This window comes from Rufibacter sp. LB8, from assembly GCF_014876185.1.
Lineage (GTDB): Bacteria > Bacteroidota > Bacteroidia > Cytophagales > Hymenobacteraceae > Nibribacter.
In genome coordinates this window covers 3,157,396-3,272,738 of record NZ_JADALJ010000001.1, presented here as the reverse complement: position 1 = coordinate 3,272,738, position 115,343 = coordinate 3,157,396, and the positions used below count along the sequence as shown (strand labels likewise).

Here is a 115,343-nt window from a genome sequence, read left to right as displayed (position 1 = left end):
AAGAGCGCGGCGTTTTTCTGGCTGAGCAGGTAATAGCTGATGTAACCGCTGCTTTTCACCTGCGGCAACGCGGGCAACAGCCCCAGCCCGAACGCCACCAACGGATTACTGCCCGTGAGCAACGCTGACGCGCCCTTAGCAACCAGTTTCCCAGATTCCTGCAGCGCTTCTACTGATTCCTGTCCTACGCCTACCCAATACACCCAGTGCCTGGTGCCTGCCGGCAGCTTGAAGCGCTCAAACGACCTGTTGTTGCTGCCAATGCTGGTGCGCGAGGCTAAACGGAAGGTTTTATCCAGCAGAATTTCGGGCACCAGTTCGGTTTTCACCAAGACTTTCTGGGTCCCCGTGGTCCAGGTGGTGTCTTGCACGGTTCGCCAGGCTACGTGCGTGCTGAAGTTCTGCGTTTGGGCCGTGGCCGGAATTCTGGTAAGCGTGAAATGGCTTCTGGTACTGGTCCCGGCTAAGCTCTGCAGCGTAATGGTGTACACAGACTTCTGCGGAATGGTGAGTTTGAGCTTGCTCAGTTTCTTGGTTTCCTCCACCGCGTAAAGCGCAGATTTAGAGAAATATTCGGTCACGGTGATTTTGTAATTTACCTTCGCTTTGTTCTCCAGGTCCAGCACCACCACATCTCCGGCCTGAAACGCGTACTGGTACTGCGTGGGTGCTTGCGCCGTACCGGCTACCTGCAGGTCCAGATCGGCAATTTTAATGGCTTTGCCGCCTTGCGCCCGCGTTTGCCAGACACACAATAAAACCAAAGTCAGCAGCAAGAAGCCACCGCGTATAGAAGAAAGAGCCATAGGGCGAAAGAAGGTAAAATCCAGTTTTGCTGCAATTTACAAAAACCAGTCCAGACTTTACAGACGCTCCTCCAGCCACATCTTTCGGGCCACGCCCACGCCAATCAGGTTGCCTTGGCCACCGCTGCGCAGCATGATGGCCACGTCTTGCCCCGGCCGAAGCTCGTTCATGCTCACAGATTTCCCGTCTGGGTTGAGGATTTGGAGCGTGGGCAGCACCAGTACAAAGGCCCGGCTGTAGCGGGTCTGGTTGGTGGGGCCGTAGCCTTCCACCTCCAGCATGACCTGGCCCTGGTCATACCGGCTGCTGGTGATGGTGCCCCTGATGTCAACCCGCGGCGGGGCCAGGGTCCGGAACCGGGGCGCGGCGCTTTCCTCGGGGGCGGTGCCGTCTTGGGGCGTGTTGGCCGTGGAGCAGGCGCTAAGCGTTAGCACCAATAAGCAGCAAGAAATCAGGTTTTTTATGGAATTGAACGTCATGGGCTTACGTAGTTGATTGTCTTTTACCATAACGGCGGAAGCAGGCTGCGGGATATACCCGTTTTTAGGCTCATTTCTGAAAATGAAGCCGAAAACGGGAGTTATTTCTGTCTGCTTTTTGTTGGCCTAGAACCCCGGTATCTGCCGCTAAATCCCTAACTTGAACCGTTTCCGCGGCGCGGGAATTTTTCTATCTATGGCTAAAATCAAAACAGCATATTTCTGCCAGAGCTGCGGCGCGCAGTCGGCTAAATGGGTGGGGCGTTGCCCGGCCTGCAGTGAATGGAACACCTACGTGGAGGAAGTGATCGCCCGTGAAGACGCCACGCCCACCAGCGCCTGGAAAGTGGGCTCCAGCAGCCAGACCGTGGCCAGCAAACCGAAGGCCATTTCAGACATCACCTATTCTGAGCAGCACCGCATTGTCACCGTTGACCAGGAACTCAACCGGGTGTTGGGCGGCGGCATTGTGCCCGGCTCCATGGTGCTCATTGGCGGCGAACCCGGCATTGGCAAGTCAACGCTCATGCTCCAGATTGCGCTCAGTCTGCATGCCCAGCGCGTGCTCTATATTTCCGGCGAGGAAAGCGAACAGCAAATCAAAATGCGCGCCGAACGCCTGGATGCCCGCCACCCCAACTGTTTCATCCTCACCGAAACCGCCACGCAGAACATCTTCAAGCAGATTGAACAACTTCAGCCCGATGTCTTAATCATAGATTCCATCCAAACCCTGCATTCGTCTTTTATTGAGAGCGGCGCGGGCAGCGTGGCGCAGGTGCGCGAGTGTACGGCGGAGTTGTTGAAATTCGCGAAGGAGAGCGGCACGCCGGTGTTTTTGATTGGGCACATCACCAAAGAAGGAAACCTGGCCGGGCCCAAGATCCTGGAACACATGGTAGACACCGTGCTGCAGTTTGAAGGCGACCGCCATATGACCTACCGTATCTTAAGAACCACCAAAAACCGCTTCGGGTCAACGGCAGAATTGGGGATTTACGAGATGCTGGGCACCGGTTTACGGGAAGTCAGCAACCCATCTGAGATTCTGATTTCGCAGCGTGAGGAAGCCTTTAGTGGCATTACCATTGGCGGCACCATGGAAGGCAACCGGCCTTTGCTCATTGAAGTGCAGAGTTTGGTTTCACCGGCCACGTACGGCACACCGCAGCGCACCGCCACCGGCTTTGACGTGAAACGCCTGAACATGCTGCTGGCCGTGTTGGAGAAACGCGGCGGTTTTAAACTGGGCACGCAAGACGTGTTTTTGAACATTGCCGGCGGCCTGAAAGTAGAAGACCCGGCTTTGGATTTGGCTGTCTGCGCTGCGTTGGTGTCTTCGTTTGAAGATGTGGCCATACCGCATACCACCTGTTTTGCCGCTGAAATTGGCTTGGGCGGCGAGGTGAGAGCGGTGCATAGAATTGAGCAGCGCATCTCTGAGGCCGAGAAATTAGGCTTCCAGGATATTTATATTTCCAAGTACAACAAAAAGGGCGTGGATTTAGGTAGGTTTAACATCAGAATTCACGCAGCCAGCCGGTTAGAAGAAGTCTTCTCGGGTTTGTTTGGCTAATGCGGGCCAGGCATTGAACTGTTTTCTTGATGCCGCGCGTTATGCTGCCACCAGGAAATGAACCCCCAACTAATCCTATTTATGGTTTCAGCTTCTAGACTACCGCTTAAAAACAGCCTCAGCCTGCTTCTGTTGTACTTTATGCTCCTGCTGCCCGCCCTGGCGCAGAACACCGTCACTATTACCGGCAAAATCTCAAAACCAGTAAGTGACAGTATCTTGCTGGAACTCTACCGCGTGCCGGCCTCCTACTCCGGGGAGTCTAATACTGTGGCACTTTCCAAAACCGGCGAATTCTCATTCACAGTTTCTGTGCCGGAGCCCATGCTGGGCGAACTGGTGCACGGCTCTGAGTCAGTGATGCTGTACCTGCAGCCCGGCGACCAGCTGGACGTGCGCGCCAACGCCGAGGATTTCATCTTCAGCGCCAAGTTCAAGGGCAAAGGGGCCAGTGAGAACAATTACCTCATTCAGTTTGAGCGCAAGTTTGAGGAAGAAGACGATTACCAAGTGCTGCCGGAAAATGTACACAAGCGCGAGAAAGAGTTTCTGAAATTTCTGGAGGAACGGCGCACAGATCAGCGCAATTTCCTGGAGCGGTTCATGGCCATTTCGCCGGTGTCTGAGTCTTTCAAACTCTACGCCCAGGCCCAGATTGAGTTCAGCTACGCCAATGACCGGCTCACCTACCCAGACATACGCAAGCGCGTGGGTGGTCTGCCGCCGCAGCTGTCCCCCACGTATTTTGACTTTCTCAAGCAGATCAACCTCAACCAGCCCGGGGCGGTGCGCAACCAGGTGTATCTTGACTTCCTGAACAATTATTTCCAGTACAAGGCCTTGAGTGACCGCCGCGGCAACCCAGAACGCGACTTTTACCCCAGCATGTACGCCATGGCCAAGCAGGAACTGCAAGGCGATGGCCGCGACATGATGCTGGCCCGCATCATCAACCAGAGCATAAGGTTCGGCTACGTGCCCGACACAGACGTTATGTACCTTGACTTCCAGAAGCAGTCCAAAAACCCGCAGTTTGTGAGTTATGTGAAAGACCAGTACCTGCAGTTCAGGAAAGTGGGGTTGGGCAGCCAGGCCCCTGAGTTTACGCTGCTCTCTTCTACCGGTGACAGTGTTTCGCTCAAGAGCTTGAAGGGCAAGATGATTTACCTGGGTTTCTGGCGCACGCCCTGCGGCATCTGCACCGTGGACCAGCAGGCCTACAAATACTTTGTGGAGCAGCTGGCCGCCAAAGACGTGGTGTTTATACAAGTCTCGGTGGGCGAAGAACTGAGTGCCTGGAAGCAGAAAGCCACCGAACGCCCGCTGCCTGCGCTGCAACTTCACGTACCCGACCAAAGCGCCAAGGTCATCAAAGACTATGACGTCAAGAATTTCCCCAGCTATTTCCTGATCTCGCCAGACGGTACTTTTGTGAGCGCCAATGCCCGCCGCCCCGGCCACGCCGAAGGTGCCCGCGAGATTGCCGCCCTCATTGACCAGTTTACCGCAGACCAAAAGAAATAGCGTGAACATGTCTTTTCATAAGAAATGAAAAAGTACCTGATGACACTCGTCACTTTCGCCATTATAGCTTGTCAACCATCTCCAAACACCCAAGAAAACAACTCCATGCAGGAACCTGTACAAACCAATATCAAAAACGAAACCCTTAGAAAGCATTCCTTTCTGCAAGACATGTACGCCGATGACTACTTCCCTGATTTTCTGGTAGACAAAGGGAAAGCCATTTTGATTCAGTTGTGTCTGGAGATTGAGAAAGCTGAGCCCAAGACCCTGGACGAACTCTACACACTGACCCATACCGCCACAGAGAAATTCAATGACTTGGAAGATGAATTTTCAGAGAACGGCAGTGAAATAGAGACAGCGGCCAGAGAAAACATTGCCATGGACTTTGAGGCTATTTCCAATGCCTATGGTTTCGAGGCCGATGTGGAAGAACTGATTGCGCCCAGAAATTGGTAATGCTTTCCTTATAGTAAGGTCGTCTCGCTTGTCCTGTTTTGGGGCTCATTTTTGGAAATGGGCCCGAAAACGCACCCTCCGCTAAAACATTGCGTCTCCTTCTGCCGCGCTATGCGTACCTTTGCTTTCTGATTTCAGGTGCTTGTATTTTAGTAGCACCTCAGCACATTTAACCATTAGCACCTTACACAAATCTTGACCCGCGGCGCTTTACAAGACGGAATCAATCTGGCCTCTAAACTGACGCCGCGGCGCGCCTGGAACGCGCTGCAGGTGGTGAGCAGCTACGCCCTGGCGCGCCTCACCAAAAAGCCCCGCCACTGGGGAAGCCCGGTCAGTATTTCGTTTGAGCCTACCACGTCTTGCAATTTGCGCTGCCCCGAGTGCCCCAGCGGGCTGCGGTCGTTTACGCGGCCTACGGGCATGTTGTCAAATGATTTGTTCAAGCAGACCATTGACCAGTTGCAGGACCGTTTGCTGTACTTGCTGTTTTATTTCCAGGGCGAACCCTATTTGCATCCGTCGTTCCTGGACTTGGTGAAGTACGCATCTAAAAAAGGCATCTATACCGCCACGTCTACCAATGCGCATTATCTGTCTGAGGAAAATGCCCGCAAAACCGTGGAATCTGGCTTGGACAGATTGATTATCTCTCTGGACGGCACCACCCAAGACGTGTACCAGCAGTACCGCGTGGGCGGCAAGCTGGACAAAGTGCTGGAGGGGACCAAGCGGTTGGTGCAGCAGAAACGCGCGCTCAAATCAAAGACACCGTACCTTATCTTTCAGTTCTTGGTAGTAAAACCCAATGAGCACCAGCTGGAAGACGCCAAAAAACTGGCCAAGGAACTGGGCGTAGACGATGTCTGGTTCAAGACCGCGCAGATTTATGACCATGAAAACGGGTCGCCGCTTATTCCTACCATTGATTATTACAGCCGCTACCAGCAGCAGCCCAACGGCAAATATTCGCTCAAAAACAAACTGATTGACGGCTGCTGGAAGATGTGGCATTCCTGCGTGATCACCTGGGACGGCCTGGTGGTACCCTGTTGTTTTGACAAAGACGCGCATTACCGCCTGGGCAACCTGCAGCAGCAAAGCTTCAAAGACCTCTGGAAAAGCGCCGCCTACCAGAAGTTCAGGGGTTCTCTGTTACAGGGCCGGGGCCAGATTGACATGTGTAGAAACTGCTCTGAGGGCACCAAAGTCTGGGGTTGAGCCGCCGGCGCTAGTTTATGTACCCCGCGGCCTGTATCTTTCGTATGCTTTTTGATGTTCTGCCCTGCGCAGCGCTTCTTTACCTTCTTGATTCCTTAAGAACACACCTGTGGTTGAAATAAACGAAGCCTTTCATCTTTTATGGGGCAAACTGGAGCGCTGGTTTAAACAGTTGGTGCTCATGCTGCCAGAGCTTTTTCTGGCCACATTGGTCATAGTGCTGTCTTTTGTGACGGCCCGCCTGCTGCGCAAAACCTCAGAGAAACTCTTGATTAGGTTCACGCACAGCAGCGCGCTCAACAACCTGGTAGGCACCACGGTCTATGTAGCCGCCCTCACACTGGGCATCTTCTTCGCCTTGAGCATCCTTAAACTAGATAAAACGGTTACCACGTTATTGGCGGGTGCGGGTATCATAGGTCTGGCCCTGGGTTTCGCGTTTCAGGACATTGCCGCCAACTTTATTTCCGGGGTGATTATTGCCGTCCGGAAACCGTTTGTGGTGGGAGACGTGATTGACACCAACGAGCACTTCGGGACGATTGAGCGCATCAACCTGCGCACCATTGACATTAGAAGGCAGACCGGCGAATTGGTGAAAATGCCCAACCGCAAGGTCTTTGAATCGGCGCTTATCAATTTCACGCACTACGGCATCAGGCGCATTGACCTCAAAGTGGGCGTGTCTTATGCCGAAGACCTGGAACGCGTGCGCGAGGTGGTGATTGCGGCCATGGTGGGCATTCCTAACCAGATTGAGGGCAAGGAAGTAGAGGTGGTCTACGAAGAGTTTGGGGCCAGCAGCATCAATTTTTTGGTGCGCTACTGGATTCAGTACAAACGCCAGACCGATTTTGTGTACGCCAAGAGCGAGGCCATCATCAGAATAAAGAAAGCCTTTGACGAACACAAGATTGAGATTCCGTTCCCTATCACCACGCTCAACTTCGGGATTAAAGGCGGCAAAGACCTGTCTATTGAGCTCAAAGAGGCCATGCCCGCGCTTTTGGGCAAGACCAAACCACCCACTGACCAGGAACCGCAGGAAGACAACCCAGACCAGGAAAGCTGAAAAAGCAGAAGCGGCAGGAGAGAGATTCTCCTGCCGCTTCTGCTTTCAATAGAAGTTGGAATTAGGGTTACTTGCTGGCTTTGTCCAGATTTTTGCCTAGGTCTTCCACTTGTTTCAGGAACGCGTCCACGCCTTGGTCGGCGTACGGGCCGTAGGAGTTGGAGATGGTGCCTTTGGTGCCGTCATTGCATTCAATGGCGTACAGAATAGACATGTCATCTGGGTTGGTTTCGCCTTCAAAACGGTAGAAATCCACAATTTTCACATCAGTCACGCCGTAGCTTTTGTTGTCTTTGAGGCTCAGCAATTGGTTGTCTTCGCTCACCCTAAAATCGGCGGTATACCCTTCTTTGTGCAGGCGGTGCTCTACGTTGATCAGGCTTCTTTCTTCTTCCTTGTCTTGCATGGTTCAGTATGTTAAGGTAGTTGGATCTTTGCTACACTCCCACTATACGTAAAACCCGCCGCGGGTTGCCAGCCATATTCAAGGAAAAATATATTTAGAAACGCCGTGCCTGGCTGACCCGCGTTTTTGGCTCCGTTTCTAGAAATGAGCCCGAAAACGGAAATGCCCCGCAAAAAGAAAAAGCCACTCCAGAGGAATGGCTAGCGGCACTTTCAATAGAATGGCTGAGTTATTTAGCCTGCGCCTGTTTGGCCCGCATCTGCTCCTCTATTTTCTTGAGGTCAATGGTAGAGCACGCGCTTCCGCAGCCTTTGGCGCAACCCGCGTCTTTGGAGAAAAACGATTGATAGCCTAGCCGCAGCATGTAGCCCGCCGCCAGCGCAAATACCATAAAGATGATGAGTTCCTGTACCATGTCACTTCCCTTAACGCCCACAAAGGTACAAATAGTTTAAGGGTTGGCCCCGAAATGGTGGAAATTTTGCGCAGGGCGCACGTCCGTTTTTGGCTTCGTTTCCAGAAATGAGCCCGAAAACGGAAATACCGGAAATGAATTCACCTCCCTGAAAGCGGCTTTGGGAACGATAACCGGGAATTTCACCTGCTTTACGCGTTTTACTGCGCGGGCCGCTCTTCCCCAGCCATACTAAGTGCCTTGCGCGGGGCGTTCTAGAAAGGAACCCAATGTGTCACCAGCATCTAACCCAACGCCTATGAAATGCCCCGCCTGCCAAGAAACGCTTTTAATGAGCGATAAAAACGGAATTGAGATTGACTACTGCCCCAAATGCCGCGGCATTTGGCTGGACCGCGGTGAACTGGAGAAAATCATTGAGCGCTCCGGCGAGCACTACTCCAAGAAAGAAAACTATGATTCTGACTACAAGAAATACGGCTACGGCGACCAACGCCATCATGACCAACACCACAACAAGCCTTACAAGAAAAAATCTTTCCTGAGCGAGTTGTTTGACTAACTCCAAAGTGCTTTAAACAGAACTCCCCGTTTTGGGGCTCATTTCCAGAAATGAGCCCCAAAACGGGGAGTTCTTTATTTTTTAATTTCCTCTAAAAGCCAATCCACTACTTGCATAAATTTCTGCAATTGCGATTCATCAGCCAAAAGGTTCAACTTGAAACTTGGCCGGAGCGCAATCTTGTCTCTGGAAATATTTACCCCTTCAATCTGGTTCAAGCGCTCCAAGAACTCTAACCGCTTGCTTTCTTCTTTAAAGGCAGGTTGGTCTTTGTAATACTGGAAGTACGTTTCTATGTAACCGCTTGTCCAGATTCCAAATAGGCGGTAATCATGGCCGTTTCTATGGTAAACGGGTTGGTAAGAACCTAGTTGGTGGCCTCGGCCATACCTAATTCTGGTGACTTTAGGTTCTACAAATTCCAGTAATCGTTTTGCTATAGAAGCTTCATGGGTGCCGCACAGTTTGGTAAGCTCCGCAAAAAAAGTCTCTTGCGTCCATTGCTCTGCCCGCCCTTTTGAGATACTTTTTAAATCTTCCGCCACCGTGGTTTGGCCAATCACTCTTGGCACCAGTGTTTTCAGGTTGTCTTGGCCAATGAACTGCTTTATCTCCAGACCCAGAATCTCAGCGGTTTGCATTTGTTCGTTCAGAAACTCAATGATGCGCTGCAATTCCTTCGGGATTTTATCTGCGATGATCAGCATTCTGACTTTGCCTGCCCTGAGGTTAGTTTTGGTCAGTTCCCAGAATTGCTCCGGTTCCATTTCGCCTTGCAGAAAATCCCCCAATATCAATTCTTGGTCACTTCCTTTCGCTTTGCATTGCAACTCAAACCTGTGTTGGATTTCTTCTATAGACCAATAGGTGACGGCGTTAGCGGCATAGTCTAAGATTTGGCCAATCACTTCGCGCCTGATTCTGGAGTCTGTGCTGCGTTTCACTTCCACCAACGTAGGAATACCGTCTTGGTCAATGAACAGATGGTCCAGGGACCAGCGGTTGCCTGCATTGGCATCGTCTGGAACGCCAAATTCCCTTGAGACTAAAAGCCAGCGCCTAGGATTCTCTTTGTTGATTTGGCTTCCAGAGATAAGGCTGGGGTAATTTGCCAGTAAAGACTGCAATAAGTCTTCTGAAATGTAGTTGGCCTCGTTCAACTCCACCAGTTTCCCATTTTCACTTAGCAGGAAGATCGTTTCGCCCATGTTGGATGTAATGAATTGAATGTGTTATTCTACCCGTTTTTGGTTCCGTTTCCGGAAATGAAGCCGAAAACGGAAACTTCTATTCCTTCCAGAAAGGCTCAATCAAGGCCAGCATTTCCTGCTGCACGGCGGGGCTGTTGCTTACGCAGATTTCGCGCCCGAACACGTAGTCTTGGCCACCTTTGAAATCGGTGACCTGACCGCCGGCTTCCTGCACAATGATAGCGCCGCCGGCCACGTCATAGGAGTTGATGTTGTACTCAAAATAGCCTTCAAATCGGCCGCAAGCCACGTAGGCCAAGTCCAGCGCGGCGGAGCCCAGGCGGCGCAGACCGTGGCAATTTTGCATGAACGCGCCCATCATTTGCAGGTATTTCTGCAGCAAATCAAAGCTGTAGAAAGGGAAACCGGTGGCAATGAGGCCGTCTTTGAGCGCGGGCGCTTTGGATACCGAGATACGGTTTTGGTTGCAGAACGCGCCGCCGCCTTTAATGGCATGGAAACATTCGTCACGGCAGATGTCATAGACCACGCCCAAGACCAGTTCCTGGTGGTGCATGAGCGCGATGCTCACCGCGTAGATGGGCAGGCCGTGAATGAAGTTGGTTGTGCCGTCCAGCGGGTCAATAATCCAGTTGTATTCGTCTTTGCGAACCGCGCCCTCGGTGCCTTCCTCGGTGATGAAACCGGCCTGGGGCAGCAATTCTCTCAGTTTAGCCACCAGTTGCTTTTCGGCTTCTTTGTCCACGTAGGAAACTAGGTCGTTGAGGCCTTTGTGCTCCAGTTTCTGAATGTCAAAAGAGGCGGCCTCGGTCTGAATGAACTGACCAACTTTCTTGGTGAGTTGCACTACCTGGTCGCGTAAATCTGATAAGTTTTCCATGGGAATAGGGGAAATGGCTTTCGCGCGAAGCGCTGCAAGTTAATACGTACTTTTCCGGCGGTTGCCAATACCCAGCACCACGGCGGCCACCAGAAACCCGAGGGCCAGCCACTGGCTTCCGTGGCCAATAAACTCGCCGTAACGTGTGTAAAACGTCTGGGACTGGTTGAACAGAATGGTATCTCTGAGCGCCGCCTGCACCCACCAATCTGACTTCTGCCCCAGCTCGCCTTTCTGATTGATGAAGCCCGAGATACCCGTATTGGCCGACCGGGCCACGGCGCGGCGCGTCTCAATAGCCCGAAGGCTGGCGTACTGCAAATGCTGTTTGTAGCCGGGGCTGTCGCTCCACCAGGCGTCATTGGTGATGATGAAAATGGCGCTGGCTCCGGCGCGCACGTAATCGCTCACGTATTCGCCGTAGATAGATTCATAGCAGATGACCGGCGCGCCCGCCAACTCTGGTTTCTGTGCGTGCCGGAAAACGGAGCGCTCTTCCTGTAAACCGTAACTGCCTACGCTTCCGCCCAGGTCAATGGCCAGGCCACCCAGAAAACTGAAGAACGCAGGGTAAGGCATTTTCTCCACGCCGGGCACCAGTTTAGATTTATGGTAGAAGGCCGCGTTGCCGCTCTGCGGAAGGTGGAGCGCCGCGTTGAACACGTCATAATAGCCCACCTGCGGATGATACCGGGCCGTCACGCTTTTCTTGGTAGAATCAACGTACATCTGGCCCGAGGTGATGCCTGACACCAATTCTACGCCCGGGTGACGGTTCAGGAAATCCTGCAACGTATAGCGCAACGGACTTCCGGCAAAACCTTCTTCCCAGTTCAGCCCATTGCTAATAGACGTCTCCGGCCACAACACGAATTTGGTGTTGGGCGTAATCTGCTGTTCAGACAATTTTATCAACCGGGCCAGCTGCTGCTCAAACGGAATGTGGCCTTCGGCGCCTTCAAATTTTTCTTTATAAGGGTCCACGTTGGGCTGCACCACCACCACTTCGGCAGCCTCGCCTTGCTCCTGGTAGTTATTGCCGATGTAGAAAGACCAGACCAAGGGGACCGTCACCATCCAAACGGCTAGTTGCGCTTTGTGCCACCTTTTGGTCTTGCTGGTCATCGCCCAGAAAACGAGCAGATTCACCGCCCACACCCAAACAGAACCGCCCAGGAAGCCGGTATATTCATACCACTGCACCCAACCGGGCACCGCGGCAAAACCATTGCCCAGCGTAAGCCAGGGCCAGCTTAAATCCCAGTTCAGGTGAAATTGTTCAAACGCAATCCAGAACACGGGCAAACTCAGATACCCCAGCACCTTGCCGGCGGCGCGCTTGGTCCAGAAAAAGGCCAGCATGGGCAAACACATTAATAGAGAGTTGGTCAAAACCGCCGCCACGCCGCCGAAGATGGTGGAATAACTCACCCAATAGGTAGTGAAAGCGTTCCAGAGCAGGAAAGTGAGATAAGAGTACTTAAAGAAGGTGCGGCCACGTTTGGGTTTGTCTTTGCGGGAGATGGCCTGCTCCAAATACAGAAACGGCACGAAACCCACAAACAGCACAAACGCCAGCGGCTTCACCGGCCAGCCCAACCACAGCAAAAACGCACTCAAAAATGCCAGCAGCGGCAAATAGTATTTATGATTTCTTCCCATTGACAACCAAGACAAATTCGCCCTTAATGGCTTTGGTGGTAAAAATAGTGACTAACTCTTCTAAGGTTCCGTTCAGGGTCTCCTCAAACATTTTGCTGATTTCGCGGCTCACCGAGGCTTGCCGGTCTGCCCCAAAGTACTCTTTGAACTGCTCTAGCGTCTTGAGTACCCGGTGCGGCGATTCGTAGAAAATCATGGTCCGTTCCTCGTCTTGCAAACTTTTCAGGCGCGTCTGCCGGCCTTTCTTCACGGGCAGAAACCCTTCAAACGTAAACCTATCTGTGCTGAACCCAGATTTGACCAGGGCGGGCACAAAAGCGGTGGGGCCGGGCAGACATTCAATCTTGATGCCTTCCTTCACGCATTCGCGCACCAGCAGAAAACCGGGGTCAGAGATACCGGGCGTGCCCGCGTCTGAGACCATGGCCATTTTCTCGCCTTTCTTCAGGCGTTCCACCAGGTGCGCCACGGCTCTGTGCTCGTTGTGCAGATGGTGGCTGTGCATGCGTTTGTCAATGCCCAGATGGTGCAGCAGCTTGCCGGAGGTACGCGTGTCCTCGGCCAGCACCACGTCCACTTCCTTCAAAATCCGGATGGCCCGCAGGGTAATATCCTCCAGGTTCCCGATGGGCGTGGGCACTAAATACAGAACGGTCTCTTCTATGGGTTCAGCCATAGTTCAAAGATAAGGAAAAATGGCCCCACCCCAACCCCTCCCCAACGGAGAGGGCTTTTTTGAAGGATGCGTTTTCGGGCTCGTTTTGGGAAATGAAGCAAAAAGTAGGAACGCTGGCGCTGCCTACGCTATGAAAACAACCAATTTCCAACCAGAAAAGCGCAGTTCCTTCTCCCTAAGGGAGAAGGGTAGGATGAGGGGAAAACGGTAGCTGGGTGAAAACGTGAGGTTTATTTATCAGAATAGTCTGGTATTAAAGGGCTCAATAGGCCCTGGCTTCAGCCAGGGTTTGCTTACGGGAGAAATTTCGGCTTTAGCCAAAATAGTCTTTGGCTAAAGCCGAAACCGTTTTTTCTGGTGTACCCTGGCTGAAGCTAGGGCCTATTCATTGGTTTTTCAAGACAACCTTTAGAAGGAAAGTGAGAGGAAAGTTAATTGCTCTGAGCCTGAAAACTTTGGTTTTGGAAATGCTCCCTCACCCTAACCCTCTCCCAGGGGGAGAGGGGACTTTTCTTAGGTTCCGTTTTTGGCTTCGTTTTCAGAAATGAGCACTAAAACGGAATTAGACACTGAATTTCCCCGCCACCTCATCAATGCGCTGCGCCAAGTCATGGTCTTTCTGAGTTACGGTTCGACCGGCGTCATAAGTTGTGAGCCTGATTTCCACTTTCTGGTAGACGTTGCTCCACCACGGGTGATGGTCCAATTCTTCAGCAATAGCGGCCACCTCGGTCATAAACGCGAAAGCCTCTTTAAAATTCTGGAACGTGAACTGCCGCACCAACAGGTTGTCTTTCTCCTGCCACATAGTTTTCTGGAATAAAATTTTGAACCGAAGGCAAGATAGGAAAGCCTGTTGATCGGCCTCCGTATTTATCCTCGTTTCTGAAAATGAAGCCAAAAACGCAACACCTCTTTCTGCTAGGTTCGTATTCTTTAGTCCGGTGTACGCATGGCATCGACTTAAAAAACAATCAACCACCAGCAATTAACAATTCATAAAATGGCGAAAGAAAAGAACCCCAAGAAAGTGCCAGACCAGCACCAGGCCAAACAACCCGGCGACGAGCACAAAATGACCCCGGAGCCCATTGTGATCAGAGACAACTACAAAGGCAGCGGAAAGCTGGAAGGCAAAAAAGCTTTGATTACGGGCGGCGACAGCGGCATTGGCAGAGCGGTGGCGGTGCATTTTGCCCGCGAAGGCGCCGATGTGGCCATTGTCTACCTCAACGAAGAAAAAGACGCCAAAGACACCCAGAAAATGGTGGAACAGGAAGGCCAAAAATGCGTGCTGATTGCGGGTGACCTACGCGAAGAGAAATTCTGCCGAGACGCCGTGAAGAAGGCCGTGAAAGAATTGGGCGGACTTAACATTCTGGTGAACAACGCCGCCGAACAGCATGAGAAGCAAGACCTAAGAGAAATTACCGCGGAGCAACTGGAGAAGACGTTCAAAACCAACATCTTCGCATACTTCTACGTGGCCCAAGAGGCGCTCAACCATTTGCAGAACGGCGATACCATCATAAACACCACGTCCATCACGTCTTACCGCGGGTCTGAGCATTTAATGGATTATTCGGCCACCAAGGGCGCTATCACCACGTTTACGCGGTCTTTGTCGCAGAATTTGGCCAAGGACGGCATACGCGTGAACGCCGTGGCGCCCGGCCCTATCTGGACGCCCCTGATTCCGGCCACGCTGGAGGAAGTAGGCGAATTTGGGAAAGACCAACCCATGGGCCGTTTGGGCCAGCCGTCTGAAGTAGCGCCCGCCTACGTGTTTCTGGCGTGCGAAGATGCCTCTTACATTACCGGCCAGGTTATTCATATCAATGGCGGCGAAATGATCAACGGCTAGGTCAACCTTTCAGAATAGAAAGGAGTAAAAAGAGAGGGCAGGTTGCCAAGGTTCATCCTTGTAAAGCTGCCCTTTCATCCCCTTACCCAACCTAACAACAAGCGTATGGCAACTGACAATAAAGAGCACCCCAACGGCCATGACCGTCCGGTGCGCGTGATAGATGACACGTCTACCAACATGGAAGACATGATGGCGGGGCACATTATCCCGGGCGCAGATCCGCCGAAGAACGAGGCCCAGCGCGGCGGTTTCGGGAACCGTGACGGCAAGGAAGGCTACGGTTCAGACAGCTCAGACGGCCCAAGTGCGGTGAGCGTGAACGAAGACGCTGACAGCCCCGAGCATCCCGCTGACAACATGCGCACCGAAGACGAAGGCCGCGGCACCTGATGCCCATCGCCAGAAATCAATCAATGTTTCACTAAACTAGAAAAGGAGGAAATCATGCCCTATAAAAGCAATAACACCAACCAACAAAGCAGTGAAAACCACGGAAGCCCAGCCAACCGCGGCACTGACAAAGCCGGCATTAAAACCACTGGTAGCCCAGAAGACATTCAGCGCGCCGAGGATATTGTGGCCAAGCACGTGGATGAAGGCGAGCGTCCGCACCCAGACGCGGTCACGCACCCCAACCGCAACACAGACAAGCCTGAGGTAGACAAGCCCAGCTACGGCGGCGGCCATTAATATCTGTCTCAGACATAAAAAAACACCTTCTTAAAGGAAGGTGTTTTTTTATGTCCCGTTTTCGGCCACGTTTCCAGAAATGAGCCCGAAAACGGAAATTGACCCAACCATTCACAGGCTTGTAGCGTGGTGGTACCAACACTGCGTGGTTCAACGCAGCAATAGAAGCGCCAATAGAAGAATGTTTATTGGCAACTTTTGCTCTGGCTTGAGAAGGTTGGTTGCGGGAAGAAACGTTCACGTTTCATGGCCACACGTCGTGTTGGTACTATTACGCTACATTTTTCAGAAATGCGTTTTCGGCCTCGTTTCTGAAAACGAGGGCAAAAACAGAAATTAGCACTTCAAAAAATTAGCACATCAGCACATTAAAAAATCGGTAGTGGTTTAGAAAGTATGATGGGATAAAAGCTGACAGTGAGTTGTTTAAGATGATGGAATGTTCGAAGTCCTCATCAAAATAAACTGTCCCCACTGCCAGAGCAGTAAGGTAGTAAAAAACGGAAAGAAAAAGAACGGTGCCCAGAACCTGCTATGCCACAGCTGCAGAAAGCAGTTCCAGGCCACGTACCAGTACAAAGGCGCCGATCCGGCCACAAAGCAGCTAATGGTGCGGCTTTTGGAGCGCAACAACGGCATCCGCGACATAGAGGCGCTGCTGGGGGTGAGCCGCAAGTGCATACTGGACAACCTGTGCCGGCAAGGCAGCCGACTCAGCATCGCACCGGCGCGGCGCTGCTACGAGTCGGTGCAGATAGACGAGGTCTGGAGCTACGTGGGCAGGCGCAGGAAAGGGAAGTACTGGCTTTTGTATGCCTACTGCCCCGAGACGGATGAGGTTTTGGCTTACAGTTGCGGCCCCAGGAGCGCAGCAACTGTGAGGAAGCTGCTCAAGAAGCTGGAGAAAGCACACATTGGAGAATACTGCACCGACCATTGGAGAGCCTTCGCCCAGGTGATACCTACAGAGAAACACAAGGTGGGCAAGGCTTACACAAAAAATATAGAAGGGGTAAATACCTGCCTCAGGGCCAGGAACAGGAGGCTGGTCAGGAAAACGACCTGCTTCTCCAAGAAAAAGGAGAACCATGATGCGAGCTTAAACCTAATGTTCAACTACCGAAACAACCAAAAATCAAAGCATCATACATTGTAAACCACTACCAAACCAACATTGTGTTTTGCGGCTAATTCTATCGTTTTTTGAAAAGCTGTTTCTGCTTGGGACCAGTTAAATGCCGCATAAATCACATTTCTTCCGATACTATAGTCCGTTTCATTCGAATTCACAGCATCATCACCTGTGTCAGGACCATTTAAATCAGGGAAGAATGCTTGCATTTCTACATACCAATTCCGTAAATCATCAGAAGCGTTTGCAGGGTCATCATAACTGTGGTCTTCTGACCATTCGGTTTGATTTTCATACCACTCCAAAAATTCTTTCTTTTTTAGTGGAGCGGCATTTTTCTGAAAAACCATTAAATCGTAACTCATTCAGAATCGGTTTTTAAATGTGCCCACTTGCTAAATAACTGCTTAAATCAGCACATTAAATGGCCCGTTACGCCCTCACCGACATCCATGGCTGCCTGAAAACCTTTAAAACCATGTTGCAAGATGTGCTGCGCCTGCAACCCACAGACCATCTCTATTTATTAGGCGACTACATCAACAAAGGCCCAGACAGCAAAGGCGTGCTGGAGTATATCTTTGAACTGCAACGTAACGGTTTCCAACTCACCTGCCTGCGCGGCAACCATGACCAACTGCTGCTAGACGCTGTTTCTAAAGGAGAGCAGGCCGTCTGGCTTTCCGGCGAGGACAAAGCCAAAACCCTGGAGAACTTCGGGGTTACCTCTTTTGCTGAAATTCCGGAGTTGTACCGCACGTTTGTGCAGAACCTACCTTTGCTGGTGGTGTTGGAGGATTATGTACTGGTACACGCCGGGCTTAATTTCTCCCGCCCCAACCTGCTCGCCACCGACAACCACACTTTAATGAACACCAAGCGCCAGCAGCCTACCGCCGCCAAAATGGGCCATAGATTATTGGTGCACGGCCATTTGCCGGTTCCGCAGAAAACCATTGAACGCCTATGCCACAAACCCAAAGGCGCCATCAACCTAGATGCCGGCTGCGTGTACTACAAGAATGAAGAATTCGGCAAACTGTGCGCTTTGAACCTAGATACCAGAGAACTGCACTGGCTGCCCAACCAAGATGCGCCGTATGCCATTAAAGTGAAAGATTGACGCTGCCTTAAGTGAAGCTGACCTCTCTAGTTGCAGGCAATTCTAGCCTGCACTTTTTTTCCCTTCTCAAGTAGTTGAAGAGCAAAGCACTCACTAGCTTCTGCTTGCGCCTTGGCAATTCCCTGTACAGACGCTTATACCCTAAATTTTGGCACTTGAAAAACTATATATATAAAGTTTCAAGGATATTGAAAATTTAACAGAATTATGTTTTGAAGTGTAATTTTCTTGGATATACTTTGAGCTATAAATCTAGGCAACTAGCAGTATTTAAACAATTCTAGACTGATTCTAATATTTCCATATGATTATTTTAATGTTATATTTTTAATAATTATAATCCTATTAAAGGAACAGCAAACAGGGTCAACGCGAAATAGCAGACAACCAACTATAATTTAAACAACAACTCTTACTACCAGTACTTATGACAAAAACTTTTACTCAACTATCAAGGCTGTTGCTCTTTGGGGCAATTCTACTTGTCGCTTGCATGGGGATGCAGGGCAAGGCCTTCGCCGCTAGCGGCAAACGGGTTTCTGTCACATCAGCTACGGCAAAATCCGCCACGGCTAGTCTGGCCACCCTTTCGGCCTCTAAGAAAATGGCAGCGGCTTCTAACTTCCGGTTTACCGGTAAGACCTATTACTGGGTAGGAAGCGGCGGAGACTGGTCTATTGCCAGCAACTGGGCCACTACCAGCGGCGGTGACGTTAAGCACACCACTGCCCCCACGGCAGAAGATGATGTGGTGTTTGATGAAAACTCCTTCACGGCAGATGGCCAGACGGTATGGCTTTCTGCGGCGGTTTCACCTGTCAAGAACATTTCCTGGGTGAATGTGAGGCCCACCAACTTCAACGGAAATGCCAAGACACTGGACGTGTACGGGTCTTTGAGTGCTCATGCCAACGTTTCATTCTCAGGCACCAGAGGGTCAAAAATACTCCTCAATTTCAAAGCCACCACGCCAAACCAAACCATCAACTTTGAGAACAAGTCATTTATGGCGGGTTCATCTATTACCTTTAACGGGGTGGGCGGAAGCTGGACCTTGCAAAACGGCTTGAACGCCAAAGGACTCACCATCACGTTAATAGCCGGCTCTTGGAACACCAACGGGTATGCAGTAGTGGCTGATAAATTTTTGGCGGTTGATACTTTCGAGAAAACCCTGCGCCTGGGCACTACCACATTCAGCGGACTGTCTAGATGGGATGCCAACGCTTCCTTAACCCTGGAGGCTGGCAATTCGCTGCTAGTGTTCAATGGTCCTACTGCTTCCCATGTTTTCAACGGCGCGGGCTTGTCTTACAACCAGGTACGGTTTGTAACGGGCACCACCACTGACATCACAGGCGCCAACACGTTCCAGAAAGTTGCCTTAGAAGGAATAAGCACCCTGCAACTGCCAGCTTCTGAAACCCAGACCATCACAGAACTGGTAACCCCTGGCCAAGAGCCGTACACTACCATCCGGTCTTCAGTACCCAATGAAGTAGCCATTCTAAACATCCCGAGCGGTACTTTCTGCTCAGACTACCTGGAGATTGTAGACATTAAAGCTGCCCGCCAGCAAGCTTACTTTGCCGGTTCCAATTCCATCAGAGCTGGGGCTACATCGGGCTGGAACTTTATCAGCTGCGCGGTAGATGTCTTGTCTAGCAAAGACGCTCAGACCGGCGCCTGCCTGGCCTCTACCACCATCATCTCTTCCGGCGAAAACAAATGGCAGGAAATCTACTACAACAACAAACTTATTGGCGCCATTCAAGACGGAGGCAATGCCCTGGGCGAGGTGACCATTCAGTTTTCCATTGACCCACAGACCCGTTCCATCTTTGGCACAGACAGCAGCCAGGCGTTCTTAATGCCCCGCCACTGGAATGTTACCTCCGCGGTGGCGCCCAGCCCAGACATGCCTGTCAACGTAAAGTTCTTTGGCGCTACCTCTGAGTTAGATGCGTTTTTGGCAGCTGTTTCTACGCCAACCAGCTTGACAGACCTGGTCTTTACCAACTATTTGGGTGCTACTACCGGCAACTGCCAGTTTGAAGACAACACAGATTCACTAGGCAGCCAATTACTGGCCAATGGCCTTACCTTTTACCAAGCGGGCACTTACTTCTCGGCTGAATTGACTGGCCTAACCCGCCTGGGTGAGTTTTACCTGCACACAGGTACCGTTGCCATGGACTTTGTAGCATCTGTTCCTGTGATAGCGCCTGAACCTCCTAAAGAAGAAGCACCTATTGTACTGGAGCAGATAGATTTCACCGGTCACAGAAATGCCAAAACCGTGAAGTTGAAATGGAAAACTGCCGCAGATGCCACCACGGCGCACTTTGATGTGGAAGCCGCCGCCAGCGCAGATGCCAAAGAGTTTACCTTAGTGGAAAGCGTGCAGCAGAAAAACAGCAGCAAGGCCGCCGTGGCCGTGTATGACGCTGAAGACTTCAGCCCCGCTGCTGGTGCCGCCACCTACTACCGTCTGAAGCGCGTGAAAACAGATGGCTCTTTCACCTATAGCCAAACCATTGCGGTAGAAAACAAATCCACTTCGCCACAGGTTTCTCCTAACCCATTCACAGACAGGCTTAAAGTGTCCGTCTCTGCTGAGAAGGCGGGTGACATGGTGGTAAAACTGGTGAACGAATACGGTGAAACCGTTCTGGAGAAAAAGATAAAGGTGAACAAAGGCAGCGGCGAATATGAGGTACAGGTAGGGCCTAAAGTGAAGGCCGGCATGTATATCTTGCTCACTGACCTAAACGGCCAAATTGAGCGCACGCGCATTGTACGCCAATAGGTAATTCCTTCTCAATTAAAAAGAAGCCCAGAGCCCATGCTTTGGGCTTCTTTGCTTTTAGCCAGGGCGGCGCTCAGGGGTTCGCAGCTACTTTCAAAGTCTGGGCGCATTGCCGTATTTCCGTTTTTGGCCCCATTTCTGAAAATGAGCTCGAAAACGGAAATTCAGACAATGGTAAATGCACCTGACCAACCTGTAATCATAAAAAAGTACGCTTTCTACAGGTTTGCCTTTTTGCCAGGGCACAGCTAGTAGAAAGCATTGGTTATTTGCCACATTGGCTGTACTTTTGGGCACCCACTAACAACACAAGAATGCAACGCGATTCCCACATCTTCGACCTTATCCAGAAAGAGCACCAGCGCCAGCTGCACGGTTTAGAACTCATAGCCTCTGAGAACTTCGTTTCTGAGCAGGTGATGCAGGCCATGGGCAGCGTGATGACCAACAAATACGCCGAGGGCCTACCTGGCAAGCGCTATTACGGCGGCTGTGAGATTGTAGACCAGTCTGAGCAATTGGCCATTGACCGCGCCAAAGAACTGTTTAAGGTAGAATGGGTGAACGTACAGCCGCACTCTGGTGCGCAAGCCAATGCCGCCGTGATGCTGGCCATTTTGAACGCCGGTGATAAAATCCTGGGTTTCGACTTGTCGCATGGCGGACACTTAACGCACGGGTCACCGGTGAACTTCTCGGGTAAATTGTACCAGCCGGTGTTTTACGGCGTGGAGCCCGAGACCGGCGAGATTGATTTTTCTAAAATTAGAGAGGTAGCTGAGCGCGAAAAACCGAAACTGATCATCTGCGGTGCCTCTGCCTACTCCCGTGACTGGGACTATCAAGCCCTGCGCGAAGCCGCTGATGCCGTAGGCGCTCTGCTGTTAGCTGATATTTCACACCCGGCCGGTTTAATTGCCACCGGTTTGCTGAACGATCCGTTTGACCATTGCCACATTGTGACCACTACCACCCACAAAACCCTGCGCGGGCCAAGAGGCGGGATGATCATGATGCGCAAGGACTTTGAAAACCCCTGGGGCCTGAAAACTCCGAAGGGCGAAACCCGCATGATGTCGGCGTTGCTGGACAGCGGTGTGTTCCCGGGTACGCAGGGCGGGCCGCTGGAGCACGTGATTGCGGCCAAAGCGGTGGCGTTCTTTGAAGCCCTGACGCCATCTTACAAAGAATACACGCTGCAGGTGCAGAAAAACGCGCAGGCCTTGGCCAAATCTTTGGTAGACCGCGGCTATAAGCTTATTTCTTCGGGCACCGACAACCATTTGATGCTGATTGACCTTCGGTCTAAAAACCTGACCGGTAAACTGGCCGAAAACACCTTGATCAAGGCAGACATCACCATCAACAAGAACATGGTGCCGTTTGATGACAAGTCGCCGTTTGTGACTTCCGGAATCCGGATTGGCTCCGCCGCCGTAACTACCCGCGGGCTGAAGGAGCAGGACATGGACCGCATTGTGGACTACATTGACCGCGTGCTCATGAACCATGACAATGACACCATCATTGGCCAGACCAGAAGTGAGATCAACGCCTGGATGGAGCAATTCCCGCTGTTCAGCTATTAATTTGAATGACCAGAAGCAAGGCATTCTGCCACCGCTGCCGTATTCTCTTACCAGAGCGGGGCGTGGGCAAATGCCCTGCTTTTTTGCTAGACACAACCACATTTAGTACATGGCACAACGTTCCGAAGAGGTGACCGCACGGGGAGAAGAGCATGAGATGACCTTTTTGGATCACCTGGAGATACTCCGGTGGCACATTCTAAGGTCGGCTATTGCCATTGTGGTGTTCACCATTCTGGCCATGGCCAACAAGGAGATTGTCTTCCATGACATTATTCTGGGGCCGTCACGCACAGATTTTTTCACGTACCGTAAGTTGTGTGAGATTGGCGCGGCCATCAATTCCAGCGGCCTGTGCATAGACAAGCTGGATTTCACGCTCCAAAGCCGGGAACTGGCCTCGCAGTTTACCATGCACTTGACCAGTTCTGCCGTGATTGGCTTGATTCTGGGCTTCCCGTACCTGTTCTGGGAAATCTGGCGCTTCATTAAGCCCGGTCTGTACCCCAATGAGCAGAAGAATTCGCGCGGGGCGGTGTTTTTTGTGTCTTTCCTGTTCTTGCTGGGCGCGCTGTTCGGGTACTTTATTGTGTCGCCGCTGTCCATCAACTTTCTGGCTTCTTACCAGGTGGATCCCAGCATTGCCAATGAGTTTGACCTGGCCTCTTACGTGGGCACGCTGGTGACCTTGGTGCTTTCCTGCGGCATTATGTTTGAGCTGCCCATGATTGTGTTCTTCTTGTCACGCGCCGGTATTGTCACGCCTGAATTGATGAAACTGTACCGAAGACATGCCATTGTGGTTATTGCCTTTGTGGCGGCCATCTTGTCACCGCCAGATGTGTTGAGCATGACCTTAATGGGCATTCCGCTGCTGTTGCTGTATGAAGTGAGTATCCATATCTCGTGGATGGTGCGGCGCCAAGACATTGCCCGCCTGAACCGCGAAGCCTCTGTCTCCTAAACCCCACCTTCTATGAAAATTGCCTTAGGCGGCGACCACGCCGGATACCAGTACAAAGAATTCCTGAAAACGCACCTCACCGAGTTGGGCCATGAGTTCCATGATTTTGGGCCGCACTCAGAGGATTCTGTGGATTACCCAGATTTTGTGCACCCGCTGGCCACCGCCGTAGAAAAGGGCGAAGCTGACTTGGGAATTCTTATCTGCGGAAGTGGCAACGGGGTAGCCATGACAGCAAACAAGCACGCGGGCATACGCGCGGCGCTTTGCTGGAACGAGGAACTGGCCCAACTGGCACGGTCCCACAACAACGCCAACGTGCTCTGCATTCCGGCCAGGTTTGTCTCCACGGCCATGGCCAAGGAAATGATGTCTGCGTTTCTGACCACCGCGTTTGAAGGCGGACGGCACCAGAACCGGGTGAGCAAGATTGCCTGCTCATAAGTTTTTTAGTATTTGAAAACTTCCTGTTTTCGGGCTCATTTTCAGAAATGAGCCCGAAAACAGGAAGTTACTTACTCTTTCTTTCTGCCGATGGTGATCAACTGAGGCAGCACTGTGCTGAAGTTGGGAATACCCACCACCTGCCAATAATCGCCGCGGTCTTCCATGAGGAGTTCAATGACCATGGATTCGGTCTGGTTCACGGGCCGCACTTTCAAGCCCACCACAGCAATAGAATCCTCGCGGTTCACGTAGTCAATGTCCTGAAATTCCAGCTTGGGCAACATGTTCTTGTTGAGGAGCTTCCCGAAGGGCAGGACTTTGATCACATCCGTCATGTCGGGTACTTTCTGGCCAGAGGCGCTTTCCAGGGTTTGTTTTAGTTGGTTGCGCACGGCACCATTCAGGTCACGTTTCAGCGCCAGGCCTTTGCCCAGCAAGGTGGCCGCGCCGCGCAGGCCTTCGGGCAGTTGGTCCATGACCATGTTCTTGCTACCGTCCACCAAACTCTGCGAAGTGCGTTTCAAGTCCACGTATTTTTCCAGGGCCTGCATGTCATTGGCTTCCAGAGCAGTTTTAATGTGCAGGATGGAGGCCTCTGGGCCAGTCTTGGCACGGTTGTAAAACCAATACCCACCGGCGGCAATGGCCACTACCACTATCAGAAGAAAAATCTTTTTCATGCTGTTTTCTCACGTAAAGGTTAGACTGGAGCGTGTGCCCCATGGTTCTTGAAAGATAGAGAAAACTTCTGAATTTGAATTAAACCGGAAAGAGGCTGTTGAAAATCAACCTCGCAGGCGGGCGTACGGTATCTTTTTGCTGGCTTTGCGGGAAATGGCCTTTACAATGGTGTGGGTGTCACTGCCCAGGCTACGGGCCAGCATTTTGTCATAGTTCCAGAGTAGGTTGCCGGTGGCCCCGTCATGTATCTGAATGGTGGCCGTGCCCATATTGGTGGGACCGCCGTTGGAAACTTCTGTGGTGTACAGGAACGTGTAGGCGGCCAGGGCCATGGCAAACGCGTTGGAATAGGGTTTTTCAGTGGTCAGGCGTCCCGTCATCACGGCATCTACGCCCAACATGGCGGCCAGCTCAGTAGGCGGAATAGCATGGAGTTGCTCCGGCTGAATGTCCTTCTCCTGCAGAATGCGGTTGGTTTCGCGCACATCCTGCACCGCAATAACCTCCCGCTGGTGGTTGATGTACTTCATGAAATACATCTGCAGCGTGCTCTGCACCGCCCGCCCGTGCTTGAGCTCCAAATCATAGAGTTTTTCGGGGGTCATGCGTTTCATCTGGCTTGGCCTGAGGCCCACTTTCACGTCAAAGGGCAGAATAGCAATGGTTTTGTGCTGGCGGGCAGCGGTAGAAAAAGACTGGCTGGTATAAATGTTTCGGGTGGCGGGGTTGCAGCTTGCCATGAACAGGAAGAGCACCAAACCAAACAAAAGCGCACGCGTGAAATTCATCTCTGGTAAAAAATTTAAGGTATCTAGTATAGGTTATTGCCTCCAAGTAAAACCTTGTGGCCCGCCGGGGGTTAAAGCCTTTGAGGTATTCCTTATTTCAGCTCCATGATTCTCCATTTAAAGACGGCGGTGGCCCAGAACTACATAGCCATTCTGGAAGGTTTTGATAGAGACCTGTTTAAGGCCCTGTCACCCCTATTCCCCCGGCTAAAAATTATCAGGTTTGACGGCAGCATGCCGGGTGACCGAGTGGAAATAGAACTGCAGGCAGGCCCCCTGCGGCAACGCTGGACCAGCCTCATCACGGAAAGGCAGGTCACTGACCAAGCCGCCTGGTTTACAGACCAAGGCCAGGAACTGCCCCCGCCGCTACGCTTCTGGCGACACCAACACCTGGTCACCAAAGAGCAGGGCCACAGCTGCATTCATGACATCATTGAGTTCAAAACCGGCGCCAGGCTGCTGGATTTGCTGGTGTACCCTGTGCTGTATTTTCAGTTTAAACAACGGGCCCCCATTTACCGGCGCGTGTTTGGCCACGTTGTAAAATCTTAATCTCCGTTTTCGGGCTCATTTCTGAAAACGGGGCCTAAAACGGAAACACAGGAAGAAACATTTTCTAAAAAGCGGGGTTATTTCCACAGAAACCAGGAAAAGCGTAGATTGGAGCATGGCAACAGCAGCAGTCATAGGGTCAGGCATTGGGGGCATTGCGGCGGCAATCAGGCTGGCTGTGAAAGGCTACCGCGTAACAGTGTTTGAAGCCAATACTTCGTTTGGCGGAAAGATGACCCAGTTTACCCTACCCGGCGGTTACCGCTTTGATGCCGGCCCCTCCCTGTTCACACTGCCGCACCTGGTAGATGAGCTGTTCACGCTGGCCGGCAGAAACCCCAAAGACTATTTCAATTACCAGCGTCTGCCCGTGGTCACCGAATATTTCTGGCCAGACGGCACGCACCTCACCGCCCACGCAGACCCCCAGAAATTTGCCCAGGAGGCCGAAAAAAAGCTGGGCGTGCCCCAGAAAGACCTGTTAAAGCACCTGCAGAAAGTAGCCCGGCTGTACCACGCCACCGCCGACACGTTCCTGCACAAATCACTGCACCGCCTGGACACCTACCTGAGCCCCGATGTGCTGAAGACCCTGCCTGCCTTGCCGGAACTGGGCCTGGCCACCACCATGCACGCCGCCAACGCCCGAGCCTTCAAAGACCCGCGCCTGGTGCAGCTGCTGGACCGCTACGCCACCTACAACGGCTCAGACCCATACCAGGCGCCCGGCACACTCAACCTTATTCCGCACCTGGAGTTCAACATTGGTGCTTTCTACCCAGAGGGCGGCATTTTTGCAATTGCCCACAGTTTGGTGCAGCTGGCAGAGGAACTAGGCGTGCAGTTCTATTACCGGGAACCCGTACTGGAAATCTTGACCAATGGCAACAAAGCCACAGGCGTGCGCACGGCCCTGGATAAATATTTGGTGGACGTGGTGGTGAGCAACATGGATGTGGTGCCTACTTACAGAAAATTACTGCCCAACCAACCAGCCCCCGAGAAGACCCTGGCCCAGCCGCGCAGCAGTTCGGCGCTGATTTACTACTGGGGCATCTCACAGGAATTCCCGAAGCTGGATTTGCACAACATCTTCTTCAGCCAAGACTACCAGAAGGAATTTGAGCACATCTTCCAGAAGAAAACCGTTTCTGAAGACCCCACGGTGTATGTGAACATTACGTCTAAGTATTCGCCGAAAGATGCGCCCGCCGGGCATGAGAATTGGTTTGTGATGGTGAACGTGCCGCACAATGAGGGCCAGGACTGGGACCAGCTTATTCAGCAGACCAGAAAAAGCGTGTTGAAAAAACTGAGTGCCGCCTTGGGCGTGGACCTGGAGCCATTGATTGCCGCTGAGCGCATCTGGGACCCCAGGGGCATAGAGCAGGACACGTCCTCTTTTGGCGGCGCCTTGTACGGCAGCAGCTCCAACAACAGAATGGCGGCGTTTCTGCGGCACCCAAATTTCACTTCCAAGCTGAAAGGCCTTTACTTTGTGGGCGGCAGCGTACACCCGGGCGGCGGCATTCCGCTGTGCTTGCTGTCCGCTAAAATAGCCGGCGACCTGGTGCCGGCCTCCATCGCTTCTGTTTCCGCATGAATCTAAACTTTGTCAATTCCCCGTTAAGTAGAAACCGTTTGTTGCCGGTGGCCGTGGCCGTGCTGTTTATTTTCTACGCGGTGGGTTTCTGGGGCCTGGGTTTCAGCCAACACCTGGATTGGTTCAAGGCGTTGGTGCCGTTCAATCTGCTGCTCACCAATTTCCTGCTGTTTGCGTTTCACAGGGGCTGGCAACGGTCTTTTTTTCTGTTTGCGGCGGTGGTCTGGCTGGTGGGTTTCTGGGCCGAATGGTTGGGCGTGCACACGGGTGTTCTTTTCGGGAATTATGCGTACGGGCCTACGCTGGGCACTAAGTTCTGGGAGATCCCTTTGCTTATTGGCGTGAACTGGCTTATGCTGGTGTATAGCGTGGGGCACGTGGCACAGAAATTAGGAAGTCACTGGTTGGTACGGTCGGTGCTGGGGGCGGGGCTCATGGTGTTGCTGGATTTCTTTATTGAACCGGTGGCCGTGGCGTTTGACTTCTGGAGTTGGGCGGGCAACGTGATTCCGGTATCTAATTTTGTGGGCTGGTTTGCGGTGGCGCTGGCCTTGAACATCTATTTCCAGCGGGCGACTTTCCCCAAAGATAACCCCATGGCTCCGTGGGTTTTTCTGGTGCAAATGCTGTTCTTTGTAGGGCTGTACGCGGTGTTGTAAGCACCCATCTCTTGGCAGCGCCTGAATTGTATGTCCTTTTTCACCTCGTTCCGGAAAGCGTGGCCCTTGTTCACGCCATTTATGCTGGGTCTGCTGCTGCTCACCTGGTACGTGCGGCATAACGGGTTTTTCTGGGACAGTATTCTGCTGGCGTCTAAATACGGGCAATGGTATTACCAGACTAACTTCAGCACGCTGTTTGTGCCGCAGGAAATGGCTGGTTACCCACCGTTGTTTGGCTTGTACCTGGCCGCGGGCTGGCATATGTTCGGGAAGACGGTGCCGGTAAGCCATTTTCTCATGCTGCCCTTTCTGCTGGGCATTGTCTGGCAGGTGTATTTGCTTTCCAGGCGCTATCTACCACTGGGCTGGGTGTGGCTGGGCTTGCTCCTGGCACTGCTGGACCCCACCTGGCTGGCGCAGAGTACCCTGGTAGCCCCCGATATTCTCTTGCTTTTCTTGTACCTGCTGGCGGTGAACAGTTTCCTGCAGGAAAAAAGAGGGCTACAGGTTTTGGCGCTGCTGTTTATGGCGGTGCTGAGCCCCAGGAGTCAACTTTTGATTCCGGCTGTTTTCCTCACAGAGGTTCTATTTTGGTGGCTACATTCCAAACAGTTCAGGGGCCTGGAAGTCTGTAAAATCATGTTGCCCTATGTGCCGGCAGGCCTGTTGCTCTTAGGCTGGCTGTGGCTGCATTACCGGCATTTTGGGTGGATTGGCTACAACCGTTCCTCAGACTGGGGTGCTTATTCCCACTTTATATCTGGTAAGGAATTCCTCCGGAACCTGGGGCTGATGGCGTGGCGGCTATTGGACTTCGGGCGGGTGGGCTTGTGGTTGCTGGTGGCGGTCTTGTTGTGGCAAAGCAGACAATTTCTTTCCACCAAAACCAAGGAACTGCTGGTGCTTATGCTGGTGCCGCTGGTGACGCTGAGCCTGGTTTTGGTGTGGTTTACCAACCCCATCGGGCACCGGTATTACCTGGTGGTGTACGTATTTCTGGGAATTCTTTCGGCTTCTCTGCTGGCGTACCACACAAGGGCATTTGCACGAAAAGCGGCGATTGCCGTGGCGGTTTTGTCTTTGCTGAGCGGGCATTTCTGGCAGTATCCGGCCACGGTGGCCAAGGGCTGGGATGCGTCTTTGGCGTATCTGCCGTATTTCTCCATCAGAAAACAGATGATGACTTACCTGGACCAGGAGCAGATTGCGTGGCAGGAGGTAGGCTCTGATTTCCCTAATTTGGCCGCCCCTGCGTTCACAGACCTGAGCCATGACCAGCGCGCCTTCGCCCCGAAGGATTTTGCCAGCCAACGCTACATGCTGCATTCCAACGTGTTCAACGGTTTCACAGACCAGGAACTGCTGGCCCTGGAGAACCACTGGCGGTTGGTGAAGGAGGTAAAGCAAGGTCAGGTCTTCTTCCGGCTGTACACCAAGAAATAGTTCTTCATAGCTGAGGCAGGCTATTTTCCGTTTTCGGGCTCGTTTCTGGGAATGAGCCCCAAAACGGGCTGTTCTCTCTTGGCCACTCTGCCAACATTCCTATTTTCTATAGTTTCAACACATGGTTGGCTTAGCGTTAATACCCACTTCTGAGTTCCTGAACTTTAGAGAAATTGGCTGCTAACGCACTTGTAGCAAGCCTGAACGATGAATTACTATGAAATATTTCATGTAGCCAAAGAGAAAATAGGAGGTCTCCCAAAAAATGCTATTTTTGTTAACGCTTGTGGATGTACAGATGGAAAAGACGTTAAACAGGAAAGAGCTTCTACGAAACGCCATGGAGGCCTTCTGCGCCAAAGGAATCAAAGACCTGACGGAGCGGAAAATCATGGAGGAGCATGGCCTGCCAGCAGAAGATTTCAATGCCCGTTTCTCTGGCAAAGAAGATTTTCTGCGGCAGGCGGTGGAGTTGTTTCTGGAGGAGCAGAAAACAGCGCAGTTGGGCTTGCTGGAGCAGGCAGACCACCCCATTGGCCAACTTTTGCTTATCCTGCGGCACCACACCTCGCAACTGCTCACTATAAATCCCAAGTTCTTTGTGCAGATTCAGTACCTTTACCCCCGCATCTGGACCCTGTACCTGCGCCACATTCAAATGCACTCCTATTACCTGTTCTATGAACTTTTGAACAAAGGCGTGCAGCAACGGTTGTACCGGCAGGACCTAAATATTGAAATTGTGACCAAGGTGCTGCTGGAACAGATCAACGTGGTGCTAAACCAGGCTTTGTTTCCGCCGCAGCGCTACAACCTGTCTGAAGTGTTCAGGGGCATTTTTCTATATTACCTCAAAGGCATTTCCACAGAGAAAGGCAACAAGGAGTTGGAGAACTTTTTCAGTGATTTTTCCCTTTAAGCTACCAGGCACGTTTCTGTTTTCGCTTAAAAGGTAGGCACGGCCACACGCACAGAACACCTTTGGTGAACCATAACACAGCATCAATGACATTTAAGAAAACGGTGTTGCAGGAAGCGCAGAACCTGTTCAGGCAGGAAGGGCTTTCTCAGCAGACAGAGGCCAGCATTCTCTCGCGGGTAGACATCTCATCGGCTACGTTCAATGAATTTTTTCCGGGCGGCATGGAAGATTTGGTGATGCAGGTGGTAGAGTTTGATCTGGAAACCCGCCAGCAGGACCATGACGCGCTTTTTGAAGGGGTAGACAGCCCCTTGGAGCGGTTGCTCTTGGTGGTGCAGTTTGGGTTGGAGCAACTGCGCGCCTCCGTGCCCACCGTGCTGCAGGAGATCATGGAGGGTTACCCCAAGGCCTGGGCGGTGTACTGGGAAGGTTCTAACACCTACACCAACCACCTGGTGCATGAACTTCTGAACGATGGCGTGCTGAAAAAAGAATTGCGGCATGACATCAACATTCAGCTGGTGACCAAGATCATGCTGGAGCAGTTGGCCCTGGTGGTGAACCCCGCCGTTTTCTCCCCCGAGCATTACAACGTGGCCGAAGTCTTCAGGAGCGTGTTTCTCTACTACATAAGAGGTCTCTGCACCGATGAAGGCATGAAACAAGCCGATAGATTCTTCTCTAACACCAAGTAACCATTCCGGCAAACGTAAAAGCAGAAGGGCCGCTCTCTCACAAGAGCGGCCCTTCTTTGTGCCAGGCAGAGCCCGTACTTAATTGATAGAAACGCGTACTTTCTGGGTGAATTCGCGCAGGGCGGTTTTGAAGTCTGTGTTGTGGTCACCCATGTGGTTCAGGATCCAGATGGCGCCAAACACGTGGGTCAGTTTCTCGCCCTCGTCTTCGCCCTCAATCTCAAAGGCGGTGGGTTCTTCGTTGATCAATTGTTCCTCGGCTTCGCGCAGGCTGTCTATGGTCTGCGTCTCCACCAGTTTTTTGATAGCGGGTATTTTCATGCGGATTAAGCGGTTTTTCTGATTAACTCCAACACAACATCTTCTTTGCTGGTGGCGGTTCCTTCTACCAGTTGCCCGTTCTTGAACACGGCAAAAAACGGAAGGCTGGTCACGCCGGCCAGTTTGCGGGCCTCAGGGCTGGTCTCGGCGTTCACGTCCACAAAGGCCACGCCGGCAAACTCCTCATTGGCTTCCATGCGCTTGAACTTAGGCGAAAACAACCGGCAGTTGCCGCACCAGTCTGCAAAATACTTCACTACCACGCGCTCATTGCTCTCCAGCACCTGCTGGAAATCTGTGTCTGTTGCCTGTATAATAGCCATAGAATTATCTGTTTGAATTATTTGGGTGCAAAATTAACCGTTTTTGGCCTCATTTCCAGAAATGAGGCCAAAAACGCAGGAATCGTTTTTTTAATGAAAGAGACTGCTGTAAATTACGTTCTCTCTTGAAAGTACGTTGGGCGCAGGGCTTTGTGCCGTGCCTGGCGCTGTATTAATTCATCTGCATGTCTTTCCACAACTTCCCAAAGCGTTATTTGTTTTTGTTTTTGGCCATGGCCGGTCTGTTTCTGGCCTTTACGCCGCCGGCCTGGCAGCAAACTGATGTCATCAACCGGCTGGTCACCAAACTCACGGCGCTCAACCTCAAGTTTCCGCAGGAGAAAGTGTACCTGCACCTAGACAAACCGTATTACGCCGCCGGCGATGATATCTGGTTCAAAGCCTACCTGGTCAACGCCCACAGCCACGCGCCCAGCACCCAGAGCCGCGTGTTGTACGTGGAGCTCATCACGCCAGAGAACACCTTCCACAGCACCACCGTGGTGCGCCTGGACAAAGGCAAAGGCCACGGCGACATCAGGCTCCCCGACGACCTGCCCGAGGGAAACTACCGCCTGCGCGCCTTCACCAGCTGGATGCAGAACTTTGACGAAGACCATTTCTTTCACCAGAACATCACCATCTGGAGCCCCCGCAAGAATGATTTGGTGACAGCCCCGGTTTTCACGTTCAAACCCCAGCCCACCGGTGACTCTGTGCTGGTAAACCTGCGGCTGATGAATTACCAGGCCAAACCGCTGGCGCAGGCCGTTTTTTCATACTCCACCAATTTTGACCAGAAAGCCGGCACCAGGAAAACCACTGCCTCGGCAGACGGCAAATCTACGCTGCGGTTTTTCATGGACAAGAACGAAGCCCAAAGCCCTAAAATCTTCCTTACGCTGGAGCAGGCCAACGGCAACCTCAACCACACCATAGCCGTGCCCAGGCCCCAGGAAAAGCTGGATGTGCAGTTCTTCCCGGAGGGCGGCAACCTGGTCAGCGGGCTCTGGAACACCGTGGGCTTTAAAGCCATTGACGGCAACGGCCTGGGCAAAGACGTGCAGGGCGCCATCTATGACAACCAGGGCCAGAAAGTAGCCGATTTGAAGACCCAGAAATATGGCATGGGTAGAACCGGTTTTATACCAGCCGCCAACAAAAAATACACCGCCAAAATCACGGCAGGCAAAGGCGCTGCCCAAGAATTTGCCTTGCCCGTGCCCCAGAAAAAAGGCTTTATCCTGAGCGTAGACAGCAAGCAGCCTGCCAACATCAGGGTTAAATTCTACAGCCTTGGCTTTGACCAGGACAGCGTAGGCAAACCAAAGGCACTGCATCTGGTGGCGCAAGTGCGCGGCGAAGTCTTGTATGCGGCTTCCAGCCCCAGCGCACAGGCGGTTTTTCAGGTAGACGTGCCAAAGAACAAATTCCCATCGGGCTTGGTGCAGTTCACGGTGTTCTCTGAGGCCGGTGAACCCCTGGCCGAGCGCCTGGTATTTGTCAACCACTCCCCGCAAGTGCAACTCACCGTCACCCCAGACAAACCCGCCTACAAACCCCGCGAGAAAGTGACCCTGCAGATACAAGCCAAAGACGAAACCGGCGCGCCCGTGGCCGGGCATTTCTCCATGGCTATCACAGACCAGAAAGCCGTGACTCCGGCTCCGCACGCCGCCAACCTGGTGTCTTACCTTTTGCTGAGCTCAGACCTCAAAGGCCACATTGAAGACCCGTCTTATTATTTCAGTGCAGCCACCCCAGAAGTAGCCCAGGCCCTGGACAATCTGCTGCTCACGCAAGGCTGGCGCCGCTTTGTCTGGAAAGACGTGCTGCAGGACAAGTCCCCGGAAATCAATTTCCCCGCGGAGCGCGATATCTACCTGAGCGGCTCTGTTATGAAAGTTACCGGGCAGCCAGACGCTTACTCAGATGTGTTGGTCATGAACCACAACAAAGTGGAGAGCACCATCAAACTCCAGACTGATGACCGCGGTAAGTTTAAGTTCACGCTGGCCAGTTTCCCAGACACGTCCAGCCTCACGGTGCAATCGGGCCGCGGGGTGACGGCGGCGTTCCTTACCTTAGACAGCAACTTGCCGCAGATTCAGGCCTTCCCTCGGCCTCCGTTCAACCTGGTGCCTTCGCTGTACTCCAATGAAGTGTGGGCTTATCTGCAACGCAACCGCGAACAGCTGAAACTAGACCAGTTCACCGGCCGCAGCGGCATTCTATTGCAACAAGTGGAAGTGCGCGGCAAGAAACGTGAAGAATTCAAACCACCCGCCGGCAGCCGCCACACCACCGCCGACCGCGTGATCATGGGGTCAGACCTACCCAGAAGCATGGACGTTTTGCAAGCCCTGCAAGGCCGCGTGGCCGGGCTGCAAATCAAAGACGGCCAGATCAGCATGCGCAACGCCGGCCCGCCGCTATTCTTGTTGAACGGCTCGCCGGTAGATGCCTCCTTCATACAATCTGTGATTGTCAGTGATGTAGAAGCCGTGGAAATCCTGAAACCGGGCGCTTCTTCGGCGGTTTACGGTCCGCAGGGCTACAACGGCGTTATTGCCGTCACGCTCAAGAAAGGCGGCGGCAGCAATGACAACAAGAACAGCAAACCACCCGGACTAGCCACGTACCAAGGCTTGTTCTTCCAGAAGGCGCGCGAGTTCTACCTGCCGGCCTATGACAAACCCGAAACCAGCAACGTGGTCATGCCTGACCTTCGTACCACGCTCTATTGGAACCCCAAGATACAGACAGATGACAGCGGCAAAGCCGAAGTCTCCTTCTACACCGCTGACCAACGCGCTACCTACCGCACCGTGCTGGAAGGCATGACCCCCACCGGGAAACCAGGGACTGTTAGTAGTACTTTTGTGGTGAAGTAGGCTTTTAAGGGAAGGAATGTGTACCACCCCCAACCCCTCCTAGAACAGGAGGGGAGCTTTTTTGGAATGCGCAGAAGACAAGGCAGTGCCTGGTCTCTACGGTTTTCGTTTTCGGCTTCATTTCTGGAAATGAGCCTGAAAACAGGAAGCCTTGTTTTTTGTGTAAATCAGCGGGTAGCGTTCACGGTATCTGGCTTACTTCCAAAGAAACCACCGCGGCCACGGCGGGAGGGTTTGGTCTTGAGGGTGATTTGCTCAATAACTTTCTGCCGAGGGAAAACCACCTGCCACACGCCCCGCACCTGGCCTTCCTGAAATCCGTTGGGTTTGCCTTGTGCCGAGAACACGCGCAGGTTGTCTAACTCGGTGGCCGTGAAATCAAGGAGGCTGGGTTCGTCACAGCTGGCGCAGTTGCGGCGGCGCACAATGATGGGCCGCTGGAACAGGACTTCTTGGCTGGCTACGTTGAGGTGGGCATTGGCTTGGAGGTTGTCTTTTTCGGCCTTCAGGAAATGTTTCTTTAAATAGGCGTCCATTTCCTGCTCAGTGGCGAATTGTTTTCTGACTAAACGGGCGTTGTAGCGGCGCAGGATGGCCTGCACAGTGGGGAGTTTGTCGGGATGGGACACGAACAGGGCCTGCTCTTTGGGCTGGGCTTCGGCGAGCTGCAGGAACGCGCCTTCCACCATGCCAATGATGGTGTCCCCAGCCAGCAGGGCTTGTTTCTCCGTGTCTTCCTGGGTGATGCGCTTGACCTTGTGGCGTTCGGCCTCCACGGCCATCTCCTTGCCGCGTTCCAGCTTCTCGGGTTCACAGGCACTGGCCAGGGCGCAGAAGCCCGCCAGCAGCATCCAAAATAGATTTCCTTTCGCCATGGTCTTAGTAAACTGTAAACGCAACGGGTTTGTTTTTCTTGCAAAGATGGGGCAACGCCCGCAATAATCAATAACCAGTCGCGGCTTCGCGTTTTTGGCCCCGTTTCTGAAAATGAGCCCGAAAACGGAAAAAGAAAAGCCCGCTACGTTGAAGTGGCGGGCTTTTGCATCGAGTTAAAAAAATCTATTTGTTCGGCAAAATTACCGGTTCGCCTAGACCTAGGTCTTTCAGGTTGGCCAGCTGGGTTTTGGCATCGCCTACCACCAAGTAGACCATTTTAGATGGGTCCAGGTAGTTGGTAATCATGGATCTGGCCTGGTCATAGCTCAAGGTCTGCACGGCCTGCTCGTTTTTCTTGAGATAGTCCAGGGGCAGGTTGTAGGTGTTAATGGTTTCCAGCAGGCTTACCAGACTTCCCAGGGTTTCATAGCCCAGAGCGGTTTCGCGCACCAGGGCGTTTTTGGTGGTGGCCAGGTCTTGCTCCGTGTAGCTGGTGCCGTAGTTTTTCAGGATTTCATCTAGGGTCTGCAAAGATTCCTTGGTCACGTTGGTGCGCACGCTGCTAGACGCGAAGAACGCGCCGGGGGCCGTTGGTTTGCGCGAAAACGCCGAGAAGGCGCCGTACGTGTAGCCTTTCTGCAGACGCAGCACGTTGAACAAAGTAGAAGCGGAGCCCGAACCCAGTTTGTAGTTAATGGCCTGTAAGGCGGCAAAATCTGACGCGTTGGCGGGCACAGCCAGGTAACCGGCGTAAATCACGCTCTGCTTGGCATCTGGCTGGTCAATGAAATAGAGACGGGCGGCAGGTTTGGCGGTGGCAGTCACCGGAGAAGGCAAGGCCACGTTTTTGGCGGTCCATTTCTGCTCCAGGTTGGCCAGGGCTTTGGTGACATCGGTTTGCTTGATGGCGCCGGCCACATGGAAACTAGCCACGCTGGGCGAGAAATTCTTCTGGTAGTAGTCTTTCAGGTCTTGCAGGGTAATACTTTCCACGGTTTCCTGGGTGCCGGAGGTAGGGAACGCAAACCGACTGTTTTCGCCGTAGAGCACTTTGTTGAAGGCCAGTGACGCCACCGAGTTCGGGTTGGCCTGGTTTTGTCTGATGCGGGTTAAAGCGGCCTGCTTGGCTTTGGCAAATTCGGCTTCATCCCAACGTGGCTCCAGTAAGATTTCCTCGGCTAGTTTCAAAACCTGGGGGAAGTTACGGGCCAAGGTATTGCCTGAAAGCGTAATATCTTCTGAGGAGGAATTGACGGTGATGAACGCGCCCAATTGGCCAATGGCTTCTTCCAGCTGCTGCGGCGTTTTGTTTTTGGTGCCTTCCATGAGCATGGCGTCTACCAGCGCGGCGGTGCCAATCTTCTTGGGGTCATCTAGCTGCATGCCGCCTTTAATCTGAATGCTGAACTGCACCAGGGGCAATTCATTCTGCTCAATGCCGTACACTTTCATGCCGTTTTTAAGCTGGCTGGTCCAGATGGCGGGCGCGTTGAACTTGAAGTTATTGCTCAGCGCGGGCATCTTGCTCCGGTCCATCTTAGACGGCGTTTTCACGAAGGCGGTAGACTCTTTGGCCGTGTTGGCGGCTTCAGCGCCGGGCACTACTTTCTCTTCCACCACATCGGCTTTCACAGCACCTTTCAGGGCTAATTCTTCCTGGCCTTTCGGCACGAAGCTGGTCACCACGTACGGTTTGCCTTTGATGTATTTGTTGTACACGTTTAGGATGTCCTGGGCGGTGACGGCCTGGGTCATGGCAATGTCTTTCTTGGCGAAGCCCGGGTCCCCGGCAAATTCATTGTACTGCGCCAGCTGGAACGCTTTGTTCAGCAGGCTGGAGATGCCGTTGTAAAGTGCGGTTTCCTGACCAATTTTCAACCTAGCCAGTTCTTTGGCGTCTACGCCGTCTTTCTCAAACTTGGCCATGGCGGCAAAAATGGCGGCCTGCACATCGTCCAAATCTTTTTTATCAAAGGCACGCACGCGTATTCTGAACGTACCAGCAATCTCGCTGGAGCTTTGGCCGGCAGAGGCGCCCGGTGCCAGTTTGCGTTCCTCTACAATAATCTTCTCAAACGGCGAGTTCTTTCCACTAGAAAGCAGGCTGCCCAACATGGTCAAGGCATACGAGTCTTTGTGGTACTGCTCCACGGTAGGGTAGACCATGGTCAGTTCAGGCAGGTTGGCGAAATTGTCCACGTGGAACAATGACTTGGTGGCCGCCAGTTTCACAGGCATAAGCGGCAAAGCCTTGGGCTCTGGTTTGGCTTTGAGTTCACCGAAGTATTTCTCAATCAGCTTCTTGGCCTCTGGGGTTTCAAAGTCGCCGGTCAAGACCAAGGTGGCGTTGCTGGCGCCGTACCACTGGTCGTAAAACTCTTTTACATCTGCCAGGGTGGCGTTCTGCAAATCTTCCAAAGACCCGATTACATCCCAACTGTACGGGTGACTGGCCGGGTAGAGGCTTTTCTTGATCACGTAGTCTGTGTGGCCGTAGGGCTGGTTGTCTACGCGCTGGCGTTTTTCGTTTTTGACTACCTGCTTTTCGTTCTCCAGTCCCCACTCACTTAGGGTGTTGATGAAGAAACCCATGCGGTCAGACTCCATCCAGAGCACGCGCTCCAGGGCATCTTTGGGCACTACCTCGTAATACACGGTGCCGTCTTCAAACGTACCGCCGTTGAACGAACCGCCAATCTCGTTGATGCCCTTAATGAAGTTGCCCTTGCCCACGTTCTCTGAGTTCTGGAAAAGCATGTGCTCAAAGAAGTGCGCAAAGCCGGTGCGGCCCGGTTTCTCGCGGTTAGAGCCCACGTGGTACATAATGGCCACCGCCACTTTGGGGTCAGATTTGTCTTGGTGCAGCACCACGTCCAGGCCGTTGGCCAGCTTGTATTTCTCGTAGGGCAGGTTGAACTGTGACGCCGCTGAGCTGGCCTTTGGCGCCGGTTTGGCCATCGATTTAGCGGCTGGTTTGGCTACTGGTTTCTTGCTGGCCTGTGCCCACAACGGGGCGGCCGGTGGCAAGGCCATGCTCCCTATAAGCATGGACAGACACGCAATTTTCAGTTTTCTATTCATAGGAAAGGGTCTTATGGTAAGGTTGTGGTTTGAAATGCTGGTTTTCCTTCTTTTATTAGTAGGAAGAAACTCTATAAAATTACAGGATTTTCTTTACCGCCGGTAGCATCGTCTTCGTTTACCACTTAGGCGTCTGGGAGATTTTACCCAGGCCCGCGTGCCGAAGATGGTTTTCCGTTTTTGGCTTCGTTTTTAAAAATACAGCAAAAACCACGGGTACCAAACGTGGCGTGCCGACTTTAACTTTCTCTTAACCTTACCATTTAAAAGCAGCAAAACCCCGCGGGGTGTCAAGATGTTCATGAAAAACAGAAAGCTTCTCGTTTTCCTTTTCAGCCTGGGTGCCTTATTGGCCCTGGTGGCTTTAGGACTCACATACTATGCCTCGGGCCGTATTGAATGGCTCCGGCTTCTCACCTTTTTAGCATCCAGCGTTTTGGCCTACCTTGTGTACAGACAGAAATGAAACACTTCGCCCTTACTTTGCTTTTCGCGCTGCTTTCTTCTTTTGGTTGGGCGCAGCAGACCCCGTTACCCGCCATCCCGAAGGGCCCGTACGGCTTGCCCATTGTGACCTCAGTGGAGTTGTACCGGCAGCAGGTGGCCGCCAACCCCAACCATGAACTGGTGGAACTAGCTATGTACATTCCGGGCCTGGTGCTGGACATTAAATATGCCACCGCAGATAATCTGGTAGGGGAGCCTGTCTATAAAACGGCCACCGCCTTCGCCCGCAAACCCGTGGCCGATGCCCTCAAAAAGATACAGGCAGATTTGCAACCGCTGGGCCTGGGCCTTAAGATTTTTGACGGCTACCGCCCGTACCAGGTCACGGTTCATTTCTATGAGAAAATCAAAGACACGGTGTATGTGGCCTCGCCGCGCAACGGCTCCAAGCACAACCGCGGCTGCGCCATGGACGTGACCTTGGTGCGCCTGAAAGACGGCAAAGAACTGGAGATGCCCACCGCCTATGACGCCACCATTCCGCAGTCACACGCGGAGTATGCCAATGTGCCACGCCGCGTGAAAAAGAACCGTGAACTGCTCAAGAAGATGATGCACAAGCACGGGTTTAAAGTTTATGCTGAAGAGTGGTGGCACTATGATTTCAATGATTGGCGCAATTACCCGTTGATGGACATTCCATTTGAGGTGCTGCAGACTGGGAAGTGATTTCCGTTTTTGGCCTCGTTTCTGGAAATGAGCCCGAAAACGGAAATTAGCTGCCCGTAAATGTTGCAAGAGCCAGGGAAAGAAACGTATTTGCCATTCAGGTTCTTAAACATTTTTAAAAACTATGAAAAGCTGGTTTCTCTCACCCTTTAGCAGATTGGCAGTTGCGCTGCTTTGCCTTTTCTCCTTCTCCGCGCAGGCCCAAACACCTTCGGCCTCGCCCAAACGCGAGTTCAGGGGCGTCTGGATTGCCACGGTGGGGAATATTGACTGGCCCAGCCAACAAGGGCTTTCACCAGTGACGCAGATGGAGGAGTTCAGGTATATTCTGGATGAACATCAGAAAAACGGCATCAATGCCTTGATTGTGCAGGTGCGGCCTACCACAGATGCGTTGTATAGGAGTTCCAAAGAATTGTGGTCACATTGGCTTTCTGGCAAGCAGGGGCAAGCGCCTAATCCGCCGTATGACCCGCTGGCCTTTCAGATTGAAGAGGCACACAAGCGCGGCATGGAATTCCACGCGTGGTTTAACCCGTACCGCGCCACCCATGACACTATCAGCGCCAACATCTCCAAAGACCACATCACCAAGACCAAGCCTGAGTGGTTTGTGACCTATGGCGGCAAGAAATACTTCAAGCCCGGCCTTCCTGAAGTACGGACCTACATTATTGACGTGATCATGGACGTGGTGCGCCGCTATGACCTTGACGCCGTGCATTTCGATGATTATTTCTACCCGTACCCAACGTCTGCCCCCTTCCCAGATGAAGACGATTTTAAGAAATACGGCGCTGGTTTCACTAACAAAGATGACTGGCGCAGGAACAATGTAGACGAGGTCATCAGGGTCTTGTCTGACAGCATCAAAGCCACCAAGCCGTACGTGAAATTCGGGATTAGCCCCTTTGCCATCTGGCGAAACGTGACCCAAGACCCGCGTGGCTCAGACACCAAAGGCGGCCTCACCAATTATGACCACCTGTACGCCGATGTGTACAAATGGCTGGAGAAAGGCTGGATTGACTACAACGTACCGCAACTGTATTTCCACATTGGCTATCCCGTGGCAGACTACGCCAAAATGCTGGACTGGTGGGCGAAGAACAGCTTCGGGAAGCACAATTACATTGGCCTGGGCACCTACCGCGTAGCTTCTGACGCCCGTTTCAAGGAATGGCATGACCCACTGGAAAGCGGCCGACAGATGCGCCTCAACCGCGCCAACCCCGGCGTACACGGCAGCGTGTTCTTCAGCTCTAAATCTGTCATGAGCAACCCGCTTGGCGTACAAGACACGCTTCGCGCCAACTACTACCGCCATCCCGCGTTAATCCCCGCCATGCCCTGGAAAGACGCCGTGGCGCCCTTGGTTCCCACTGACTTGAAAGTTAAAAACAACACAGATGGTATTTCCTTGACCTGGAACGCGCCTGCCAAAGCTTCAGACGGGGATTTAGCCAGGTATTATGTGGTGTACCGCGTGTTGCAAGGCCAGACCATCAATCCAGAGAACCCGGCGCATCTGCTAGCACTGCAGCACACAGGGACCACGTACACAGACAAAACCGCTAAGCCCGGCGAGCGCTACACCTACGCCGTGACCGCCGTAGACCGCCTGCACAATGAAAGCGGCCTGTCGGGGAAAGTGAATGCCAAACGGAAGTAGGTTAATGTGCTAATTTTTCAATGTGCTGATGTGCTAGTTGTAATGTGGAAATTTGGAGTTGTGAGAATGTGGAGATGATTTCTGTTTTCAGGCTCGTTTTCAGAAATGAAGCCGAAAACGGAACCGCTACTACTTTTGCTGCCGCAAGTTTTAAACTTGTGGCTATCCACGCTGGAAGTTTATAAACTTCCTTATACTTTAAATACATTCTTTACCCCACTATGGCGCGGAAGTTACTTCCGCGCCATAGTGGGCCTTATTTTTCTAATAGCAAAATACGCAAGTTGATAAACTTGCTCAATGGGTGGCTCCAAGTTGAAAACTTGAAGCAGGTTTAGTGGTAGGTTAGTCTTTCTCGCTCTTTCGGATTTATCAATCCGAAAGTACTCTGTTGGGGATTTATCAATCCCCGTACGCGCTTACCAACTGGCAGCAACAGGGATTAGGAAATCCCTGACAGAGTGGTTCAGGATTAGAAATCCCGAACAGCGATTCCCCCGAACAGCGATTTCTACAACAATAAGTTACCCAACAGTAAGATTTTACTTCGAATTGAAAACTCAAAGCAGAAAAAAGATATCCGTTTTCGGGCTCATTTCCAGAAACGAAGGCAAAAACGGGTGCTCTCTTTGGGGCACCCGTTTTTTATGAATAATTGCGTAATTTTGGGCCTTCTACCAAGTATAAACCATTTTCTAACAGACATGAGCATACGCATAGAGAAAGACACCATGGGGCCCGTAGAGGTGCCCGCCGATAAATACTGGGGCGCCCAGACCCAACGGTCCAAAGAGAACTTCACCATTGGCGGACAATTGATGCCGGTAGAGGTGATTGACGCCTTCGCCATTTTGAAGAAAGCCGCCGCTTACACCAACGCGGAGCTGGGCGTACTGGCGCAAGACAAAGCCGAAATCATTGGTCGGGTGTGTGACGAAATCTTGGCTGGTGACCTGGCTGACCAATTTCCGCTGGTGGTGTGGCAGACTGGTTCTGGCACGCAGAGCAACATGAACGTGAACGAAGTGGTGGCTAACCGCGCGCACGTTTTGCTGGGCGGCGACCTGATGGACGAGAAAAAGAAGATCCACCCGAACGATGATGTGAACAAGTCGCAGTCTTCCAATGACACGTTCCCCACGGCCATGCACATTGCGGCTTATAAAGCCGTGACGCAGAACACGCTGCCCATGGTGCAGAAGCTGAGAGATACGCTGCACGCCAAATCTCAGGAATTTATGCACGTGGTGAAGATTGGCCGCACGCACTTAATGGACGCCACGCCGCTTACGCTGGGTCAGGAATTGTCTGGCTATGTGTCGCAGTTAGATCATGGCATGCGCGCATTGAGAAACACCTTAGACCATTTGAGCGAGTTGGCATTGGGCGGCTCTGCGGTTGGTACTGGGTTGAACACGCCTAATGGCTACGCCGAATTGGTGGCGCAGAAAATCTCTGAATTCTCTGGCTTGCCGTTGAAAACCGCCGAAAACAAGTTTGAGTCTCTGGCCGCGCATGACGCCATGGTAGAAACGCACGGTGCCTTGAAGCAACTGGCCGTGAGCTTGATGAAGATTGCAAATGATATAAGACTGTTGGCCTCGGGTCCGCGTTCTGGTATCGGTGAAATCATCATACCGGAAAACGAACCTGGTTCCTCCATCATGCCCGGCAAAGTGAACCCCACGCAAGCAGAGGCCATGACCATGGTCTGCGCCCAGGTAATGGGAAATGACGTGGCTATCTCAGTAGGAGGGATGAACGGTCACTTCGAGTTGAATGTGTTCAAGCCGGTCATGATTTTCAACCTACTTATGAGCGCCCGTTTAATAGCCGATGCCTGTGACTCCTTCGACAAACATTGCGCTGTGGGCATTGAACCTAATTATGAGGTAATCAAACGCCAGCTGGAAAACTCTTTGATGCTGGTAACAGCTTTGAACCCGCACGTGGGCTATGACAACGCCGCCAAGATTGCCAAGAAAGCGCACAAAGAAGGAACTACTCTTCGGCAAGCGGCTCTTGATTTAGGTTTACTCACCGATGAACAATTCACTGAATGGGTGAAACCAGAAGACATGATTGGCAGCTTGAAAGGCTAAGCATATCCTGAACGTAGTATAGAAAACAGAAAACCCGCTGCACCTAATGCAGCGGGTTTTCTGTTTTAGGCCTCATTCCCAGAAATGAGCCCGAAAACGCAGGGCTTTCTTGTGTCTGTTCCTTTGGGAGTAGCCAATACCACTTGACTTTGCTTCCCTTTAAAATCTGCCTATAGCTTAGCGAATTCAGGCCGGTATCTCAAATGCTTGCTGGTTCTTCTGCTGGTCAGGTGGCTACAAAACAAAAGGCCGCTGATGTTTCCATCAGCGGCCTTTTTATAGAAACTAAATCAATTATTCCCAGCCTGGGTTCTGCGTTAACACAAAACCATTTGCTTTATATAAGTTGATTTGGTTAAGAGGCAATGGTGCCAAGTAATGTTTGTCGTTGTCAAAGATGCGCACACCAGTGGCATTGAAAGAAGGCACTACGTAGCCTTCTCTTAAGGTGGTGCTTGGTGCGTCATTATCGCCTACGGCTAAACGAACGGTACCAAGGGTGTACTCCGGGTTGTCTTTAGATACCCAGGCACCTCTGTTGATATCACCATTCACCTGCGTGTCAGCGTAAATAAGCTTTTTCCAACGTCTCAGGTCATCATATCTAAAGCCTTCAAAGATAAGCTCTACGCGGCGCTCTCTTCTGATTTCCCACAGAATTGGGCTAACTGAGCCATCTCTATCTGGGTCTTCTATAGGTGTTCCAGCTACGAGTGCCTGGTCACCAGAAACCTGAAGCGGTGCTACACCAATACCTGGTCTGTTTCTTAACACGTTCACTGATCTGTCAATGTCAGATTGCGAGAGAGCTGCTCCGCCCACAGTAGCCAATTCAGCGGCTGCTTCTGCGTAGTTGATCAAGACTTCGCCGTATCTAATGATAGGAGCATCTGTTACGTTTACCTGACCGTTACCTGCTGGAAGAGTTTTGGTGGTTTCTTCTAAGTATTTATGCGATACATAGCCAGAAGTGGAGTAATTGTATACGGCTTTGTTGTTATACCGCATGCCCAGTAAACGTATGGAGTCAACAAAAGTCTCTGTAATGCGTGGGTCTCTATTGGCCATTACATTCTTAATTCCTTTATCGCCCTGGTACTGCGTATTGCCTGCTTGCTTGATAGGCAGACCGTTCTTAGTGACATAAGAATTAATCATGTCTTTGGAGGCACCAGACTGAGCTTCTTTGTTGTTGTAGCTCATGGTAGCGTGCATCTGAATACCATCTACATACTGGCGGTACAGAATAACTTCTGGGTTGTTAGCCAAGTCAAAAGATGTGAATGTTTCTCTGTATCTACCTAAGCTATAACCACCCGTAGTCATTACCTGGTCAGCGGCCCATTTAGCAGCTTCTAAGTATTCTTTGGCTTTGGCTGGGTTGTTCATGTGGTATTTCTGCCACGTACCTTCAAACAAGAAAACCCGTGACATATAGGCCAACACTACTTGCTTGTTGATGGTGAGCCCTTTTGTACCGCCGGCAGTACCTTCTGCGGCAGGAGTTCTTACATTCTCAGCGGCAAATTTGAAGTCTTCCAAAACCTTATCCATAACAAACGTACGGGAATCTCGCGCCTTGTAAAGACTAGCAATGTCTGAATCACCAGGCACGTAATCATAGTAAGGGACATCACCAAATCTTCTTACCAGGTCATGGTATTCCAGACCACGAAAGAAGCGGCCTACACCACCCCAATGGGCTTTGGCATCCGTAGATAAAGCAGGGGCGTTAGCTACACGGTCAATTAAGATGTTGGATCTTCTCACCCAAGAGAAGTCCCAGCCACCACCAGAGGCTGGCGGGTTTAAAGTGAACAGAACTGGCGCGCTGGGCGCTCTGTCATCACTTAACACCTGGTTGTTACCAGACCAATGGGTTCCCTGGGCAGCGGCACTGGTACCATAGCCTGAGAAATAAGCGGTGTAGAACCCATAGGAGAAAGTTCTCACATTGGCTTCACTTGACCAGAAGGTATTGTCAGTCAAGGCATCTAAGGGTGGTTTCTCTAATAAATCATCATCACAGCTAACCGCAGTCATGGCTATGAATAGGAAAGCAAATAATCTATTTTTCATCTTGATTCAATTTAGAAATTAAAGGGTGATCTGTACACCAACTGAGAAAGACGTACGGTATGGGTACACACGGCCAACACCGGTGGCATCGCCTTGGTTTCCTGGAGTCACGTTTACTTCTGGGTCAATAGGAACACCGTTCAGGTTGTCAAACGTAAAGAGGTTCTCCCCGCTACCATACACTCTCAAGCGTTCAATCTTCACTTTCTGGGAAATGGCTTTAGGGATGGTATAGCCAATCTGCACGTTTTTCACACGCAGGTAAGACAGGTCTAACAAGTACTTGCTCTGTGGCTGGAAGTTGAAAACGCTGGCTTCGCCAATTTGGGTCAACCTAGGGTAGAATGCATTGGGGTTCTCAGGAGTCCAATAGTCTAACTGATGGGCGTACCATGCTTCGTGCGCTCTCCAGCCTGGGATGTACATTTGACCCGTAGCCCAATAGTCACGGCTTGCAACGCCTTGCAGATACATGCTCACATCAACGCCTTTCCAGTCTGCTCCTAAACGCAAGCTATACTGATATCTTGGCGTGGTGTTACCAATCACTTTCTGGTCACCTGGGTTCTCTACAGAGTTGTCTCCACGGTCAATTTTACCGTCACCATTCAAGTCTTTGTATTTGATGTCACCAGGCCCAAATCTCAAACCAGCATATTCTAAGAATGTCTGAACAGGTACGCCATCTTGGTACACGTAAGCGCCTCTTTCCATCAGCAGTTGACCGGTTGCAGGATCTCTCTTGAAATCGTCTTCGGTAAAGAATCTGTCTGTTTCATAGCCCCAGATTTCACCAAGTGTTCTGCCTTGGTAGTTGGCTGAAATAATTCTGCCGCTAGATCCATCTCTGTATTCATGGATTTTTTCCACTACATCTGAAAGGGCAACCATGGCGTTGATGTTAAGGCCATTGTTGAAGGAATGCTTGAAATCAATACCAAGTTCCCAACCATCTGCGCGTACTTCACCAAAGTTTACCTGCGGTGCACCAGTACCAAAAGTAACTGGCAAGGTAGCTCCAGGTCCTAACAAGTCAATTGTGCTTCTTCTGAACCAGTCAAAGGTGAAACCAAATCTGTCATTTAAGAATCTAGCATCTACCCCAAAGTCTAAGGTAGAAACGGTTTCCCAGGTAAGTTTATCACCTACCGCGCCAGGAGAACCAGCTGTTGGCATGTTTACACCACCTACAAGCCAACCAGAGTTTGATCTAGGCATGGTAGGGTAAATTAAACCTATTGGCAGGTTTTCACTTCCTACTGAACCATAAGAAGCTCTAAGTTTCAAGAAAGACAGCACTGGTCTGGCAAACTCCATGAATGCTTCCTCGGTAACTACATAACCGGCAGAAGCAGAGGAGAAGAAGCCCCATCTGGTGGTAGGAGATAATCTGGAGGAACCATCATAGCGGGCATTTATCTCCAATAGGTATTTGTTATTAAAGGCATAGTTGATACGACCAAACACACCCGCTGTAGCAAACCCACCGTGGGAACCACCTATAGTAGGCAATAACCCACTAGTTAAGTTAAGCTCACCGGCGTTAGGGTCCATTAAGCCTGTGTTTCTAGCCAGCAAAGACCAGTTTTCAAGTTCTTCAATATCACCACCGGCAATGAACTTCACTGAGTGCTGGTTAATGTCAAGGTTGTAAGTGGCAAACCCTTTTACAGTATGTCTGTTTGACCACCAAGTCTGGTAGCCCACTCTATCAAAAGAAGAGGTAGTATATACACGGTAAGGAATTTTGTTGCTTTGGTCAATACCACTCCAGTGGTCAAGTGCCGCAATATTACCACCTACTTCTTTGTAGTCATCATTTGTTCTACCATAAGTATAGTCCACATCTACAGTCAATCCTTTTACAGGTTTGAAGGTGGCACCTACGTTTACTCTGGTAAATCCTTTATTTGTCTCGTTCAGTTTAGCCTGAGCTGTTTCTGTAATAGAGTTTCTAAAAGGCTGGCCATTGATGGTACCGTAAGGAGCAATAGAAGGCCATCTGTACAGATAGAACCATGGGTCATACGTAGCAGAGGAGAACATGAAAGGGGCAGTCAACTTTGTATTTGAGTACAAGAACTTACCTCTAATGTCTAACCATTTGTTTACTTCTGTGCTAACGCCCATGTTAATGGTGTAGCGCTTGAAATCATCTGGGTTTACTTTATAGATACCGCCTTGGTCTAAATAACTAGCGCTAAGGTTGTAATTGGTTTTCTCGCTGCCGCCAGAAACTGAAAGGTTGTGCGTTTGCTGGGGAGCCCATTTCTCCATGAACAGTTCATTCACATCCCAAGGGCGGTAGAAATAAACGCCACCATCTCTGATCTCATAGTCACGGCCTTCCACCATCTCCATGCTGAACTGGCTACCGTCACCATATAGTCTGCGGTATTCATGCAATTTCTCAATGGCCGTTAAGTCAATGCGCACACCGGCGGCACTGATCAACGCAGCAGATGGGTCTACTCTTCTTCTGGCACCAAAGGCCATTTCAGCGGCCTCAGGAGCCGGGGCCAATTCTGGCACTTGGGTAGGCGTGCTCCAAGAGAAGTTATTGGAGTAGGTCACTCTGTTAGGCGCACCTCTTTTACCACCTTTGGTAGTAATCAAGATAACACCCCAAGCCGCTCTGGAACCATAGATTGAAGCCGAAGCCGCATCTTTCAGGACAGAGATGGTTTCAATATCATCTGGGTTTACTAATTGTAAATCTGGAACCTCAACGTTGTCTACCAAGATAAGCGGCTGTGCTCCTCCATTCCCAACAAGGGTACCAGAGTTTCCTCTTAATTTAATAACAGGCGCTGAACCAATCTGACCGCTGGGGGTAGTGATGGTAAGACCTGGCACGGTTCCCTGTAAGCCACGGGCAACGTCGGCAATGGGTCTTGACTCTAATACCTTAGTGTCAACGGTAGAAATGGCACCAGTTACATTACTCTTCATCTGAGTACCGTACCCTACCACCACCACTTCATCCATCACCTTGGCATCTGACCTGAGCACAATGTTAATGGAGCTGGCAGCACCCACCTTTACCTCTTGGGGCAACATGCCAATAAAAGAGAACACCAACGTTCCCTCAACCGGGGCATCAATAGAGAAGCGACCGTCTCCGTCTGTAGAAGAACCAATAGTGGTCCCCTTTACTACCACGCTTACGCCGGGCAGGGCAGAGCCGTCTTCAGCGGAGGTCACCCGCCCCGTAATGGTCTTGCTTTGGGCAAAACCTGCCTGAGCTATCAAGAAGCTCATGGCAAACAACATTAACCGTAATACTACTTTCATAGGTAAGAATTTAGAAACTGAATTTGTTGGTTTTTAGGTGGTGAGCAAGGTGAAACAATACAATAGAGCCGGGTGTCAATCTCATGCGCCAACCTTAGCAAGCAGGCAAATGAAATCTACACAAAAATTTCCGCAAGTTAAAGCAATTTAATGTCTTGTGACAATGAAAAAATATACATTTATCAAAAAAACCCTTGTTAAAAGTAAATATTTCAATTTTAAAACCTATCTGCCTTATAGTTTGCTATTTTAATAACCTTTGTTAAGACCCAAGGAAATAGTATTCTTCAAGGGTGGCTTGGCTGGCATTACAGACAGTTTTCTTATTTGTTGAAAATATAGAGAGAGTCCTCCTCCAAAGCAAGAAAACTTTTGAAATTTTTTTTTTAACTACGGAATCATAACAAATTTTTATAGTTTGCTAACGCAATAGGGCGTTTTCTTCAAGATTTTGAATTTAGGCCCAACAGGCATGTTTTCGCCCAATTATCATTTATCAAAGTTTTAGACCCTCACTTTTTCCATCTTTTAGTTTTCAACTGTGCAATCTCCTCCTGACTCAACTACCAATCCTAGTCCTCCTTTACCGGCACCTGCTGCCGCCTCCCGTCTGTTATCTTTGGATGTGTTCAGGGGTATCACGGTGCTGGCCATGATCTTGGTGAACAACCCGGGCAACTGGGGCAAAATCTATGCGCCGCTCAAACACGCGGCCTGGCATGGGTGCACGCCCACTGACCTGGTTTTTCCGTTTTTCCTTTTTATAGTAGGAGTTTCCATTGCCTATGCCTTGTCTGGCAAGAAACTGGACCCGGCTTCGCATTCTAAGACCTTGCTCCGGATTGTGCGCCGGGGCCTCACCTTGTTTGCCCTGGGTTTGTTTCTGGCCTTGTTCCCCACGTTTGACTTTGAGACCGTGCGCATACCGGGCGTGCTCCAGCGTATTGGGGTAGTGTTTATCATAGCGGCGGCCATCTTCCTGAAAACAACACGTAGAACACAAATCATTCTGGGCGCGGTGTTTCTGGTAGGCTATTGGCTGCTGCTCATGTTTGCCCCGGTGCCGGGCATAGGGCAGGCCAACCTGCAGCCTACTACCAATCTGGCGGCCTGGGTAGACAACGCCTTGCTGCCGGGTCACCTCTGGAAATACGCTAAAGTCTGGGACCCCGAAGGCATTTTGAGCACGTTGCCCGCGGTAGTGAGTGCCATGATAGGGGTGCTGGTAGGCCAATGGCTCAAGCGGAAAGACGAACCGGGAAACAAAATTGCCTGGCTCATGGTCTGGGGCGTACTCTTAACAATGGCCGGCTTGGTGTGGGACCTGCATTTCCCTATCAATAAAAGCCTTTGGACCAGCTCATATGTGTTGTACACCGGCGGGTTGGCCATGCTGGGCCTGGGGCTCTGCTATTGGCTGATTGACGTGAAAGGCTACCGCCGGTTCACCACGCCGTTTCTGGTGTATGGCGTAAATGCCATCACGGTGTTCTTTCTCTCGGGCCTTATCCCTAGAATCATGGGCATGATCAAGGTAAGCACGCCAGCTGGCGAAGTGGACAGCAAAACCTGGCTCTATGAATCGTTTTATACCACGTGGCTGTCGCCGTACAACGCATCACTGGCCTGGGCCCTCACCTGGATTCTCTTCTGGATGCTCATACTCTATATAATGTACCGCAAGAACATCATCATAAAAGTGTAACCGCTGAACCCAAAACAGCCAAGCCATCAGTATAAACCTAAAAGCCCATTCATATTTCCGTTTTCGGGCTCTTTTTCAGAAATGAGCCCGAAAACGGAAATCCTTCTTTATCTAAAGAGCAGCTTTTTCTCTGGTGATGGCGTTAAAGAGGTCAAACCGTTGACGTCTAGGCCTGGTGGGGTTCAGCTGTAAAATAAATAGTGCACAGCATTGCTACCCTGAGCAGCTTGAAAGCGAGAATTCAGCTTGTTTTGTTAAAGACAATCACTGACCTTCACCATACACCCAATTCTCTACATGCAACCCAGAAAACCCACGTTTCTCAGGCAAAGACTCAACAGCTTCGGGTATGCGGGGCAGGGTTTGGCGGCGGCGTTCCAGTCTGAGGTCAACTTTCGGTGGCACGTGTTGTCGGCGGGGCTGGCAGTGGCCTTGGGGTTTTATGTTGGGTTAAACCGATGGGAGTGGGTGGCCATTGCCGGCGCCATTGGTTTGGTCTGGATGGCCGAACTTTTCAACACGGCCCTGGAAGTGGTAGTGAATTTGGTTTCGCCGGAGAGACACCCGCTGGCGGGCAAAGCCAAAGACATTGCGGCGGCGGCGGTGCTCATGGCGGCGGTCACGGCGGCGACGGTGGGACTGCTGGTTTTCTGGCCGTATGCCGTGCATTTCATTGAAAACTGGGATAAACATTCTTTCTGACGCCTGCGTTTACTACTTTTGCCCGCTGTTTGACCAACCAGCGTTTTTACCAAGCACACAGACATGACCTCAACAGACGTATTGCAAAACCTCACAGAATATAACGCCTGGGCCAACGGCCGCATCTTGAAAAGCCTGGACCGCATTGCCGGTGACCTGCCAGATTACGCCACGCTTATGTTCAGCCACCTGCTCAACGCCCAGGCCATCTGGATTGCCCGCATCACCGGCACCAAAAGCCCCGTGACCGTTTTGCAGAAACACAGCCTGCCAGAACTGCACCAACTGCACGCCCAGACTTCGCCTAAACTGATTGAATTGTACGCCAACGCAGACCAGACCGAGCTGGACCGCACCATTGACTACACCAACACCCAAGGCAAGCAGTACTCCACCAAGGTGCGCGACATTCTTACCCACGCCATTAACCACGCCACCTACCACCGCGGGCAAGTTGCCAGAGAGTTGCGGCTGGCCGGCCATGAGCCTATCAACTCAGACTACGTGACCTTCGTGCGCATTCGGTACGGGCAAGACATGGAGCTGTAAAATTTGCGTTTTTGGCTTCGTTTCCAGAATTGAGCCCGAAAACGGAAAAGACAAGGGGGGCCCAACGCGGGCTCCCTTTCTCTTTTTATAGGTACTTGTAGACTTTAGTTTAGCGTCACCGCAGGAATCTCTGTGATGCGGTCATTGGTCACCACCACGTTGGTCACTTCTTTGTTCACGTAAGGGGCTGAGGTGGAAAACTGCACTTTGTAGGTTCCGGCAGGCACGCCTTTGATCAGAAACTTACCGGCATCATCGGCAAAGCCGCCAATGGTGTCATTAGCCGCCGAAATCACCAGAATACCGGGTTTGGCGGCGGCAGGCGTGACGGTTCCTCTAATGCCGCCGGCCAGAGCTTGGGTTAGCGTTCTGATCACGGGTTTTAAGTTATAAGCGCCGCTGTTACCGCGGGACACCACAGATTTGGCGGCGTCAAAGTCCAGGAGCAGGGCATATGTCACGTCTGGCTGCAGGTCTGCGTTGATCTGTAGCTTAATGCCCGAGGTCTGCCCGCTGGGCGTGGTCAACGGGCGGCGGGTGGGATCACCTTTCAGTTTCAAGGTGTTGTTTTCGCCCAGAATAAGTCTGATCTGCGAGATACGGCCCGCCGGTAAATTGGCAGAGGCCAACAGCGTGTCGCGGCCATTGGCGAAGTCCAGCAAGTTATACACACCGGGGTGAATGGTTTCCAGGGTGGTCCAGCCGGAGCCGTTGTCATTGGCCTCGCGGTGAATCTGCACTGACCTGATGTCCACGTTCACTTCGTCATAGTCGCCGGGGGCATCGGTCATTCTTACTTCCAGGCGGGCGGCGCCGGTTTCTTCTTTGTCAGCATCTGAACAGGAGGCAAATCCCAAGGTGGCCACCAGGCACATTCCCCACCATACTTTCTTTTTCATACAGGCTTGGTTTAAGTGAAAAAACCGCTTTCTGGGCGGCAGGTCTTATACGATGCCTATAAATTTTGTGCCAGACTTGTGGAAAACTTAAAAGCCGTTTTCGGGCTCATTTCTGAAAATGAGCCCGAAAACGGCTTTTGACAAAGGGAATCAAGCTTTTACTGCTGCTTGGTAGTGTCTGGCGGCGTGACAGGTGCGGCTGGTTTCTTTTTGTTGAAGAGTTTGTCCAGTTGGTTTTTAGCACCGTCGCGCAGTTTCTGTTCAGCCTCCTGGCGTTTTTTCTCCAGTTCCTGACGGGCCTTGAGCTCTAGTTCCTGCTGCTTTTTGAGGGCTTCGGCTTTGAGGCTGTCTGTATTGGTGGGCGCGTTGATCTTGAGTTTGTCTTTCACGCCTTCCAGCTTGCTGGTTACCACCTGTTTCACCAGAGAACTGGCCTCAGCCTTTAAACTGCTGCCTTTGAGTGCTACCGCCGGGCTGTTGTATGCCCCGGTCACGCCTAGTTGCAAGGTCACGCGCTCCAGGCTGTTGATGTTCTGCACCCCAGACAAGCTGGTGAGTTTGGTGGCCAGCGCATTGCCCACTTTGCCAGAAGGTACATCCATGGCCACCACGTAGTCAATCTTGCCGCTCAGGTTATTGGTACCGCCCACGGTCATTTTGATATCGCCTACGCTAAAGTCAAACGGTTTCACCACCAGGTTTCCGCTCAGAATTTCCGCCGCGAAGTTCCGGTTCTTGATAGTGAAGTTCTGCACGTCTTTGAGGTTGGTCACTTGGCTGATTTTGGCCAGGGCCGGAATGTTGCTCACCAACGCCTCTACCACCTCAATCACACCTTTTCCGGTTACGGTGCTCATCACAGGCATCATGTCGGCGCCCAGTTCACCGGTAATGTTGAACTTGGTGGAAAACTGCCCTTTCAACAGCTTGGCAATAGGCGCCAGGTTCTGAATGGTGTTGAACGTGTTGAAGGAATTCTGAAAATCAAGGTTCTTGATATCCAGCCCAAACGAGAATTTAGGGTGAATAAGGTCTCTGGAGTCATAGCTGCCCGTGGTGGAAAACTGCCCGCCCAAGGTATTGAACGACACATCTTCCAGCTTGGCAATCTGGTCTTTTAAGGTCACGCGGCCGGCCAGGTTCTGCAGTTTCATGTTGTCATACACCACCGTTCCGGCTTTGGTATTCAACACAACTTCCAGGTTGGCCGGAATCTGCACCACACCCTGCGCCTCTTTGGTAGAAACGGGGACCGCGGCGCCGGTGTGTTCATCTACCATCCATTCGTTCACGTTGAAATTAGAGGAGCGTAGGTTGAAATTCCCGCGCAACGGCTGATTCTCAGAGAACATGTAGCCCATGTAATTGGTGATGGTACCATCCATCTGCACGTCACTGGCCCCCAAGAACCCGTTCATGCTTTGCAGGGCAATCTTATCATTGTTGAACGTGGCAGCCGCATTGGTGATGCGCATGCCCTGCGGCAAGTCTGTGCTTTTGTAGGCAAGCTGTTGCACCTTCATAGCACCACTAGCGATTACGTTGCCGTAGCGACCAGCATCCACATCGGTCATTTTGCCTTTGGCAGCTATGTTGCCGGTGATTCTTCCGCTGAGCGTGGTGCCCTCCAGCGGGAAAATCTTGGTCAGTTTTGTCAAATCCAGCACGCCGTTCACCACTACGTCAAACTGCGGCTGCGCCAGGTTCTTGATAGCTGCTCTGCCTTCCAAAGGTTCTTTGTCCAGCAGCATTTTGAACCTGGAGATGTTGATATCTGTGTCGGCGGCGTTGCCGGTGCGGTTGACTACGGTAGAAGAAAGGTTCACCTGCTCCAGCGGCGCCGGGAACGACGTGGATTTCACGTAGCCGTTGCTCAGGTTCAAGGTAGCGGTCATGACGGGCATGTGTTTCTCAAAGTACACGCCTTTGGCCTGGGCATTCACATCCAACAAACCGCGCAGCGTAGTTCCTTCCACGGGGAATACTTTAGTGATTTCCGCCAAGTCAATCTTAGCTTTCAGGTTACCATCTACAGTCATGGGCGAGAAGCCGTCAATCAGCACCTGGCCGTCAATGGGGTTCTTGCCTAAGTCAAGATGTAGTTTCTTGATGTTGATTTGGGTGTGGTCAATGTTACCATCAGCGTTTTTGATAGACATGGCCACGTTGATGTTTTTGGCGGCCTGCGGCAGATCTGGGTATTGGAACGTGCCTTCGGTAATATTTAAATCTACCCCGAAGCCTGGCATGGTGGTTTCATTGAAAATGCCTTTCACGTAACCGTTGAACGCCACTTTGCCATCGGTCTTCACGTCTTTGAATTTGTCTGTGAACACGCCGGGCACCAGGGAGAAAATGTTTTTGAAATCAGTTTCCAGGGCTTTGAAGGTGAGGTCCAGGGCAATGTCTTGGGTTGGCATGGCAATAGAACCGGCCATGCCCATCACAAAATCATTGAGCTTGAAAGTATTGTCTTTGAAGGTGTATTTGCTGTTGGCTAAATCCATGGCCAGGGTCACGTCAGCATCCAGTTTCTTGTTCTCCAGGTAGTTCATGCCGCCGTAAGTTACGGTAAAGCGCTCAGCCTGCGTGTTGGTTTTCATGTCAAAAATGTCTTTGGCTAAATCGCCGCTGCCGGTATGCTCCACATTATAAGCGGCCACACCGAAGGGAATGCTCAGGTCTTGGTACACCAACTGCCCGTTCTTGATGGTCCAGTTGTCAATGCCCATCTTAAAGTCGGCGGTGTCTGTTTCCTGGGTGGCGGCTGAGTCTGGAATGAAGATGTCCCAGTTGGCTTTTCCGCTTTTGAGCACTAGCAGTTTAATGCGCGGGTCCACCAGGTTCACTGATTTGATTTCTATTTCATCGCTGGAGATCACACTCATAATATCCAGGCCCAGCGCGAAATCTGGCAGATGGGCCAGCGTGTCACGGGCAAAAGAGTCTTTGCCCACAATGGTGAGGTCTCTAATAGACAAACCCAAATCTGGAAATGTGCGGAAAACCGACAGACTTACGTTATCTGTCTCGTATAGCACCTGGGCATTGATATTACGGGCTATTTCTTTATCTAACCGCGCTTTGATTTTATCTTTGAACAAAATGGGTACCAAGGCCGCGGCGGCCACCAGCACCACTAAGAAAACGGCCAGGCCAATAAATACTTTTCTCATAGTGTCATTGCTGTTATTTCAGCTTGTAAGTTTACTTAATTCTAAATGAATTTCTGCCTAAAGAAGAATTACCTGCAAGATACGTGCCTCCTTACGGGGTGGGGCCACCAGCTGCGCGAGTTCTTTCTGCTGGGCACCTTTCTTCTATTAAGCCAAATGGCCACCGCGCAGGACCTTTCGCCCACGTTGCCCTTTGCCCACCGGCTTTTCCTTAACCCCGCCTTCACTGGTTTATTGTCTGATTACAGCGTTACCTTAGGACACCGGTCACAGTGGCGGGGCATTAACCAGGGCTACGGTACCCAGTGGGGCAGCGGCGAATACCGGTTCAAGGATAGCAAAAATGCCGCCGGGGCCACTTTCCTGAATGACAAAGCCATGGGGGGCGGTTTGCAAACGGTGCAGGCCGGCGCTACGTATGCGCACCACACCCGCTTACGTGATAACCTGAATTTGAGCGCTGGTCTTACCCTAGGAGTCGGCTCGCAAAGCCCGGGTTCTGCTTCCCTAATTTTTGAGGACCAGCTGGGCCCTACCGGGCAAGTACAACAACCCACGGCAGAAACCGCCATATTTGAGCGGGCTACTTACCTCACCGTGGGCACTGGTTTACTGCTGTTCACAGACCAGTTCTGGGTAAGTCTGGCAGGCCATGGTTTAAACCAACCCACATTAGGAACAGCATCTGACAATTCCTTGCCCGCCACTTTTCAAATGAACACCGGGTACAAATTCTATGTAAAGAACTATTTCGCGCAGAATTCTTTTCAGGAGCTCAGCTTTCTTCCGGTTTTTTCGTATACGCAGCAACGTGCGTTTAAACGCTTAGATGCGGCTTTTTATGCCATCATGACACCGTTTACCGCGGGCGTTTATTATACGGTGCTGCCTGGCGCAAATAATTTAGCTTCCACAAGTACCATAAGTGCACTGGCTGGCGTTATGCATAAGGGTTTCAAACTGGGCTACGGGTACCGGCAGTCATTGGCGGGGTCACCGGTTTCATTGGGGCCAACCCATGAAATCACGGTTTCTTTTGAGAAAGTGGACTATCTGAAAATCTTTAAAAAATCCGGTTCCGATAAAAATTACAATCGGATTGCTTGCCCTGCGTTCTAATTTTCTATATTATTGCGTGTTGATAGGCTTTACTATTATTTAAAGTACAATTATTATTTAGAATACAATTTTACCTGGTTCAGACCAAATTTATGAGACTATCTAAACAACTAACGTACGTGGTAGTGGCAGGCGCACTTGTCTTTACCTCCTGTTCAAGGGATAGCAGACCTACCAGCCGGAACCCCGGTGATGTAAGTACCGCCACTGGAATTGAGTATGATGATGAGGAGGGCGGGTTTGCCGTGGCAGACTACAGTGACGTGCCAGAAGGCCCAGGCTTGGTGTTCATTGAAGGCGGAAGAACCACGCTTGGTTCTTCTGAGGAAGATGTGGCCATGACCCGTGACAACATTGAGCGTACCGTTACTGTTGCTTCTTTTTACATGGATGAGGCTGAAGTAGCCAACCTGCACTGGTTAGAGTACCTGCACTATGTGCGCAAAGACTCTTCTGAGGAAGTGTACACCAAAGCCTTGCCAGACACCACGGTGTGGGAGCGTGAGCTTTCGTTCAATGACCCGTACGTGAATTATTACCTGCGGTACCCTGGCTTCAGATACTACCCGGTAGTAGGTGTGAGCTGGCAGCAAGCCCAGGATTACTGCGTGTGGCGTACCGCCATGGTGAACAAAGGCCTGGCTGCCCAGTATGACGGTGATTTAGCCGAAGGTGCTACGCCTCCCATTGAGTCTGGCGCCATTCTGCCCAACTACCGTCTCCCCACAGAGGCTGAGTGGGAATATGCTGCCCAGGCCCTTATTGGAACCCAGTTAGACGAGGAAGAAAACCAGCAGAACAAGCGTATCTACCCATGGGACGGCCACCAGGTGCGTAACCCGTATGGTAAAGGTCAAGGACAGTTTTTGGCTAACTTCAAGCGTGGCCGTGGTGACTATGCCGGTATTGCTGGTTCTTTGAATGATGGTGCTATGATCACGGAGTATGTGTATGCGTACCCACCAAATGATTTTGGTCTGTACAATATGGCCGGTAACGTGAACGAGTGGGTGCAAGATGTGTACCGTCCGCTTTCATTCCAGGATGTGGAAGACTTGAACCCGGTTAGAAGAAACGGCGTACAAGATGACTCTTCGTTATATGATGTGGCTGGTTTCCAGTCTCTGATCACCAACACTGTGCGTGTGTACAAAGGCGGTTCCTGGAAAGACGTAGCCTACTGGTTATCCCCGGGAACGCGTAGATTTATGGAACAGGATTCTGCTACCTCTACCATCGGTTTCCGTTGCGCTATGATCAACACTGGTTCCAACAAATAAGCTGAACCAACCTATTAATAGAAAAGGGACCTGTATGGGTCCCTTTTTTTATGCCTTTTTTATTGGGTCCAAAATTTTGACTGGCCATATTCATCAGTTTCCGTTTTCGGCTTCATTTCTGGAAATGGAGCCAAAAACGCCTTTCTCACCTGTAAGATGGTGTAGCTGCCATAATGTGTTCCATGCAGCATGAACCACTTAAATCAGAACAATCTTAAAACCAGGGCAAAGCTGAGAAAAAGGGGTCTTCTAATTGGAGACGTTTCTGCTGCGTAAGCCCACGTCTGTGCTAAGACTTTACGTTTTCGGCCTCATTTCTGAAAACGAGCCCTAAAACGGAATTTCTACAAGGTATAGGCAATGGCCGCCACACTCACGGCACGGGCACCATTCTTCAATAGCAGATCAGCGCAGGCTTCTAAAGTGGCGCCGGTGGTCACCACATCGTCTACCAGCAAAACGTGTTTGCCTTTGATGGCTTCCGCATTTCTGATGGCGTAGAGTTGGCGCATGGCTTCCCAACGGTCTTTCCGGTTTTTCTTGGTCTGGGTACCCACGGCTTTGTTTTTCTGGAGCGCGGTTTCGGCTACTACTACCTGTAAGGCATTTGCCAGGGCGTTGGAGAATTCTGTGACCTGGTTATAGCCGCGCTGAGAGAGTTTGCTTTTATGCAGTGGCACGGGCACTACCACGTCAATGTCAATGAATGCTGCGTTTTCTTGAAGGCTGTTCCCCATCCATTTGCCCAGGACTTCGCCAATTTCTTCCTGGCCGCGGTATTTGAGTTGGTGCAGCAGGCGTTGCACGCGGCTTTTCTCCTGGTACAGCAGATAGGCCACGGCCAGTTGCACGGGCACGCGTCCCCAGAAAACTTTGTGCAGGGCGTTGTCAGTGGGGGAGAGATGGAAGCCGGTATACGGCAGTTTAATGCGGCAGTGGCTGCAAATCACTTCTTCGCTTACCGCCAAGGCACCACCGCAGCCACGGCATTCCTCAGGATAAATGAGTGCCAGAAAATCCTGCACCAAGGTCTTGACTCCCAAAGATAGCTGCGCCATAGAATTCATGCAGTTTTGATGTAACTTTACATTAGAGGCAATTCTGCCCTAATTAGCACGCACAACAATGAGCCAAGTAAAAGAATTCAACGACTACCGCACCCGCATGAACGAAAAGATCATGGCCGCGGATAATAAAGTAATCAAGCGCTTCTTCAACCTAGACACCAACGCGTACGCTGAGGGTGCCGTGGACGTAAAAACCAAGGAAATGCTGGGCCTGGCCTGCTCCATGGTCTTACGCTGCGATGACTGTATCAAATACCACCTGGGCAAATGCTTTGAGTGCGGATTAACCGATGAGGAAATCTATGAAGTCTTCTCCATCGCCAACTTAATTGGTGGTTCCATTGTGATTCCGCACTTCCGGAGAGCCGTGGAATATTGGGAAGAACTAAAGACCGAGCAACAAGGTTAATAACATTCCGTTTTCGGGCTCATTTCTGAAAATGAGCCCGAAAACGGAAAATTTGCCACTTTAATAATTGGAAAGGTCTGTTGATAAATCAGAAGTGAAATAAAAATTTTGCTTCACACTGACGAAATTCCACAGATATCCACACACAACATCTATGGAGAACGAAGAAGACTTTGATGTGCGCTGGGCTGCGTTGCGCCAGAACATCAAGAGTATGTTTGGGAAAAAACCCGATTTGAACGCTATTCTTTTTTTGATTGGCGTGCAGGAACTGGGGCAGGGAAGCAGGGAGTTCACCAAAGAGGAAAAGCAGGATTTAATGCACATTGCCACCTGTAAACTCCTCAGCCTTTCCGGGCATTATGAACTGGAAGGTGTTGACGCCGAAGGCTGGCCCCACTGGAAATCTATTAAACCGCTGCCCGCCTGCAACCTGAAAGAACAGGAACGCATGTTGAAATGGCACGCGCTGGAATATTTTGAGGAGATGCAATAGATGAAAATCATTAGTTATAACGTCAACGGCATACGAAGTGCCATTTCCAAAGGCTTTCTGGATTGGGTTCGCGCCGCCAACCCAGACGTACTCTGCTTGCAGGAAATTAAAGCCGACGAGACCAAGTTCGACAAAGCCTGTTTTGAGGAACTTGGTTACCACGTGTACATTCATCCGGCGGTAAAGAAAGGCTACAGCGGCGTGGCTATCCTCTCTAAATTGGAACCGAAGAGTGTGGGCATTGGCTGCGGTATTGAACGCTATGACCAGGAAGGCCGTGTAATCAGGGCTGACTATGACGGGTATTCGGTGTTGAACGTGTACATGCCCTCGGGTTCCAGCGGCGAACACCGGCAGGCGTTCAAGATGGAATGGCTCCGCGATTTTCAACAGTATCTGCAGACTTTGAAGCAAACGGTGCCCGGTTTGGTCATCTGCGGCGACTACAACATCTGCCACCAGCCAATAGATATCCACAACCCGAAGTCGAACGCCAACAGCTCCGGTTTCTTGCCCGAGGAACGCAATTGGTTCTCCACGTTCCTGCAAGACGGCTACGTAGATTCCTTCCGGCATTTCAATCAGGAGCCGCACCAATACACTTGGTGGAGTTACCGCGCCAACGTACGTGCGAAGAACTTGGGCTGGCGCATTGATTATCTGCTGGTATCTGAGCACCTCAAGCCTTATATGAAACGGGCCGCTATTTTACCTGAGGCCAAACATTCAGACCATTGTCCGGTGTTGCTGGAAATGCACCCGGTGGAAGCTTAGTGTCTGTGAGCCATATAGAAGTTAATAGTTAAATTATGAAAAAGTTCTTCCTTCTTTTATATGCGCTCTTGAACCTTGCAATCTGTCGAGGACAATCTGATTATGTGGTTTTGAAAGACCAATCTACCATAACGGACCTTATATCACTTTATAAAATTCTCCCTCAATCATCAAAGCCTACAGAGCTGACAGAAGCTGAGTTTGATGTAGTGAAGAAAGCATCACTGGATTATATCAATGACTTCAATTCAGCAACAAAGGAGGGGTTTAGAAAGCGCGGAGAAAAGAAAAAATATGCCAAAATGTATCAAATAAAGGGTTTGAATAACTACAATATTCAATACGTTCCTTATTTGAATAACAAAGGAGAAAAAGAAATTTGGATAAATGGTTTTTGTAATGCCTTCGACCAAGATTGGCGGAAAAAAATCATTTATGCATTTGATGGTGGAAATTGTTATTTCACTATTAGATTAAATCTAACTACTGGCGAACGCTTAGGAATTGGAACAAATGGATATTCCTAAATCCAATCCTTAACAAGGATTAAAAAGTTAGCTTATGCAGGCAATGTTAATTTATACCTAAACCTGTTTTCAGCTCCATTTTCATAAATGAAGCCGAAAACGGGAATCTGCTTTTTGGCGGATGGCCGAATTTATACTAAACTTAACTTGAAAAGAGTTAATACTCTACGGGTCAATTACGTATGTTGTCTGGGAAACTTGCTTTTCTTAGGCTTCAGGTAAACAGTTTCTGGCTTATATCTTAACAATTTCTCTTTCTTTATGCGCGCCGCCAATTCGTTACATACTGTCTTACAGCAGCTTCAGGCGTTCAAGCGCAAGTTTTATCTTAACCTCTTGGTGAAAGGGGCGCTGCTGGCCTTGGGCTTGCTGCTGTCTTCGTTTTTGTTGATTACGCTGCTGGAGTATTTTTTTTACTTCCAGCCAGAGGTGCGTGCATTTCTGCTGTTCTCTTTTCTGGGCTTGAGTGCCTTTGCCGTGATTAAATGGCTTTGGACTCCGCTGATGGCCTTGGCCAATCTCAAAAAACTGCTGTCAGATGAACAGGCCGCCCAGCAGGTGGCCAACTATTTCCCAGAGATTCAAGACCGGCTGTTGAATTTGCTTCAGCTCAAGAACTTGGCTTTGAACAATGATTTGGTAGCGGCCAGCGTGGAACAACGGTCAGAGGAGTTGGTGGGCTATAAGTTTCCGGAGCGGGTAAAGATTACCCAAAACAAGTCATACTTCAAGTTTCTGCTGTTGCCGCTGGCCTTGGTCTTGGTGCTGGCGTTCATTTATCCGGCGCTGTTTGTGCAGGGCACCGAGCGTATCCTCAATTTCAAGACGCATTACGCGCCCAAGGCACCATTTGAGTTTGTGATTCAGAACAAAGCCCTGCAGGCGTTTAAAGGCGAAAATTTCCAGCTGTTGGTGACTATTGAAGGCGATAAAATTCCGGAAGAAGTAGCGCTAGTATTAAATGGCCGCGAAATTCCGCTCAAAAAGCTGAAAGGCCAGACCTACGCGTATGAATTTGAGCAAGTGCAGGAGAGCGTGGACTTCCAGGTGACCGGTGCCGGCTTTTACTCCAGTCCCAACCGCCTGAACGTGGTGGCACGGCCCATGCTCAAGCAACTGCGCGCCGAATTGAAATACCCAGCCTATACCGGCAAACCCGCTGAAACGTTAGATAACACCGGCGACCTTTCTATTCCAGAAGGCACCCAAGTAACCTGGCGCCTGGCCGCTGATGACGCAGATTCCCTCTGGCTCCAGTTTGATGCGCCCAGACAAACGGTAAAAGCACAGGAGCAAGGCGAAGAATACGTGGTGAAGAAAACCTTCGTGCAGAGCCAGGCTTATAGCATGCACCTCAAGAACCGCTATTCAGAGAACAAAGAACAGATTTCGCACCAGGTGATCGTGATTCCAGACCGCGCGCCGGAGATTACGCTGGAACAATTCAGAGATTCTGTATTGTATTCCTATTTGGTGGTGGGTGGCACCATCTCAGATGATTATGGTTTTAGCCGTTTGGCGCTGCATTACCGCGTTTTAAAGGGCAACAATAGCGCAAGTGGTTACAAAGCTGTCAGCATTCCTTACAGCGGCTCGTTGGCCACGCAATCGTACTTCCATCAACTCAATCTGAAACCGTTTAACCTGCAACCCGGCGACAAGTTGGAATACTATGTGCAGGTCACAGACAATGACCAGGTGCCAAATCCTAAGAGCGTCCGCACCTCAACGTTCATTTTTAAATACCCAGATCCGGCTGAGCTTAGAAAGTCCATTGACGAATCTGCTGACCAAGTGGCTTCGCAGATGAAATCTTCCATGACCAAGGCCGAGGAACTGCAGAAATCTTTGGAGCAGAACGAAGAAAAGACCAAACTCAAGAAGGAACTCTCTTTCCAGGACAAGAAAGCGCTGCAAGAATTAGCCGAGAAAAAGAAAGCCCTGCAAGAAGAACTGGCCGAACTCCAGAAGATGAACGACCAGCTGAACCAGCAGCAGGAGCGTTTTTCGCCTCAAAACGAGAAACTAGCCGAAAAACGCGACCAGCTCAAAAAGATGATGGACCAGTTATTGGACGATGAAACCAAGAAACTCTACGAGGAACTGGAGAAACTCCTGCAACAGAAGCAACCAAACCCCGCCCAGATTCAGCCGCTGCTAGACAAACTCAACAACAAAGAAGAGAACCTGCAGAAAGAGTTAGACCGCATGCTGGAGATGTTTAAGCAACTGCAAGTAGAGCAGAAACTGGACAACGCTATGCAGAAGCTGGACGAGATGTCCAAAAAGCAGGAAGACCTGGCCAATAAAACCGCAGACCAGAAAGAAAAGGCTGACCAGAACCTACAACAGGAGCAAAAGAACCTTCAGGAAGAATTCAAGGAAATGCAAAAAGACCTGAAAGAAGCCGAAGAACTGAACAAGCAACTGGAGAATCCAGAGGACATGCCTAAGACTGACGAGTTGGAAGAACAGATAGAGCAGGAGCAGGAGAATGCCCAAAAGTCCATGGACAAAGGCCAGAACAAGAAAGCCAGCCAACAGCAGAAATCTGCTGCACAGAAAATGAAGGAGATGGCCCAGCAGATGCAAAGCCAGGAATCTGAAAGTGACATGCAGCAGATGCAGGAAAACCTAGACCACCTGCGTGATATTCTGGAGAACCTACTCAAGCTTTCCTTTGACCAGGAAAAACTGATGAAAGACTTCAGAAGCGTGCAACAGACAGACCCCAGGTTCATCGCCATGGCCCAGCAGCAGATCAAACTCTCTGATGACGCCAAAATCATTGAAGACAGTTTGCTTTCCCTGGCCAAGCGCGTGGTACAGATTCAATCCTTCGTGACCCGTGAAGTAGGGGAGATGGAAGAAAACATGGACAAAAGCTCAGAGTCTATTAAAGACCGTAACCTCTCCAAGACCGGCACGCACCAGCAATTAGCTATGACGTCTATGAATAACCTAGCGTTAATGCTGAGTGACGTTCAGAAACAGATGCAACAGGCCATGATGGCCGCGCAGCAGAGTGGACCCGGCAAGAAGAAAGGCAAAGGCAAGGGACAAGGCAAAAACCAACCGGGTGCTTTGGGACAAATGCAACAGCAGCTCAATGAACAGATTCAACAGCTACAAAAAAGTGGCCAGAGCGGCAAAGCATTGTCAGAATCTTTGGCCCGCTTAGCAGCACAACAGGAACGCCTACGCAATGCCATGAAAGAGATTGGGCCGGCGCAAGGGCAACCCGGTGGCAAAGACGGCGGACAGAATCTTAGTGATTTGACCAAGCTTATGGAACAAACCGAGACTGAACTCGTTAATAAACGTCTTACGGAGGCTACTGTTAACCGGCAGAAAGAAATTTTGACGCGTATGCTGCAAGCTGAGAAGGCTGCCAATGAACGTGACCTAGATGAAAAACGGGAGGCTAATACCGCCAAGGAACTGCCTGCTCGCATTCCACCGTCACTTCAGAAGTACCAGGAACGGCAAAAACAGCAGACAGAAACCCTCCGTCAGAACCTACCTGCGTTAACTCCTTATTATAAAAAACAGGTAGATGCTTATTTTAAAAGATTAGGTTATTAGATTTGCAGACATTTCAGATATAGTGAACATATTATGAATCAAGTAAAAATTCAGATTCCTTCTATCATTGAGAATATCCGTATTGTGGAGAGCTTTATTGACAACTCCCGTGAGAAATTCCAGATTGAGGATGATATCTACGGTAACATTATGGTGGCCGTGACGGAATCTGTGAACAACGCAATCAGACACGGCAATAAATTTGATAAAGACAAGAACGTTTATCTCTCTCTTTTTGTAGAGCCAAACCAATTGCGGTTTGAGATACAAGACGAAGGAAACGGCTTTGACCCTGAGACCTTATCTGACCCTACTGCCCCAGAGAACCTAGAGAACCCAGGTGGCCGCGGTATCTTCTTAATGCGTAACCTCTGCGATGATGTTTCTTTCAGCAATGACGGCCGCACGGTTTCTTTAACCTTCAAAATTGAGAATGCAGGAATTGGCAATTGAGTTCTTCACTGAGGAGATTGACTTTGAAGTAAAGAACGAAGAAAAGGTCAAAGCGTGGCTTTCAGAAATAATTTCTAAAAACTCCTTCGAACTAGAATCTTTGAACTACATTTTTTGTTCCGATGAATATCTTTATCAGATGAATGTAGAGTACTTAGAACATGATACGCTAACTGATGTCATCACCTTTGATAACTCCGATATAGAAGGAGTTATTGAAGGTGATGTTTTCATTAGTATAGATAGGGTTGTGGATAATGCTTCTACTTTCCACATTTCTGTAGAGCAAGAACTTTACCGAGTAATGGCCCATGGCCTGCTTCACCTGCTTGGATATGAAGATAAAACCGCAGAAATGCAGATTTTAATGCGTTCCAAAGAAGAAGAGTGTTTACATCTATTAAACTTGTAAACAGGTTTACATCAAGTTTTCCTCAGTTATCAACAATGTTTCACGTGAAACATCACACTAATCCACACCATGTTCACAAGTTATGATGTTATTGTAGTTGGGGCGGGACACGCAGGCTGTGAAGCCGCACATGCAGCCGCCACTATGGGGTCGAAGGTATTGCTCGTAACCATGAACATGAATACCATTGCCCAAATGTCTTGCAACCCAGCTATGGGCGGCGTGGCCAAAGGGCAGATAGTACGGGAAGTAGATGCCTTGGGTGGCATGTCTGGAATCATCACAGACAAAACCATGATTCAGTTTAGAATGCTAAACATGTCTAAAGGCCCTGCTATGTGGAGCCCACGCGCGCAAAGCGACCGGATGCTCTTTGCCGAGGAATGGAGATTAGCCTTAGAACAAACTCCAAACGTAGATTTCTGGCAAGAAATGGTGTCAGAGATTTTAGTGGAAGATGGCAAGGCGGTAGGCGTAAAAACAAGCTTAGGAATTGATATTAAAGCCAAGTCTGTCATCTTAACCAACGGCACCTTTCTAAATGGAATCATTCATATAGGTGAGAAAAAATTAGGAGGCGGCAGAGCGGCAGAGAAATCAGCTAAAGGAATAACGGAGCAACTAGTGACCCTAGGTTTTGAGGCTGGACGCATGAAAACCGGCACTCCGCCTCGTGTAGATGGCCGTAGCTTGAACTATGATGTAATGGAAGAACAGAAAGGAGATGAAAACCCATCTAAGTTCTCCTATACAGATACACCATCTCTTGCTAAACAAAGAAGCTGCTACATTACTTATACAAATACCAAGGTTCATGAAATCCTGAAAACTGGGTTTGAGAAATCTCCTATGTTTCAAGGAAGAATCCAAGGATTAGGTCCACGTTATTGTCCGTCTATTGAAGATAAGATCAACCGTTTCGCAGAGCGTGACCGTCATCAGATTTTTGTGGAGCCAGAAGGCTGGAATACGGTGGAAGTTTATGTGAACGGTTTCTCTAGCTCTCTTCCAGAAGATGTGCAGTTAAAAGCACTTCGGGAGATACAAGGATTTGAGAACGCCAAGATGTTCCGTCCAGGCTATGCCATTGAGTATGACTTCTTCCCACCAACTCAGTTAAGCTTGACACTGGAAACCAAATTAGTGGAAAACCTCTACTTCGCGGGGCAAATTAACGGTACCACCGGTTATGAAGAAGCCGCTTGCCAAGGCCTTATGGCCGGAATCAATGCCCATAATAAGGTGTATAACAAAGAACCGTTCGTTCTAAAAAGGTCAGAGGCTTACATTGGTGTATTGATTGATGATTTAGTAAACAAAGGTACCAACGAGCCTTACCGCATGTTCACTTCCCGCGCGGAACACCGTATCTTATTGCGTCAAGACAATGCTGATTTACGGTTAACAGAAAAAGGTTATCAATTAGGCCTTGCGTCAGAAGAACGTCTAGAGAAAGTAAACCGAAAGCGCAAAGACACCCAAGAAGTATTGGCCTATCTAACGCAAAAAGGAATTGAGCCTGAGGAAGTGAATGCCACGCTACTTTCCCTTGATTCCGCTCCCATCAGTGAAAGAGCCAAGGCCGGTAACCTGTTGAAGCGGCCTAACGTGGAACTGGAGCATTTAATGCAGTCCTCGGAAAGCTTGAATCTGTATTTGAGCAAGTATCTGCCAGATAGTTTAGAGCAGGCGGTTATTCTTTTAAAATATCAGAGTTATATTGAGAAAGAAAACCAGATGGCCTCTAAAATGGAGGAACTGGAGAATTACCGCATTAAAGACCGGTTAGACTATAAGAGCATGACGGCCCTTTCCAGTGAGGCCCGGGAGAAACTGTTGAAGGTACAGCCAGAAACCTTAGGACAAGCATCGCGCATAAGTGGGGTATCTCCGGCAGATATCTCTATCTTGATGGTTTATTTAGGAAAATAGAATGAGCTACGAACGGCTAGACCATTGCCCCATTTGTTCCAAAACAGAATTTAAGAATTTTCTAGTAGTACAAGATAAGAGTGTAAGCCAGGAAAGCTTTGTGATTGTGCAGTGCACCAACTGCCAGCTTAAATTTACCAATCCGCGTCCGCCTGAGGAAAGCATTGGCCCTTACTATGCTTCTGAAGAATATATTTCGCATTCAGATACGAGCAAAGGATTGCTGAACAAGACCTATAGGTTAGTCAGGTCCATGGCGGTGAAAACCAAAGTGGAACTGGTGAACCGCTTGGCCGCCAAAGGCAGGATCTTGGACTACGGTTGCGGGGTAGGGTACTTTCTGCAGGCCTGCCAGAAGCAAGGTTGGGCGGTGGAAGGAGTAGAGCCCAATGACCAAGCCCGCCAGCAAACCGAAGAGAAAATAGGCAAACCTTTGTACAACGGTGCTGTGGAAACCTTGCCCACTGAAACCTTTGAAGTGGTAACCATGTGGCACGTGTTAGAGCACATCCACCAGATAAATGAAACACTAAAGGCCTTGGTAAATGCTACCAAAAAGGGTGGTCATTTGGTAATTGCCGTTCCTAATGCAGATTCGTATGATGCCAAAAAGTACGGAGCAGATTGGGCAGCGTATGATGTTCCAAGGCATTTGTACCACTTCAATAAGGCCAGCATGCAGAAACTGCTTAAAAAGCACAAGCTGGAACTAAAGGAGGTATTGCCCATGAAATGGGATGCCTATTATGTGAGCATCTTAAGCGGGAAGTACAAGCACGGTCAGACCAAGATGCTGGATTCATTCTTTACCGGGTTCCGGTCTAATTTGCACGGCGCCAAAAACGGAAACTCCTATTCCAGCCAAATCTTCATCGCCCAGAAAAAATAAATTCACAGACACTAAAAATGACCTTATAGCGCTACTATAAGGTCATTTCCATTTTACAGCTCAACATGAAAAACAAGCTTAAAAACGGCTTCTACCTACTTTCCATTGTTTTTATGACTGCCTGTGCCAGTGTGGGAAACCCTGAAGGGGGAGAACGGGACTCCATCGCGCCTAAACTGGTTTCATCTGTTCCTCTGAATGGCGAAGTCAATTCCAGGCCAAAGTCCATTGTGCTCACCTTTGATGAACCAATCCAAACCTTGGACCTGAACCGGCAACTGATCATTGCCCCATCCACCGACAACACCTACAAAACCAGAATAAAGGACAAAACCTTAGAAATCACATTCACCAACCCCTGGCTGGACAGTACTACCTATAGCCTTAATTTCAGAAACGGCATTGCCGACGTCACCGAGAAAAACAAAGCCAAAAATGTCACCATCACATTCAGTACAGGAGCATTCCTGGATTCCGGCAGGGTAGAGGGCAAAGTATTCAATGTACTCACCAATCGTTTACCAGAGGAAGTAACCATACTTCTGTTCTCCACGCAAGACACGGGCCAAATAGCCAAAGGCAAAGCACTCTATGTCACCAGTGCAGATTCCAGCGGCTCGTTCGCGTTTAAGAACATCAAAGAGGGCAACTACTTTATTTATGCCTTGGCAGAGAGCAATAATAACCTGCGCTATGACAATGAAAAAGAGCAACTAGCCTTTCTACCAGATTCTATACAGGTAAGACCCGCTGTTACCGGTGTAAGCCTGGCCTTGCATACCCAAGACATCACGCCCCCAAGGGTTATCTCCAAAAAGAGCTTCTTGAATGTGTATGAACTGGAATACAATGAAGGCATATCGGCTATCAAGCTTTCCGGAAATTTAGAAACAGACATCAGAACTTTAATAGACGCTAACGGCCGCACGGTACGCCTCTTTCCAGCAATGGCCGAAGAAAGAACCTGGCTGGTAGAAGCCACCGACAGCTCTGAGAACAAAAGGGTAGATACTGTGGCCGTGAGGCTCACTGGCAAGGCAACTCCCAGAAGAAACAACACCTTCACCATAGCCAGCGGCTCCACCGTTAAACCCACCGAACCTCTAAAATTGGTGTTTGACTTGCCCACCAAGATAATAAACCCAGAAGGAGCCATTCAATTAGTGGCAGATACTATTACCACAATTAACAGCGCCACTGCCAAAGACTTTCAATTCAACCAGAACCAGACCGAGCTCACGGTAAATCTTGTGCACAACGCCAAACGGGAACTAAGCGTGAAAATTGACACCACCAAGGTACTGCCATTTATTGGCGAACCTTATGCCAATGAGCCCCAACGCGTTCAGGTATCAGATAGACCCACCACGGGTAGCTTACGGGTTGCTTTGAGTACTACCAGATCCAGTTTTATAGTGCAGCTAATGCAGAATGACAAAGTGGTGCGGGAACTAGCCAACCAAAAAACCTTCACTTGGGACAATCTGCAGCCGGGCACCTATCAGATACGAATTCTGGTGGATGAAAATAACAACGGAAAATGGGACAACGGTTTGCTAAGCGAACGGCGCATTCCAGAGAAAGTAATCCTGCACACCGAGCAATTTCCTATAAAAATTGACTGGGAAATCACCGTTAATCCGGCCATAGCGTTTTAAGGAATATCCGGTGGATAACTGTGGAGAACCCAAGGGATAACTTCAGGCTAAGTCTCATAACTCAACGCAGCTTTCAACTAGCTACCATGCATGGAGCCCAACTTGTGAAGACCGGTGCATAAAAACAGGAATTTCTAAAAGTTATGCACCTGTGAATTCACCTCGGGTTGATTTCCCCAAGAAAAATGTGAAAAAGTGGAAAGCCTAAATAACTTCTTGACAGCTAATAGAAAAGAATCCACAGACCAGGCGTATAACTCAGGGCATTTCGCCTCATAACTGAATGCCTTGGGGAAACGCTGGGGATAACAAAGTTTATCCACTTCTGCACAGCGCTAATGATGAAAGAGATTTATTTATTTAAAAATCATTTTATAATAGATATCACGTGGACCGGGTGGAAAAGTGGAAAGCCGGGAAAAAAATCAGGAAGAGAAAGGGGAGCTGGGGCGCGGCGCCAAAAGCCCAACCCGCAGGAAAAACCAAAAACGTGTGGAATAAATACGTTTTTTGAGTAGTTTTATAAAAACATGCCGGCAACGGTACCATATAAAGCAAACATTATGGAAGAGAACAACGAGCAGTTTGATCATGAGATTCGGTTGGGCCAGGGAATTGGGGAGTTAGTCTTCGGTTTGAGCATGGACCAGGTAGAGGATCTCATGGGCGAGCCCGAAGAAATAGAAGAGTCAGACGACGAAGACGAATTTGAGCACAAAGCCTGGAACTACTGGGACACCGGTTTCTCCTTTTACTTTGACAAGGAAGATGATTACCGCCTCAGCTGCATAGAAACCGCCAACCCCAACGTGACCCTCTGGGGCAAGAAACTGTTTGAGATGGAAATCCAGGAAGTGGAAGACTTGTTCAAGCAGCAGGGCGTGCAATCTGTGGAGAAAGAGAAAATTGAGAACAACGTGACCTGCCTGTCTTACGAGAAAGAGATGATTGACCTTTACTTTGAAGAAGGAAAGCTGTTGGCCATCAACTTTGGCGTACACATGGATGATAACCTGGAAGTCCTGTGGCCCAGCGACAACCAAGCCACATCATAAGGGGAAATCCATTATATAAGCCATTCAGCATTGGTTTAAAGAAGGCTGTATCTAGTGGCTATTTCCGTTTTCAGGCTCATTTCTGAAAATGAGGCCAAAAACGGAAATTTAACCAAGCCTACACGCTCTGGCTACATTTTCAGTTTAGCAGACCCAGAAAATTCAAACCAAATGCCTGGTAAACAAAATAGCCGCTCTAGAGCGGCTATTTTGTTTATATCTATGTGAGAGCAGGGTTACCCCATAAAATACGCTTTAATCTCTTCCTGAATAGCCGGGTTAATGGCAATGGCCAAAAGAATGGAGATCAATAAACCAAGAGCCACGGAGAAGATGTCTTTGCCTATCAATTTAAAGGTCTTGGCGAACTTGGTAGTAGAATCTCTGGACCTGATGCGCATTCCCAACTCGCGGCCCGCCAGCAAGCCCACAAACACCCAGGTAGTACTCATGGGCACGTTGTTGACTTCCTTGAAATAATAGAGAATGAGCGCATACACCAGGTCAATAATGGTGGCACTGCGTACATCCCGCACCTCAGATTTCTCATTGATGATGTTCTGTATCTTCTCACCGCGCATGTAGAAAATATACGCCAGACCAAAGAAGATAAAAGCCGCAAAGGCTGCGAACTCCCACACATTCAATTGGCGGGGAAGGTACACCGCAATGTTGGCCAGATCCTGAGCCAGCCAGATATGCCACAGAAAGCCACTGATGATCCACTGGGCCCAGATCCAGGCACCATGGGCCTGGCCTTTTATAAACTTCTTGATGATGTTAGTTAATAGCAGATACAGAAACAAGGCCACTAAAAAGGCAGCCACGTAGCCCATCAAACTCTTGTTCACCATACTTAAAATAGCCTTGGAGTCAACGGTGAAAACGCTCAGGAGCATAAAAGTGGTGGAAACCGGAATCCGGAAGCGGGTGAGCAGGAGCAAGATGACCGGGGCGGCTATCTGCAGGAACACAAAGCTGGTAGGCGTATCTTTGAACCCTTTGGAAGAAAGGCGTTCATACGTGACATCGCCGTTGAAGACGTACCAGCTGTAAAAAACGGTGGCCAGAAAAATGCCGCCCATGAAAAGCCACTGCCAGTACCATTTTTTGTCTTCGTTGGAAACAATGAACGTGCCTATGGTTTGTATGCTGTCATTGGCAATGGCAGAGTAGCCCGCAAATGCAAACCCCACCCACATGGCCACAGAGGCATACGGGTACACCACGCCCACCAGAATAAAGGAAAAGGCAATAAAGTAAAGGAAGCTTTTATCCCGCTTGAGAATGATGTCCAGAATACCTATCCGTTTCCGGAATTTGTAGGGTTGGGCAGGAACCAGGGATCCTTTTCCCTTCTTACGTTTGGCCATTAAGTTTATTTAAAGGTAGAATGAAGTCAAATAGAGCCGTAAATAAAACCAGAATATTACGTGAATACGATAATCCTGAAGGTAAGATAGAAAATAGATACCAACTTTGAAGGAAGGGCCACGTCCGGGTAGCTCTGTGACAGTTAAATAAGCCGTTAGCTGCTAGGCCACTTTTCCGTTTTCGGGCTCATTTCCATAAATGAGCCCGAAAACGGCTATACACAAGAAGAGCCTCCCTGGTACTAGGGAGGCTCTTCTTATATAAAAGTCATACAGGCCTTAATCCATCATCCACCGGAACAAAAGGAACAATGAACCAGACAGGAACATGGAAACCGGCAGGGTCAGCACCCAGGCCAGGGCAATGTTTTTGATGGTACCGGCATTCAGGTTTTTAATGCCCTTGTTGGCCACCATACTACCGGCAATACCAGAAGACAGAATGTGGGTGGTACTTACCGGCAGCTTGAACACAAACGTGGAGAAACCTATCACGCTGGCCGCCATGAACTCCGCCGAGGCGCCTTGCGCGTACGTGAGGTGTTCCTTGCCAATTTTCTCGCCTATGGTTTTCACAATCCGTTTCCAGCCAATCATGGTGCCCAGGCCCAGGGAAAGCGCAATCATCATGATCACCCAGTCTGGGGCGTAGTCTGTGAACGAGCGCATGCCGGTCACGCCTTCGTTGAGTACGTCACGGTCACGCTGGCTAATCGTGATGTCTTTGCTTTCCAGCAGGTTCTTGGAGTTCTTGGTGATGAGCAGAATGTCTCTTCTCAGTTTGAAGCGGGCATCATTGGGAAGTTCTTTTAAACCGGCGCTGGCCGCGAAGATGGTTTTCATCTCCTGCACTTCCTCGTTCAAATGGCGCAGCTGCTGCGCATCTGAGGCAGAGAGCACTGTGCTGTCAACCTTACCCAACACCTGCTCCACTTTCACCAGCGACGTTTGCAACTCAAACGGGTTCTTGGTTTGGTCCAGCGCAAAATACGTAGGCACAATGGCTATCAAAATCAGCATTACCAAGCCCACGCCTTTCTGACCGTCATTTGACCCATGGAAGAAAGACACCAGCGTACAGGTGATGATCAAGATAATTCTAATCCAGAGCGGCGGCGCCTTGCGTTTGTGAGGTTCTTTGAAAATGGTCTTGTTCTTCACAAACCGCTTCAGCAAGAACATCAGAAACACGGTGAGCGTGAACCCCAGAAACGGTGATACTATCAGTGACATGCCCGTTTTGGTGGCTTCATCCCAGGCAAACGTAGTGCCGCTGGTAGAAGGCAGCAGGGAATAAGCAATGCCCAGACCCAGAATAGAGCCGATCAAGGTGTGCGAACTGGAAGACGGAAGGCCATAATACCAGGTACCCACGTTCCAGACTATGGCACTCACCAGCAGGGCGCCCACCATGGCCACGCCATGCCAGACGTCTTGGTCAATGAGCGTTTCAATGGGCAAGAGGTACACAATGCCCATGGCCACGCCAATACCACCCGCAAAAACCCCAATAAAATTCCAGAAGCCAGACCATACCACCGCCGCCCAGGGCCGGAGGGTGTTAGTGTAGATAACCGTGGCTACGGCATTGGCTGTGTCATGGAAACCGTTCACAAATTCAAACGCACAGGCTGCCAGCAAACAAATTACCAGCAGAATCAATAAGTCAGTCTCTAATCCGAACATAAAAATTGAGGGTGAGAAAAAAAGCTGCCAAAACTACTAGTTAAAAGTATGTCCAATGTTACCGAATTGTTAAATCACATAACATTGGGGTAACATACGCTAAATAAAATAAAATAAAGACCAAATAATCAAAAAGATAGGAGCCTGGTTCCCAACGGCGGGCTAACATGCAAATCATACAGCTTTGTGCCACTAAAACCCCTATATTTGCGCCCATGAGCACAACTGAGAAAACCACAGAAAACGCACAGCTGAAAGATATCATCTCGCACGCCAAGGAATACGGCTTCGTGTTCCCGTCCAGCGAGATTTATGACGGCTTGCAGGCGGTCTATGACTATGGCCAGAATGGGGTGGAACTGAAGAACAACCTCAAAACGCTTTGGTGGAAATGCATGACCCAGCTGCACCAGAACGTGGTGGGCATTGACGCGTCCATCTTCATGCACCCGCACACCTGGAAAGCCTCGGGCCACGTGGATTCGTTCAACGATCCCATGATTGACAACCTGGACTCCAAGAAACGCTACCGCGCCGATGTTCTCATAGAAGAAAAAGCCGCCGAGTACGAGAAAGCCGGTGATGTGGAAAAAGCCAACGCACTGTTGCAGGAAATGGGCCGTCTCTTGGGCGCCGAAGACCTGAAAGGCGTGCAGGAGCTCATTATCTCAGAAAATATAAAGTGCCCAATATCAGGTACTTCTAAGTGGACCGATGTGCGCCAGTTCAACCTCATGTTTTCCACACAGGTGGGCTCCGTGGCAGAGGACTCCAGCACCATCTATCTACGCCCTGAAACTGCCCAGGGAATCTTCGTGAATTTCCTGAACGTGCAGAAATCTGGCCGTATGAAAATTCCCTTCGGGATTGCCCAGATTGGGAAAGCGTTCCGGAACGAGATTGTGGCGCGCCAGTTCATTTTCAGAATGCGCGAGTTTGAGCAGATGGAAATGCAGTTCTTCGTTCGCCCTGGCACCGAGATGGAATGGTACCAGCACTGGCGCACCATGCGTAAGAATTGGCACGAGGCACTGGGCGTTCCCGCCAACAAACTCCGGTTCCATGACCACGAAAAGCTGGCCCACTACGCCAACGCCGCCGTGGACATTGAGTTTGAATTCCCCTTCGGCTTCAAAGAAGTGGAAGGCATCCACTCCAGAACTGATTTCGACCTAACCCAGCACCAGAACCTGAGCCGTAAAAAGCAGCAGTACTTTGACAATGACCTCAACGAAGACGGAAAACCTTTCGGAAACTATGTGCCGTACGTGGTGGAAACGTCCGTGGGCGCTGACCGTCTGTTCCTGATGACGCTTTGCAACGCCTACCAGGAAGAGGAAATCACCGAAGGCGAGAACACCAAAACCCGTACCTTCCTCAAATTCCATCCGGCCATTGCCCCGGTGAAAGCCGCCGTTTTCCCGCTGGTGAAGAAAGACGGCCTACCCGAGAAAGCCATGGAGATCTTCAATGACCTGCGCTTTGACTTCAACATGATTTACGAGGAGCGTGACGCCATTGGCAAACGCTACACCCGCCAGGACCTGATTGGAACGCCGTTCTGTATTGCCGTGGATTACGAGACCCTGGAAAACGACACCGTCACCGTACGCGAGCGCGACAGCCGTGAGCAGAAACGCATGCACCTCTCAGAACTTCGCCAGTACATTGGGGATGCCGTGAGTTTCAAACGTATTTTTGAGAAGCTGTAATCTCCGTTTTCGGCTTCATTTCCAGAATTGTGCCCAAAAACAGAAAAGGCGTTCCTGTCATGGGAGCGCCTTTTTTATTGATGTAAGATTAATTTTGACGGTCATCCCAAAATGTTCTGCGAAAAGTTAGCAACGCGCTCTTCGTAGGACCGGGCAGCCAATCTCCTGATTGGCGAAACTACCGAACGCATATTTACTTATCAGAAGCTGGTATTTAAAATTATTCACCAATCCCTACCAAATTAAATAATCCGGAATATGTGGGAGGCAAGGCATTGCCTGGTCTCTACATTAAAAAAATGCGTTTTTGGCTCCATTTCTGAAAACGGAGCCAAAAACGCATTCTGGTTTCTCTTCTAAGATTTAGGAAAGAGGCGAATCTAGCGTGACGCCATGCCCAGCAATTTCTGAATCTAATTGCAAATGTTCACCCTGCTGTTGGAAACCGCCCGTAAACGGATGCTCTGCTATAAACAAAGGTGTATCTAAATCCACGAAGTCAAAGCCGCCAATGCCCGCTGCGAAGTGTGCCGAGAAAGTCATGGCCAGGATGCTCTCCACCATGCCGCCAATCATAAGACCCAATCCGTGCACTTTTGCCAGCGCGGCCATCTGCAAAGCTTCCAGCACACCGGCTTTCATCAGTTTTATGTTGACAACCGAGGCACTTTTGTCCTGTGCCAATCGGGCCACGTCTTTCGCGCAGCGCGCTGATTCATCGGCGGCGATGGGGAAAGGGCAGGTGGTTGCCAACATGGCCAAGTCTTCCCAAGATTCCCGCGGAAGTGGTTGTTCCAGTAAGATAACGGGTATTTTGGCTTCTTGCAGCCGGTGGACAAAGTCTTGAGCCCGCGTTAAATCATAGCCGCAGTTTCCGTCTATAATTAATTTGGCGTCTGGAGCCGCGGTGTGGATAGCCTGCATTCGTCTAAAATCATAGTCCACATCCACGCCTTCGGTTTTTACTTTGATTATGGAGAACCCACGGGCTACAATGGACTTGGCTGAAGCGGCAGCATGGGCTTCATCCCCGGCAGTGATGGTGAGGTCTGTAATCAGTTGGGTCTGCACACCTCCAAAGAACACATACAACGGCATGTTGTAATGCTTGCAGAGCGCATCCAAAATAGCCATTTCCAGTCCGCAGCGGGCGGCGGGGGCATCATACGCGGCGGCTTCCAATTCCTTGGCCAGCGTGCGCCAGTTTTTCACGTCTTTCTGGAGCATCAGCTTTTCCAAGTTCTGCAGCACGGCCAACGTACTTTCCTGTGTCTCGCCGCTCACAGCCGGGAACGGAGCCGCTTCGCCCAAACCCGTGGTGCCGTTGGCCAAGGTAACTTGCACCACCACATTTTCTACTTGGTACTGCGTGCCCGTGGCAATGGCGAAGGGCTCGTTCAAAGGCAGGTTGAGCGGTTGATAACTGACAGAGACAATTTGTGTAGGAGACATGGCAAACGTTGAAAAGTGCAGCGGCAAATAAACAAAGAAGCAGCGTGCCGCCCATCATAAAGCCGCTTAAAAATGAAGCGGAATAAAGAAAGACCAAAGTTGTGCTGTGAAAAAGTGGATTCCTGGTTTTGCCTTCGTTTCCAATTCAGAACCCAAAAACGCCAGGTTTTCCACGGAGCCGGTGCGCGTCTTCTTTATTTTAGATAGCTGGTATTTCACACATTGCTATGGCGCGAGACTCCAGTCTTGTGACTTGGGATGAAGTGAGTCTCCAGACTCGCAGTGAACCACAAACCGAACATATAGGAAAAGGAGTCTGGAGACTCCACACATCTGGTACCACGAGTATGGAGACTCGCGCTAGTAATCCGCCTCCAAAGTGAATTTCCGTTTTTGGCCTCGTTTCTGGAAATGAGCCTGAAAACGGGAGTAATCCTTGAACCCGCTACACAAGTTTTTATTCTTAACTTTGCTAAAAGAAGGAAGTGAGCGTCATAGGTTTTAATTTGCGCATTCTATCCTTCGGCAGCGCCTATGTTATTGTGGGCGAGCCTTGAAAAACTGAAACAACACCCATAGCAACCCATACGGTGAAGTACAACGAGTATAAGCAACTGGATTACGCGAACCTGGCCGAGGAGGTGAGAGCCTACTGGAAAGAGAACCGCATCTTTGAGCAATCAGTGGAGACCCGCGAAGGGAAACCCACGTTCGTATTTTATGAAGGGCCGCCCTCGGCCAACGGCGCACCAGGCATTCACCACGTGATGGCCCGGGCCGTGAAAGACATTTTCTGCCGCTATAAAACCCTGCAGGGGTTTCAGGTGCAGCGCAAAGGCGGCTGGGACACACACGGCCTTCCCATTGAGTTGCAGGTGGAGAAAGAATTGGGCATCACCAAGGAAGACATCGGCAAGACCATCTCGGTGGAGGAGTACAACGCCCGCTGCCGCGAAACCGTGATGCGCTTCAAAGACCAGTGGGACGACCTCACCGAGCGCATGGGTTACTGGGTAGACCTTGATAACCCCTACATTACCTTTGACAACCAATACATAGAGTCTAACTGGGCGCTGCTCAAGAAACTCTATGACAAAGGCTACCTCTACAAAGGCTACACCATTCAACCATTCTCCCCGGCGGCCGGAACTGGTCTGTCGTCACACGAGTTGAACCAGCCGGGCACGTACCGTAATGTGAAGGACACGTCTATTGTGGCGCAGTTCAAGGTGAAAGAAAACAGTAAATCCACATTCTTGTTTGACTCCCTCTCCGTTGGAGAGGGTCGGGGTGAGGTTTCTTTCCTGGCCTGGACTACCACGCCCTGGACTTTGCCGGCCAACACGGCCTTGGCGGTGGGCAAGAACATCAAATACGTGCAGGTGCAAACCTACAATCCGTATGTGCACACGCCGGTGACGGTGATCCTGGCCAAAGATTTACTGGGTCAATACTTTTCGCCGAAGGCTGCGGAGTTAGAACTGGACGCGTACCAGCCCGGCGACAAGCTGATTCCGTTTAAAGTGGTGGACGAGTTCACTGGTGAGCAACTGGCGGGCATTGAGTACGAGCAACTGATGCCTTACGTGCAGCCAGAAAAGCCGGCGTTCAGAGTGTTGATAGGTGATTTCGTGACCACCGAAGACGGAACTGGCATTGTGCATATCTCCCCAACCTTCGGGGCCGATGACTTTAGGGTAGCCGCACAGAATGACATACCGGCGCTGTTGGTAACAGATGAAAACGGCAAGCCAAGTCCGTTGGTCAACCGCCAGGGGCGCTTCGTGAAAGAGGTGACTGACTTTGCCGGTATGCCGGTGAAGAACTATGACGGCCTAGACGAGAACGATAAAGAGTACAAAAGCACCGATGTACTGATTGCCATCAAACTCAAAGAAGAGGGCAAGGCATTTAAAGTAGAGAAATACGAGCACAGTTACCCACATTGCTGGCGCACTGATAAACCTATCTTGTATTACCCACTGGACAGCTGGTTCATCAAAACCACCGCGGTGAAGGAGCGCTTGATTGAGCTGAATAAAACCATCAACTGGAAACCAGAATCTACCGGGGCCGGCCGCTTTGGCAACTGGCTGGAAAACCTGGTGGACTGGAACCTGTCAAGGTCGCGTTACTGGGGCACTCCGTTGCCTATCTGGCGCACCGAAGAAGGCGACGAAGAAATCTGCATCGGCTCAGTAGCTGAACTGGACCGTGAGATTGCGCGTGCAATCTCTGCTGGTTTCATGAAGGAAAACCCGCTACAAGCCGGGAAATCCGTTGTGCATAACACGGGCACCAGAGACGAGCACGAAGCGAATAATATGCTGGAATTTGCCGGTGAATTCGCCTTGAGCCCAACCGGTACTGAGGAGCCTCGCGCCGAGTTAGGTGTGACCGACTTCAATTATGACGGCTTCGACCTGCACCGCCCGTATGTGGATAACATTGTGTTGGTAAGCCCCAGCGGCAAGCCCATGAAGCGCGAACTAGACCTGATTGACGTCTGGTTTGACTCCGGCGCCATGCCTTACGCGCAGTGGCATTATCCATTCCAGAACAAAGAGATTTTTGAGCAAAACTTCCCGGCAGACTTTATTGCCGAAGGCGTGGACCAAACCCGTGGCTGGTTCTTCACGCTGCACGCGTTGGCTGTGATGCTGGAAGACAGCGTGGCGTTCAAAAACGTGATTGCCAACGGCCTGGTGCTGGACAAGAACGGCAACAAGATGAGCAAGCGCCTCGGCAATGCCATTGACCCGTTTGAGACCATCGGTAAGTTTGGTCCGGATGCCACACGGTGGTACATGATTGTGAACGCCCCGCCTTGGGATAACCTCAAGTTTAATTTAGATGGAATTACCGAGGTGCAGCGTCGCTTCTTCGGCACGCTGCAGAACACGTACTCGTTCTTCGCGCTGTATGCCAATTTAGATGGTTTCACGTTTGAAGGCGAAGAAGTGCCTGTTGCTCATAGAACCGAAAGCGACCGCTGGATTATCTCTCGTTTGAATACACTGGTGAAGGAAGTAGCCGGTTACTTTGACGATTATGACCCAACTAAAGCCGCCCGTGCCATCCAGGATTTTGTGGCCGATGAATTGAGTAACTGGTACGTGCGCCTCAACCGCAAACGTTTCTGGAAAGGGGAGTTGAACCAAGACAAAACCGCTGCTTACCAAACGCTCTATACCTGTTTGGAGACGGTAGCGAAATTGGCATCGCCCATTGCGCCGTTCTACATGGACCGCTTGTTCTTAGATTTGAACCGCGTGAGTGGCCGCAGCACTGCGGCCTCTATCCATCTGGAGTATTTCCCCCAGGTGCAGGAAGTCCTGATTGACGTAGATTTGGAGCAACGCATGCAATTGGCGCAGAATGTGTCTTCTCTGGTACACTCGCTGCGCAAGAAACACATGATCAAAGTGCGTCAGCCGCTGAGCCGTATTCTGGTGCCTATCTTAGACGAGAAAATGAAGACGCAGCTTTTAGCCGTGGAAGATTTGATTCTCTCTGAGGTGAACGTGAAAAACCTGGAGTATCTTGAAGACACCACCGGCATTCTGGTGAAGAAAATCAAACCCAATTTCAAGCGTCTGGGCCAGGTGTTCGGGCCGAAGTTGAAATTGGTGGCCGCCCAGATTCAGCAAATGAGCCAGGAAGACATCCTCAAAATGGAGCGCGAAGGTTTCTTTGAAATTGCCCTGGAACCAGATGACACCACCGTGCTGAGCCGCGAAGACGTGGAAATCCTTTCAGAAGATATCCCGGGTTGGCTGGTAGCCTCTGAAGGAGCCTTGACCGTGGCGCTGGACATCACCATCTCTGAGGAACTGAAACTGGAAGGCATGGCGCGCGAACTGGTGAACCGCCTCCAGAACCTGCGTAAAGACAGCGGCCTGGATGTGCAGGACAAAATCAGGGTGCAGCTGCAAGGAGGCAATGAAGAAGTGGCTTCGGCCGTTCAAGCCTTTGGTGGTTACATCTCTGAGGAAGTGCAGGCCGTGGAATTGACCGTGGTGCCAGAGTTAGCAGAATCCACCATTTTAGAGATGGAAGGTTTTAACTTGCCGGTTAGAATTGAAGTGGCCAGATAAATGGCTACCGCCGCCAATAGAAAATAGAAGATGAATCGCTTTCCGTTTTCGGGCTTGTTTTCAGAAATGAGCCCAAAAACGGAAGGTTAATCCCAAAACATGAAGTACGCAAAATATTACCTGGTGGCTTTGCTGGTCATCATCATTGACCAAGCAGTGAAGCTGTGGGTGCACCATAACATGTACCCTGGTGGGCCAGGCGAGATTCCTGTATTTGGCGACTGGTTCAAGCTGCATTACACGCTTAACCCCGGCATGGCCTTTGGCGTGGAACTGGGCTCAGATTACGGCAAGATTATACTCACGGTGTTCAGAATGGTGGCCATGGTGGCCATTGGGTACCTGGTGTACCATCTGGTGAAAAACAAATACCACCAAGGGCTGGTCTGGTGCGTGGGCCTGATTCTGGGCGGCGCCATTGGCAACCTGATTGACAGTATCTTCTATGGGGTGTTCATTCCGGGCAACGCGCCTCACGGCGTATCCACGCCCTGGCTACATGGGCAGGTAATTGACATGTTCTTCATTGACATAGGCCGGGTTGATTTCCCGCACTGGATTCCGTTGATTGGCGGTTCTGACATGCACTTGTGGCCTATCTTCAACGTGGCAGACGCCGCTATCTTTGTAGGAGTGCTCATCATCATCCTGAACCAGACTAAGTTCCTGAATCCGCAGCCGCAGCCGCCGGTTCAAAAAGAAACCCACGAAATAAACATTGAACAGGCTTAAAAAGAAGAAGGGCTGCCAAAACTTGGCAGCCCTTCTTCTTTTTACTATGAATCTATTAACTAGAAGGCATAGCCCATGTTCACACTGATGGCAAAAATGTTGGAGCCTTTGTTATAGAAATAGCCAGCGGCCCGGCCCCCGAAGAAAAGGCGGTTATCTGAGTAAAAATCGTTCTCCAGAAACACTTTCCCACCAAAATCACGCTCACGGCTGTGGATGTAATTATTGACATCATTTCCAGACAAGCCGGTTTTCAAATCTACTTCTGAGCGTCTTCTAACAGCCGGGCCTACACCAATCTTAACGCCATAGGTGGGGTGTTCAGTCAAGTCCCACGAAACAGCAGCATCAAACATGACAAATGCTTTACGTGATGTAAAAATCTTCTGCCCTTGATCATATCTGGAAGAACTGAGGTATTCACCGCTCACAGACAGATTCAGGCGGTCAGACAGTTCACGGGTGTATTGCTGAGAGAAGATAGCGCCGCTGTTGTCGCCTTCCACAATATAAGCAAAGCCTACACCGGTCCGGAAGTTATTTTTGTACAAGGCCTGCGCCGATACGGTTTGGGAGGCGAGCAGACAGAAGAACGCCACAAAGAAGGTTTTCATCAGGAAAGAACCGCAGTTGATAAAGTGTTTCATAAGTAATGGTTGAAAATGATCTATAAAGGGTGAAAGGGAGACCATAAGGTATTGTGCATACTTTCTTTTAGAACGTTTGGTTGTGCCCACTGCCTTTTTTGTTGGTATGAGTACTTATACCCATATCTTGTGGTGGCGTGAAATGCTTACATTTGGTAGAAGTGACCGTTGGGTAGCTTAAACCCAGATGCCGTTTTCGGGCTCATTTCCAGAAACGAGGCCAAAAACGCGTGGCTTTCCTTTTCCACTCAAAACCGTTATTGATTCTTCTTATTTCCATTTAAGAGTATGGTATCCCCAAACCCACTTCTTGCCGTTGACCACCTGGAAATAGAGTTCCAGACAGCGCAGGGCGTGGTAAAAGCGGTAGACAACGTGTCCTTTCACCTGCAGAAAGGCGAAACCGTGGCCATTGTGGGCGAATCTGGGTCGGGCAAAACGGTGCTGGCTCTAGCCTTACTGCAACTGATCTTTTCCTCTAAAGTGAAAATTGGCAACGGAAAGGCACTGTTCCATTCTCCGGATGTAGGCTTGGTAAACTTGTTAACGCTGCCCCAACAGCAGATGCAGAAGATAAGAGGCAACGACATCTCCATTATTTTTCAGGAGCCTATGTCATCGCTCAACCCCGTAATGACCTGTGGAAAACAAGTGCGGGAAGTGTTGTTGATGCACAGGCTTATCTCTAAAAAAGCAGCCAATGCAAGAGTTCTGGCGCTTTTTGAGATGGTACAACTGCCTAGCCCAGAAAAAATCTTCAAGAGTTACCCACATGAATTATCCGGCGGACAGCAGCAGCGGGTCATGATTGCTATGGCTATGGCCTGTGAACCGATGTTGCTCATAGCTGATGAACCCACCACCGCCTTAGACGTGACGGTACAAGCCAACATTCTGCAACTGCTCAACCAACTAAGGCTGGAGAAAGGTACCTCGCTTCTTTTTATTTCGCATGATTTAGGGGTAGTAGCCGAGATTGCCGACCGCATTCTGGTGATGCACCAAGGCAAGATAGTAGAGCAAGGCACCACCGCCCAGATTTTCAGCAACCCGCAGCATCCCTATACCAAAGCCTTACTCGCCTGCCGGCCTACGCTTACCACCCAGAAAACCGAGTTACCCACTGTGGCTGATTTTCTAAAGCAAGGTCCAAAGGAAGAAAGTCGTTTCTCTGAAAACAGAGAATCACCTGTGGAAAAGCAGCAGTTGCAAGACATTGCAAAGCAGAATCCACAGACAATCTCGGACCCAGAAAAACCTTTATTGGTGGTAGAAGATGTCCACGTACAGTACACGGTAACTAAAGGCCTTCTTTTTCCTAAAAAAGAGGAAATTAGTGCTGTGAACGGAGTTTCCTTCCAGGTTTTCCCTGGTGAGACTATAGCTATAGTAGGTGAATCTGGCAGTGGAAAAACTACCTTGGCCAAGGCTTTGTTGCAGTTGGTAAAGCCTATGCAGGGCACCATTGTTTTCAACAACCAGAATTGGGCCACGTTGCCTTCTGAGGAATTACGCCGAGCCCGCAAAGATTTGCAAATGGTGTTTCAAGACCCGTTTGGCTCGTTGAACCCCAACATGAAAATAGGCCACACCATAATGGAACCCATGCAGGTACATAAGGTGTTCAAAAGCAGGCAGGCCAGAAAGCAGCGTGCCTTGCAACTACTAGAAACAGTAGGTCTGCAGCCCCATCATTTTCAACGTTATCCCCAGGAATTTTCAGGAGGTCAGCAACAGCGTATCAGTATTGCGCGCGCCCTGGCGTCTAACCCCACGTGTATCATCTGTGACGAAGCGGTTTCTGCCCTAGATGTGTCTGTGCAGGCGCAGGTGCTCAATTTGCTCAACCAACTCAAACGGCAGTTCAACCTCACCATTCTGTTCATCACGCATGATCTGGCAGTAGCTAAATTCATGGCCGACCGGGTACTGGTCATGCACGAGGGCAAAATTGTGGAGGAAGGAACGTCAGAAGAAATCTATGAGCGCCCGCAGCATGCATACACCAAGGCTTTACTGCAGGCGGTGCCGTCTGGGGAACTGGCAGATATTTTAGCGGCCCAGGAGAAACGAAAAGTCTATAAATCAAGTATAGACGAATAGGTATATTTGCGAAACTCTATTCCCTCACCGGCGTTTTGACCCTCATTTCCCAAACGCAGGCCAAAAACCGAAACAGAGTAACGTCTTCCTCTCTAAACAGAAGGCACATATTAATCTATTGAGGCGAAATAATACGCCCAATCTGGCACCAACAGAAAAGAGTGTGTCAGCAACATTGACAAAAAGTAATGGAAAGAAAAAGAAGAGGCCCAGGCACTGGCAACGAGTCAGGCCCACGGTCAGAAAATACAAGAAAAGACAAAGGTGCCCCGCGCGGTGAACGCAGCGGTGGTAGAAGAAAAGCAAGCTCGCCCAATGTGGGGGAAATTTCACGTGCTGTGCTGTTGAACATGTTCAGCACCGAGCCCGGCACCGTGTTCACCTACCGGCAGATTAACCGCCGCCTGGGCGTGACCAACAAAGAAGGCCGCGAAGAAGTCTCCGGCATCCTGAAAACCATGAAGAAGAACGGCGAAGTCCTGCACACGCAAGATGATGCCTACGTTTTTAACCAAGACTATTCTGGCTCTGTCAGCACTACTACCCGAGGCGAACGCGCTTCAAGCCGTCCGGAACGTGGCGGTGAACGCAGCAGCAGCCGGGGGAGCAGAGACCGTGACCGTGACCGCGATAGTTCCAGAAGAGGCTCGGGCCCAACCTTGGTAGGCAAAGTGGATCTGGCCAACGGCCGCCATGCCTACGTGATCTCTGAAGACAGCGAGCAGGACGTGCGCGTGCCCGTGGAGAAACTGATGTTCGCCATGGCGGGTGATACGGTGCGCGTACAGCTCAGAAAGAGCCGCAAACCCGGTGACCGTCCAGAAGGCGAAGTGGTGGAAGTCTTGCAACGCGAGCGCGAAGAAGTGGTAGGCCGTCTGGAAATGTCCAAAGGCTACGGCTTTATTGTGCCCGACATGAAACGCATGTATTTTGACGTGTTTGTGGGCGAGCGCAACCTCAATGATGCCCAGCACGGCGACAAAGTCTTGGTACGCATCACCGAATGGCCAGATGACCCTAAGAAAAACCCCAACGGCGAAGTGATCAGAGTCTTCGGGCCGGCCGGTGAGCACAACGCTGAGATCCACGCCATCATGGCAGAGTTCGGCTTGCCGTTTGAATTTCCGGAAGGGGTAGAGGAAGAAGCCAACGCTATTTCAGACAAAATCACTAAAGAGGAAATTGCCAAGCGCCGCGACTTCCGGAACATCACCACGTTCACCATTGACCCCGCAGACGCCAAAGACTTTGATGACGCCCTGAGCGTGCAACAACTGGAGAACGGTAACTGGGAGATTGGTGTGCACATCGCTGATGTCACGCATTACGTACAGCCTAAATCTAAGCTGGAGAAAGAAGCCTACCGCCGTGCCACGTCAGTGTATCTGGTAGACCGAACCATTCCCATGCTGCCGGAGCATTTGTCCAACGGACTGTGCTCTTTAAGACCGAATGAAGACAAGCTCACGTTCTCAGTAGTGTTTGAGATTGACGAGAGCGCCAAAATCCATAATTACTGGATTGGCCGCACCGTTATCCATTCAGACCGCCGCTTTGCTTACGAGGAAGCCCAGGAAGTGATTGAAGCCGGCGCTGGTGACTACGCCATTGAAATTCTGAAACTGAACGAACTGGCCAAGAAATTCAAAGATATCAGGTTCAAGAACGGAGCCGTGAACTTTGAGACCATTGAAGTTAAATTCAAGCTAGACGAGAACGGCAAGCCACTTTCTCTGTATGTGAAGGAACGCAAAGACGCCCACAAACTCATTGAAGAATTCATGCTCTTGGCTAACAAATATGTGGCCGAGCATGTCTACAAAATGAAGAAAGGCGACAAGAAGCTGACCATGGTGTACCGTACCCACGGCGCGCCAGACCCAGAGAAACTGCAGAACTTCTCCTTGTTCGCGCGTAAGTTTGGCTACAAGGTAGATTTGGAGGAAGGCAAAGACATTAGCAAAGAACTGAACAAGCTGGCTGACCAAACCGAAGGCAAACCTGAGCAGAACGTGCTCCAGAGTCTGGCCATCAGAACCATGGCCAAGGCCAAGTACAGCACAGAAGCTGAGGGTCACTTCGGATTGGCGTTCGCGCATTACTCGCACTTCACCTCGCCCATTAGGCGTTATCCAGACATGATGGCCCACCGCCTGATTGCCCAGTACACGCACAAAGATTTCCACGCCGAGAAAGAGGAATACGACGAGCGTTGCCTGCATTCTTCAGACATGGAGAAACGCGCCGCAGACGCAGAACGTGCCTCCATCAAGTTCAAGCAGGTGGAATTCATCAGCGGCTTCATCGGTCAGCAGTTCAAGGGCATTGTCTCTGGCTTGACAGATTGGGGCATGTACGTGGAGATTGAAGAGAACAAGTGCGAAGGCATGGTTCGCCTGGCAGATTTGCAAGACGATTTCTACGAGCTGGATTCGGCCAACTACCGCATCATTGGCCAGAACAACAAGAAGATTATCTCGTTTGGTGACGAGGTGATTGTGGAAGTGAAAGCGGCCAACGTGTTGGAACGCACCATTGACTTGATCTTGGTAGACACCGTTAAAAAGTAGTAGACCGAGGATCGGCGTTTTCGGGCTCATTTTCGGAAATGAGCCCGAAAACGCAATTGCACCTGTAGCGTCGTGGCACTGACACGTTGTGGTTCTACGCAGCAGGATACTTCTCAAATAAGCAATAACCTGTTTCCGCAGCTTTTGCTGAAGTTAGGTCTGTTGCGTGAAGAGGTGCTATTGTTTCATGGAGCCACGTCGTGTCGGTGCCACGACGCTACGGTTTAGACAAAATTGAAATTCCCGTTTTCGGGCTCATTTTCAGAAATGGGCTCTAAAACGGGAATTTTATGCCTGTTCCAAAACAAAACGGCGCCTTTGCTTATTTTACAGTAGCTTTGATAAATCTCCCTCTATTTTGTGGCTTTCCGCCGTGTATATAGGGTTTTACTAATACTTTTTCCTGTGGATATTTCGCATTTTACTGAGCGCATAAACCAAACGCTTTCCACTCTTACGTATGGCAAAGCGCCAGACGAATTATATGCTCCCATCAGGTATATGATGGAACTGGGCGGTAAACGCGTGCGCCCTTTACTCACCTTGCTAGGCGCAAATTTGTTCCATGACAACGTGGACAAAGCGTTGATGCCAGCCATTGGCGTAGAGGTTTTCCACAACTTCACGCTCATGCATGATGACATCATGGACAACGCCCCACTCCGCCGCGGGAAGGCCACCGTGCATGAAAAATGGAACACCAACACCGCCATCTTGAGTGGTGACGTAATGCTGGTGCGCGCCTATGAATTCTTCCTGGGGGTGGAGCCTGAAAAATTAGCCCAGATTCTACAACTGTTCAGCACCTGCGCCGCCCAGGTTTGCGAAGGCCAACAGCTGGACATGGAGTTTGAGACGCGCCAAGACGTGACCATTGATGAATATATCAACATGATCACGCTCAAAACCGCGGTGTTGCTGGGCTTCAGTCTGGAATTGGGTGCCCGTATCAACAATGCCTCAGAAGAAGATGCGCTGCATTTAAAGGAATTCGGGATTCACATGGGCATTGCCTTCCAGCTGCGCGATGATTTATTAGACGTGTACGGCGACCAGGCCAAATTTGGCAAACGCGTGGGCGGCGACATTGTCTCTGACAAGAAAACCTACCTGCTGCTGACCGCGCTGGAAAAATCATCGGCCACCCAAAAACAAGAACTGCTCAAGTGGCAAGGGCAGACAGACGCCACCCAGGAACAGGAGAAAGTACAGGCCATCAAAGACATTTACAACGGTCTTGACATTCAGCACGTGACCCAGAGCCAGATCAACCACTATTTCCAGCGGGGCATGCAACACCTCAACCAGGTCAATGCCCTTAATAGCAAGAAAGAGTTGCTCAGAGTTCTGGCCACCCAACTGATAGAAAGGGATAGTTGATTGTAGCGATATAAGTTGAGAATGTACTTGATGTATCTTGCTTTGCTGTAATGAAAAAAATTTCAATTTTACTTTTCCTCTTGTTTACCATCTATGCCTGTGCTCCAAAACAAGACGATTCAAATGATAATACACAGCCAGTAGTTGAAGCGGAAGTCACCACATATCCATCAGGTTTAAAAAACTCATTGGTTCAGAAAAAGGCCACCATAGATTCAATCTTCCAGCTTGAATTACAAGATACCATCCTTACGCTGAGCCGTAAGCAATTTCAAGTTTGGGTTAAACTGCCTTCACGTGGGTTTGTCCAAGTTTTCAATAATTGGCCCGAAGAAATAGAAAGTACATTCAATCTGCTTTTTGACAATCAAGGGCGCCTTGTACGAGTTTCAGAGATGCCATTTAGTGAAAGCGGTGATTGGGACATGATGTTTAGTCACTACTTTACGGCAGAAGGTAAAACTTTCGCATTTGAGAAGGAGGTAAGTGCATTTAACACATCTTGCCCAAATGATGAATATTTAGAAGGTGTAACTAGAGAGAAAATAATTCAGATATACTCACCTTCCTTCACTATGATTGATAGTACTTATAAAATGACAGATGAAGCAGGTAAGGATATTACTAAAAGAAAGTGCCAGCTGGAAGTAGAGAGTGATGTTAAGGTTTTTAAAGACCTGCCAACTTACCTTACCGGTAATAAATTGAATTTCAATTAATACAAGCCAGTAAGAACCATTAGCACCCTGATTCCATTCTTATAAGTCTGCTATCTTAGCCCGCTCAAACTTTATTCCCTATGCCCATTAGTATCACGCTTCTCCTGATTATTCTTACCGTTGGTGCCTCTATCTATGCCTGGCAGAACAAAAACCTGATGGAGAATTGGGTACACCACCCCGTGAGCGTGGCGCAGAACAATGAATATTGGCGCTTCTTGACCTCGGGGTTTCTGCACGCAGATTTCATGCACCTGTTCTTCAATATGTTTGTGTTCTACTCCTTCGGGCAGTTGGTGGAAGGCGTGTTGATTCAGCTGTACGGGCCGGGGTTGGGCATTGCGTTTTTCCTGCTGCTGTATCTGGGGGCCATCATTGTGTCAGACATTCCCACTTATTTCAAGCACAGGCAAGACCATAACTATTATTCCCTGGGTGCTTCTGGCGGAGTGGCGGCAATTTTGTTCGCCAGTATTTATTTTCACCCGCTGGGCGATATGATCATTTTCCCCATTCCGCTACCCATCAAAGGCTACGTGTTTGGTTTCCTTTATCTGGCGTATTCCTATTATATGGGCAAGAAGGGCACAGACGGTGTGAACCACAGCGCGCACTTTTACGGCGCGGCCTTCGGGTTTGTGCTGGCTATTTTGCTGGTGCCGCAGATTTTACCGGGTTTCTTTGAGCAAATAAAGGGTTCTTTGTTCGGATAAAAAATTTGTACTTTAAGATATATAGCGTTTTCTATCTTTTTTCTATATTGTCCGTATACGGTGTTATACGGGCTGATGAAAGGAGAAAAGAAAATGCGCAAATTTAACTATATCAAGATTATTGTAGCTTTAGCTGTGATGCTATGGTTGCCCTTCATGATGCAGGCGCAGTCTTTTCTGGCGGCGGGCGCAGCTACCACTTCTAAAACCGCCCGCATGAGCATGGGCGAAGGGTTGGCCGCCAACAACCAACAACTTTTACTAGACCTGGTGACCAAAGCCGGACTGATGCCGTTGCTCTCTAGCGGAGACACGTACACGTTCTTTGTACCGTCTGCGCAGGCCCTCACCGCTTACCAAGACGCTGCCCCAGACAAACTCAGAAGCTTTTTTTCCAAACACATTATAGCTGGCGCGCTCACCACCGCTGACCTGCGCGACGGCTCTGACCTGAAAACCATTGACGGCAGTAAACTCCGGATCTGCAAGAAAAAAGGCGCTACCATTGTGGCCGGCGTGCGGCTGCAGCAAGAAGACCAACTCTTCGCCAACGGCGTCATCCATCAGTTAAAAGGTGCTTTTCAATTGACGGCCACTACCTTGTAAATACTACTTAACTTCTTGTGAATGTGAAGGCTGCCCCAAAAAGGCAGCCTTTTTTATGTCATACCCTGGTGCAGGTAAACGGTTAATTTTTGTCAAGACGAATTTTTGCGGACATCACCAATTCCACCAATATTTCTAACAGTAAAGCGGCCACCTTATAAAATCCGTTTTTGGCTTCATTTCCAGAAATGGGGCCGAAAACGGAAAAATCACCGTGCGCCGTAAAGCAACTAGGGCAATGGCAGATTTCGGCTTAAAATAAGGGGGCTTTTAAAATTTCTTAAAAAATTTAGAAAGTACAAGCAACCTTCAGGCGTGGTTTTACATCTTTAGCATGAACCGTAACAGATAAAGCCATGAAAAACCGTTCTATCTTCTCCCTGTTGTCTTTGGTGGTGTTGGCCATCTCGTTGTCTTCTTTTGTCTCTGCCAAACGTGTGGCAGAAGAAACCCGCCGTGTAGACAGTTTCACCAAAATAGGCTTGGGTTACCCCGCCACCCTCATTTTGCGCCAGGGCGGCACTCAAAGCCTCCGCCTACAAGGCGATTCTGATTTATTGGCCGAACTGGTAACCGAGGTGAAAGACGGGCAGTTGCGTATCAGAACCAAAGAAGGCAACTGGAACATGAGCTGGAACAACAGGGAGCGCGTGACCATCTACATCACCGTGCCTAAGATAGAAGCCCTGGCCGTGAGCGGTTCCGGCAAAATCACCAGTGAAGACACATTCAAAGGTGAGTCGTTGGATCTGGCGGTGAGCGGTTCAGGCAAGATTGAGGTTTCTGCCAAAGTAGAGAAAGTGAGCAGCCGCATCTCGGGCTCCGGCAGCATTGAACTCACCGGCGAAGGCAAGGAAAGCACCGTGTCGGTGAGCGGGTCCGGGTCTTTGCGCGGCTATTCCTTCGCCACAGACAATACCAAAGTGAGCATTTCAGGCTCCGGTAACTGTGAGGTAAACGCCAAGTCCACTTTAAAGACCAGCATCAGCGGCAGCGGCCGGGTTTCTTATGACGGTTCGCCCAGCGTGAACAGCCGCGTGTCTGGCAGCGGCGGCGTGAAGCGCCGCGGCTAATTCCCGTTTTCGGCTCCGTTTCCAGAAATGAGCCCGAAAACGCATTCCAGTAGAGCTTTCTTCCTCTGGGTATATTCCCTTGCCCAGAGCAGCTTAAAGAGCGGCAGGCCTCTTCCTGTCCCAATGGCGAAGCCATAGGAAACCCTGCCGTTCTTTTATTTTCCTTTTAATTAACAGCCACACCAGAAGATACTTTGGGCCTTGTTTCAGGAAATGCGCTGAAAACCGAATACTACGTAGCGCAGGTTTTGTAAAGCAGCATTGATTTCCATAAAAAACTCCCGTTTTGGGGCTCATTTCTGAAAATGAGCCCCAAAACGGGAGTTCGGCTTTTAACAAGGTTGGCTATTGCAGCGTGCGGTTGCGGAACAGCAGAAAGCCCAGGTGCCCAAACACGGCCCAGCGGTGGGCGTCATTATCATAATGAATCACGTGCAAAGCGGCCGGACCAATGGGCGAGTTGAAGATAAGGCCAGAACTGGCGGTCACAAACGGCCTTGAGAAGCCTTTCTCTTTTATGCCAAGCTGCATTGCGTTTTCTTTCAATGGCTGATGGATGATGTGGGTGAAGGCTTCAGTGCGCCATTCAAACTTGGTGAACAGGTTCTGCGAGAACCGCAAGCCCAGGGCGCCGTACCTGGAGGCCCGGTAATTGTCCAGGAACAGGGTGCGGGAGTCTGGCAGCGGCGCAAACACCGGCGCGGTGGTCAACGAGGACCGGTAATTAGAGAAAGCGCCCTGCGTGCTCAAAACGCCTTCTATGAAATAGCCCCAGCTGCGCTTGTCATTGGCAGACGGGTAATAGCCTTCATACGTAGCCGAAAACTGGAGCCATTGGTGGTCTTCGGTTCTGGATTCTGGGTTCAGGGAAGTGGTGCCCGGCCGGTAAAGCTCCTGCCCAGACACGCCGCGCACGCCCAGCGTGGCCCGGTGCCCTTTGGTGGAGTACATTTTGCGGTTCAAAGAATTGCGTTCAAACCTAAGGGCAGCCGTGTAGCCAGAGAAATCGGTTTCATCCAGCACATCATCAGAAGACACGTTGCTGCTGTTGGCGTACTGGTCTTCATTGGAGAACCAAACACCTTCCAGCACAATCCGGCTCCTGAAATTATGGCTGATGCCCGTCTGGAAACCTACCTTAAAATCGCGCTGACGCAGCTGGGTGCTGGTGGCGTCCTGGTCCAGAAAACCGCCGGCATCTAGGTAATTAAGCGATTGGTACATAACAGAAGGTTCCACGTAAAACGGAAGCCGCCCCTGCACATTCACCCTGAACCCAAACTGGCCGCCCGTGTAAAATCTACCTATATTAGCGTTGGCCGCCACCGTGTACAGCAGCCGGTTGAGGTACCGGTACTCCAGACCCAAAAACAGGTTATCTACCGGCCGCGTGCCGAATACAGCGCCAATCTCAGCGGTGGCGTTGTGGCTTTGCCGGGCGTCAATGTTGAGGGCGTAGCCGCCGGCCGCGCTGTCATATTTTATACGGGGGTAAATGCCCCTGAAAAAGTCATTGGCCGCCAACCGGTAATAGCCTTCCTCAATGTCATCTATGGAATAGTTTTTCCCGTTGGAGCGCCGGAAGAACTTGGCCACGTAATCTTTCTGGTTGTCTTTTAACCCTTGCACGCTTACCGAGGCAAAACGTGGCGGCGGGGCTTTCTCCTGAAACTTGTCACGGCGGGCGCGCAGGCTCACAGAGTCAACCTGGCGGGCAATGCGCTGTTTCATGAGCGGCAAACGATCTTCGGCGGCTTTCACGCCCAGGTCTATCAGTTCTTTCACTCGCGCGAAGTCTGTGGTGCCGTAGCCATCCAGGTCGGGCTGAATTAAGACACCGTTGGGGCCCACGGCCAGCGTGTCGGCCACGTCAAAGCTCAGGAAAACCAATGAGGTGCCCAGCAGTTCATCGTCTTTCTCATGCGGGTATTTTTTATAGGAGACATCGCCCACGTTCACGCCAATGATCACGTCTGGCTTGAACTCAGATTTCATGACGTCTGTGGGGAAGTTGTTGAACAGGCCGCCGTCAAACAGATAACGGCCGTCTGCCTGCCTGATGGGCCTGAACGCCAAAGGCACCGCCATGGAGTTCCGGACGGCCTCTGCCAGGGAGCCGCTGCGCTGGATGATCTGCTGGCGCGTGAAAATTTCGGCGGTCAAACTCCGGAAGGGCACAAACAGCTTGTTAAAATCATAGGCGGCAATGGCCCCGCCCGCCGCCAGCGTAGAAGCCAGCGCGTAGTTCAGGTTCACGTCATTGATCAGGCCGCTGGAGGTGGTGTTAAATTTGAGGTTGCCTTTCAGGCTCAGGGGCAGGCGCAGCGTAGCCGGCGAGGGGTCTATGTTGAAATAGTTGAACGCCCGGTCTTCCAGCTGCCGGCCAGACACCCAGTACTGGAACTTGGGCGAAAGCACCAGCTCCTCAATGTCAGCCGGCGAATACCCGGCCGCGTAGAGCGCACCAATCACAGAACCCATGCTGGTGCCCACAATGTAGTCAATGGGAATGTTGTTTTTCTCCAGCACCTTGAGCACGCCCACGTGGGCCAGCCCCTTGGCGCCGCCACCGCTCAGCACCAGACCCACTTTTTGGGCGCTAGCCCTGGAAAGCGTAGCGGTTAGCAACAGCACAGTAAAAAGGAAACGGATGTAAAAAAATTGCATATGGTTGAGATAGAGATAGAAGCCGGGAAAGCAAAACACGCCAAGACGCCGGACGAAACCAGGTGCCAGGCATTTACAGGTAGATAACACCTATGGCACAAGAGATTGCTTTCTGTGCATTACCCTTTTACGGGAGAAAGGTTTTCAGTAAGAGCCCTTTACCGTAAATATTTTGTTTTCTCTATCTTTTAGGAGCCAGCAGTTTCCGTTTTCGGGCTCATTTCCAGAAACAAAGCCGAAAACGCAATTCAGAACCGTAGCGTCGTGACATTAACACGACGTGTCTCTCGCAGGAAACTGTTTCAAGTAAGAGCAAGACTTTTCTTCACAGCTTGGCCCAGGCTTTTGGTTTGTTCTGAGTTGAGGCGCTTTCGTTTCATGGAAACACGTCGTGTCGGTGCCACGACGTTACGGTTGCGTTTTTGCCCTCATTTCCAGAAACGAAGCCGAAAACGGAAGTTAAAAAAAAAGCCCCTCTCCGTGGGAGAGGGGTTGGGGTGAGGTTATCTTATCGGCTTAGGCATGACCGGTAAACTTTCATGGCCCTCTGCGTCAACGGCCTGCACCGCGAAGAAGTAGTTGTCTTTGGAGTAGGGCAGGGTGGTGGTGGTGCCGTCCACGTAGATTTTCTTTTCCCACATAGCCGCCGACGTTTCACGCATTAAGATGTAATAGCCCGCCGGTTTTTCGCCTTTGGTAGGGGCCTTCCAGCGCAGTTCGGTTTGGTTGGTGAGGTTGCTGGTCACTACGCCCACTTCTTCAGGTGAATAGGGAGCCAATGCCAGATTTGCCAAGGTGGCCAGGTTCAAAGCGGTGTTCTTGCGCACGTATTCATAATCAACGTGTTCCGGGAAATCGCCGTAGGCAATGCCGTTTTCTGTGCGCACGTTCTGGTGCTGGTAGCGGTAGTTTTCGTTCATCTCACAGACACGCACTGCCGTAAAACCAGCCTGGCTGAACGGGGTGTGGTCGCCGCCACGCAGGAAACGGTCTGTGCGGTAGTTCAACACCACTTCTAACTGCGGAATATAGCGCGCGCCCATTTCCTTCATGTAACGGGCCAGTTGGCGGCTGCGGCTGTCGTTTTCGCCGCCGGTGCTTTTGCGCAGGGCGGTCATCTCAGGGGTTTCCAGAGCAGGCACGCCTTCAGAGAAAATGCGCACGCGGGTGTTGTCTTTGAGGTTGGTTTCGTCTGAGAACGAGTTCCCGATCATGTCATTGTTGAGCATGGCCACCAGATTCCAGTTCTCTTTCTTGGCGCGTTCGGCCAGGTGCTTTGCCCCGTACAAACCTTGCTCTTCGCCCTGCACGCAGACAAAAATAATGGTAGCCGGGAATTGCTGCTTCGCCATGACGCGGGCCAGTTCAATCACCGCCGCGGTGCCTGAGCCGTCATCATTGGCGCCGGGCGCTTTGCCGGTGGCGTCCATCACGTCGGTATTTCTTGAGTCAATGTGGCCACTCACCAAAAACACGCGGTCGTCAGTGGGGTCGGTGCCTTTGAGCGTCGCCATTACGTTGGCCATCTCTATGTCTTCTTTTATGCGGCGGCCGTCGGCTTTAATGATGTATTTGTCTTGGGTCACGGTCATGCGGCCGCCAGAAGTGGCGGCGGCTTTCTGCATTTCGGCTTCTGCCCAGTTACGCGCCGCGCCAATGCCTTTCTTTTTGTCTTTGGTGGTGCTCAATGAATGGCGGGTCTCAAAGCTCACCAGGCCGCGCACCAGGCGCTCCAGTTCCTGGGCAGAAACCTGCTCGGTTAGGGTCTTGATGATAGGGTCTTGTTTGATAATGGCCTGCGCCTGCGCGGCAGAACCGGCAAAGACTATTCCCAGCGCGGCCAGGCCAGTGCGGGCGAAAGATGAAATAGAAGTCATAAAAGCGAGTTGTAATGATAAAGGAATGTGTAATTTCCGCATTATTCAGCAGAAAGCAATAGTTGCCTGAGTAGCGGTTCGTTTTGGGGCTCATTTCCGTAAATGAGGCCAAAAACGGAATTTCTTTTCTTCTCTTGCTAACACTTGTTAGATTAAGCAACGCCCTGGCGTATTAGTACGTTCTATCTATCATTCACCAACCCATAGAAACTATGAGTCTACCCATTTCTCCCGGCCGCGAATTCCTGGACAGCGTGCATTACTATTATGACAACGCCGCCCAGCACTCCCAACTTTCTCCTGGCATTCTGGCGCAGATCAAAATCTGCAACAGCGTGTACAAAGTGAGTTTTCCGGTGGAGATCAACGGGCAGATTCAGGTCTATGAAGGCATACGTGCCCAGCACAGTCACCACAAGCTGCCCACCAAAGGCGGTATACGCTACAGCATGCACGTGGATGAGGACGAAGTGGTGGCCCTGGCCACGCTGATGACCTTCAAGTGCGCCGTGGTGGATGTTCCGTTTGGCGGCGCGAAGGGCGGCGTGAAAATCAACCCGCGCACGTCGTCAGATGAACTGCTGGAGAAAGTGACCCGCCGCTTCGCCAGTGAGTTGATCAAGAAGAATCTGATCGGCCCTGCCTTAGACGTGCCCGCACCCGACTACGGAACCGGTGCCCGCGAAATGGCTTGGATTGCCGATACCTACCACACGTTCAAATTCGGTGAAACCAACGCGCTGGGCTGCGTAACCGGAAAGCCCGTGGGCCAGGGCGGGATCAGAGGCCGGACCGAGGCTACCGGTATGGGCGTGTTCTTCGGGCTGCGTGAAACCCTGGAAGACACTGAATTGATGAAACCGCTGGGCCTTTCAACGGGCATACAAGGCAAGCGCATTATTGTGCAGGGTTTGGGGAACGTGGGCTACCATGCCGCACATTACTGTCAGCAGGCTGGCGCCATCATTACGGGTATTGCGGAACGCGAAGGCGGTATCTTCAACCCAGACGGAATTGACGTGGAAGCGGTCATGAAGTTCAGGAAAGAGAACGAAACCCTCAAAGGTTATGAAGGCTGCGTATTCCTGGAAAGCTCGGCGGAATTGCTGGAGCATGATTGTGATGTGCTCTTGCCCGCCGCCCTGGAGAACGTGATTCACGGCGACAACGCTGCGCGCATCAAAGCCAAAATCATTGCCGAAGGTGCCAACGGCCCCGTTACCCAGGAAGCTGAGCGTATTCTGTTGGAGCGCGGCGTGGTGATCATCCCAGATTTGTACCTGAACGCGGGCGGGGTTACCGTTTCCTACTTTGAGTGGCTCAAGAATTTGTCTAACGTACGCTTCGGGCGCATGGGCAAACGCGCTGAGGAAGCCAGCCTCAAGCGCTTGGTAGAAACCATTGAAAAGTCCACCGGTAAATCCTTAAGTGCCGAAGAAAAACTCCTTATCATCCATGGCGCCGATGAACGTGACTTGGTCTACTCCGGCCTGGAAGACACCATGATCACCGCCTACCACCAAATTAGAGATGTGATGCGCCAGGTGCCCAAAATCACCGACCTCCGCACCGCCGGTTTCTACTCGGCCATTGATAAGATTGGCGTGAGCTACCAAGCCTTGGGTATCTTTCCGTAAGGTTCATCGTTCCTTAAAACACGTTTTCAGGCTCATTTTCAGAAATGAGCCCCAAAACAGAAAATCCCACCAGAGCAGATTTGGTGGGATTTTTATGTTTTAAAGGGGAATAAACTATTGCTTAATCTTCTCATGCTGGCGCGATTGTTTAGCGCAGCGTCACTCGCGCATACCGATCGGGTAGTCTCCCGACTACCCTCGCTGCCCTAGCAGCGACATTTCGCATTTTAGATGACGCATTTCGTCCCCCTTTGAAGGGGGTTGGGGGATGATAAAGACACTTACAATTAGTAGAACCAAGCCTATGAAACTAAATCTCCCGCAAGTTTAGCGCTAGCCTAACTTGTGGGAATACACTTAATCAGTATATCAACTGACGTGAGTTTATAAACTCACAACTTGGAACGCCACATAGTTACGCTAGCGCTAAACTTGCGGCAGCTATAGTTTCATTGTTATAGCTAATGGCTCTTCTCCTACCTTTATCATCCCCCAACCCCCTTCAAAGGGGGACGAAATGCGTCATCTAAAATACACACTTTCGCTGCTGACGCAGCGAGGGCAGTCGGGAGACTACCTAACCTCCGTTAGACACGAGTGACGCTGCGCTAAACACTCGCGCCAGCAGTAGAATTGGTAACTGCTGAGAAAACAATCAACAAGCAGCAATCAACAATCAACCACCAATCAACCATTTCAAAAAGGTCTTTGCCGGGGAAATTGTAATTTACGGGCTGAGTAGGCTACTAATACTTTAAATAAATCAGTAAAACGGTGGAAAACCCGGCCCTTCGTGCAGAATTTGTGAAGCTCATTGCCCAGGACCAGGCCCTGATCCATAAGGTGTGCAGCATGTACTGTCGGGACCCCGAAGAACGGAAAGACCTGTTCCAGGAAATTGTGTTGCAACTCTGGCGGTCGTATCCTTCGTTTAAGCATGAATCTAAGGTAAGCACCTGGATGTACCGGGTGGCCCTGAACACGGCCGTCTCCAGTTTCCGGAAAGAAAGCCGCCGGCCCCATTACGGTTCCCTCTCAGACACAGACCTGCAGATACCCGCCGTGCCGGACACCTCCGAAGAATATGAATTGAAAGTAAAATACCTCTATGCCGCCATTGACCAGCTCTCCCAAGTGGAGAAAGCCATTGTGATGCTCTACCTGGAAGACAAAAGTTATGACGAGATGGCTGATATCATTGGCATCACCAAATCTAACGTGGGCGTGAAGTTGAACCGCATCAAAGCGAAATTAGAGAAATTATTAACTCCGGTGTATGATGAAATTAGATAGCCTCAAAGACACCTGGCACCAGTATGCGGCCCAGTCGGCGGCGGCGCACCAGGTCTCTGAGGACCAGATATCGGGCTTGCTCAAAACCCGCACAGAGAACGCGGTGACCAAGCTCAAGAAGAACATTTATTTTGAACTGGTGGTGCAGCTGTTCACCGTGGTGTTGTTTGGCCTGGCCATCTTTTTGATAGAGAATGACCCGGTGTTCCAGATGCTGTGCGGGGTAATCATGGTCATTTGCCTGCCGTTTGTGGGGTATTTCTGGGTGCGTCTGCAGCGGCTTCGGGCCTTGAACGTGACCACGGCCAACCTGCGCGCCACCTTGAAGAACCTTATTGAGATGCTCACCGGCCTCACGCGGCTCTACTTCTGGACCAACATGCTGCTGGCGCCCATCGGGTTGGTGGCCGGGCAGCTGGTGTACCTTAAACTGGCCAACGGCATCAACATCTCGCATTTACCCTGGGAACAGATGTATCTGCGGCTGGCCGTCGGCTTTTTCATTGGGGCCGTGCTGGGGTATTTCTTTTTGAAATGGTATATCCAGAAGATGTTCGGGAGTCATTTGAAAGCGTTGAAAGGGGCGTATGGGGAATTGGAGAGTTTGGAGGTAGCGGCGTAAGTTGAAGTTGTTTGGGTAAGTGTTTCCTTATTCATCTTTCGATTTTAAGGCCACACAATTTAACGTCATCCTGAGTTTATCGAAGGATCTAACGAAGATTATTGCTTTCCTTTTCTTGACTTTCAAAGGTGTACAAGCAGTTTCCTTCGCCGTTGTTGGTGTTATCATCAACGACCAAGGCTGCGGTTCAAGCTATAATTCATGTGCACGCAATACACCTCCCTTTCAAACTCCCGTTGCATCCTTTGCCCTACAAGACGGCCTTTTCCATAGCCGGGCTCCGAGCGCTCACGGCCGCGAGGCCCCGCCTTCCCCTCTCGCGCTGTACCAGCTTCCTGGTGCCTTCGGCACCCGCCTGCCGGCGACGGAACCTACTTAGGCGCTCGATGGAAAGGCTGGAAAAGAGACAGTTGAAAGGCAGTCAGCGTTTTGGGCATCAGAAGTGCCGCCAGCTCAGAAGACCTCACAGGTTTTGGAAACCTGTGAGGTCTGCGCCAATTGCGTTTTCGGGCTCTAAATTGGAAATGGAGGCGAAACTGGGAAATGCGTGGTAGAGACCAGGCATTGCCTTGTCTCTACGGTTGAGGACCCGGCTGCAGTTACTCAAAAGACCTCGTAGTGCGCGCAGCTCCTACGAGTGTCTGCGCCAATTCCCGTTTTTGCCTTCATTTCCTAAAACGTGGCCAAAAACGGAAACCACACCTCTGCCTCCATCCTGACCCAAAATGAATAAAATACCGCAAGGGTGTAATATTTAGGAGGTTGACCATACTAATTCAGTAAATCAGCCACACTACACAAACAACCCTTTCGCGTATGATTAGATTACTCCTTTCCCACCAATGGAAAGAAGCCACCCGTTCCAGTGTCTGGCAGAAAAACCTGGCCGTGAACCTGGTGTTGGGCTTCTTTATGGTGCTTATGCTGCTCTACGTGGTGGCGCTCAGTTTCTTCCTGGACAACATCATTGAGTATTATTCGCCCAACGGCAACGCCGTAGAAATTGTGAACCGCCTGTTGCTCTACTATTTCTTGGTGGACTTGTCGTTGCGGTTTTTCATGCAGGAGTTGCCGGTGCTCAGCATTCAGCCGTACCTGCATTTGCCGGTGGGCAAAGGAAAGCTGGTGCATTTCATCCTCTGGAAATCCATTACCAGCCTGTTCAATTTCTTGCCGTTGTTGCTGTTCATTCCGTTCGCGGTGAAGGTGTTGCCCACGGCCTATGGCATGGGCGGGGCCTGGCTCTGGGTGGCGGGGCTTTTCTTCCTGACCTTGGTGAACAACTTTCTGACCATGTATTTCAAGCGCCAACTGGTGGAGAAACCCATGGCCACGGCGGGCTTTCTGCTGGCGGTGATTTTACTGGCTACGGCAGATTACCTCAACTATATCTCCTTGGGCAAGGCGTCTGGCGTGTTTTTCAACGGCTTGGGCACGCAGCCGCTGTGGTTGTTGCTGCCGGTGGCGCTGCTGGCGGTGGTGTACTGGGTGAATTACCAGTTCATGGCGGCGCACACCTACCCAGAGGAAATCAGAATCAGGAAACAGTCTAAAGTAGGCGATTCTACGGAGATTGGGTTCTTGCAGCGGTTCGGGCAGGTGGGTACCTTGATCAGCATGGAAATCAAGTTGATCATGCGCCACAAACGCACCAAGTCTACGGTAACCATGGGCACGGTGCTGCTGGCCTACGGCTTTTTGTTCTACACTAACAAAATGTACACAGACGGGTTTGCCATGCTCATTTTCCCGGGCGTGTTCATGACCGGAATCTTGATGATGAGCTACGGACAGTTTGTGCCGGGCTGGCAAAGCGCCCATTTTGACGCTCTGCTGACCAAGCGCATCAGCCCGTACACGTTCTACCTGAGCAAGTTCTGGATGTTTGTGCCTACCTGCGCCATGGCGTACTTAATTACTTTGCTGTACGGTTTGCTGCCAGAGATTGGCGGGAAAATCATGCTGATCAACACGGCCTGTTTCTTCTACAACATTGGGATCAACACCTTCGTGATTCTGTATTTAAGCACTTACAACAAAAAGCGCATGGACCTGAGCAAAGGCTCTTCCTTTAACTGGCAGGGTGTGGGCGCCTCACAGTTTATCATGATGTTGCCGGCCTTGGTGCTGCCTATCTTGATTTATCTGCCGTTCGGGCTGATGGGGCACCCGTGGTGGGGCATTGCCGCCGTGGGCGTGGTGGGGCTTTTGGGCTTCATCTTCCATAAGCAGTTGCTGGGCGTGGTAGTGAACCGTTTCCAGGCGCAGAAATACGCCATTGCCGCCGGTTTCAGACAGGCCTAGGCTTTTCCAAACCAAAAGATTGAATTTTTACCTCGATTTAAAGTTAAAAACCACACAAACGTCTTGTGTCTTGATACCTGATACTTGTGTCTAAAAAATAAAAACCATGATAGAAGTACGTGACCTTCAGAAAAGCTACAGCGGCGTGACCGTTGTCAATATTCCGGCCCTCACGGTGCAGAAAGGCGAAACCATTGGCCTGGTGGGCAACAACGGCGCGGGCAAAACCACTTTCTTCAGAATGATTCTGGACCTGATCAGGCCGTCTAAAGGCGAAGTGTTCAGCAAGGGCGAAAACGTGCGCGCCACCGAAGACTGGAAAACCTACACCGGCTCCCACCTGGACGAAGGCTTTCTGATCGACTTTCTCACGCCAGAGGAATATTTCGCGTTCATTGGCAAACTCAACGGCCTCACGCCTGGCGATGTACAGGATTTCCTGGCCAGCTTCCATGATTTCTTCAACGGCGAGATTCTGAGCCAGCGCAAATACATCAGAGACTTCTCCAAAGGCAACCAGAAGAAAGTAGGGGTGGCCGCCGCCGTGATGTCAAACCCAGAGTTACTGATTTTGGACGAACCCTTCGCCAACCTGGATCCCAGCTCGCAGATTAGATTGAAAAACTTGCTCAAAGACCTCAAGCGCCAAGGGATGACCATGTTGATTTCCAGCCATGACCTCAGCCACGTCACCGAAGTCTGCGACCGCATTGTGCTCCTGGAAAAAGGCCAGGTAGTAGAAGATATGAAAACCGACGAAACCACGCTCCAGCAGCTAGAAAGCTATTTCACCGTCTAGTTTTCCACCGGTAATTCTGTGGAAAAGTAAAAGAGGAATTGCCGGTTCTACACACCCGTTTTCGGGCTCGTTTTCAGAAATGGGCCCGAAAACAGGAATTCGTTTTACCAGAATTTTACACGGACACATCTTATAAGCAGGCTTCGGCTTGCCGTTTTTCTTTCCCTTATGAAACTCAGAAAACTTACTTTGGCATTTTTGTGCTTCTTGCCCTTGGCCACCTGGGCGCAGGAAAAAACTGCCCTCAATACGGCCAAGCTAGATAGCCTGCTCACCGTGCTGGAAGAAAAAAACAAACTGATGGGCTCTGTGGCCGTTTTCCAGGGCGAGAAGATGACCTACAGTCGGGCCATTGGCGCGGCCTCCATTAAAGACGGACAGCAGACCAAAGCCAACACGGGCACCAGATACCGTGTGGGCTCGGTGACCAAGACGTTCACGGCCACCATGATCATGCAGTTGGTGGAGCAGAAAAAACTGACGCTGCAGACACCGCTGGCCCAGTTCTTTCCGCAGTTTGACAACGCCAAAACCATTACGGTAGAACATTTGCTCCGGCACCGCAGCGGCCTGACCAGCTTCACCACCGACCCGGCATTTGGGCAGTTCATGCGCACCGAAAAGACCGAACCTCAGCTCCTGGAGGCCATGGCCCGCATGAAATCCTCTTTTTTGCCCGGCGAAAAGTATGAGTATAGCAACACCAATTACGTGTTGCTGGGTCTTATTGTGGAGAAAGTGACCAAGCAGCCGTATGCCCAGGTGCTCCAGAAGAATATTGTGGAAAAACTCAAGCTCAAGAACACGTTTTACGGAGGCAAAATCAACGCGGCCAAGAACGAAGCGTCGTCTTTTATGTTCCTGAACAACAGCTGGTTTGAATTACCGGAAACCCATATGAGCGTGCCCCACGGTGCCGGTGCTCTAGTGTCTACGCCGCAGGATTTAGGCATTTTCCTGCGCGGGCTTTTGCAGGGAAAACTGGTGAGCAAGGCCACCGTGGAGCAGATGAAAACGTTGAAAGACAATTATGGGCTGGGGTTATTGACAATTCCGTTTGGCAAGCTGTCCAGTTACGGGCATGGCGGTATTATTGACGGGTTCACCAGCATGCTCACCTATTTCCCGGAGCAGGACGTGACCATTGCCACCACGTTCAACGGCGCCAACACTAACGGTAATGACGTGCTCATCGGGTTGTTCTCTGTTGTGTTCAACGCGCCTTACAAAATCCCCACGTTTGAGGCTCCCAAAAACCTGAAGCTGGACTTGGCTTTGTATGAAGGCATGTTTACGAGTCCCACTTTTCCACTCAAGATTTCCATGAAAAAGGAAGGCGACCAGCTTATGGGCCAGGCTACCGGGCAGAGTGCTTTAATGCTGGAGGCCCGCTCAGAAACTCAGTTTGTGTTTGAGGGCGCGGGCATTACCATTGAGTTCTCCAAATCTGGTAAGAGCAACGCCTATGACCAGTTTACGCTTAAGCAAGGCGCTGGTAAGTTTGACTTCGTGAAGGAGTAACTTAAACGATATTATAGGAGAAAGGCCTTCGGCGAAGCCCAATTTGGGACTACCGAAGGCTTTTTTGCATTTATCATTTTAGTTGGAGTGATTGGCCCGAAATCAGTTTCCGTTTTCGGCTTCATTTCTGGAAACGAGGCCGAAAACGCTACAACTCAAAGCCCAGTTGGCAGCGCTGGCCCACCAGGCGGGGCATGTTTTGCCGAAGCTCTAAATTGGTGGTGATTTCCTTGAATTCCTGTTCTGAGCGGGCTTTTATTTCTTTGCGTTGCAGGGCCTCAATGAAGCGGCGGGCGTCCTCGGGGGTTTCCAGGGTGAGGCCGGGCACTTTGGTGGGTTTGTCGTCTTCGCCTTTGGCCACCATGGTGAAGTAAGACGTGTTGGTGTGCTTGACCGTGCCTGATTTCACGTTCTCGGCAATCACCTTAATACCCACCAGCAAAGACGTTCTGCCCACGTAATTCACCGACGCCAGCAGACTCACCAGTTCACCCACCTCAACGGGCTGAAGGAAATTCACGCCGTCTACGGTCACCGTCACGCAGTAATTGCCGGCGTGCTTGGCGGCGCAGGCATAAGCCACTTTGTCCATGAGAGACAGCAGAATTCCCCCATGAATCTTGCCCCCGAAGTTGGCGTAGCTGGGAATCATCAACTCCGTAAGCGTGGTGCGGGAGTGGGAGACAGGCCGGAAGATCTCAGGTTCAGGAGTGGGGTGCTGCATTTCGTTTTTGGGCTCGATTTCTTAAATGTAGGCAAAAACAGAGATTTGGAGTATCGCTGAAGGAAGCAATTGTAACTTCATTCTTTTAGAAACGGGATTCTGAAATCTAAAAACGTCCTAAAATTTGAACAAGTACAACTAAGGTTAGGTGAGTTGCCAGCAGAGCAATTACAATTCTTCTAAAGCTATAAGTGTTTGTGGTAGAATCTAATATCAATCCATAGATGGGAAACTGAACCAAAGCAATTCCAACTAAAAGGATTTCAAGATTCGCTGAATTTATAAATAACAGTACCGCCGCAGCCCAAGGGAATAAGACGAACGGTATGGTAAACTCCCCTGCAAATAAAGACCAAGTGGCAACTAAGAGTAGAAATGGAGTTGCTAGCGATAAAATATAGGTCCACCTGGAGTTTGAGGCCATTGAACGGCGGATTTAAAAGGACTCTATTACCTCAATCACCTACAAAAACACCACATCGTCAATCACTTCCTGGCCCATTTCTGAGTTGATGAGCGTGATGACTTTGGTTTTGGCCATGTTGAGTTCGTGCTTGAGCGGGGCAGAGGAGAGGCGCACGAACAGCTTTCGGTTGCGCACGAACACTTCCTGCGTTTTGAGCGAGATGGCCTTGCCCATGATTTTCTCCCAGGAAGCCACCAGTTGCACCTCATTGATCTTGCCGTTGAGCTTGTAGGCTTTGAGCATGGCGTCAATGCTGTCTTTCAGGCTGATAGTATCGGCTTTGCGCATGAAAGGGCTTCTGGGGTTCAACGGACGGAGGGACATAGTTTCTGGTTGGGTACGCGGTGGATCTAGGCGAAGGTACGCCATTTCTTTACGGATTTGGGCGGTGCGGCGGCTATGAATTTATCCACGGGAGTTATCCCCAAGCTATCCACCGGGCGGTTTCCGTTTTTGGCTCCGTTTCCAGAAATGAAGCCAAAAACGGCAGTTCAGGCGTTACCTTGATATGTCGGCAATAATCTGTTCATAGGCGGCCCGGCCGAGGTGCCAGCGGTTCACTTCCTGCTCAAAATTAAGTGCGCCCGGCACCGTCACGTAGCGTTTCTCAAATGTGAAGCCTACTTTTTCCAGGGTTTTGCTGGGCGCGGGGTTAAGAGCGTAAGGTTCGCAGTACAGGTCTTGCAGCTCCAGGTTCTCAAAAAAGAAAGGCAAAGATTTTTTCACCAGTTCGGTACCCATGCCTTGTTGCCAGTTCTGGGGTTGCCATAGGTGCAAATGCATGTGGGCCAATTGCCCGTAACTGATGTTGTTCACGTTGCAGTGGCCCACCGGCTGATTGTCTAACAGCCAGATCACCGCGTAAGCTGCTTTCTCTGGCAATGGCGTGTTGATTTGCTGCGTGAGCATGTGGGAGAGACCTTCACGGGAAGGAAGTTTCTGCAGGTCCACGCCCATGCCCCTCAGAAAAGCTGGGTCAGCTTTCAGCCAGTAATCTACAATAGAAGGAATGTCCTGGGTTTGAAGTTGCCGGACGGCTAGGTTTGTCGCCATGTTGATGTTCAGGTAAAAGGAAAGCTCCGCGTTTTTGGCTCTATTTCCAAAACAGAGCCCGAAAACGGGTGGAGGAAACTACTGTTTAGAAAAACGCTACAAGCTGCTGTTCTGCCAGGCGGCAAACGTCATCTCAAATTTGATTTCGCCGTTGGCGACGGTACCTGCTTCCGCCCAGCCGGTTTGGCGGTAAAAAGCCTCGGCGCGGCTGTTGGGCGCGGTGCTCAGCCACACGGTTTCCTGCGTCTGGCTGAAATACCAGTCCAGCATGGTGGCCTGCAATTGTTTGCCAATGCCCATTTTCTCAAACTCTGGATGCACAAACAAAGCCCAGACGTTGCGCTGCTGCAACCCCACAATGGCGAACCCAATAATCTGTTTCTCATACTCACACACCCAGCCTTTACCGAAGTGCAAAATGTAGTCTGCATACTCTTTGGGCGTGACCAGAGCCGGATTGCTCAACACGTTTTCTTTCACAGAGATACGCACCACGTGCATGGCGGGAATATCTTGTGAGGCGGCTTCTCTGATGGTCATTGAGCTAAAATTGTAATGAAATAAGGGCTTGGTGTATATGACGTGAAAGGCTAAAGCGCAGTTTATACACTTTGTTGACAGAAGGCATTTTTTAATCTCTTTGTGAGAGCGGTATGAATCCATCGCCCGACAGTAAACGGCGTGATTAAAACCGAAATCACAGCTAAGGTTAACGGGACTTCAATACCAAAGTAAAGGTTAAAACCTCTGTTAGTAATTAAGTGAATCAGTAAGAAAACTGACCAGATTACTATATTTATAAGGGTTGAATATCTGAAAGTTGCGTGTATCCTGCTTATGTCTGCCTCAATATCGCGAGCAAGCATCTTTCCAGCAAACCATAGGATGGCAATGAAGGCAACCAACATTCCAACAGTGGATATGCCATTTGTAAAGAACCATCCAAACAGGAACATGCTTTCCCCTGTAATGATAACAGATACCATTGCAAAAAGAACCATTGCAGCTAATCCAATTGGAAGCCCCATGGACAATGAAGTCATTGCCCCAATATTTTCTGCTATTTCCTGTTTCTTCATCTCAATGTTGTTTACGCTCAAATTCAATTAATCTAACCATTACAATTATACTTCCTCCTCCTCAATCGTCTCCGCCTTTCCCTCAGCAATCCTAAATCTTCTAATATTATTGGAAAGCGGCTGTAAAATGGCATCAGTCCTGTCCAAATGCGTGTCTGTCAAGAAAATCTGCCCGAAGGTGTTATTGGCCACCAGTTGCATCAATTGTTCAATGCGTTTCTGGTCCAGGCGGTCAAAGATATCATCTAAGAGCAGCAGCGGTTTCTGTCCGTTTTTTTGGGCCAAAACCTCAAACTGTGCCAGCTTTAAAGCAATCACATAACTTTTCTGCTGGCCCTGTGACCCGAAGTTTTTCACGCTCTTGCTATCCATCAGAAACACGAAATCGTCTTTGTGCGGACCCACGGTGGTGCGTTGCAAGGCCAAATCCTTGCGCTGGCTTTGGTCTAAGAGATAGGCGTAGTTTTGGCGGGTGAGTTGGCTCTGGTAGGCCAGCGTGACCAGTTCATGGCTGTCTGAGAGATGCCGATAATGGTGCTGGAACACGGGTTCAAAGGTCTCCAGAAAAGCCGCGCGCCTGATTCCCAGTTCGGTGCCCAGGGGCATGAGCTGCTCGTCCAGAATCTGGAGGTACTCTTTGTCCACGTAGTTTTTCTCGTAGAACTGCTTGAGCAAGGAGTTGCGTTGCTTGAGCACGTAGGTGTAGTGAATGAGCAAATCAAGGTAGCTGTGGTCCAGCTGCGCCATGAGAGAGTCAAAGAATTTGCGTCGTTCCTCACTGCCTTCCCTGATCAAGTCTGTGTCATACGGCGAGATCAAGACCACAGGAAACTTGCCCACGTGCTCGCTCACGCGCTCATACGGCGTCTTGTTGAGCGTGATGATTTTCTTCTGGCCCGTCTTCAGGTAACACTGCACGGAGCTCACTTTTTCCTCGTTTTGGAAGCGGCCGCGCACTATAAAATAATCTTCGCCGTCTTTTATGTTCTGCAGGTCTGTGCTGGTAAAGGCGCTTTTGGTGAGCGAAAGATAATGGATGGCGTCTAGCAGGTTGGTTTTGCCGCTGCCGTTGTCGCCAATGAAGCAATTGATGTGGCTGGAAAAAGGCAGGGTGGCCTCCTCGTAATTCTTGAAGTGCAGGACGTGTAGATTTTCGAGGAGCATGGACTAGTTTCCAGATTTTTACTTAATTTCGCATGTTAGAATACCTTACGGAACAAAACTACCGCTAAATCCACAGATTTTAGGCGATATTTGGAATTCCGTACGCTTAGATTAACCCTTACGAACAACAGACACAAGATATGGCGGAAGCGAAAGCAGCGAAGAAGGCAAAGGTAAAAGGCGCCCCTGCATTTTCAAAAGAGACCTACCTGCGTTGGTATGAGATGATGGTGCTCATGCGCAAGTTTGAGGAAAAAGCCGGCCAGCTCTACGGTCAACAGAAAATCAAAGGCTTCTGTCACCTCTACATAGGCCAGGAAGCGTGTGCCGCCGGTGCTATCACCGCGCTCACCAAAGACGATAAATGGATCACTGCCTACCGTGACCACGCCCACCCGCTGGGCTTGGGAACATCGCCCAACGCCGTCATGGCCGAGATGTTCGCCAAAGCCACCGGTTGCTCTAAAGGCAAAGGCGGCTCTATGCACATCTTTGACAAATCTGTGAATTTTGCGGGTGGTCACGGCATTGTAGGCGCGCAGGTGCCTATGGGCGCTGGTCTGGCCTTCGCAGAGAAATACAACAAGACCGGCAACCTGTGCATCACGTACATGGGCGACGGCGCCGTACGCCAGGGTGCGCTGCACGAGGCTTTTAACATGGCCATGCTCTGGAAACTGCCCGTGATTTTTGTGGTGGAAAACAACGGCTACGCCATGGGAACCTCAGTGGCCCGTACGTCTAACGTAACCGAGCTTTACAAACTGGGCTTGTCTTATGACATGCCGTCTGAGGCCGTGAACGCCATGCGCTGCGAAGACGTGCACAACGCCGTGGCCCGCGCCGCTGAGCGTGCCCGCGCCGGTGAAGGCCCTACGTTCCTGGAGTTCAGAACCTACCGCTACAAAGGTCACTCCATGTCTGACCCCGCTAAGTACCGCACCAAAGACGAGCTGGAAACCTACCGCAACCAAGATCCTATTGAGAGCGTGCGGTTCACCATTCTGGAGAACAACTTCGCCACGGAGCAACAGCTGGAGGAGATTGACAACAAAGTGAAAGCGCAGGTACAGGAGTCAGTGGAATTCGCGGAGAACTCACCCTACCCAGAGCCAGAGGAATTATACACAGACATTTACGTGGAGAGAGATTACCCCTACGTGATGGTGTAAACAAGCGCGGCGCGCGGGAACGGAACCGGTTGGTTTGGGGTTCAGCGGCAAGGCTTGGCAATGAAATAGCAGCTACTTTATTTATTATTCTATTAACTGATGTCAAATAACACAATGGACCAAAAGAGCGATTTAGAGCTAGTGGAGAACCCAGATGCCCTGGCTGATCGCCTTGTAGGAGGGTCTGAGGATTTTGTGACGCGTCACAAAAATTTATTGATCGGCCTGTTTGTGGCCATCGCTGCCGCTGTGGTGGGTGGATTTTTATACTACCAGAACCAGCAGAACAAAAACCAGGAAGCCCTGGCCGCCATGTTCCAGGCCGAGTATTATCTGGAGGCTGACTCCCTGAGCAAAGCCCTGAACGGCGATGGTCAGTACCAAGGGTTCAAGGCGGTGGCAGACGAGTACGGCAGCACCAAAGCTGGTAACCTGGCCAACTTCTACACCGGAGTGATCTATTTGAAGCAAGGCAAATTTGCCGAGGCCTTGAATTACCTGGAAGAATTCAACTCAGATGATCTGTTGTTGCAGTCGCGCGCGTACAGCCTGCAAGGCGATGCCCAGTTAGAGCTCAACAAGCCCGCCGAAGCCGCTGCCTTATACGAGAAAGCCGCCAGCCACAAAGCCAACGACTTCTTCTCGCCGCAGTACCTCATGAAAGCCGCCATGGCCTATGAGGCCGCCAACCAGCATGACAAAGCCGCTGACATCTATGACCGCATTGTGGCAGATTTCCCGCTGAGCCAGGAAGTAACCGACGCCAAGAAATACAAGGCCCGCGCTGAAGCATCGGCTGCTACTGCCAAGAAATAAGCGTTTTCAATCTTTTTGAACGGAGCCGTCGCCTGAAATTTTTAGGGCAGCGGCTCCGTTTTTTTGTGCACTTTTGCGTACAACCCGTTTTCGGGCTCATTTCTGAAAATGAGCCCGAAAACGGAACAGAAATCCCAAACCCAACCTCGTCTTTAACACTTCGCACCCATGGCCAGCGCCCTCAAAAACCTAAGTGACTACAACTCAGACAACCTGCCAGACATCTCCGGAAAGAAATTTGGGATAGTAGTGGCCGAGTGGAACAAAGCCATCACTGATGTGCTCTGCAAAGGCGCCTATGACACCTTAATTCAGCACGGCGCCAAGCCCGAAAACATCCACCGCAACACCGTGCCCGGCTCTTTTGAGTTGACCATCGGGTCCCAGTTCCTGGCGCAAAGCCCCGAGGTAGACGCCGTCATTGCCCTGGGCGTGGTGATCAAAGGCGAAACCAAGCACGATGACTACATCTGCCACGCCGTGGCGCAAGGCTTGACCCAGGTGGCGCTCAAGTTCAACAAACCGGTCATCTTCGGGCTGGTCACTACCAATGACGAGGCGCAGGCCTGGGACCGTGCCGGCGGCAAGCACGGCAACAAAGGCGTAGAAGCCGCCGCCACCGCTATTCAAATGTTGAGTTTGGTGGGTTGATGATTTAGATTCCTAGTGAAGTAAGAATGAACTTGCTGGAGACCTATTTGCATCAAGATTCAACTCCTGAAACTGCCAAGGAAATTGTGCTTTGGTGGGAAAAGAGAAGGCTGAAATACAATTTGGTGTACTTTCTCACTTCTCTAACTTGGTTACTTCTAGCCTCAATTTTTGTAAGAAGTAAACTCTTCTTTGGATTCGGCCTTATTGTAATGACGGCTGTACCTGCAAATGCCTGTTACTGCTTGGGCTGGATTACAGAAATTGTCTTACGAAAAGGAATCCACCCTTTGGACCTAAAAATAGGTCCGCTTTTTTTAGGGTTAGGTACCGTGTTTACAGTTGCGGGCCTTCTGCTCTACGGACTGCTTGATATACTTTATAAGTTGCTTTAAAAGTCTATTTCCGGTACAAAGTATACTGTCACAAAAACGGGGAGGCCCGCTGCATGCAGCGGGCCTCCCCGTTTTTGGGCTCTATTTTGGAAACGAAGCCGAAACTAGAATTTGAGGCCAACAGAGATACCTGCCCGGCCAATCCAGCCGGTGAGGTTGGCAGACTCAGCTTGTTCCCGGTCCCCGCTGATGAACTCCATGTTCCCTACGGTGTATTCAGGCCCAATGAACATGTCAAAGGACACCATTTCCTTGAAGATCCACTGACGGCCCACCACTAATCCGCCGCCAAAGTTCCTGGCCGTGGCCTTGAAATCATTCATATAGTCTTCATCGCTTTCAATGGTAAAGCTCATGAAACTGGCGAAAGGCGCTACATAGAACCCTGCCGGGGCAGGTTCGTCAGACAAATACACGCGGTATTCGGGCGTAATGCCGTAGCCAGACAACTCCTCAAACTTGGTGAAGAACGCCCCAACCTGAATACTTCTGGAATCTCCCAGCACGCGCTCATAATAGAAAGAACCAGTAGACACCAAGGGGGCCAGCAAGTTTACCTTTAATAAGTTGTTTTGGGCCTGCACAGGCTTGCCAAAGAAAAGGAGACCACCAAACAATGCGAGCAAAAGGGCTTTTTTCATGAAAGGGTTTAAGTAGGGGTTGTGCAAGGTAAGACACCAATTTCGCCCTAAACCCCTATCTGCTCACTATATATTTGCCGCGTGGTAGAGAAAAGCCTCAACCAAAATCCTGTTTTCGGGCTCATTTCTGAAAACGAGGCCTAAAACGCAATGCTTACAGGAAAGCATAATGTCTTGACAACCCAACACTAAAAGTCTATAGCTACTAACAAGGACGAGAATTGCGAGGATTCTTTTAAATCTAGTAGATATACTTAGTAGAATGGTGAATTCTTTTGGTACTTTTGCTTAAAATAAGAGGTCCCCCACCTTATATTTCATTACGCCGCCTTAAAGGAGCGCCCGCTCTATCTACAACTACGAAAAATCTTGCGTTGGTCTGTGCCAGACTACGTAACAGGAGTGCCATTTATTTCCTCTCTAACGGTAATAAATTACACTGATAATTATTATCATAATTTAAGCTTCAGTACCAAAGAGTTCAATGGCAGGACCAAGTGTATTTCGTGATGCCGGTGCTCAAACCTTTCACCTTCATAAGTTAGCTTCTTCATTAGAATATTATAATATAATTATTTTATCATTTATTAAATAGGCCTACCTGTTCGCTTCCTGATTTTCCTTATTACCCTTTATTACTTTCTATGGTACAGTTCTACCGTGGCCTTTTTCTGGCTGTCTTATTGATTTTTACTGTTACGTTCAGTGTTTTTTCAGCTGAGTGTGAGCTAAGTATCTCCCCTGTTGGGCCCATTTCCTTATGTCAAGGCGGGAGCACGGTTTTAACCGCTACTTCTTCAAATACAGGGGTTACTTATGTTTGGAAAAATGGATCTACAGTTTTATCAGAGACAACTAATAAGCTCACAGTAACTGCAAGCGGGAGTTATACAGTGACTGCAGTAAGTACTGTGGCTGGTTCAGAATGCGGTGCTAAAACTTCTGAGAAAGTAGATGTAACAGTTAATCAGAGGCCATCAGCGAACTTTAGTTTTACAAATAATGCCTGCTCCGGAAATAATGTTCAATTCACAAATACATCAACTGGGAATGGATTGGTTTACACTTGGAATTTCGGAGATCCTACGTCAGGTAATAGTAATACAAGCTCAGATCCAAATCCACGACATGCTTTCTCCTCTATAGGTTCAGGAGTTACTTCATATTCAGTAAGATTAACGGTTACTACACCAGATGGCTGTTCAGATTCCGAGACAAAGTCCATTACTATAAAACAGCAGCCTGATATAGTTATATCAGATTTAACTAGAACTGCCCCTAATCCTGCTTTTACCAAATGTAATTCAACATCGGTCAATAGTAATTACTTGCTGAGAATTCAAAACAGATCGAATTATCAGGATAATACTTCTTATTCGATTAGTTGGGGCGATGGGTCTGTCGGGCAAAACCTATCTACTTTCACCGAAGCCCAACATACCTACACTAGCCAAGGCTATTTTACATTAAGAATTACAGCAACTAATAATGGGTGCTCTACTACTTGGACTCAACAAGTATATAATGGGAGTAATCCTAAAATTAGTATTGGTAACCCAGGCTCAACATTAGGTTGTGCGCCTGTTAAGTTTGGATTTCCAGTTGCAGATGTAGAGGATAATAGTGCTGCCACTACCTATACTTTCCAAGTTAATGATGGAAGTCCGGCACAAGTGTTTACACAGGATAATGTTCCAAGTGTTGTGTACCACACATTTAATGCATCTTCATGTGCAAGTCCTAACAAGGAGTTTACTCTAACTGCTACAGCTACGAACCCATGTGGAACGAGTACGATTGATGTTAAATCTATTCGAATAGGTAAAAAGCCAACTGCAAATATTGAAATTGCTCCTGCCAAATTGGAAGGCTGTATTAATGATGTATACAATTTTGCAGATGTTTCTGACCAAGGCATTGAGGCAGTAAGTAATGCAACGTGTACAACCGAATTTACTGAACATACTTGGGAAATTTCACCAGCAACAGGCTGGCAAATAGTGTCTGGTGGAAAATTTCTACGAAATATGTCCGTGAGATTTACTGAAGCAGGTCAATACACTATTAAGTTTAATATAAAGAATGGGTGTGGAAGCAGTGAAATACAAAAGACTATTAAAATTGTTGCTCCTCCAGTATCAAAATTCACGACCAGCCTAAACCCAACAAGT

96 protein-coding genes (2 of these 96 only partly in view) are annotated in these 115,343 nt (G+C 50.3%); 62 read left to right on the top strand and 34 right to left on the bottom strand.

Annotated features, from left to right (window positions below):
• Positions 1 to 806 carry the 5' portion of a hypothetical protein gene (locus tag IMY23_RS13705; protein ID WP_192822626.1) on the bottom strand. 268 nt of this gene lie to the left of the window's left edge, so the window shows 806 of its 1,074 coding nt (coding positions 1-806); the start codon lies at positions 804 to 806; its stop codon lies beyond the left edge, outside the window.
• Positions 807 to 863: 57 nt separating this feature from the next.
• Positions 864 to 1,286: a hypothetical protein gene (locus IMY23_RS13700; RefSeq protein WP_192822625.1), complete on the bottom strand. Its 423-nt coding sequence runs from the start codon at positions 1,284 to 1,286 to the stop codon at positions 864 to 866.
• A 196-nt stretch (positions 1,287 to 1,482) separates the two neighbouring features.
• Between IMY23_RS13700 and radA the strand changes: the two genes are divergently transcribed.
• The 5 genes from radA to IMY23_RS13675 all read left to right on the top strand — a co-directional run bounded on the left by radA (position 1,483) and on the right by IMY23_RS13675 (position 7,141).
• Positions 1,483 to 2,862, top strand: coding sequence for a DNA repair protein RadA (gene radA, locus IMY23_RS13695; protein WP_192822624.1), 1,380 nt, complete (start codon positions 1,483 to 1,485; stop codon positions 2,860 to 2,862).
• Between the two features lie 81 nt (positions 2,863 to 2,943).
• Positions 2,944 to 4,386, top strand: coding sequence for a peroxiredoxin (locus IMY23_RS13690; RefSeq protein WP_192822623.1), 1,443 nt, complete (start codon positions 2,944 to 2,946; stop codon positions 4,384 to 4,386).
• Positions 4,387 to 4,410: 24 nt separating this feature from the next.
• Positions 4,411 to 4,848 (top strand): DUF5713 family protein, encoded by a 438-nt coding sequence (locus tag IMY23_RS13685; RefSeq protein WP_225986509.1) that lies wholly within the window; start codon positions 4,411 to 4,413, stop codon positions 4,846 to 4,848.
• Positions 4,849 to 5,043: 195 nt separating this feature from the next.
• On the top strand, positions 5,044 to 6,069 hold the full coding sequence (locus tag IMY23_RS13680; protein ID WP_192822622.1) for an SPASM domain-containing protein: 1,026 nt from the start codon (positions 5,044 to 5,046) through the stop codon (positions 6,067 to 6,069).
• Positions 6,070 to 6,178: 109 nt separating this feature from the next.
• Positions 6,179 to 7,141 carry a mechanosensitive ion channel family protein gene (locus IMY23_RS13675; protein WP_370589854.1) on the top strand — a complete coding sequence of 321 codons (963 nt, stop codon included), beginning with the start codon at positions 6,179 to 6,181 and terminating at the stop codon, positions 7,139 to 7,141.
• A 67-nt stretch (positions 7,142 to 7,208) separates the two neighbouring features.
• Here the strand turns inward: IMY23_RS13675 and IMY23_RS13670 are convergent, their stop codons facing one another.
• Together IMY23_RS13670 and IMY23_RS13665 are read right to left on the bottom strand one after the other, a co-directional pair.
• Positions 7,209 to 7,547, bottom strand: a complete 339-nt coding sequence (locus IMY23_RS13670) for a hypothetical protein (RefSeq protein ID WP_192822621.1) — start codon at positions 7,545 to 7,547, stop codon at positions 7,209 to 7,211.
• 229 nt (positions 7,548 to 7,776) lie between these two features.
• Positions 7,777 to 7,983, bottom strand: coding sequence for a FeoB-associated Cys-rich membrane protein (locus tag IMY23_RS13665; RefSeq protein WP_192822620.1), 207 nt, complete (start codon positions 7,981 to 7,983; stop codon positions 7,777 to 7,779).
• Between the two features lie 277 nt (positions 7,984 to 8,260).
• On the opposite strand from IMY23_RS13665, the gene IMY23_RS13660 reads away from it, so the two are divergent.
• A complete protein-coding gene (locus tag IMY23_RS13660) occupies positions 8,261 to 8,524 on the top strand; it encodes a zf-TFIIB domain-containing protein (protein ID WP_192823782.1) in 264 nt (87 codons plus the stop codon).
• Positions 8,525 to 8,598: 74 nt separating this feature from the next.
• On the opposite strand, the gene IMY23_RS13655 is transcribed toward IMY23_RS13660, so the two are convergent.
• The 5 genes from IMY23_RS13655 to IMY23_RS13635 all read right to left on the bottom strand — a co-directional run bounded on the left by IMY23_RS13655 (position 8,599) and on the right by IMY23_RS13635 (position 13,761).
• The gene (locus tag IMY23_RS13655) at positions 8,599 to 9,732 is read right to left on the bottom strand and encodes a hypothetical protein (protein WP_192822619.1); all 1,134 of its coding nucleotides are present in this window, start codon (positions 9,730 to 9,732) and stop codon (positions 8,599 to 8,601) included.
• A gap of 79 nt (positions 9,733 to 9,811) precedes the next feature.
• Positions 9,812 to 10,615 (bottom strand): inositol monophosphatase family protein, encoded by an 804-nt coding sequence (locus IMY23_RS13650; protein WP_192822618.1) that lies wholly within the window; start codon positions 10,613 to 10,615, stop codon positions 9,812 to 9,814.
• A gap of 39 nt (positions 10,616 to 10,654) precedes the next feature.
• Entirely contained in the window at positions 10,655 to 12,277 is a 1,623-nt protein-coding gene (lnt, locus tag IMY23_RS13645) for an apolipoprotein N-acyltransferase (RefSeq protein WP_192822617.1), read from the bottom strand.
• Positions 12,261 to 12,953, bottom strand: a complete 693-nt coding sequence (gene rsmI, locus IMY23_RS13640) for a 16S rRNA (cytidine(1402)-2'-O)-methyltransferase (protein WP_192822616.1) — start codon at positions 12,951 to 12,953, stop codon at positions 12,261 to 12,263. Before rsmI ends, lnt begins: the two co-directional genes overlap by 17 nt.
• Before the next feature lie 562 nt (positions 12,954 to 13,515).
• Positions 13,516 to 13,761: a 4a-hydroxytetrahydrobiopterin dehydratase gene (locus IMY23_RS13635; protein WP_192822615.1), complete on the bottom strand. Its 246-nt coding sequence runs from the start codon at positions 13,759 to 13,761 to the stop codon at positions 13,516 to 13,518.
• A 195-nt stretch (positions 13,762 to 13,956) separates the two neighbouring features.
• Between IMY23_RS13635 and IMY23_RS13630 the strand changes: the two genes are divergently transcribed.
• From IMY23_RS13630 to IMY23_RS13615, 4 genes are all read left to right on the top strand, one after another.
• Positions 13,957 to 14,817 carry an SDR family oxidoreductase gene (locus tag IMY23_RS13630; protein ID WP_192822614.1) on the top strand — a complete coding sequence of 287 codons (861 nt, stop codon included), beginning with the start codon at positions 13,957 to 13,959 and terminating at the stop codon, positions 14,815 to 14,817.
• A gap of 105 nt (positions 14,818 to 14,922) precedes the next feature.
• Complete coding sequence (locus IMY23_RS13625) at positions 14,923 to 15,210, top strand: hypothetical protein (RefSeq protein ID WP_192822613.1); 288 nt, start codon at positions 14,923 to 14,925, stop codon at positions 15,208 to 15,210.
• Positions 15,211 to 15,264: 54 nt separating this feature from the next.
• Positions 15,265 to 15,510 carry a hypothetical protein gene (locus IMY23_RS13620; protein WP_192822612.1) on the top strand — a complete coding sequence of 82 codons (246 nt, stop codon included), beginning with the start codon at positions 15,265 to 15,267 and terminating at the stop codon, positions 15,508 to 15,510.
• Between the two features lie 439 nt (positions 15,511 to 15,949).
• Positions 15,950 to 16,666 carry an IS1 family transposase gene (locus tag IMY23_RS13615; protein WP_192820093.1) on the top strand — a complete coding sequence of 239 codons (717 nt, stop codon included), beginning with the start codon at positions 15,950 to 15,952 and terminating at the stop codon, positions 16,664 to 16,666.
• Here IMY23_RS13615 and IMY23_RS13610 read toward each other — a convergent pair.
• The gene (locus IMY23_RS13610; RefSeq protein ID WP_192822297.1) at positions 16,654 to 17,007 is read right to left on the bottom strand and encodes a hypothetical protein; all 354 of its coding nucleotides are present in this window, start codon (positions 17,005 to 17,007) and stop codon (positions 16,654 to 16,656) included. The two genes, IMY23_RS13615 and IMY23_RS13610, sit on opposite strands and share 13 nt — an antisense overlap.
• A 59-nt stretch (positions 17,008 to 17,066) precedes the next feature.
• Between IMY23_RS13610 and IMY23_RS13605 the strand changes: the two genes are divergently transcribed.
• The 5 genes from IMY23_RS13605 (at position 17,067) to rpiB (ending at position 23,571) form a co-directional block, all read left to right on the top strand.
• Positions 17,067 to 17,765 (top strand): metallophosphoesterase family protein, encoded by a 699-nt coding sequence (locus IMY23_RS13605; protein WP_192822611.1) that lies wholly within the window; start codon positions 17,067 to 17,069, stop codon positions 17,763 to 17,765.
• 427 nt (positions 17,766 to 18,192) lie between these two features.
• Positions 18,193 to 20,574, top strand: coding sequence for a hypothetical protein (locus IMY23_RS13600; protein WP_192822610.1), 2,382 nt, complete (start codon positions 18,193 to 18,195; stop codon positions 20,572 to 20,574).
• A gap of 314 nt (positions 20,575 to 20,888) precedes the next feature.
• Complete coding sequence (gene glyA, locus IMY23_RS13595; RefSeq protein WP_192822609.1) at positions 20,889 to 22,163, top strand: serine hydroxymethyltransferase; 1,275 nt, start codon at positions 20,889 to 20,891, stop codon at positions 22,161 to 22,163.
• Between the two features lie 109 nt (positions 22,164 to 22,272).
• Positions 22,273 to 23,127: a twin-arginine translocase subunit TatC gene (tatC, locus tag IMY23_RS13590; RefSeq protein WP_192822608.1), complete on the top strand. Its 855-nt coding sequence runs from the start codon at positions 22,273 to 22,275 to the stop codon at positions 23,125 to 23,127.
• A gap of 12 nt (positions 23,128 to 23,139) precedes the next feature.
• Positions 23,140 to 23,571: a ribose 5-phosphate isomerase B gene (rpiB, locus tag IMY23_RS13585; protein ID WP_192822607.1), complete on the top strand. Its 432-nt coding sequence runs from the start codon at positions 23,140 to 23,142 to the stop codon at positions 23,569 to 23,571.
• Between the two features lie 71 nt (positions 23,572 to 23,642).
• Here the strand turns inward: rpiB and IMY23_RS13580 are convergent, their stop codons facing one another.
• Positions 23,643 to 24,254 carry a hypothetical protein gene (locus IMY23_RS13580; protein ID WP_192822606.1) on the bottom strand — a complete coding sequence of 204 codons (612 nt, stop codon included), beginning with the start codon at positions 24,252 to 24,254 and terminating at the stop codon, positions 23,643 to 23,645.
• Between the two features lie 105 nt (positions 24,255 to 24,359).
• On the bottom strand, positions 24,360 to 25,043 hold the full coding sequence (locus tag IMY23_RS13575; protein ID WP_192822605.1) for a hypothetical protein: 684 nt from the start codon (positions 25,041 to 25,043) through the stop codon (positions 24,360 to 24,362).
• 105 nt (positions 25,044 to 25,148) lie between these two features.
• On the opposite strand from IMY23_RS13575, the gene IMY23_RS13570 reads away from it, so the two are divergent.
• The 6 genes from IMY23_RS13570 (at position 25,149) to IMY23_RS13545 (ending at position 30,923) form a co-directional block, all read left to right on the top strand.
• Entirely contained in the window at positions 25,149 to 25,598 is a 450-nt protein-coding gene (locus tag IMY23_RS13570; protein WP_192822604.1) for a hypothetical protein, read from the top strand.
• A 115-nt stretch (positions 25,599 to 25,713) separates the two neighbouring features.
• The gene (gene crtD, locus IMY23_RS13565) at positions 25,714 to 27,201 is read left to right on the top strand and encodes a 1-hydroxycarotenoid 3,4-desaturase CrtD (RefSeq protein ID WP_192822603.1); all 1,488 of its coding nucleotides are present in this window, start codon (positions 25,714 to 25,716) and stop codon (positions 27,199 to 27,201) included.
• Positions 27,198 to 27,860 (top strand): carotenoid biosynthesis protein, encoded by a 663-nt coding sequence (locus tag IMY23_RS13560; protein ID WP_192822602.1) that lies wholly within the window; start codon positions 27,198 to 27,200, stop codon positions 27,858 to 27,860. Before crtD ends, IMY23_RS13560 begins: the two co-directional genes overlap by 4 nt.
• 30 nt (positions 27,861 to 27,890) lie before the next feature.
• On the top strand, positions 27,891 to 29,306 hold the full coding sequence (locus tag IMY23_RS13555; protein WP_192822601.1) for a hypothetical protein: 1,416 nt from the start codon (positions 27,891 to 27,893) through the stop codon (positions 29,304 to 29,306).
• Positions 29,307 to 29,604: 298 nt separating this feature from the next.
• On the top strand, positions 29,605 to 30,225 hold the full coding sequence (locus IMY23_RS13550; RefSeq protein ID WP_192822600.1) for a TetR/AcrR family transcriptional regulator: 621 nt from the start codon (positions 29,605 to 29,607) through the stop codon (positions 30,223 to 30,225).
• Between the two features lie 86 nt (positions 30,226 to 30,311).
• Positions 30,312 to 30,923 carry a TetR/AcrR family transcriptional regulator gene (locus tag IMY23_RS13545; RefSeq protein ID WP_192822599.1) on the top strand — a complete coding sequence of 204 codons (612 nt, stop codon included), beginning with the start codon at positions 30,312 to 30,314 and terminating at the stop codon, positions 30,921 to 30,923.
• Positions 30,924 to 31,001: 78 nt separating this feature from the next.
• Here the strand turns inward: IMY23_RS13545 and IMY23_RS13540 are convergent, their stop codons facing one another.
• Together IMY23_RS13540 and IMY23_RS13535 are read right to left on the bottom strand one after the other, a co-directional pair.
• The gene (locus IMY23_RS13540) at positions 31,002 to 31,244 is read right to left on the bottom strand and encodes a hypothetical protein (protein ID WP_192822598.1); all 243 of its coding nucleotides are present in this window, start codon (positions 31,242 to 31,244) and stop codon (positions 31,002 to 31,004) included.
• A gap of 5 nt (positions 31,245 to 31,249) precedes the next feature.
• Entirely contained in the window at positions 31,250 to 31,567 is a 318-nt protein-coding gene (locus tag IMY23_RS13535) for a co-chaperone YbbN (RefSeq protein ID WP_192822597.1), read from the bottom strand.
• Between the two features lie 185 nt (positions 31,568 to 31,752).
• On the opposite strand from IMY23_RS13535, the gene IMY23_RS13530 reads away from it, so the two are divergent.
• A complete protein-coding gene (locus IMY23_RS13530; RefSeq protein WP_192822596.1) occupies positions 31,753 to 34,461 on the top strand; it encodes a TonB-dependent receptor plug domain-containing protein in 2,709 nt (902 codons plus the stop codon).
• A 167-nt stretch (positions 34,462 to 34,628) separates the two neighbouring features.
• Here IMY23_RS13530 and IMY23_RS13525 read toward each other — a convergent pair whose 3' ends face one another.
• Entirely contained in the window at positions 34,629 to 35,336 is a 708-nt protein-coding gene (locus tag IMY23_RS13525) for a hypothetical protein (RefSeq protein ID WP_192822595.1), read from the bottom strand.
• Between the two features lie 184 nt (positions 35,337 to 35,520).
• Positions 35,521 to 38,418 carry a pitrilysin family protein gene (locus IMY23_RS13520; protein ID WP_192822594.1) on the bottom strand — a complete coding sequence of 966 codons (2,898 nt, stop codon included), beginning with the start codon at positions 38,416 to 38,418 and terminating at the stop codon, positions 35,521 to 35,523.
• Positions 38,419 to 38,880: 462 nt separating this feature from the next.
• On the opposite strand from IMY23_RS13520, the gene IMY23_RS13515 reads away from it, so the two are divergent.
• The 3 genes from IMY23_RS13515 (at position 38,881) to fumC (ending at position 43,368) form a co-directional block, all read left to right on the top strand.
• Positions 38,881 to 39,594, top strand: coding sequence for a M15 family metallopeptidase (locus tag IMY23_RS13515; RefSeq protein WP_192822593.1), 714 nt, complete (start codon positions 38,881 to 38,883; stop codon positions 39,592 to 39,594).
• Positions 39,595 to 39,718: 124 nt separating this feature from the next.
• The gene (locus tag IMY23_RS13510) at positions 39,719 to 41,266 is read left to right on the top strand and encodes a glycoside hydrolase family 10 protein (RefSeq protein ID WP_192822592.1); all 1,548 of its coding nucleotides are present in this window, start codon (positions 39,719 to 39,721) and stop codon (positions 41,264 to 41,266) included.
• Between the two features lie 704 nt (positions 41,267 to 41,970).
• Entirely contained in the window at positions 41,971 to 43,368 is a 1,398-nt protein-coding gene (gene fumC / locus IMY23_RS13505) for a class II fumarate hydratase (protein ID WP_192822591.1), read from the top strand.
• Positions 43,369 to 43,662: 294 nt separating this feature from the next.
• Here the strand turns inward: fumC and IMY23_RS13500 are convergent, their stop codons facing one another.
• Together IMY23_RS13500 and IMY23_RS13495 are read right to left on the bottom strand one after the other, a co-directional pair.
• Entirely contained in the window at positions 43,663 to 45,447 is a 1,785-nt protein-coding gene (locus tag IMY23_RS13500) for a RagB/SusD family nutrient uptake outer membrane protein (RefSeq protein WP_192822590.1), read from the bottom strand.
• An 18-nt stretch (positions 45,448 to 45,465) separates the two neighbouring features.
• Positions 45,466 to 48,741, bottom strand: coding sequence for a TonB-dependent receptor (locus tag IMY23_RS13495; protein ID WP_225986508.1), 3,276 nt, complete (start codon positions 48,739 to 48,741; stop codon positions 45,466 to 45,468).
• A gap of 541 nt (positions 48,742 to 49,282) precedes the next feature.
• Here IMY23_RS13495 and IMY23_RS13490 point away from each other — a divergent pair.
• The 3 genes from IMY23_RS13490 to IMY23_RS13480 all read left to right on the top strand — a co-directional run bounded on the left by IMY23_RS13490 (position 49,283) and on the right by IMY23_RS13480 (position 51,697).
• On the top strand, positions 49,283 to 50,446 hold the full coding sequence (locus IMY23_RS13490) for an acyltransferase family protein (protein ID WP_370589852.1): 1,164 nt from the start codon (positions 49,283 to 49,285) through the stop codon (positions 50,444 to 50,446).
• A 297-nt stretch (positions 50,447 to 50,743) separates the two neighbouring features.
• Positions 50,744 to 51,148, top strand: a complete 405-nt coding sequence (locus IMY23_RS13485) for a diacylglycerol kinase (RefSeq protein ID WP_192822589.1) — start codon at positions 50,744 to 50,746, stop codon at positions 51,146 to 51,148.
• Between the two features lie 63 nt (positions 51,149 to 51,211).
• Entirely contained in the window at positions 51,212 to 51,697 is a 486-nt protein-coding gene (locus IMY23_RS13480) for a DinB family protein (RefSeq protein WP_192822588.1), read from the top strand.
• 104 nt (positions 51,698 to 51,801) lie between these two features.
• Here IMY23_RS13480 and IMY23_RS13475 read toward each other — a convergent pair whose 3' ends face one another.
• Both IMY23_RS13475 and IMY23_RS13470 read right to left on the bottom strand, forming a co-directional pair.
• A complete protein-coding gene (locus tag IMY23_RS13475) occupies positions 51,802 to 52,596 on the bottom strand; it encodes a DUF4382 domain-containing protein (protein ID WP_192822587.1) in 795 nt (264 codons plus the stop codon).
• Positions 52,597 to 52,754: 158 nt separating this feature from the next.
• Positions 52,755 to 55,772, bottom strand: a complete 3,018-nt coding sequence (locus tag IMY23_RS13470) for an AsmA-like C-terminal region-containing protein (protein WP_192822586.1) — start codon at positions 55,770 to 55,772, stop codon at positions 52,755 to 52,757.
• A gap of 45 nt (positions 55,773 to 55,817) precedes the next feature.
• Between IMY23_RS13470 and IMY23_RS13465 the strand changes: the two genes are divergently transcribed.
• Complete coding sequence (locus IMY23_RS13465; protein WP_192822585.1) at positions 55,818 to 56,891, top strand: PorP/SprF family type IX secretion system membrane protein; 1,074 nt, start codon at positions 55,818 to 55,820, stop codon at positions 56,889 to 56,891.
• A gap of 92 nt (positions 56,892 to 56,983) precedes the next feature.
• Positions 56,984 to 58,171, top strand: a complete 1,188-nt coding sequence (gene gldJ, locus IMY23_RS13460; RefSeq protein ID WP_192822584.1) for a gliding motility lipoprotein GldJ — start codon at positions 56,984 to 56,986, stop codon at positions 58,169 to 58,171.
• 344 nt (positions 58,172 to 58,515) lie between these two features.
• On the opposite strand, the gene IMY23_RS13455 is transcribed toward gldJ, so the two are convergent.
• Complete coding sequence (locus tag IMY23_RS13455) at positions 58,516 to 59,229, bottom strand: ComF family protein (RefSeq protein ID WP_192822583.1); 714 nt, start codon at positions 59,227 to 59,229, stop codon at positions 58,516 to 58,518.
• 67 nt (positions 59,230 to 59,296) lie between these two features.
• Here IMY23_RS13455 and IMY23_RS13450 point away from each other — a divergent pair, with 67 nt between their 5' ends.
• From IMY23_RS13450 to IMY23_RS13400, 11 genes are all read left to right on the top strand, one after another.
• Positions 59,297 to 59,647 carry a carboxymuconolactone decarboxylase family protein gene (locus IMY23_RS13450; protein ID WP_192822582.1) on the top strand — a complete coding sequence of 117 codons (351 nt, stop codon included), beginning with the start codon at positions 59,297 to 59,299 and terminating at the stop codon, positions 59,645 to 59,647.
• A gap of 154 nt (positions 59,648 to 59,801) precedes the next feature.
• A complete protein-coding gene (locus IMY23_RS13445) occupies positions 59,802 to 60,143 on the top strand; it encodes a hypothetical protein (protein WP_192822581.1) in 342 nt (113 codons plus the stop codon).
• Entirely contained in the window at positions 60,144 to 60,917 is a 774-nt protein-coding gene (locus tag IMY23_RS13440; RefSeq protein ID WP_192822580.1) for an exodeoxyribonuclease III, read from the top strand.
• Positions 60,918 to 60,952: 35 nt separating this feature from the next.
• The gene (locus IMY23_RS13435; protein ID WP_192822579.1) at positions 60,953 to 61,444 is read left to right on the top strand and encodes a hypothetical protein; all 492 of its coding nucleotides are present in this window, start codon (positions 60,953 to 60,955) and stop codon (positions 61,442 to 61,444) included.
• 261 nt (positions 61,445 to 61,705) lie between these two features.
• On the top strand, positions 61,706 to 65,029 hold the full coding sequence (locus tag IMY23_RS13430; protein WP_192822578.1) for a DUF4175 family protein: 3,324 nt from the start codon (positions 61,706 to 61,708) through the stop codon (positions 65,027 to 65,029).
• 33 nt (positions 65,030 to 65,062) lie between these two features.
• Positions 65,063 to 65,482, top strand: coding sequence for an ATP-binding protein (locus IMY23_RS13425; protein WP_192822577.1), 420 nt, complete (start codon positions 65,063 to 65,065; stop codon positions 65,480 to 65,482).
• Positions 65,463 to 65,894, top strand: a complete 432-nt coding sequence (gene ybeY, locus IMY23_RS13420) for an rRNA maturation RNase YbeY (RefSeq protein ID WP_192822576.1) — start codon at positions 65,463 to 65,465, stop codon at positions 65,892 to 65,894. Before IMY23_RS13425 ends, ybeY begins: the two co-directional genes overlap by 20 nt.
• A gap of 69 nt (positions 65,895 to 65,963) precedes the next feature.
• Complete coding sequence (gene mnmG, locus IMY23_RS13415) at positions 65,964 to 67,826, top strand: tRNA uridine-5-carboxymethylaminomethyl(34) synthesis enzyme MnmG (protein WP_192822575.1); 1,863 nt, start codon at positions 65,964 to 65,966, stop codon at positions 67,824 to 67,826.
• Position 67,827: 1 nt separating this feature from the next.
• Positions 67,828 to 68,715 carry a class I SAM-dependent methyltransferase gene (locus IMY23_RS13410; protein ID WP_192822574.1) on the top strand — a complete coding sequence of 296 codons (888 nt, stop codon included), beginning with the start codon at positions 67,828 to 67,830 and terminating at the stop codon, positions 68,713 to 68,715.
• A gap of 65 nt (positions 68,716 to 68,780) precedes the next feature.
• Positions 68,781 to 70,373: an Ig-like domain-containing protein gene (locus IMY23_RS13405; RefSeq protein ID WP_192822573.1), complete on the top strand. Its 1,593-nt coding sequence runs from the start codon at positions 68,781 to 68,783 to the stop codon at positions 70,371 to 70,373.
• Between the two features lie 563 nt (positions 70,374 to 70,936).
• Positions 70,937 to 71,428: a hypothetical protein gene (locus IMY23_RS13400; protein ID WP_192822572.1), complete on the top strand. Its 492-nt coding sequence runs from the start codon at positions 70,937 to 70,939 to the stop codon at positions 71,426 to 71,428.
• A gap of 236 nt (positions 71,429 to 71,664) precedes the next feature.
• On the opposite strand, the gene IMY23_RS13395 is transcribed toward IMY23_RS13400, so the two are convergent.
• A complete protein-coding gene (locus IMY23_RS13395; protein WP_192822571.1) occupies positions 71,665 to 72,801 on the bottom strand; it encodes a hypothetical protein in 1,137 nt (378 codons plus the stop codon).
• Between the two features lie 279 nt (positions 72,802 to 73,080).
• Positions 73,081 to 74,487 (bottom strand): inorganic phosphate transporter, encoded by a 1,407-nt coding sequence (locus IMY23_RS13390; protein WP_192822570.1) that lies wholly within the window; start codon positions 74,485 to 74,487, stop codon positions 73,081 to 73,083.
• A gap of 215 nt (positions 74,488 to 74,702) precedes the next feature.
• Here IMY23_RS13390 and IMY23_RS13385 point away from each other — a divergent pair, with 215 nt between their 5' ends.
• On the top strand, positions 74,703 to 76,199 hold the full coding sequence (locus IMY23_RS13385) for a glycine--tRNA ligase (RefSeq protein WP_192822569.1): 1,497 nt from the start codon (positions 74,703 to 74,705) through the stop codon (positions 76,197 to 76,199).
• Positions 76,200 to 76,562: 363 nt separating this feature from the next.
• Here IMY23_RS13385 and IMY23_RS13380 read toward each other — a convergent pair whose 3' ends face one another.
• Positions 76,563 to 77,651 (bottom strand): dipeptide epimerase, encoded by a 1,089-nt coding sequence (locus IMY23_RS13380; RefSeq protein WP_192822568.1) that lies wholly within the window; start codon positions 77,649 to 77,651, stop codon positions 76,563 to 76,565.
• 590 nt (positions 77,652 to 78,241) lie between these two features.
• On the opposite strand from IMY23_RS13380, the gene ileS reads away from it, so the two are divergent.
• Positions 78,242 to 81,748 carry an isoleucine--tRNA ligase gene (ileS, locus tag IMY23_RS13375; RefSeq protein WP_192822567.1) on the top strand — a complete coding sequence of 1,169 codons (3,507 nt, stop codon included), beginning with the start codon at positions 78,242 to 78,244 and terminating at the stop codon, positions 81,746 to 81,748.
• Between the two features lie 99 nt (positions 81,749 to 81,847).
• A complete protein-coding gene (locus IMY23_RS13370; RefSeq protein ID WP_192822566.1) occupies positions 81,848 to 82,480 on the top strand; it encodes a lipoprotein signal peptidase in 633 nt (210 codons plus the stop codon).
• Between the two features lie 59 nt (positions 82,481 to 82,539).
• Here IMY23_RS13370 and IMY23_RS13365 read toward each other — a convergent pair whose 3' ends face one another.
• On the bottom strand, positions 82,540 to 83,127 hold the full coding sequence (locus IMY23_RS13365; protein ID WP_192822565.1) for a hypothetical protein: 588 nt from the start codon (positions 83,125 to 83,127) through the stop codon (positions 82,540 to 82,542).
• A gap of 288 nt (positions 83,128 to 83,415) precedes the next feature.
• On the opposite strand from IMY23_RS13365, the gene IMY23_RS13360 reads away from it, so the two are divergent.
• From IMY23_RS13360 to IMY23_RS13330, 7 genes are all read left to right on the top strand, one after another.
• The gene (locus IMY23_RS13360) at positions 83,416 to 85,230 is read left to right on the top strand and encodes an ABC transporter ATP-binding protein (RefSeq protein WP_192822564.1); all 1,815 of its coding nucleotides are present in this window, start codon (positions 83,416 to 83,418) and stop codon (positions 85,228 to 85,230) included.
• A gap of 188 nt (positions 85,231 to 85,418) precedes the next feature.
• Complete coding sequence (gene rnr, locus IMY23_RS13355; RefSeq protein ID WP_192822563.1) at positions 85,419 to 87,800, top strand: ribonuclease R; 2,382 nt, start codon at positions 85,419 to 85,421, stop codon at positions 87,798 to 87,800.
• Between the two features lie 405 nt (positions 87,801 to 88,205).
• A complete protein-coding gene (locus IMY23_RS13350) occupies positions 88,206 to 89,180 on the top strand; it encodes a polyprenyl synthetase family protein (RefSeq protein WP_192822562.1) in 975 nt (324 codons plus the stop codon).
• A gap of 50 nt (positions 89,181 to 89,230) precedes the next feature.
• Positions 89,231 to 89,899, top strand: coding sequence for a hypothetical protein (locus IMY23_RS13345; RefSeq protein ID WP_192822561.1), 669 nt, complete (start codon positions 89,231 to 89,233; stop codon positions 89,897 to 89,899).
• An 80-nt stretch (positions 89,900 to 89,979) separates the two neighbouring features.
• Positions 89,980 to 90,612: a rhomboid family intramembrane serine protease gene (locus IMY23_RS13340; RefSeq protein WP_225986507.1), complete on the top strand. Its 633-nt coding sequence runs from the start codon at positions 89,980 to 89,982 to the stop codon at positions 90,610 to 90,612.
• A gap of 93 nt (positions 90,613 to 90,705) precedes the next feature.
• Positions 90,706 to 91,218: a fasciclin domain-containing protein gene (locus tag IMY23_RS13335; RefSeq protein WP_192822560.1), complete on the top strand. Its 513-nt coding sequence runs from the start codon at positions 90,706 to 90,708 to the stop codon at positions 91,216 to 91,218.
• A 356-nt stretch (positions 91,219 to 91,574) separates the two neighbouring features.
• On the top strand, positions 91,575 to 92,291 hold the full coding sequence (locus IMY23_RS13330; RefSeq protein WP_192822559.1) for a head GIN domain-containing protein: 717 nt from the start codon (positions 91,575 to 91,577) through the stop codon (positions 92,289 to 92,291).
• A 345-nt stretch (positions 92,292 to 92,636) separates the two neighbouring features.
• Here IMY23_RS13330 and IMY23_RS13325 read toward each other — a convergent pair whose 3' ends face one another.
• Positions 92,637 to 94,958: a patatin-like phospholipase family protein gene (locus tag IMY23_RS13325; RefSeq protein ID WP_192822558.1), complete on the bottom strand. Its 2,322-nt coding sequence runs from the start codon at positions 94,956 to 94,958 to the stop codon at positions 92,637 to 92,639.
• Positions 94,959 to 95,461: 503 nt separating this feature from the next.
• Positions 95,462 to 96,835: a M20/M25/M40 family metallo-hydrolase gene (locus IMY23_RS13320; protein WP_225986506.1), complete on the bottom strand. Its 1,374-nt coding sequence runs from the start codon at positions 96,833 to 96,835 to the stop codon at positions 95,462 to 95,464.
• A 212-nt stretch (positions 96,836 to 97,047) separates the two neighbouring features.
• On the opposite strand from IMY23_RS13320, the gene IMY23_RS13315 reads away from it, so the two are divergent.
• The 6 genes from IMY23_RS13315 to IMY23_RS13290 all read left to right on the top strand — a co-directional run bounded on the left by IMY23_RS13315 (position 97,048) and on the right by IMY23_RS13290 (position 105,011).
• The gene (locus IMY23_RS13315) at positions 97,048 to 98,472 is read left to right on the top strand and encodes a Glu/Leu/Phe/Val dehydrogenase (RefSeq protein WP_192822556.1); all 1,425 of its coding nucleotides are present in this window, start codon (positions 97,048 to 97,050) and stop codon (positions 98,470 to 98,472) included.
• Between the two features lie 774 nt (positions 98,473 to 99,246).
• Positions 99,247 to 99,765, top strand: coding sequence for a sigma-70 family RNA polymerase sigma factor (locus IMY23_RS13310; RefSeq protein ID WP_192822555.1), 519 nt, complete (start codon positions 99,247 to 99,249; stop codon positions 99,763 to 99,765).
• Positions 99,749 to 100,387: a hypothetical protein gene (locus IMY23_RS13305; protein WP_192822554.1), complete on the top strand. Its 639-nt coding sequence runs from the start codon at positions 99,749 to 99,751 to the stop codon at positions 100,385 to 100,387. The genes IMY23_RS13310 and IMY23_RS13305 overlap by 17 nt, the downstream gene beginning before the upstream one ends.
• Before the next feature lie 816 nt (positions 100,388 to 101,203).
• Entirely contained in the window at positions 101,204 to 102,691 is a 1,488-nt protein-coding gene (locus IMY23_RS13300; RefSeq protein ID WP_192822553.1) for a DUF5687 family protein, read from the top strand.
• Positions 102,692 to 102,797: 106 nt separating this feature from the next.
• On the top strand, positions 102,798 to 103,490 hold the full coding sequence (locus tag IMY23_RS13295) for an ABC transporter ATP-binding protein (RefSeq protein ID WP_192822552.1): 693 nt from the start codon (positions 102,798 to 102,800) through the stop codon (positions 103,488 to 103,490).
• 168 nt (positions 103,491 to 103,658) lie between these two features.
• Entirely contained in the window at positions 103,659 to 105,011 is a 1,353-nt protein-coding gene (locus IMY23_RS13290) for a serine hydrolase (RefSeq protein ID WP_192822551.1), read from the top strand.
• Positions 105,012 to 105,159: 148 nt separating this feature from the next.
• Here IMY23_RS13290 and IMY23_RS13285 read toward each other — a convergent pair whose 3' ends face one another.
• From IMY23_RS13285 to IMY23_RS13260, 6 genes are all read right to left on the bottom strand, one after another.
• On the bottom strand, positions 105,160 to 105,735 hold the full coding sequence (locus tag IMY23_RS13285) for an acyl-CoA thioesterase (RefSeq protein WP_192822550.1): 576 nt from the start codon (positions 105,733 to 105,735) through the stop codon (positions 105,160 to 105,162).
• Between the two features lie 463 nt (positions 105,736 to 106,198).
• Entirely contained in the window at positions 106,199 to 106,570 is a 372-nt protein-coding gene (locus IMY23_RS13280) for a DUF721 domain-containing protein (RefSeq protein WP_225986505.1), read from the bottom strand.
• Between the two features lie 129 nt (positions 106,571 to 106,699).
• Entirely contained in the window at positions 106,700 to 107,254 is a 555-nt protein-coding gene (locus tag IMY23_RS13275; protein WP_192822549.1) for a GNAT family N-acetyltransferase, read from the bottom strand.
• 96 nt (positions 107,255 to 107,350) lie between these two features.
• Positions 107,351 to 107,794, bottom strand: coding sequence for a GNAT family N-acetyltransferase (locus tag IMY23_RS13270; RefSeq protein ID WP_192822548.1), 444 nt, complete (start codon positions 107,792 to 107,794; stop codon positions 107,351 to 107,353).
• A 62-nt stretch (positions 107,795 to 107,856) separates the two neighbouring features.
• Complete coding sequence (locus IMY23_RS13265; protein ID WP_192822547.1) at positions 107,857 to 108,333, bottom strand: hypothetical protein; 477 nt, start codon at positions 108,331 to 108,333, stop codon at positions 107,857 to 107,859.
• A gap of 45 nt (positions 108,334 to 108,378) precedes the next feature.
• Complete coding sequence (locus IMY23_RS13260) at positions 108,379 to 109,497, bottom strand: DNA replication/repair protein RecF (protein WP_192822546.1); 1,119 nt, start codon at positions 109,495 to 109,497, stop codon at positions 108,379 to 108,381.
• A gap of 140 nt (positions 109,498 to 109,637) precedes the next feature.
• Here IMY23_RS13260 and pdhA point away from each other — a divergent pair, with 140 nt between their 5' ends.
• The 4 genes from pdhA to IMY23_RS13240 all read left to right on the top strand — a co-directional run bounded on the left by pdhA (position 109,638) and on the right by IMY23_RS13240 (position 112,531).
• On the top strand, positions 109,638 to 110,669 hold the full coding sequence (gene pdhA, locus IMY23_RS13255) for a pyruvate dehydrogenase (acetyl-transferring) E1 component subunit alpha (protein WP_192822545.1): 1,032 nt from the start codon (positions 109,638 to 109,640) through the stop codon (positions 110,667 to 110,669).
• Positions 110,670 to 110,768: 99 nt separating this feature from the next.
• Positions 110,769 to 111,485, top strand: a complete 717-nt coding sequence (locus IMY23_RS13250; RefSeq protein WP_192822544.1) for a tol-pal system YbgF family protein — start codon at positions 110,769 to 110,771, stop codon at positions 111,483 to 111,485.
• 168 nt (positions 111,486 to 111,653) lie between these two features.
• Positions 111,654 to 112,136: a 6,7-dimethyl-8-ribityllumazine synthase gene (gene ribH, locus IMY23_RS13245; RefSeq protein WP_192822543.1), complete on the top strand. Its 483-nt coding sequence runs from the start codon at positions 111,654 to 111,656 to the stop codon at positions 112,134 to 112,136.
• Positions 112,137 to 112,162: 26 nt separating this feature from the next.
• Positions 112,163 to 112,531 (top strand): hypothetical protein, encoded by a 369-nt coding sequence (locus IMY23_RS13240; protein ID WP_192822542.1) that lies wholly within the window; start codon positions 112,163 to 112,165, stop codon positions 112,529 to 112,531.
• Between the two features lie 104 nt (positions 112,532 to 112,635).
• Here the strand turns inward: IMY23_RS13240 and IMY23_RS13235 are convergent, their stop codons facing one another.
• Positions 112,636 to 113,172 carry a DUF3575 domain-containing protein gene (locus tag IMY23_RS13235; RefSeq protein ID WP_192822541.1) on the bottom strand — a complete coding sequence of 179 codons (537 nt, stop codon included), beginning with the start codon at positions 113,170 to 113,172 and terminating at the stop codon, positions 112,636 to 112,638.
• A gap of 644 nt (positions 113,173 to 113,816) precedes the next feature.
• On the opposite strand from IMY23_RS13235, the gene IMY23_RS13230 reads away from it, so the two are divergent.
• Positions 113,817 to 115,343 carry the 5' end (the start) of a gliding motility-associated C-terminal domain-containing protein gene (locus IMY23_RS13230; RefSeq protein ID WP_225986504.1) on the top strand. Its footprint extends 10,656 nt past the window's final position, so 1,527 of the gene's 12,183 nt are visible here — the first part of the coding sequence; the start codon lies at positions 113,817 to 113,819; its stop codon lies beyond the right edge, outside the window.

Excerpts from the sequence above, each read along its gene's own strand:
- IMY23_RS13610 (WP_192822297.1), bottom strand. The coding sequence starts at position 17,007 with ATGAGTTACGATTTAATGGTTTTTCAGAAAAATGCCGCTCCACTAAAA.
- IMY23_RS13450 (WP_192822582.1), top strand. The coding sequence starts at position 59,297 with ATGAGCCAAGTAAAAGAATTCAACGACTACCGCACCCGCATGAACGAA.
- IMY23_RS13530 (WP_192822596.1), top strand. The coding sequence starts at position 31,753 with ATGTCTTTCCACAACTTCCCAAAGCGTTATTTGTTTTTGTTTTTGGCC.
- IMY23_RS13570 (WP_192822604.1), top strand. The coding sequence starts at position 25,149 with ATGATTCTCCATTTAAAGACGGCGGTGGCCCAGAACTACATAGCCATT.
- IMY23_RS13690 (WP_192822623.1), top strand. The coding sequence starts at position 2,944 with ATGGTTTCAGCTTCTAGACTACCGCTTAAAAACAGCCTCAGCCTGCTT.
- IMY23_RS13345 (WP_192822561.1), top strand. The coding sequence starts at position 89,231 with ATGAAAAAAATTTCAATTTTACTTTTCCTCTTGTTTACCATCTATGCC.
- rsmI (WP_192822616.1), bottom strand. The coding sequence starts at position 12,953 with ATGGCTGAACCCATAGAAGAGACCGTTCTGTATTTAGTGCCCACGCCC.
- pdhA (WP_192822545.1), top strand. The coding sequence starts at position 109,638 with ATGGCGGAAGCGAAAGCAGCGAAGAAGGCAAAGGTAAAAGGCGCCCCT.
- IMY23_RS13580 (WP_192822606.1), bottom strand. The coding sequence starts at position 24,254 with ATGAAAAAGATTTTTCTTCTGATAGTGGTAGTGGCCATTGCCGCCGGT.
- IMY23_RS13535 (WP_192822597.1), bottom strand. The coding sequence starts at position 31,567 with ATGGCTATTATACAGGCAACAGACACAGATTTCCAGCAGGTGCTGGAG.
- IMY23_RS13325 (WP_192822558.1), bottom strand. The coding sequence starts at position 94,958 with ATGCAATTTTTTTACATCCGTTTCCTTTTTACTGTGCTGTTGCTAACC.
- IMY23_RS13525 (WP_192822595.1), bottom strand. The coding sequence starts at position 35,336 with ATGGCGAAAGGAAATCTATTTTGGATGCTGCTGGCGGGCTTCTGCGCC.
- IMY23_RS13445 (WP_192822581.1), top strand. The coding sequence starts at position 59,802 with ATGGAGAACGAAGAAGACTTTGATGTGCGCTGGGCTGCGTTGCGCCAG.
- lnt (WP_192822617.1), bottom strand. The coding sequence starts at position 12,277 with ATGGGAAGAAATCATAAATACTATTTGCCGCTGCTGGCATTTTTGAGT.
- ribH (WP_192822543.1), top strand. The coding sequence starts at position 111,654 with ATGGCCAGCGCCCTCAAAAACCTAAGTGACTACAACTCAGACAACCTG.
- IMY23_RS13435 (WP_192822579.1), top strand. The coding sequence starts at position 60,953 with ATGAAAAAGTTCTTCCTTCTTTTATATGCGCTCTTGAACCTTGCAATC.
- IMY23_RS13280 (WP_225986505.1), bottom strand. The coding sequence starts at position 106,570 with ATGGCGTACCTTCGCCTAGATCCACCGCGTACCCAACCAGAAACTATG.
- ybeY (WP_192822576.1), top strand. The coding sequence starts at position 65,463 with ATGCAGGAATTGGCAATTGAGTTCTTCACTGAGGAGATTGACTTTGAA.
- IMY23_RS13550 (WP_192822600.1), top strand. The coding sequence starts at position 29,605 with ATGGAAAAGACGTTAAACAGGAAAGAGCTTCTACGAAACGCCATGGAG.
- IMY23_RS13470 (WP_192822586.1), bottom strand. The coding sequence starts at position 55,772 with ATGAGAAAAGTATTTATTGGCCTGGCCGTTTTCTTAGTGGTGCTGGTG.
- fumC (WP_192822591.1), top strand. The coding sequence starts at position 41,971 with ATGAGCATACGCATAGAGAAAGACACCATGGGGCCCGTAGAGGTGCCC.
- IMY23_RS13560 (WP_192822602.1), top strand. The coding sequence starts at position 27,198 with ATGAATCTAAACTTTGTCAATTCCCCGTTAAGTAGAAACCGTTTGTTG.
- mnmG (WP_192822575.1), top strand. The coding sequence starts at position 65,964 with ATGTTCACAAGTTATGATGTTATTGTAGTTGGGGCGGGACACGCAGGC.
- IMY23_RS13650 (WP_192822618.1), bottom strand. The coding sequence starts at position 10,615 with ATGGAAAACTTATCAGATTTACGCGACCAGGTAGTGCAACTCACCAAG.
- IMY23_RS13465 (WP_192822585.1), top strand. The coding sequence starts at position 55,818 with ATGAATTTCTGCCTAAAGAAGAATTACCTGCAAGATACGTGCCTCCTT.
- IMY23_RS13285 (WP_192822550.1), bottom strand. The coding sequence starts at position 105,735 with ATGCAGCACCCCACTCCTGAACCTGAGATCTTCCGGCCTGTCTCCCAC.
- IMY23_RS13275 (WP_192822549.1), bottom strand. The coding sequence starts at position 107,254 with ATGGCGACAAACCTAGCCGTCCGGCAACTTCAAACCCAGGACATTCCT.
- IMY23_RS13235 (WP_192822541.1), bottom strand. The coding sequence starts at position 113,172 with ATGAAAAAAGCCCTTTTGCTCGCATTGTTTGGTGGTCTCCTTTTCTTT.
- IMY23_RS13320 (WP_225986506.1), bottom strand. The coding sequence starts at position 96,835 with ATGACTTCTATTTCATCTTTCGCCCGCACTGGCCTGGCCGCGCTGGGA.
- IMY23_RS13260 (WP_192822546.1), bottom strand. The coding sequence starts at position 109,497 with ATGCTCCTCGAAAATCTACACGTCCTGCACTTCAAGAATTACGAGGAG.
- IMY23_RS13515 (WP_192822593.1), top strand. The coding sequence starts at position 38,881 with ATGAAACACTTCGCCCTTACTTTGCTTTTCGCGCTGCTTTCTTCTTTT.
- IMY23_RS13240 (WP_192822542.1), top strand. The coding sequence starts at position 112,163 with ATGAACTTGCTGGAGACCTATTTGCATCAAGATTCAACTCCTGAAACT.
- IMY23_RS13545 (WP_192822599.1), top strand. The coding sequence starts at position 30,312 with ATGACATTTAAGAAAACGGTGTTGCAGGAAGCGCAGAACCTGTTCAGG.
- IMY23_RS13385 (WP_192822569.1), top strand. The coding sequence starts at position 74,703 with ATGAGCACAACTGAGAAAACCACAGAAAACGCACAGCTGAAAGATATC.
- IMY23_RS13625 (WP_192822613.1), top strand. The coding sequence starts at position 14,923 with ATGGCAACTGACAATAAAGAGCACCCCAACGGCCATGACCGTCCGGTG.
- IMY23_RS13495 (WP_225986508.1), bottom strand. The coding sequence starts at position 48,741 with ATGAAAGTAGTATTACGGTTAATGTTGTTTGCCATGAGCTTCTTGATA.
- IMY23_RS13485 (WP_192822589.1), top strand. The coding sequence starts at position 50,744 with ATGCAACCCAGAAAACCCACGTTTCTCAGGCAAAGACTCAACAGCTTC.
- IMY23_RS13410 (WP_192822574.1), top strand. The coding sequence starts at position 67,828 with ATGAGCTACGAACGGCTAGACCATTGCCCCATTTGTTCCAAAACAGAA.
- IMY23_RS13615 (WP_192820093.1), top strand. The coding sequence starts at position 15,950 with ATGTTCGAAGTCCTCATCAAAATAAACTGTCCCCACTGCCAGAGCAGT.
- IMY23_RS13440 (WP_192822580.1), top strand. The coding sequence starts at position 60,144 with ATGAAAATCATTAGTTATAACGTCAACGGCATACGAAGTGCCATTTCC.
- crtD (WP_192822603.1), top strand. The coding sequence starts at position 25,714 with ATGGCAACAGCAGCAGTCATAGGGTCAGGCATTGGGGGCATTGCGGCG.
- IMY23_RS13475 (WP_192822587.1), bottom strand. The coding sequence starts at position 52,596 with ATGAAAAAGAAAGTATGGTGGGGAATGTGCCTGGTGGCCACCTTGGGA.
- gldJ (WP_192822584.1), top strand. The coding sequence starts at position 56,984 with ATGAGACTATCTAAACAACTAACGTACGTGGTAGTGGCAGGCGCACTT.
- IMY23_RS13295 (WP_192822552.1), top strand. The coding sequence starts at position 102,798 with ATGATAGAAGTACGTGACCTTCAGAAAAGCTACAGCGGCGTGACCGTT.
- rnr (WP_192822563.1), top strand. The coding sequence starts at position 85,419 with ATGGAAAGAAAAAGAAGAGGCCCAGGCACTGGCAACGAGTCAGGCCCA.
- IMY23_RS13430 (WP_192822578.1), top strand. The coding sequence starts at position 61,706 with ATGCGCGCCGCCAATTCGTTACATACTGTCTTACAGCAGCTTCAGGCG.
- IMY23_RS13400 (WP_192822572.1), top strand. The coding sequence starts at position 70,937 with ATGGAAGAGAACAACGAGCAGTTTGATCATGAGATTCGGTTGGGCCAG.
- IMY23_RS13700 (WP_192822625.1), bottom strand. The coding sequence starts at position 1,286 with ATGACGTTCAATTCCATAAAAAACCTGATTTCTTGCTGCTTATTGGTG.
- IMY23_RS13405 (WP_192822573.1), top strand. The coding sequence starts at position 68,781 with ATGAAAAACAAGCTTAAAAACGGCTTCTACCTACTTTCCATTGTTTTT.
- IMY23_RS13360 (WP_192822564.1), top strand. The coding sequence starts at position 83,416 with ATGGTATCCCCAAACCCACTTCTTGCCGTTGACCACCTGGAAATAGAG.
- IMY23_RS13600 (WP_192822610.1), top strand. The coding sequence starts at position 18,193 with ATGACAAAAACTTTTACTCAACTATCAAGGCTGTTGCTCTTTGGGGCA.
- IMY23_RS13510 (WP_192822592.1), top strand. The coding sequence starts at position 39,719 with ATGAAAAGCTGGTTTCTCTCACCCTTTAGCAGATTGGCAGTTGCGCTG.
- IMY23_RS13380 (WP_192822568.1), bottom strand. The coding sequence starts at position 77,651 with ATGTCTCCTACACAAATTGTCTCTGTCAGTTATCAACCGCTCAACCTG.
- IMY23_RS13335 (WP_192822560.1), top strand. The coding sequence starts at position 90,706 with ATGCGCAAATTTAACTATATCAAGATTATTGTAGCTTTAGCTGTGATG.
- tatC (WP_192822608.1), top strand. The coding sequence starts at position 22,273 with ATGGCACAACGTTCCGAAGAGGTGACCGCACGGGGAGAAGAGCATGAG.
- IMY23_RS13390 (WP_192822570.1), bottom strand. The coding sequence starts at position 74,487 with ATGTTCGGATTAGAGACTGACTTATTGATTCTGCTGGTAATTTGTTTG.
- IMY23_RS13270 (WP_192822548.1), bottom strand. The coding sequence starts at position 107,794 with ATGACCATCAGAGAAGCCGCCTCACAAGATATTCCCGCCATGCACGTG.
- IMY23_RS13575 (WP_192822605.1), bottom strand. The coding sequence starts at position 25,043 with ATGAATTTCACGCGTGCGCTTTTGTTTGGTTTGGTGCTCTTCCTGTTC.
- IMY23_RS13340 (WP_225986507.1), top strand. The coding sequence starts at position 89,980 with ATGCCCATTAGTATCACGCTTCTCCTGATTATTCTTACCGTTGGTGCC.
- IMY23_RS13630 (WP_192822614.1), top strand. The coding sequence starts at position 13,957 with ATGGCGAAAGAAAAGAACCCCAAGAAAGTGCCAGACCAGCACCAGGCC.
- IMY23_RS13290 (WP_192822551.1), top strand. The coding sequence starts at position 103,659 with ATGAAACTCAGAAAACTTACTTTGGCATTTTTGTGCTTCTTGCCCTTG.
- IMY23_RS13395 (WP_192822571.1), bottom strand. The coding sequence starts at position 72,801 with ATGGCCAAACGTAAGAAGGGAAAAGGATCCCTGGTTCCTGCCCAACCC.
- IMY23_RS13660 (WP_192823782.1), top strand. The coding sequence starts at position 8,261 with ATGAAATGCCCCGCCTGCCAAGAAACGCTTTTAATGAGCGATAAAAAC.
- rpiB (WP_192822607.1), top strand. The coding sequence starts at position 23,140 with ATGAAAATTGCCTTAGGCGGCGACCACGCCGGATACCAGTACAAAGAA.
- IMY23_RS13265 (WP_192822547.1), bottom strand. The coding sequence starts at position 108,333 with ATGAAGAAACAGGAAATAGCAGAAAATATTGGGGCAATGACTTCATTG.
- IMY23_RS13605 (WP_192822611.1), top strand. The coding sequence starts at position 17,067 with ATGGCCCGTTACGCCCTCACCGACATCCATGGCTGCCTGAAAACCTTT.
- IMY23_RS13635 (WP_192822615.1), bottom strand. The coding sequence starts at position 13,761 with ATGTGGCAGGAGAAAGACAACCTGTTGGTGCGGCAGTTCACGTTCCAG.
- IMY23_RS13455 (WP_192822583.1), bottom strand. The coding sequence starts at position 59,229 with ATGGCGCAGCTATCTTTGGGAGTCAAGACCTTGGTGCAGGATTTTCTG.
- glyA (WP_192822609.1), top strand. The coding sequence starts at position 20,889 with ATGCAACGCGATTCCCACATCTTCGACCTTATCCAGAAAGAGCACCAG.
- IMY23_RS13620 (WP_192822612.1), top strand. The coding sequence starts at position 15,265 with ATGCCCTATAAAAGCAATAACACCAACCAACAAAGCAGTGAAAACCAC.
- IMY23_RS13425 (WP_192822577.1), top strand. The coding sequence starts at position 65,063 with ATGAATCAAGTAAAAATTCAGATTCCTTCTATCATTGAGAATATCCGT.
- IMY23_RS13670 (WP_192822621.1), bottom strand. The coding sequence starts at position 7,547 with ATGCAAGACAAGGAAGAAGAAAGAAGCCTGATCAACGTAGAGCACCGC.
- IMY23_RS13370 (WP_192822566.1), top strand. The coding sequence starts at position 81,848 with ATGAAGTACGCAAAATATTACCTGGTGGCTTTGCTGGTCATCATCATT.
- IMY23_RS13520 (WP_192822594.1), bottom strand. The coding sequence starts at position 38,418 with ATGAATAGAAAACTGAAAATTGCGTGTCTGTCCATGCTTATAGGGAGC.
- IMY23_RS13250 (WP_192822544.1), top strand. The coding sequence starts at position 110,769 with ATGTCAAATAACACAATGGACCAAAAGAGCGATTTAGAGCTAGTGGAG.
- IMY23_RS13500 (WP_192822590.1), bottom strand. The coding sequence starts at position 45,447 with ATGAAAAATAGATTATTTGCTTTCCTATTCATAGCCATGACTGCGGTT.
- IMY23_RS13315 (WP_192822556.1), top strand. The coding sequence starts at position 97,048 with ATGAGTCTACCCATTTCTCCCGGCCGCGAATTCCTGGACAGCGTGCAT.
- IMY23_RS13540 (WP_192822598.1), bottom strand. The coding sequence starts at position 31,244 with ATGAAAATACCCGCTATCAAAAAACTGGTGGAGACGCAGACCATAGAC.
- IMY23_RS13555 (WP_192822601.1), top strand. The coding sequence starts at position 27,891 with ATGTCCTTTTTCACCTCGTTCCGGAAAGCGTGGCCCTTGTTCACGCCA.
- IMY23_RS13330 (WP_192822559.1), top strand. The coding sequence starts at position 91,575 with ATGAAAAACCGTTCTATCTTCTCCCTGTTGTCTTTGGTGGTGTTGGCC.
- IMY23_RS13365 (WP_192822565.1), bottom strand. The coding sequence starts at position 83,127 with ATGAAACACTTTATCAACTGCGGTTCTTTCCTGATGAAAACCTTCTTT.
- radA (WP_192822624.1), top strand. The coding sequence starts at position 1,483 with ATGGCTAAAATCAAAACAGCATATTTCTGCCAGAGCTGCGGCGCGCAG.
- IMY23_RS13300 (WP_192822553.1), top strand. The coding sequence starts at position 101,204 with ATGATTAGATTACTCCTTTCCCACCAATGGAAAGAAGCCACCCGTTCC.
- IMY23_RS13305 (WP_192822554.1), top strand. The coding sequence starts at position 99,749 with ATGATGAAATTAGATAGCCTCAAAGACACCTGGCACCAGTATGCGGCC.
- IMY23_RS13655 (WP_192822619.1), bottom strand. The coding sequence starts at position 9,732 with ATGGGCGAAACGATCTTCCTGCTAAGTGAAAATGGGAAACTGGTGGAG.
- IMY23_RS13480 (WP_192822588.1), top strand. The coding sequence starts at position 51,212 with ATGACCTCAACAGACGTATTGCAAAACCTCACAGAATATAACGCCTGG.
- IMY23_RS13685 (WP_225986509.1), top strand. The coding sequence starts at position 4,411 with ATGAAAAAGTACCTGATGACACTCGTCACTTTCGCCATTATAGCTTGT.